Here is a 109,532-nt window from a genome sequence, read left to right as displayed (position 1 = left end):
CCTTGGATGGGGTCGACCTGCGCGACGTGGCGCGGGACCACTTCCGCCGTTCGGTGGCGCTGGTGCCGCAAGACCCGGTGATCTTTGCCGCCACGGCGGCTGAGAACATCCGTTTCGGACGCCCCGATGCCAGTGATGCCGAGGTCGAGGACGCCGCCCGCGCCGCCGCTGCGCATGACTTCATCACCGCGCTGCCCGAGGGCTATGACAGCTATCTGGGCGAACGCGGCGTGATGCTGTCGGGAGGGCAGAAACAACGCATCGCCATCGCCCGCGCCATCCTGCGCGACGCGCCGGTGCTGCTGTTGGACGAGGCGACCTCGGCGCTGGATTCCGAGAGCGAGGGGCTGGTGCAGGCCGCCGTCGACCGGCTCAGCGCGGATCGCACGACGCTGATCGTGGCGCACCGTCTGGCCACCGTGAAAAAGGCCGACCGCATCGTGGTGATGGAGGCCGGGCGTATCGCGGCCATCGGCACCCATGACGAATTGGTCGCCAGTGACGGGCTTTATGCGCGCCTGGCGCGGCTTCAGTTCACCGATGGGGCCGCCGCCGCGGCCTGAGCCGGTCTTGAACAGCGCAACCCCGGCGTTACGTCACCTTCGTGTGACGTTGCGTTTGTTGCCGCCGATTGCTTGCGAAACGGCGCGTTTCGCCGCAATCTGGCGCAAGGAGAATAAGCCGGAACACCGGCACAGGGGAGGAGAGACCATGACATTCGCCGGGATCGAAGACCGCAATGCCATCGCGGCGGAAATGCCGTGGGAAGACCGCGACGTGGCCAAGACGCTGTACGGAATGCTGAGCAATACGGCCGCGAAATTCCCCAACCACAATGCCGTCAGCTATCAGATTTTCTCGGGCCCCAAGGACAAGGCCGAAACGCTGTCTTGGAAAGAGTTGCATGGCCGCGTGACGCAGGCGGCGAACCTTTTCCGCAGCCTTGGCGTGGGCGAGAAGGACGTGGTGGCCTATGTGCTGCCGAACTGTAACGAGACGACGATCACCCTGCTGGGTGGTGCCGTGGCCGGGATCGTGAACCCGATCAACCCGCTGCTCGACGCCGAACAGATCGGTGCCATCTTGCGCGAAGTGGGCGCCTCCGTCGTCGTCACCCTGCGGCCTTTTCCCAAAACCGATGTGGCCCAAAAGACCGCCGAAGCGGTGCGGCTTGCGCCCAAGGTGCACACGGTGCTCGAAGTCGATCTCGTTCGCTATCTCACCCCGCCGAAAAGCTGGATCGTCCCGCTGGTGCGGCCCAAGGGGATGGTGAACAACCAAGCGAAATACCTCAATTTCAATGCCGAGATCGCCAAGCAGAACACCTCGCTCAACTTTGAGGATGTGCAAGAGGATCGCGTTGCCTGCTATTTCCACACCGGCGGCACCACCGGGATGCCCAAAGTGGCGCAGCACAAGTATTCGGGGCTGATCTACAACGGTTGGCTGGGGCATCGGCTGCTGTTCAGCGAGCAGGACAATATCATGTGTCCGCTGCCGCTGTTCCACGTCTTTGCCTGTCATGTGATCCTGATGGCCGCCGTGTCCTCGGGCGCGCATGTGGTCTTCCCGACGCCGCAGGGCTATCGCGGGGAAGGGGTGTTTGATAACTTCTGGAAGCTGGTCGAACGGTGGAAAATCACCTTTATCATCACCGTGCCGACGGCGATTTCGGCCAAGATGCAGCGTCCGATTGATGCGGATGTCAGCACGGTGAAAACCGCTTTCTCTGGCTCCGCGCCGCTGCCGCTGGAGCTCTTCCGCCGGTTTGAGAAGGCCACGGGCGTCACGCTGGTCGAGGGTTACGGCCTGACCGAGGCGACCTGCCTTGTCTCTTGCAACCCGACAGATGGCATCAAGAAGGTCGGTTCCATCGGTATCGCGTTCCCCTATTCGGACGTGCGGATCATCAAGGGCACCGTCGACGGGCCGATTGATGCGGAGACGGATGAGATTGGCGAGATCTGCGTGTCGAACCCCGGTGTCTTTGCGGGCCACACCTATGTCGAAGAGGACAAGAACAAAGACCTCTTCTACCATGGCAAATACCTGCGCACCGGCGATTTGGGACGGATCGATGCGGATGGCTACATCTGGATCACGGGCCGGGCCAAAGACCTGATCATTCGCGGCGGGCATAACATCGACCCTGCCGAGATCGAAGAGGCGCTGCTTGGCCATGAGGCTGTCGCCTTTGCCGGGGCCATCGGCCAGCCCGATCCCCACGCGGGCGAGGTGCCTTGCGCCTTTGTCGAACTGGTCGAGGGCGCCAATGTCACGGAAGAGGAACTGCTGGCCTATGCGTGTGAGCATGTTGCCGAACGCGCAGCCCAGCCCAAGCACCTCAAGATCATGGACGAGTTGCCCAAGACGGCTGTCGGCAAGATCTTCAAACCCGATCTGCGCAAGGATGCGATCACGCGGGTCTATAACGGCAGCCTTGAAAAGGCGGGCTGTGCCGCGCGGGTGACCGAGGTGGTGGACGACAAGAAGCGCGGCTTGGTGGCGCAGGTGACGATGAACGACGCGAGCCATGACGACGTGGCGAAGGTGCTCAACGTCTACACCCGTCCCTGGGAGCCGGCGCGCTAAGCGACTCGCGCGGGCAGGGCGGCACGCCGCCTTCGATCCCCAAATTCCCGAATTGCAGCCCCGCTGCGTTGCGCCGATGCACATTTCCTGTGTATCGGCGCAAAAATTTTAGGCTATTTACCTATAGTTAGCCCCCGGCCTTTCGTGACGGGCATAGCGCCTATGCAAATTCTGCGGGTTCAAAATAGGGTCAGAGCGTACTACTTCTGCATTGCAGCATTGATAATGCACTTGCAGCATTCTGAAAGGAGTTGCGCTTATGACGATGGCAATCTCACGTGGCACTACCCTGAGCTCCGCGCTCGATGGGCTTTTTCACACCGTTGACGGCATGCGCCGTCGCGTGGCCCAGATCAAGGCCCGGCGCGCAGCTTACAACCGAACTTTCACAGAACTCAACGCACTGAGCGATCGCGAACTGTCCGATATCGGCATCGCACGGTGCGATATCCGGCGTCTGGCGTCGGAAGAACTTTCAAAGGAACAGACCTATGAAGTATGACAACACCCTATCCGCCCCTCACGGTTTCTCCCTGCGCGATGCGACCGCTCCAGTCTTCGGTGCGCTTGGCACCGCTGCTGGCAAAGTCGGCGCCCTGCTGGCGCGTGGCGTTACCCAGATGCAAATCTCGCGCATGCAGGCCGTTCTCAACAGCATGAGCGACGCGCAGCTTGAGCGTGCGGGCATCGACCGCAACCAAATTCCCCAGCACGCCCAAGCGCTGGTGACCGAAGAATACGACGGTCTCTAAGCCACTGCGCTTTTAGACCCTCAGCCATCAATGTTGCGCCACCGCGCGCTGCATTGTCAGGTGCCGGACCCCGCTCCTTCCCGGGTTGATCTGACACCGCATATTAACGGTCCTCCTCCTCCCGGACCCGTTATACCGGCTGGCAAGCTTACCTCCTCCCAAGCTTGCCGGCCCATGCTTTCCACCGAGATATCAGGGCGCTGCGCTGTCGAGCCAGAGGGTCACCGGCCCATCGTTGACCAGCGCCACGGCCATATCCTCGCCGAACTGTCCGGTCTGCACAGGGATGTCGAGCCCGGCGAGGCTGCGGGCGAAATGGGAATAGAGCGCCTCGGCCATCTCGGGCTTTGCCGCGCCGGAAAAGCCGGGGCGGTTGCCGCGCGCGGTATCGGCGGCGAGGGTGAATTGGCTCACCACCAAAGCGCTGCTACCGGTTTGGGCAAGGCTCAGGTTCATCTTGCCACCCTCATCCTTGAACAGCCGCAGCTTGGAAACTTTCAGGGCCAGTTTCTCGGCGGTTTCTTCGGTGTCCTCGGGCATGGCGCAGACGAGGATCAGCAGGCCGGGGCCGATCTCTCCGATCACCTCACCCTCGACCGTGACCGAAGCCTCGGTCACCCGTTGCAGCAATGCGCGCATGTCAGTCTTTCCAGTCGATGATGTCGGAAGGGGTGGCCCGCTCGGTGCGAAAGGCGTTCGCGGGGTGCGTCTCATCGGCATAGCCGAAGGAGATCGCGCAGAGCACCAGCCGATCCCCGGGCAATGCCAGCACCTCGCGCACCAAGGGCGCATAGGCGGCGATGGCGGCCTGCGGGATGCTGGCCACGCCGAGCGCCATCGCGGCGAGGGTAAAGGCGGTGACGAAACCGCCGCAGTCCATCGCGCCATAGGGACCAAGCTCGGCCGGGGCGGTCACGATGGCCACATGGGGCGCGTCGAAAAGCGCATAGTTGCGCAGCATCTGCGCTTGACGCGCGGCGCGGTCGGATTTGGCGATGCCCACCGCATCGTAAAGCTGGAAGCCGCAGGTGCGGCGGCGTTCGGCATAGGCGCCGGAATAGCCCGTGGGCCATGGCAGGTCCGGCGCGACCGGGGTATTGGCGCTGGCGGCTTCAAGGAGCGCTGCGCGAAAGGATTCGGTGCCCCCGCCGCGCGTGATGGTCACCTGCCATGGCTGCGCATTGCACCACGAGGGCACATGGCGCGCGGCGCTGACGATTTGGGTGATGGTCTCTTCGGGGACGGGGTCGGGCCGAAAGGCGCGGCAGGAATAGCGCGCCTGCAAGAGGTCGGTGAATTGCTCGTAGCTTTGGGTCATTGCTGGGCCATGAAATAGCCGACGATGGCGGCGGCGATCAGCCCCAGCACCACGGCAAAGGTGATCTTGATGGCGGAATAGGGGCGTTCGCCCTGCACCTTGCCGGAATGGCCGTTGACCACGAAACGATAGGTCTTGCCGCGGTATTTATAGGCGGCAAGCCAGACCGGCAGCAGGATATGTTTGAAGGTCACATCGCTGACTTGGGTGTTGATGTCATGCACGCGCTGGCGGTCGCCCCCGATATCGAACTTCACGTTACGCTCGATCACCCGGTCCATATGGGCGCGGGCCTGAACGAAGCCTTCCTCAAGCGTGATGCCGTAAGCCTCGGCCCGGAAACCCGCGAGGTATTCGGGCGCATAGGGCTCCAGCGCCGAGAGATCCCAAGGGTGCAGCGCGTCGGTGTGTTTCTTGGGCAGCGACCGGGAGGCAAGCACCAACACATCATCAAAGAACCGTGCCACCCGCCCCGAAGCGGCCCGCCAGCGAATTTTCGGCACCTGCTGCTGCACCCGCTTGCCATCGCGCGTGACGGTGCGGGTGACGTAATAGACGGTGCCACGCTCCCCGCGATAGCTTGAGGCTGTCTGCGCATCATAGGTCCAAAAGGGCACATAGATGCCCTGCATTCGGCGGCCCTTGCGGGCATATTGTTGCAGGCCATTGGGCGCGAACCAAAGGCTGCCGAGCCAGTCTTTCATCGCGTCGCGGGCGCGTTCTTCGGGCAGGGCAAAGGGCAACACGGCACGCGGTTTGATATGGCGGTTGGTGCCGGTGTCGATCACCACGGGCGTCGCGCAAAAGGGGCATTCGGCGGCGTGTTTGCCGGGCTCGAATTCCACCTGTGCTGCGCAGTTGGGGCAGGTGGTGACGCGGGTCTCTTCCATCTCGGCGTCGGGCAGGGCGGCCTCTAGCCCCGCGCGGAAGTCTTGCTCGGCGATGGCATGGGCGTGGCGGCCCGTGCCGTCAATCGGCTCCACATTGCCGCAGTGATCGCAGATCAGCAGCGCCTGCGCCGGATCAAAGCGCATATCCGACCCGCAGGTGTCACAGGGGAAACGGTGCTCTTCAAGCGGGGCGGCGGGGGGCAGATCGGTAGCGGACATATGGGGTGCTTTGCAAGGTCAATCGCGGCGAAGCGGATGGGGGGTGGCCCGTGGACCTGAGAGGCCACGGGCGGGGCGCGCGCGAAGGGCGTGGGCCGACGCGCCTGCGGATCAGGCCGGGGGCGGCGGCGGTGGCGGGGGCATCACGGTGAAAAGCTGCGCCAGTTCGGCCACATCCTCGGCCCGCTGCCAGCCATCTTGGCCCGGCGTCCAAACCAGAGACTCGCGGGTAAGACTACCCTCGCTCGCCTTGCGGCCCATCGCGGCCTTGGAAAACGGGCCTGAGGTCGCGCCGTCCTTGGCGATATGCCAGACCTTCTCGACCGGCGGCGGCGGGGGCGGCACCGGTGCGGCGGCGGCGGGGGCGGGGCGCGCGCCCCAGGGTCCGGCTTGCGCGGTGGCCGCTTGGGCCATGCTCATCCCCAGCCCTGCGCCAAGGCCCGTTTGCATCGCGGCCCCGCCCGCACCTTCGCGGCCAAGCGCTTCGGCGGCTTGGAACTGCATGTATTCATTGAGGTTTCCGACCACGCCCATCGAAGTGCGCTTGTCCATCACCGCCTCGACCGCGGGCGGGAGAGAGATATTCTCGATGTAAAGCTCGGGCATCGCCAGCCCGTATTCCGCGATCTGGGCGGCGATATCCTTGCCCACCAACTGCCCCAACTCGCGCGTGTTGGCGGCCATGTCGAGCACCGGGATGCCGGAGGAGGCCAGCGTGCGCGAGAAAGCCTGAACGATGATGTTGCGGATCTGGAATGAGATTTCGTCCATGGTGAACTCACCATCGGTGCCGACGATCTCGGTCAGGAACTTCGCGGGGTCGCTCACCCGCACGGAATAGGTGCCATAGGCGCGCAGGCGCACGGGGCCAAACTCAGGGTCGCGGGCGATGATCGGGTTCTTGGTGCCCCATTTCAGATCGTTGAAGCGGGTCGTGTTGACGAAATAGATCTCGGATTTGAACGGGCTGCGAAAGCCGTGATCCCAGTGTTGCAGGGTCGTCATGATCGGCATGTTGTTGGTCTCAAGCATATAGAGACCGGGGGTGAAGACATCCGCCAACTGCCCCTCATGCACAAAGACCGCCGCTTGCCCCTCACGCACTGTCAGTTTGGCGCCGTATTTGATCTCATGGCCCTCCCGCTCGAACCGCCAAACCATCGTGTCGCGGGTGTCGTCGGTCCAATGGATGACGTCGATGAACTGGCCAGAGAGGAAATCGAAAATGCCCATGGGGATGGTCCTTATTCTTTCGTCATCATGCTGCGTTACACCGGCCCGTCCGTCAACTCGTGCGCGATGATCCGGGTGATCGGGTTGACCTGCTCTGCCGTCATGCCGGGGCGCAAGCGCCGGTCATAGAGCATTTTGAGCAGGAGTTCGTCGTGTCTGGTGAGCAGGGCGAATTCGTCGTCGTCATTGAAGATCGACGGTCGCGCGGCGGGGCTGTCATTGGCAAGGCCCAGGCCCTGCGCCAATTCCTCGTGAATGCAGGAAAGCCGCAGCAATTCGGGGTTTTCCGAGCGGATCACGGCCACGGCGGCGGTATAGACATTCGGGTTGTCGCCCGCGGCATAGGCGGCCACGGCGCAATAGGTGTCGCGGCGCATGTTGCGCATGGCCCGGAGCGATGATTTGCTGACGCCCGCGACCTCTTCCGCCGCTTGGGCCAGCGCATCTATGCGGTCATCTTCCGAGGCCACGACCACCATGAAATTCGGCCTGTCGGCGAGCGAGACCGAATGCCCGGTCACCCGCGCCAAACGGCGGGCGAAAGCACCAATCTTGGCGGTGTCGGACCGACGCTGCGAGGGCGGCACGCTGTCGCCAAAGATGATCTGCATCCGCACCGGCGCCTCCCAGCGGCGCAGCGGGCTGGCGCCGCCTTGGCCTGAGAAATTGCCGTCATATTCGTTATATAGCGCGATCTGCTCAAAGTTGCGCGCCAGCATTTCGCTGGTAAAGGGCGTGTCTTCTCCGCCGCCGTCTTGGCGCAGCAGGTCTTGGCCCAACTGCGCCTTTTCGACCTGATGCAGATAGCTGCGCAGCATGGCGCTTTTCTGCGAGGTCGGTTTGGCCACCGCCGCCGGGGCAGGGGCGGCGGCGGCAGGGCGGGCCTGCGGTTTGGCGACCTTTTGCAAGACGGGCGCAGGCTCGGCGCAGGCCAAGAGCAGCGTGCTGAGCACCAGCGCCCCTGCGGCGCGCAGATTTCTGCGCAGACGTCCTTGCATGGCCTCTTCCCTCACCTCGGTCTTAGCTTGGCACCGCGTTGCCGGTGGTGTCGCCCAAACCCGTTTCGCGGGCCTTGGCAGCGGCGAGCGTGTCGCGCAGGCGGCCTTCCATCTCCTGCAACTCTTTCTCGGCTTGGGCGCGTTTCGCCTTGCCCTCATCCGCGATTTGCAGGGATTCTTCGATGGTGCCGATCAAGTCTTCGTTGGCGCGTTTCACCGCTTCGATATCAAAGACCCCGCGCTCCATCTCCTGACGGATCACCTTGTTGCTGTCGCGCAGGTTCTTGGCGTTGGAGGTGAGCAGTTCGTTGGTCAGGTCATTGGCCTCGCGCACCGCATTTGCCGCCTCGCCGCTGCGCTGGATGGTGACGGCCTGTGCCAATTGCGTCTCCCACAGGGGCACGGTGTTGACCAAGGTCGAGTTGATCTTGGTCACGAGGCTTTTGTCATTCTCCTGCACCAGACGGATTGAGGGCAGCGACTGCATGGTGACCTGCCGGGTCAGTTTCAGGTCATGCACCCGACGCTCCAGATCATCGCGGGCGGCACGCAGATCGCGCAGCTCTTGCGCGCGCATGACCTGATCGTCTTCGCTCGCTTTATCGAGCGCGGTTTTCTTTGCGGGGATGGTCTTGTGGTCCAACTCTTCGATCTTGGCCTCACCGGCAGAGATATAGAGCGCCAGTTCGTCATAGAATTGCAGCGTCTTTTCATAAAGCAGGTCGAGCGATTTGATGTCTTTCAACAGCCTATGCTCATGCGCCAGCAGGTTGTCGGTGATCCGGTCGATCTGGCCCTGCACCTCTTCGAAACGGGCGGTGAACTTGGCGAAGGGCGTAGCGCGGCCCAGCAGTTTCTCCCACCAGCTTTGTTTGCGCCGCACGTCCAATTCCGAGACCGAGAAGCCGCGGATCGCGCTGACCATGGTGCGCAGGCTGTCGCCCGCGGGGCCGACATCCTTGTTGCGCACATCCGCCAGCATGGATTGGCTGATCTCTTGCAACTCGGCCTGCGCGGCAGAGCCGAAGCTGACGATGGATTGGGTATCGGTCACGTCGATCTCGGCCATGCGCTTTTGGATTTCCGCGCTCTGTTCGGGATCGGCTTTGTTCAGCGGCACGATGGCATTGGCATCCGCCGGTTCGGGCAAGACGGTTGCGTTCACTTCTTCCACCAACCCTTGCGATTGGGCAGCTTTGTCACGGAGGGCATCGGTCATCACTGTTCTTCCTTAGTATTTGCAGGGGTGGGTTGTTCCAGTCGGACCCCCTCACGAGAAAGGCGCGCCCGCAGCACGTCGATTTCCACGTTCAGATCGCTGCGGTCATCCAGCAGCGATTTGGCCGTGCGCGCGGCGAAGTTCTGATCCAGATCGTTGAGCAAGGCGAGGTAGTCGTCGCGCGCTTGGGTGTCCTGATTGCGGGCATAGAGGTCGGCGAATTTTACCGTCGCGTCATGCGCCCCGCGCAGATAGACGACAAGGTATTTACGGGCGGCGGTCAGATCGCGGGGGTCTTCTTCGACGGTGCGGATCAAATGCCGGGCGGTTTCTTGAAGCTCCGCGAGCCGCGCTTCGGCGCGGCGGTCGCCTGCGCGCAGGATCGCCTGGCTCATGCCCGAGAGCAGTTTTTCGGCCTCATCCACCACGCGGGCGACGCGGTCTTGCTGGAAGGTGTCGATGCCCTCCATGCCCTTGTTCTGTAGCGGGTCGATGCCGAAGGCCGCGAGGTGCAGCGCGGTGGCGGCAACGCCATAGAGCAGGGCCGCGGCAAGACTGGGATCGTTGCTATAAGCGGCGAAGCCCGCGCCCGCACCGGCCAAAAGGGCCGCGATGATTTTGCGCGGCAGGACGGGGCGCCGGGCGACTTTGCGCTCGTGGTATTCCGCCTCGGCCAAGAGACCATCGCGCAGCAACCAGACACCCGAAGCCAGTAGGAACGCCCCGCCAAGGCCAAGCACCAGCGTGCTCGCCCCCCCGATCAGCGAAGTCGCCGCTAGCAGCACCGGCGGCAGGAACATCAGGTTGACCCGACCGCCCGCCGGATCGACGCGCAGGCGCGCGGGTTTGCGTGGGGGGCTGCCGGGGGAGGCGTCGGGGTCGGGGCTATATCTGCCGCCAAAGCGCTGCGCCATAGGTCAAAGCCCCCCGAGAAAACCGCTGGTCAGCCCAAGCAGCAGCACCAGCAACGCGCCAAAGGCGATTTTCTGAAAGGTTGTTGGCGCCATCATGTTTCCCCTTTTGCTGCCCCAGATCGGGCGCAACGCCGTACCGGCACTGTCAGCCGCACGCCCCACGAGCGAGGCTGCGCCGAGGATGATAACCACGAGCGCGGCCAAGGCCACCAAAAACATCACTATTCGCGCCATATTGCCCTTTTCTGACAGCGGTTTCGCGCTGATCTTGCCTGCCGTTCTCTATTCAACGCACGCAGGTCGGCCGCGTTCCGGAAACGCGCAGGGCAGCTGGGGGCAGGGCTGGTCAGCGGCGGGGTTTTGGCCCCCGACCTGTGGGTTTCGGCCCCGGTTTGCCAGTCGGCCGCCCCGTGGGGCGTGCCCCCGGTTTGCCGCTTGCCTTGCCAGCCGCCTTGCCCATCGCGGCCTTGCCACGCGGTGCGTTCTTTGCCTTGCCGCCACCACGGCGGGGCGGCGGTTCGTCGTCTTCGCCCCGTTGCACGGGCAGGCCGGGCTGGCCCGCGCCGCCGAAACCGCCGGGCTTGCGGCGCGGCGGGCGGCGCAGACCGCTGGGTTTCTTGGTGGCGGTGCCGCTGGGGTCTTCCAACTCGAGCCCCAGTTGATCGCGCACGACCTTGCGGCGCAGCTCTTCCACCTCGCCGATCTTCAGTTCGCCCAGTTGGAACGGGCCGTAGGAGATGCGGATCAGCCGGTTCACGGTCAGGCCCACGGCCTCCATTGCGCGGCGAATCTCGCGGTTGCGGCCTTCGCGCAGGCCGACGGTCAGCCAGGCGTTGGCCCCCTGTTGGCGGTCGAGCGTCACGTCCATCGGCTGAAAGTGCTCGCCTTCCACGGTGATGCCCTTACGCAGCGGCTCCAGCATCTCATCCGTGGGCCGGCCATTCACCCGCGCGCGGTAGCGGCGCAGCCAGCCGGTGCTGGGCAGTTCCAGCTTGCGCTTCACCCCGCCGTCATTGGTCAGCAGCAAGAGCCCTTCGGAGTTCAGGTCGAGCCGGCCCACGGTCATCACGCGGGGCATATCCTCGGGCAGGGCGTCAAAGATCGTCTCACGGCCCTTTTCGTCGCGGGCGGTGGTCACCAGACCGGCGGGCTTGTGATACAGCCACATGCGCGGCGGTTCGGGCGCGCCGACGGGGGTGTTGTCGACGGTGATCTTATCCTCGGGCGTGACGTTCAGCGCGGGCGAGGTGATCTGCTCCCCGTTCACGCGCACGCGGCCTGCTTCGATCATCCGCTCGGCCTCGCGGCGCGAGGCGATGCCTGCGCGCGACAGCACCTTGGCGATGCGGTCGCCTTTGGCAGCGGCGGCATCGGTGTCGGGGTTTTGCGGGCCAGAGCCGGAGGGGGGCGTTTTTGCGTTCATACACTGCGCTTACCCTGTTTCACGGACTTGCGAAAGGGTGGCGTTTGCGGCCATGTGACGGGATGGAGTTTCGCTCGTATATGGGGCAGGCCTTGGCCGAGGCCCGCGCCGCCGCCGCGCGCGGCGAGGTGCCGGTGGGGGCGGTGGTCGTCTCTCCGAAAGGGCAGATCGTTGCCGCCGCAGGTAATGAGACCCGCGCCCGCAATGACCCAACCGCCCATGCCGAGATGCTGGCCCTGCGGGCCGCCTGCGCCGCCGTCGGCTCGGAACGGCTGATCGGTCACGCGCTTTACGTCACGCTGGAGCCCTGCGCCATGTGCGCCGGCGCCATCGCCGCCGCCCGTGTGGCGCGGCTCTACTACGGCGCGGCGGACCCCAAATCGGGCGGCGTGGCGCAGGGCGCGCGGGTTTTCTCGCATCCCCAATGCCACCATGTGCCCGAGGTGTTCGACGGGATCGCGGCGGGAGAGGCGGAAGAGATGCTCGTGAGGTTTTTTCGTGAGAAGAGAGACCGCTAGCCGGGCAGCGCCGGACCGGGGATGACATTCAGGCGTCTCAACGATTATCCGGACGCCCCGCGTCCGGATCGCGCCCGACCCGCCCCCAGGGCGGGCGCGCTATGCGCCCCCGGTGCTGATGCACCCGCTGGCCTCAAAAGGTCCACCGGACCTTTTGCAAGACGGCCATCGGCCCCGGGTCGGGCGCGATCCATCCCTGCACACGCAAAAGGCCACGCGAAACCGCGTGGCCCTTTGAAACTCAAAAGTCAGGCGATCTTACTTGATCTTGCCTTCCTTGTATTCGACGTGCTTGCGCGCAACGGGGTCGTACTTCTTGATGACCATCTTCTCGGTCATGGTGCGTGCGTTTTTTTTGGTCACGTAGAAATGGCCTGTGCCCGCGGACGAGTTCAGGCGGATCTTGATCGTGGTTGGCTTCGCCATGTGTCTTCTCCTGCTGCAGCGCCGCGCAGGCCTGCGTGAATTCTGAATTTCGGGTTCTAGTCAGACCCGCGCCCGAGTCAACCGCTATTTGCCCGCCCGGTGCCGAAAGACGCCGGTTTCGTCGAAAAACCTGCCTTTTACCGCCGAAAGAGCAGAAATATGCGCGGAAGGCCTATAAGCCGGATTTTGTACCTGCCGCAAGGGCAGGCGATGACCATTCCTCTGACCGCACCGTTGCCGATGCGGCTATAGCTGCCAACCCGGACCTGCTGGGGCAGAAGAGCCCCGCCTTTGACCCAAAGATCATCGGCGCGCGGTCCCTATTTGGCATTGCTCCCGGTGGGGCTTGCCATGCCGGGGCTGTTGCCAGCCCCGCGGTGGGCTCTTACCCCACCGTTTCACCCTTACCCCGCGGGCGTTCCGGCAGGGCCGGACCGCGGGGCGGTTTCATTTCTGTGGCGCTTTCCGTCGGGTTGCCCCGCCCGGGCGTTACCCGGCACCGTTTCTTCTTGGAGTCCGGACTTTCCTCTACGTCGCTTTCGCCCCGCAAAAGCGACGCCACGGATATCACACATGTGTGTGACGGGCGTGGTCGTCGGTCATGCGACGCGAGTCGACGCAGCGGCCATCCAGCCTTCCGCGCTGCCCCGCCCTAGACCCCGGCACGTGGCGCGTCAATGGGTTTGGGGCAGGGCGGCAAGGTCTGCGGGGGTGAGAGGGCCGCGCCCCCATGGCCTGAAACGCATCCGCACGGTGCCCAGCAGCGTGTCATCGTCGCAGGGCGCGGTGAAGCCTGCGGCCTGCGCGGCGGCGCGGAAGGTTTCGGTGGTGACGCTGTCAGGAAGGGGGCCATCGCCCGCAGGCAGCGCCAGTCCGCGCCGTGCCAGCCGAGCCCAATCGAATCGGGGGCCGGGGTCGATCTTGCGGCCCGGTGCCATGCAGGAATGGCCGATCACACCCTCGGGCGGGATGCCGTGGCGCGCCATGATGCCGGGTAAGAGCATTTCGAGCGCCTGCATCTGCGGCTCGGAAAAGGGGTGGTCGCCGCGGTTGTCCAACTCGATCCCGATGGAGCGCGAATTGGTGTCGTCCTCTCCGGCCCATTGGCCAGCCCCCGCATGCCACGCACGCAGGTCTTCCTCGACCATTTGAACGACCTCTCCGCGCCCTGAAATCAGGTAGTGGGCCGAGACTTCGGCAGAGGGGTCACAGAGGCGCTCCAGCGCCGCTTGGGCGCTGGTCATGGCTGTGTGGTGCAGGACGATCAGCCGGGGCCGCAGCCCCCCGCGCCGCGGGCCGCAATTGGGCGAGGGCTGCGCCGTCACGTCAGGCGCGGCAAGCATTTATCAGCCCTGCGCGGCCCGGCGGAAGGGGGTTGGATCCCAGTCGCAGGCGAAGCCATCGCCATCGGGGTCCATGCCAAGGCGGTCTTTATCGGGGCCACCGGCCTCAAGAAAGGCGATCTGCGCTTGGTCGGCGTGGCTGTATTGTGCGCAGGCGCGTTCGAACTTGCGGGCCTTGTTGAAACCGATGCGGCTATAAATCTGCTGACCGAGCGACTGGTCGGCTTGCAGCGCATAGGCGACGATATTCGGGCCGACGTTGCGGCGCTCGGGCAGGGCTTCGGGCTGGACGACCTGATACTGCGCGCGGTTGGCCGCCACGCGTGCGGCGTCGTCTTGGATGCTGCGCTGGCCCGACACGGCGTCAAAGTTGTTCTCGTTCGAGATGCCAGCGGCGTTGACCGCGGCGGGGGGCGGGTTCGACGGGCTGGCGTTCACCGGGGTCACGCCCGAGTTGGTTGCCGCGTCATTGCCCAGACCGTTGCTGGCTCCGCCGGGACGGGTCGCGGCAAGAACGCGGGCGGTTTCCGCCGCCGTCGCTTCGGGCGAGCCATCCGCCGGGGCGGGGGTTGCTGCTGCAATGGCACTGTCGATGCTGTCGTTCGCCAGCGCCGCGTCGCGGGCGCGCCGCTCGGCCTCGAAACTGCCGTCGCCAAAGCCGACACCGCGCCCGGTGTTGATGTTCCCGGAATCGGGGATCGCCGGTTGGCAGGCTGCCAAAAGACCGCCTGCCGTCATCGCTAGAAGTGTCCGTGTGATCATCTGACCCGCTCTCGCCTCTTGTTCACCGCTCTGCGGCTTACCACCATTTCTCGGGCTTGGCCACAAAACCGGCGGCCTTCTCCAGCGCATAGGCGGAGGACAGCAGGTCTGCCTCTTCCCATGGGCGCCCGATCAGTTGCAGACCCAGCGGCAGCCCCGTGCTGCTTTGCCCCGTGGGCAGCGCCACGCCGGGCAGACCGGCGAGGTTCACCGTCACGGTGAAGACATCGTTGAGATACATCGCCACCGGGTCCGCGTCCTTCATCTCGCCCAGACCGAAGGCGGCTGAGGGGGTCGCGGGGGTCAGGATGCTGTCGATGCCTTGGGCGAAGACGTCCTCGAAGTCCTTCTTGATCAGCGTGCGGACCTTGCGGGCGCGGTTGTAGTAGGCGTCGTAGAAACCGGCCGAGAGCACATAGGTGCCGACCATCACCCGGCGCTGGACCTCATGGCCGAAGCCTTCGGCGCGGGTCTTCTCGTACATCTCGGTGATGCCGTCGCCTTGGTCGAGCTTGGCACGGTGGCCAAAGCGTACGCCGTCATAGCGCGCAAGGTTCGACGAGGCCTCGGCCGGCGCGATGACGTAATAGGCGGGCAGGGCGTATTTCGTATGCGGCAGCGAGATGTCGACGATCTCGGCCCCCGCGTCTTTCATCATGGCGATGCCGTCTTGCCAGAGCTTCTCGATCTCCTCGGGCATACCGTCCATGCGGTATTCGCGCGGGATGCCGATCTTCTTGCCCCGGATGTCGCCGGTGAGCGCCGCCTCGAAGTCGGGCACGGCCAGATCGGCGCTGGTGCTGTCCTTGGCGTCATGGCCGCACATCGCCTCCAGCATTATTGCCGCGTCGCGTACTGTCTTGGTCATCGGCCCGGCTTGGTCGAGCGAAGATGCGAAGGCGACGATGCCCCAACGCGAGCAGCGGCCATAGGTCGGCTTGATGCCCACGGTGCCGGTGAAGGCGGCGGGCTGGCGGATCGAGCCGCCGGTGTCGGTGCCGGTGGCGGCAAGGCAGAGGTCGGCGGCCACGGCAGCGGCAGAGCCGCCCGAGGAGCCGCCCGGCGTCAGTTCCGCCGTGTCGCCCTTGCGGCGCCAGGGGTTCACCGCGTTGCCGTAGACGGAGGTCTCATTTGACGAGCCCATGGCAAATTCATCCATGTTGAGCTTGCCCAGCATTACCGCGCCACTGTCGCGCAGCTTTTGGCTCACGGTGCTTTCATACTCGGGCAGAAAGCCTTCGAGGATGCGGCTGCCCGCTTGGCTTGGCACGCCTTTGGTGCAGAAAAGGTCCTTGATGCCGATGGGCAGGCCACACATCGCGGGGGCGTCGCCCTGTTTGATGCGTGCGTCGGCCTCTGCGGCCTGTTCCATCGCGATCTCGGGGGTGCGGTGGACGAAGGCATTGAGCGCGCCTGCGCCGTCGATGGCTTGGATGCAGGCCTCGGTCAGGTCGCGGGAGGTGGTCTCGCCCTTGCGCAGGGCATCGCGGGCCTCGGCGAGGCTGAGTTTGTTCAGATCGGTCATTATTCCACCACCTTCGGCACGGCAAAGAACCCTTCACGGGCATCGGGGGCATTGGCCAGCACGCGGTCCTGCTGGTCGCCATCGGTGACCACATCCTCGCGCCGCTTGAGCCGCTGCGGGGTGACGGAGGTCATCGGCTCGACGCCCTCGACATCCACCTCGGACAGCTGTTCGATAAAGCCGAGGATGGTGTTGAACTCTTCCGCCAGCGCCGGAAGCGCGTCGGGTTCAACCTTGATCCGGGCCAGTTTCGCCACCCGTGCGGCGGTGTTTTCGTCGATCGACATGAACATCTCCATCTCTTTGTGGCTCCTCTACCGTTTGGGGGCGGGCCTCGCAAGGGTTTGGGATGTGTAAGAGAGAGGAGGGCCAGCGCCTGCCCGGTCGCACCAAAGAAGCGCCTATATATTACTGCACGCCTGTGGCGTGACGGGCGGGCAGGCGATGGCCCGGCGCCTGCGGCTCGATTCCGGGCCGGAGGCATGGCGAACCGTTTTCTTGATTCCGTCGCGAGGAAGCGCAAGTTTTAGGTAAGCCACAAATCAGGAGGATCCCCATGAACATCATCTGGCTCGGCCACGGCTCATTCCGCATCGAGATCGAAGACCAAGTCTTGCTGATCGACCCCTGGCTGAAAGACAACCCCATGCTGGACGACGCGCACCATGCCGATGCAATCAAAGGCGCCACGCAGATCCTCGTCACCCACGGCCATTTCGACCACACGGCAGACATCGCCGACATCGCAAGCCGCACCAACGCCCCGGTGGCGGGGATGGTCGAGCTGATGAGCTGGCTGGACAGCAAGGGTGTGCAGCAGACCACTGGCTTCAACAAAGGCGGGACGATCCGCGCAGGCGCGGTGGCGATCACCATGGTCCCGGCCTCGCATTCCTCATCGGTAGATGGCGAAAACGGGCCGATCTACACCGGGATGGAGACCGGCTTCATGATCTCGGGCGAGGGGCATACGATCTATCATTCCGGCGATACGGCGATCATGGCAGATATGGATTGGATGGGCGACTATCACAAACCCGATATCGGCATTCTCTCGGCGGGCGGGCATTTCACGATGGACATGGCGCAGGCCGCCTATGCCGCCAAACGCTATTTCGATTTCAAGACGGTCATCCCCTGCCACTACCGCACCTTCGACGCCTTGGAGCAATCGGCGCAGGCGCTGATTGACGGGCTTCCGGGGGTCGATGTGGTGGAGCCGCAGGTGATGCAGCCGATCACCGTCTGACCATTTTGCCCCGACCCATCTTACCCCGACGCCTTGCGCGCCGGGGCGGAACGAGGGATACCTGAAGGAACTGCCGGGGGAATGCCATGTTTGCCAAATCGACTGCCGTGATCTTGCTGCTGACACTGGGGGCCTGCGCTCCGCTGAGCCGGGCCGAACCCACCGGCAGTGTGGGTTTTACCGGGGTGGGCGGTGACAGGCCGGTCATTTTCCCGGCGCATCTATTGGTCTATCAGCCGCAGTAGGTACAAGACGGCTCAGATGCCCAAAGAAGGTCACTTCATCAACCGCAGCAACTGGCTGCGCGCCGCCGTTCTGGGGGCCAACGATGGTATCGTCTCCTCGGCCAGCCTGCTGGTCGGGGTGAGCGCGGCGGGCATGACGCAGGGCAATGTCTTGCTGACGGGGCTTGCGGGGCTCACCGCCGGGGCACTGTCGATGGCGGCGGGGGAATATGTCTCGGTCTCGGCGCAGGCGGATGTGGAGAAGGCCGATCTGGAGCGCGAACGCGTCGCCCTGATCGAAGACCCGGATTATGAACTCAGCGAACTGGCCGAAGGGCTGGAGAACCGGGGCGTGCAAAGCGACCTTGCCCTAGAGGTCGCGACCCAGATGACCGACCATGACGCCCTCGGCGCCCATGCGCGCGAAGAGTTGGGCATGTTCGGTCTCGCCGGTCAGGCCGACCCGTTACAGGCGGCGGGCGCTTCGGCGCTGGCCTTTGCCTTGGGGGGCGGTCTGCCTCTGTTTGCGGCGGTTGTGGCTCCGATGGGGCTGCGCGGCGTGACCATTGCGGTGGTCGCACTGCTGGCGCTGATGCTGCTTGGCGCGGGCGGCGCGCAACTGGGCGGTGCGCCAAAGCGGCCCGCCATCGGGCGCGTTGTGGTTTGGGGCGGTCTGGCGATGGCCGTGACCGCCGGGGTCGGCCATCTGTTCGGTGCGATTGGATAGGCGGCTTGGACTAAGGCGGTGGCAAAGAAAAAGGCCGGCCCTTTCGGAGCCGGCCTTTCGCATCGGGTGGCAGCGCGGTTACTCGCGGTTGCCGAAGAGCGACAGCAACATCATGAACATGTTGATGAAGTCCAGATAGAGGCTCAGCGCGCCCATGATCGCGGCCTTGCCCAGCCACTCGGTGTCGCCATGATGGGCGTGGGCCAGATACTCGGTCTTGATCTTCTGGGTGTCATAGGCGGTCAGACCCGCGAAAATCAGAACACCGATTGCCGAGATCGCGAACATCAGCGCCGAGGAGGCGAGGAAGATGTTGACGATCGACGCGACGACCAGACCAATCACACCCATGATCAGGAAGCTGCCCCAACCGGAGATGTCCTTCTTGGTGGTGTAGCCCCAGAGCGACAGACCCGCGAAGGCGATGGAGGTGATCAGGAAGACCTGCGCGATGGAATAGCCGGTGAAGACCAGAAAGATCGAGCTGATCGAGATGCCCATGACAGCGGCAAAGGCGTAGAAAACGACCTGCGCCGTGGCGGCGGACATGCGGTTGATCATCGCGCCAAAGCCGAAGACAAAGGCCAGGGGTGCGAACATCACGACCCATTTCAGCGGCGAGGCATAGAGCGCATAACCCAATTGCGTCAGGTATTTATCCTGGCTGAGTTGGGCCACGGCTGCGGAAGGGTCGGAAGTGACCGAAAGGCCCGAGATGGCCCAGGCCGCGGCGAAGGTGATGAGCATGCCGATGGACATGGTGCCATACACCTTGTTCATATGAGCGCGCAGACCCTCGTCGATCGCGGAGACGCGCGACCCGGCAGCAGAGCGAATTGAATTGACGTCAGCCATTTAGTGACTCCCATTGGCAAAGTTGCGTGTCAAAAACCAAGCCGACACGTTCTTGGCTTTGAATATCGGGCCTGAGAGGGCGAATTTCAAGTGTCTTGCAGCCTGATATCACGGCAATAATCGCGGGTTTCGCGGGAGCGAGTTGTTCGGGGAGCGCAGGGCGGGGCGGCATGGCCTGCGGTCACCGCGCCCGGCGCGTTCGCAGTTGGCCCGTCGGCGGAAAAGCACCGATGCGTTTCGCGCAGGCGCGCGTCCGCGCGGCGGGCTGTCCCACCGCCTCGACCACGAAAACATGGCATTTGAGGCATTCCGAGGGGAACCGATTGATATCCTTTGCGTTCATCTATTGGTTGCCGAGCGGGAAGCCGACAGACCCAAAGACAATTGGGGATTTTATGCCCGCCGGCCGTAGAATGAGAGGGGCAGTGCACCGCCTGAGGTTGCAGTCGATACAGGGCCGGTTTTTACCATCACGTGAAATTTCTTGGCCGAATTCAACGCAACCGCTATGATAGGAGGCAGAACTTTCGCGCAACCCCTGCGGTATCGTGCGAGGCAACGGCACACTTCGTCCTTGTTTGGAACTGAGATTGGCACGGTCGCATGTGCCCTATAAGGATCAGAGAATATGGTGCATGTGGTAGATGTACATGTAGGCAAGCGTATCCGACAGCGCCGCTGGCTGACGGGGATGACCCAGCAAAAACTGGCGGAACTGGTTGGGATCAAATTCCAGCAGATACAGAAATATGAAACCGGCGCGAACCGCGTCAGCGCGTCCCGGCTGTGGGATATCGCCGATGCGCTTGGGGTGCCTGTGTCCTTTTTCTTCGAAGGGTTGAAGGATGAGGAAGTCGGCGAGGGCGCGCCGATGGATGGGCTGCCTGCCGATCTGATGGCCGACAAGGAAGCGATGGAACTGGTGCGCTCTTACTACGCCATCCCAGAGAACCAGCGCCGCCGGTTGTTCGAACTGGCCCGCGTCTTGAGTGACGTGGCCTGAGCCCACCCCTTCGCGGCGGTAAGGCTCGGCTTTAACGCCCTGACAGGCTTGCGCAGAGGGGCGCAAACTGTCAGGTCTTCGCCATGATGAACACCAGTGACTTCGATCCCGATATCCGCCGCGTCGCCCATCTGATGGCGGATGCGGCGCGGCAGGTGATCCTGCCCTATTTCCGCAGGCTTGATCTGCAGGCCGACAACAAGCTCGGCACCGGTTTTGATCCGGTGACGGAAGCCGACCGCGCCGCCGAACGGGCGATGCGCGATATCTTAGCGTCGGAGCGGCCTGCAGATGGCATCTTGGGTGAGGAATATGGCGCGCAGCCCGGCACGTCGGGGCTGACATGGGTGCTCGACCCCATCGACGGGACGCGCGGCTTTCTTAGCGGTACGCCGACTTGGGGCGTGCTGATCGCGGTTTCCGATGCCGCGGGCCCGTTCTATGGCATCATCGACCAGCCCTATATCGGGGAGCGGTTCGAGGGGGCGCCGGATGGCGCGCTGTTAAGCGGGCCGCACGGCAGCCACCCCTTGCAGACACGTGCGGCGCGGGATTTGCGTCAGGCCATCGTATTCACCACATTCCCCGAGGTCGGCAGCAGCGAGGAGGCCAGCGCCTTTCGCGCCGTCGCCTCGCAGGCGTTGCTGACCCGCTATGGCATGGATTGCTACGCCTATGCGCTGGTCGCGGCGGGGCAGGTCGATCTGGTGATCGAAGCGGGGCTGAACGCCTATGACATCCAAGCGCCCATCGCGGTGATCCAAGCCGCAGGCGGGATCGTCACCGATTGGCAGGGCAACCCGGTGCATGAAGGGGGCAGGGCGCTGGCCGCGGCCAACCGCGACATTCACGCCCAAGCGCTTGCGATCCTTTCCGCCTATTGATCCAATTGTCGGGAAGCCCCGGATTGACCGGCCCCGGCGGGATGCGATAAATTCTCCCGAAGGTCGGTTCTCTCGCCCGTTTTCCATCGGCCACACACACTTTGCATGAGACGGGCATAGCGAAAGTGTGACCTATGGCAGAGACCCTCATCCGCGGCGCGGATTACCTTATCACGATGGACGACACCCGGCGGGAGCTTGCAGGCGCGGACATGTTGCTGCGCGACGGGATGATTGCCGAGATCGGGCAGGGCCTTCGGACAGAGGGTGAGATTGTCGAGGCGACGGGCTGTGTCGTCACGCCGGGCCTCGTGAACACCCACCACCATCTATACCAAAGCATGACCCGTGCCGTGCCGGGGGCGCAGGATGCGCTGCTCTTTGGCTGGCTGCAACGGCTCTACCCCATCTGGGCGCGCATGGGGCCAGAGCATATGTTCGTATCGGCCCAGATTGGGCTGGCGGAACTGGCGCTTTCGGGCTGTAGCCTGAGTTCGGACCACCTTTATCTCTACCCGAACGGCGTGCGGCTGGAGGATACGATCCACGCCGCCGCCGAACTTGGGCTGCGCTTTCACCCCACCCGCGGCTCGATGAGCATCGGCGAAAGCGATGGCGGCCTGCCGCCTGATGCGCTGGTGGAACGTGAGGCGGCCATTTTGGAAGACTGCATCCGCGTGGTCGACGCCTTTCACGACCCCGCCGAAGGGGCGATGTGCCGGGTCGGACTGGCACCCTGTTCGCCTTTTTCGGTCAGCCGGGAGTTGATGCGCGACACGGCGCTGCTGGCGCGCGACAAGGGCGTGATGCTGCACACCCATCTGGCCGAGAATGCCGAGGATGTGGCCTATTCACAGGAGAGGTTCGGCTGCCGCCCGGGGGAATATGCCGAAAGCCTCGGCTGGCTGGGCGATGATGTTTGGCACGCGCATTGCGTACAGTTGGACGGGGCCGAGATCGACCTTTTTGCCCGGACCCGAACGGGGGTTGCGCATTGTCCCTGCTCAAACTGCCGTCTCGGCTCGGGCATCGCGCCGGTGCGGGCGATGCTGGATGCGGGCGTGCCGCTGGGGTTGGGCGTCGATGGCTCGGCCAGCAACGACAGCGGCAATCTGGCCGCCGAGGCGCGGCAGGCGATGCTGTTGCAGCGGGTGGCCCGCGGGGCCGATGCGATGAGCCCGCGCGCGGCGCTCGAACTGGCCACGCGGGGCGGGGCGGATGTGTTGGGGCGGCCTGATTGCGGGCGGCTGATGCCCGGCAAACGGGCAGATGTGGCGATCTGGGATGTCTCGGGCGTGCACAGCGCGGGCAGTTGGGATCCGGCTGCGCTGCTTCTTGCCGGTCCCACGGCGGTGCGCGACCTTTTCGTTGAAGGCCGACAGGTGGTGCGCGATGGTCAAATCACCACCATCGACATGGCCGCTCAGGTGGCGCGGCAGAATGATTTGGCGAAAGGCTTGGCTGAATGAAGCCGGTTCTACTCTCGATACTGATACTGGCGGGGTTGCCCGCCTTGGCCGACCCGATGGGCTTGGACAGGGTGAACGCCCTGCGCGATGTGAAGGGATTGCAGCCCCTGAGCTATGACAGCCGTCTGGAGCAGGCGGCGCAAGACCACGCCCGCGACATGGCTGCGCATGACTATTTCAGCCACGAAGGCAGCGATGGCACCGATGTTGGCCGCCGCGCGGCGGTGGCGGGCTATGAATGGTGTTTCGTGGCCGAGAATATCGCCAAGGGGCAGCAGTCGCTTGATGAGGTCATGACCGGCTGGACCAACTCGCCGGGGCATTACCGCAACATGGTCGACGCCCGGGCCGAGGAGATGGGGCTGGTGCGGGCCGATGACGCGGTCTGGGTCATGGTGCTGGGCGCGCCCTGCTGAGCCCAGCCCTCGGCGGGAGGCGCGTTACGCCGTGCCGCCCCGCCGTGCGCCCGCCACCCAAACATCCGCAATTGCGCGGTCGTCGCCCATCATGATCGTGGCGAAAAGGCTTTCCCAAATGTCTTTGGCCGCCGCGTGACGTTGCGCGATGGCGGGGGTGGAGTCGAGCGACAGCACGGTGATGTCGGCCTCCATCCCCTCGGCCAGTGAACCGACATGATCTTGCAAATGCAGGCTGCGGGCCGAGCCTGCGGTGGCCAGCCAAATCAGCTGCGCGGCGTGCAGCGGCGTGCCGCGCAGCTGCCCGACCTCATAGGCCGCCGCCATGGTCCGCAGCATCGAAAAGGACGAGCCGCCCCCGGTATCCGTCGCCAAAGCCAGCGGGATGCCCCGCGCAGCAAGGCCGGTCATGTCGAACAGCCCCGACCCGATGAAGGTATTGGAGGTCGGGCAATGCACCAGCGCGCCGCCGACCTCCGCCAGCCGGTCGATCTCGCGCGGTTCCAGATGGATCGCATGGCCGTAGAGGCCGCGTTCGCCCAGCAAGCCATGGGCCTCATAGGTATCAAGGTAATCGCGCGCCTCCGGGAACAAGGCGCGGACCCATTCGATCTCATCCGTCTGCTCGCTGAGATGGGTCTGCATCAGACAGGTCGGATGCTCTGCCCAAAGCGCGCCGAGGGCGGAAAGCTGCTCGGGCGTGGAAGTGGGCGAGAAACGCGGCGTGATCGCATAGGTGGCGCGTCCCTTGCCATGCCAACGCTCGATCAGCGCCTTGCTGTCGTCATAGGCCGATTGCACCGTGTCGCGCAGCCCTTCGGGCGCGTTGCGGTCCATGCAGGTCTTGCCCGCGACAATCCGCTGGCCCCGCTCCGCCGCCGCTTGAAACAGCGCATCGACGCTATGGGGGTGGATGGTGCAATAAGACGCGACCGTGGTGGTGCCATGGGCCAGCGTCAGGTCCAGATAGCGCGCGGCGATCTCGCCCGCATAGGTGGCATCGGACAGGCGCATCTCTTCGGGGAAAGTATAGGTGTTCAGCCAGTCGATCAGCCGCTTGCCCCATGAGGCGATGATGGCGGTCTGCGGGTAATGCACGTGAGCATCGACAAAGCCCGGGCAGATCAGCGCATCGGCGTAGCGTGTCACCTCGGCTTGCGGATGGGCGGCGCGCAGGGCGTCCTCCTTGCCGATGGCGGCGATCCGGCCATTTTCGATCAGCACACCGCCTTCGGTGTCGATCTTCACGGCATCCTCCCAGGCGCTTTGCATGGGGTTGCCGGAATAGGTGAGCGTCGCGCCCAAAAGGAGTCGTTGATTTGTCATCCCAGTGGTTTAGGTGAGGGCGGGACGGGGAACAATACCGAAGCGTCGCAGGTGCCGTTGTACGGGCTTGGGCGCTCGCATATCATCCTTCCCAACAAAGGCGCAGAGACGGAGAGCAGCGGATGTCAGAGCAGATCGAAGAACTGGATCCGGCAGCATCCCCTGATGAACGTGCCGAGGCCTATGTGCTCGACCGGAAAGCCGTGGCCGCGATCCTTGAGGCGGTGGCGGCCAATGATCAGGCGCATCTGACCCAACTGATGGAGCCGTTGCACGCCGCGGATATCGCCGACCTTCTTGAACAGATCGACGAGGACGACCGCGCCGCCCTGATCCGGCTTTACGGGCAGGAGTTCGACGGGGAAATCCTGTCGGAACTCGACGAGTCGGTGCGTGAGGAAGTCATCGGCATTCTGACGCCGCAGGTTCTGACCCAAGCGGTGCGCGAGCTGGACAGCGACGATGTGGTCGACCTGATCGAAGATCTGGAAGACGCGCAGCAGGAAACCATCCTTGAGGCGCTGGAAGAGACCGACCGCGTCGCGGTGGAACAGGCGCTGAACTGGCCCGAATATTCCGCCGGTCGTCTGATGCAGCGCGAGGTCGTCATGGCGCCAGAGCATTGGACGGTGGGCCAAGCCATCGACCATCTGCGCGCCACCAAGGAGGAAGACCTGCCGGACCAGTTCTATCACATCGTCATGGTCGACCCGCGCCTGCATCCGGTGGGCAATGTGACCCTGGGCAAACTCATGCGCTCGCGCCGCGAAACGCGGCTGGCGGATATTCTGGAGGAGACCTTTCAGATCATCCCCGCCATGCGCGATGAGGGCGATGTGGCCTATGCCTTCAACCAGTACCACCTCATTTCGGCCCCGGTGGTCGACGAGGAGGGGCGGCTCATCGGGGTCATCACCATTGACGACGCCATGGCCGTGCTCGACGAAGAACACGAAGAAGACATCCTGCGACTGGCGGGTGTGGGCGAGGGGTCGCTCTCGGACCGGGTGACGGAGACGACGAAGCAGCGCCTGCCGTGGCTCGCGGTGAACCTTGTGACGGCGATTGCGGCCTCGATGGTGATCTCGCAATTCGAGGCGGCGATCGCGCAGATCGTGGCGCTTGCCGTATTGATGCCGATCGTGGCCTCCATGGGTGGCAACGCGGGCACGCAGAGCTTGACGGTGGCGGTGCGCGCCATCGCGACCAAAGACCTCACCGGCTCCAACGTTTGGCGGGTGATCCGGCGCGAGGTTCTGGTGGGGCTGGTCAACGGGCTGATCTTCGCGGTGATCATGGGCATCGTCGGCGTGCTCTGGTTCGGCTCGCCGGGGCTGGGCTATGTCATCGCCACGGCGATGGTGATCAACCTCGTGGTGGCGGGGCTCGCGGGCACCGGCATCCCGATCTTGCTGGAACGGTTCGGGGTAGACCCGGCGCTCGCCTCGGGCGCTTTCGTGACGACAGTGACGGATGTGGTGGGCTTCTTCGCCTTCCTCGGCCTTGCCGCCATGGTGCTGTTGTGAGCGATTGCGCCGCCCGGAAGGCCGAGGCGCGCAAGGCGGCCTTTGCCCGCCGTAAGCCCCTGTTCGAACAGGCGAATGCGGCCCAAGCGGGCTATCTTTCCGAGGTTTTGGCAGGCTACCGTGGGGTGCCGCTGTCGGGTTTCATGCCGATCCGAACGGAGATTGATCCACGCCCCGCCATGGCCGAGGCATGCGCCCATGGTCCCGTCGGCGTGCCGGTGATCGAAAAGCCGAACCACCCGCTGTCTTTTGCCCGTTGGACCCCCGAGACACCGATGGTGCCGGGCACATTCGGCGCGATGATCCCCGCAGAGACCGATCTTTTCGAGCCGGAAATCGTGATCGTGCCGCTTTTGGCCTTCAACCGCGCGGGCGCGCGGCTGGGCTATGGCGGCGGCTTTTACGACCGAACGCTGACGATGCTGCGCGCGCGGCGGGCCACGCTGGCCATTGGCTTTGCTTTTGCGGGGCAGGAGTGGGACGACATCCCGCTGGAAGATACCGACGCGCCGCTCGACCTGATCGTGACCGAGGCCGGGGTGATCGAGGTGACGCCGGGCCAACCCCTGTCGCAGGCGGAATAAGGGTTGCCGCCAAGCCGCCCGCGTCCTAGTCCATAGGGCATGAAGATTTTGTTTCTTGGCGATGTGATGGGCCGGGCCGGACGGCGGGCGATCACCGAAAATCTGGCGCGTCTGCGGCGTGACTGGAAGCTCGATTTCATTGTGGTCAACGGCGAGAACGCGACCGGCGGCATGGGGCTTTCGGGCGCACATGCCAAGACGCTGCTCGATGCCGGGGCCGATTGTCTGACCCTTGGCGATCACGCTTTCGACCAGAAAGACATGCTCAGCTTTATCGAGCAGGAGCCGCGGGTGATCCGCCCGCTGAACTTCTCCAAATCCGCGCCGGGCAAGGGGGCCAAACTCTTCACGGCGCAGAACGGCAAGAAGGTTCTGGTGACCCAAGCGCTTGGCCAGGTCTTTATGAAACGGCCCTTCGATGACCCTTTCTCGGCGTTGGAGCCGGTGTTGAAAACCCATCCTTTGGGCGGCATGGCGCAGGCGATCATCGTCGACATGCACTGCGAAGCCACGAGCGAAAAGATGGCCATGGGCCATTGGTGCGATGGGCGGGCGAGCCTTGTGGTCGGCACCCATACCCATGTGCCCACGGCGGATGCGATGATCCTGCCGGGCGGGACGGGCTACCTCAGCGATGCCGGCATGTGCGGCGATTACCATTCGGTGATCGGCATGGACAAGGCCGAGCCCTTGCGCCGTTTCATTACCGGCATGCCGCGCGAACGCTTTACCCCCGCCAATGGCGAGGCGACCCTCTCGGGCGTCTATATCGAAACCGATGACCGCACGGGGCGGGCCACCCGGATCGTGCCGGTGCGCGAGGGCGGAACGCTTCAGGCCAGCGCGCCCTGAAGTCTGATGTCCCTCGCCTAAGCGTCAGGCTTGCGCAGGGGGCGGCAATCGGCGTAACTGGACAACGGCCTTTTGCCCGAATGACAGGTTCTTGATGGAATTTTTCAGCTTCTCTCCGATGGAGACGGCGGTGCTGACCCTCGTGGTCGTCGGCATAATGTTCGTGCTTTTCCTGCGCGAAGCCTTTCCCACCGAAGTGGTCGCCATCGCCGGGGCGGCCTTGCTCTTGGCGCTTGGCGTGCTGCCCTATGACGACGCGCTTGAGGTGCTGTCAAACCCCGCGCCTTGGACCATCGCGGCGATGTTCATTATCATGGGGGCCTTGGTCCGCACCGGGGCGCTGGATGTTTTGACGCGGCTGGCCGAACGCTCGGCCAAGACGCATCCTAAAACGGCGGTGGCGGGGGTGATCCTGTCGGTCATGGCGGCCAGCGCCATCATGAACAACACGCCCGTCGTGGTGGTGATGATCCCGGTGGTGGTGCAACTGACCCGCACGCTGAACACCAAAGCCTCCAAGCTGTTGATCCCGCTTAGCTATGCCGCAATCATGGGCGGCTCATTGACGCTGATCGGCACCTCGACCAACCTATTGGTCGACGGTGTGGCGCGGTCGCAGGGCATGGCCCCTTTCGGCATTTTCGAGATCCTGCCCGTGGGCCTTGTGGTCTGCGCTTGGGGTCTCCTTTACATGCTGCTTTTCGCAGACAAGCTGCTGCCCGCGCGCGACAGCATGGCGAATATGCTCTCTGACCGCTCCAAGATGAAATTCTTTACCGAGGCGGTGATCCCGCCCGAAAGCAACCTGATTGGCCGCGAAGTGCTGGACGTGCAGCTTTTCAAACGCGAGGGCGTGAGGCTGATCGACGTGGTGCGGGGCGACGATTCGCTGCGGCGCAATCTTAAAGGTGTCGAGCTTCAGGTCGGCGACCGCGTTGTGCTGCGCACCCAAATGACCGAGCTTTTGAGCCTGCAAAACAACAAGGAATTGCGCCGGGTCGACCAGCTTTCCGCGGTGGAGACCACGACCGTCGAAGTGCTGATTACTCCCGGTTGCCGGATGGTGGGGCGCAGCTTGGGCTCGATGCGGCTGCGGCGGCGCTACGGCGTCTATGCGCTGGCGGTGCATCGGCGGAACCAGAACATTGGCCAGCAACTCGACCAGTTGATCGTCAAGGTGGGCGACACGCTGCTTTTGGAAGGGGCTGCCGAAGACATTCAGCGGCTGGCGAGCGAGATGAACCTCGTCGATGTGACCCAGCCTTCGGCCCGGGCGTTCCGCCGGGGCCATGCGCCGATTGCCATTGCCGCCCTCGTGGGGATCGTGGCGCTGGCGGCCTTCAACGTGGCGCCGATCCTCCTGCTGGCCGTAATCGCGGTGGCGGTGGTGCTGGTGACGGGCTGTATCGACGCGGAGGAGGCTTTTTCTTTCGTCGAGGGGCGTTTGCTGGCGTTGATCTTTGCCATGTTGGCGGTTGGCGCGGCTTTGCAGAACTCCGGTGCGATCACGCTGATCGTCGAAAATATCGCGCCGGGGCTGGCACAATTGCCGCCGTTTTTCATCATCTTGGCGGTGTTCCTGCTGACCACGACCCTGACCGAGATCGTCAGCAACAATGCGGTGGCGGTGATTATGACGCCGATTGCCATCAGCCTCAGCACCGCGCTTGGCATGGACCCGCGCCCGCTGGTGGTGGCGGTGATGATCGCGGCCTCCTGCGCCTTTGCCACGCCCATCGGCTATCAGACCAACACGCTGGTTTACGGGCCGGGGGGCTATCGCTTCACCGATTTCATGCGCATCGGGATACCGCTGAACCTGAGCATGTCGCTGCTGGTCAGCGCGGTGATCCCGCTCATTTGGTAAATCAGGCGCTGCGCGGCACGTCGGACTGGGCGACAATCGCGTCAAAGCCCGCCCGTGCCTCAAGGAAGTTGCGGGTCAGCGGGGCGGTGAGTTCGGATTGGTCCGAGAAATAGGCCCCGACCCGGCAGATATGCGCCGCGAATTCAGGATGCACCCCGGCGTCGTCATAGCGCCGGATGCGATCCTTGCTCAGCCAGCCTCGTTTCTTGGCCTCTTTGCTGATCAGTTTGAGCCGCTGCACCGCGTGAAAGGTCAGGTAGACCGAGAGATAATCGAGGTAGTCGGGCAGGGCGATGCCGCAGGTTGGATCGAAGGTGTCGATCACCACATCGACCATATCCGACGGGGCGATGGGCCATGCCTCATCCCCGATCAGCCACGCGATGTCTTCGGCCCCGTGGCGCAGCCCGGCATATTCGAAGTCAAACCAGCGCAGCTTGTCATCCGCGCCAATCGCGGCATTGCCCGAGCGGCAGTCCCATTTGACGAATTGCCGCGCCGGGGCGTTGATGCGCTCATAGGCGGCGGCGCGGTCGAACTGGTCTGAGATGCCGCCGCCGAGGTCTTTGAGGAAGTCCACCGCATCGACGAAGTTCAGCACCCAGTCGCGGTTGTTGCCCAGATGCGGCATGATCGCGTTTAACTCGGTCTGGCGCGCGGCGCCGTGGATGCGGAAGATGGCCGAGACGGCCTCGGCTGCGAGGTCAAGCTGTTCGGCGGGTTCCACCCGCGCGACTTCGACGTTCAGGCGGCGTTTGCCGACGTCGGATTGAAACATGATTTCGCCCACCACGCCCAGACATTCGGGCAGGTCGCTGCAATGGCGGCCAAGTTCGGTCAGGACATGGGCTTCGAGATGGGTGCGGCGGAAGTTCGGGCGGAGAGTGGCGATCACCGTGCGGTCGGTCAAATGCAGCCGAAAGCTCGACCGGTTTTCGCCGCCCGGCGCCGATACCCGCGCCACGTCTTGCCCGAAATGCCTGCGCGCCGCCGCGACGATCTGGGCCTGAGCGCTTTGTTCCTTGGGTCGTGCCATGAAGCCTCCGCTGGTGTTTTCGCCTGTCTAGCTCAGCTCGCTGACGAGGGTACGGCGGGTTCTGGGCAAAACAAAGGCAATTTCTACCTATCCCAAGGCAAGTGATTCGGACCCCCTCCGCACATTTGACCTATACGAAAGAACAATGCCCTCTCGGGCTATCTCACTGTTTCTGTTTGGCGCGCATTATCGGCCTAATTTACCCGAAAGATGGAAAGAATTTGGCGTAAATAGGCGGCACCTGCTAGGTTCATAGGTCAGTGGGGGACGCGGCGCTGCAAATTGGCCGCGGCTGCAAACGGATATGAGGGATTGGCGTCATGGGTTACAGATTCTCGAAGGGTTGGAACAGCAAGGACAATAGCTGGTCCACCGGCGGCGAAGCGGGCAGCGGTTGCGATGCCAGCGGAACGAAGTCCTATCACAACGGCGGGATAGAGGGATCCTCCTTCGCGAAGTGGTATGACGCCCATTTGGCGGGCAAGTTCGACGGGAACGATGACGGCAAAGGCTCCGGTTCGGGTGGCACGAAGGGTTCCGGTTCTGGCGGGACTAAGGGCTCCGGTTCCGGCGGCACCAAAGGGTCCGGCTCGGGCGGCACCAAGGGTTCCGGCTCCGGTGGGACCAAAGGCTCCGGCTCGGGGGGCACCAAAGGGTCCGGCTCTGGTGGCACTAAGGGTTCCGGTTCGGGCGGGACAAAAGGCTCCGGTTCCGGCGGCACGAAGGGCTCCGGCTCGGGTGGCACCAAGGGTTCCGGCTCGGGTGGCACCAAGGGCTCCGGGTCCGGCGGCACCAAAGGTTCCGGCTCGGGTGGCACCAAAGGGTCCGGCTCTGGTGGCACTAAGGGTTCTGGTTCTGGCGGCACGAAGGGCTCTGGCTCGGGTGGCACCAAAGGTTCCGGCTCCGGCGGTACGAAGGGTTCCGGCTCGGGCGGTACGAAAGGCTCTGGTTCTGGCGGCACCAAGGGTTCCGGCTCCGGCGGGACAAAAGGCTCCGGCTCTGGCGGCACCAAAGGGTCCGGCTCTGGTGGCACGAAGGGCTCCGGTTCGGGCGGTACGAAGGGTTCCGGCTCGGGTGGCACCAAAGGTTCCGGCTCGGGTGGTACGAAGGGCTCCGGCTCCTGCGGCACCAAGGGGTCCGGTTCCGGTGGTACGCAAGGCGGTGATACCGGCGGCGCTGATAAATCCGTTCTCAATTTCCTGATGGGAGAGAACGGAGAGATCACAATCGCCGTCACGGAAATGCCGAACGGGCAGTTGCACTTCAACCTTTCGCCCACGGATCCTGAGGCCGACTCACACGCTGACATCAACGGGCTTTTCTTCAACGTGACCGATGGCAGCGCAATCGAAGAACTGAACTTCTTCCCCGACGTGAACGCGGAAGGCTATCACCTGACGGACGTGAAGGCTGTGGATGACGGTGTCGACGGTTTCGCGGGTGGTCCCCAAGCGGGGGGCAGTTTCGATGTGGGTCTGCAATTCGGCACGACCGCTGACAGTTCCGATGGCGATGTCACGAGCACGAACTTCACCCTATGGACCTATCCCGGCTCCCTGTCTTTCGAGGACATCGATCTGAGCGGCATGCGTGTTGTGGTGGACTCGGATGAAAGCGGCGGTGAGGTGCTTGAGGTGTCCGGTATGGTCGATCCTGACATGGAGGATCCCGAGGCCGATACCTCCGACCCCGCCTCCGCTCTCATGGACGCGCTGACCCTCACCTCCGTGCCGGAGGAGGAAGACGAAGGGGCGGACAGCTATGAGGAAGACGCTTTCGACATGGCCTAGGGGGCCGTCAGTGTAAAAACGAAAGGCGCGTCCCGCGGGGGCGCGCCTTTTGCTTGATGGCTCACGCCCTCAGCGCCCGCGCATCCAAAGGACGAAGGGCAGGGCCACCAGATACATCGTGATGCCATAGATCGCTGAGGGCAGGGCGTAGGCGCTGAACCCGGACGCTTGGCCCGAGATCAACCCGGCGAGGGTGATGCCGAGCGTCGCGTTCTGGATGCCCACTTCGATCGAGATCGTCTTGCGGGTCTGCCATGCCAGCCCGGCCGCGGCGGCAATGCCCAGCCCCAGCAACATCAGCGCCGCATTCATGCTAATGAGCGCGGGACCAAGCCGGGCGAGGTTCTCGGTGAAAACGCTCCAATTCCCGGCCAATGCGGCGAGGACGATCAGCACGAACAGCAGCGCGGCGAGGGCGGATAGGCCCGGTTCGATCCGCGCGGCAAAGCCGGGGGCGAGGTGACGCAGGGCAAGCCCAAGTGCCACGGGCAGGGTGGTGATCACGAACATGGCCACCGCCAGCGCCGCGACCGAGACATCCGGCGCGGCATCGCCCATGAAGTGCCGCACGGCGATGGCGGTGAAGACCGGCACGGTCAGGATGCTCAGAAGCGAGACCACCGCCGTCAAAGTCACCGACAGCGCCACATCGCCCCGCGCGAATTTGCTGATCATATTCGAGGTCACGCCGCCCGGGCAGAAGGAGAGGATCATCAGCCCCACGGCCAGTTCTCCGCGCAGGCCGAAGGCCATGGCCACCGCCCATGCGGCAGCGGGCACCAACACCACTTGGCAAAGCGCGCCCAAGGCAAAGGCGCGCGGGTATTTCGCCACGCGGGTGAAATCTGAAACCGTGAGGCCCACCCCCAGCGACAGCATGATGACCGCCAATGACAGCGGCAGTACGACGTTGATCAGAATGTCCATTTGTCCCCCCAAAGCTGACACTCAGCCTAGGGGCGGCAAATATGCTCTGGCAAGTCCGACGCGCGGGGGCGGCTGTTAAAGCGGCCAGAAGAACAGGATGGCGGGGATCGACACGGCGACGACGATGATCTCCAGCGGCAGCCCCATGCGCCAATAGTCGCCAAAGGAATAGCCGCCGGGGCCGAGGATCAGCGTGTTGTTCTTATGCCCAATCGGCGTCAGGAAAGCCGAAGAGGCCGCCACCGCCACCGCCATCAGGAACGGATCGGGAGAGACGCCGAGCGACTGGGCCATCTGGATGCCCACGGGGGCCGCGACGATGGTCGTCGCCGTGTTGTTGAGCACATCCGACAGCGACATGGTCACCACCATCAGAACCGTAAGGACCACCCAAGCGGGCAGCCCCTCGGTCAGCCCCACCAGCGCGCCCGCGATCAATTCGGTCCCGCCCGAGGTCTCCAACGCAGCACCAAGCGGGATCATGGAGCCCAACAACACGATCACCGGCCATTCGATATGGGTATAGAGTTCCGACAGCGGCACGATCTTGGCCAGCACATAGCCGACCACCACGATGCCAAGCGCGATGGGCAGGTAGATCAGCCCGAAGGAGGCCGCGGCCACGGCCCCTGCGAACATCGCGATGGCGAGCCATGTCTTGCTGTCTTGGGTCACCGCAAGGCCCCGGTCGGCCAGCGGCAGCACGCCCAGCCAGTCGGTGACATGGGCCACCGTGTCGCGCGGGACCAGCAGCAACAGGATATCCCCGGGTTTCAGCTCGGTCGTGCGCAGTTGCGAGGTGATCTTGCGGCCCTGTCGCGACAGGCCCAAGAGCACCGTGCGCTGCCGCCACGACAGGCCCACCGCCTGCGCCGTGCGCCCGTTGAGCCGCGAGCCATCGGTCACCACGACCTCGACGATTTCGACCCCGTCGCCATCGGCCAGCAGCAGGTCTTCGCGGTCCCGGTCGGCCAGCGCGAGGTTCAGCGTGGTGCGGAATTCGTCCAGCGCGTCGGGCGTGGCCTCCAGCACGATCGCGTCTCCGGCTTGCAAAACCACGTTGCGGGCCGTGCCATAGCGCCGCTTGCCGTCGCGCATCAGGCCCAAGATCGCCACATCGGCGCGATGCGCCTCTTCTTGCAACTCGGCCAGACGTTTGCCGATCTGTTTGTTGCCCTCGGGCACGGTCAGCTCGGCGATATATTGGGCGATGTCCTCGGCCTCGATCATGGCGTCTTCGCGGGCGGGGATCAGCCGCCAGCCGATCAGCGCGACAAAGACCAGCCCCGCGATGGCGGCCAGCCCGCCCACGGGGGCGAAGTCGAACATCTTGAATGGCGCGCCCAAGGATTCCTGCCGGATGGAGGCGATGATGATATTGGGCGGGGTGCCGATCAGCGTGGCCATGCCGCCAAGGATGGTGGCGAAACTGAGCGGCATCAGGCTCAGCCCCGGTGCGCGGCCCGCTTTGCGTGCGGTCTGGATGTCGACCGGCATCAACAAAGCCAAGGCCGCCACGTTGTTCATAAAGGCCGAGAGCACCCCGCCGACGGCGCCCATCATGGTGATATGCGCGCCCAGGCTGCGCGAACTGTCGACCAGCGTGCGGGTGATCAGCATCACCGCGCCCGAACGAACTAACCCAGCCGAGACCACCAAGACCAGCGCCACGATCAGCGTGGCCGGATGGCCGAAGCCGTCAAAGGCGTTTTTCGTGGGCACCACGCCCAGCACCACCCCAAGCATCAGCGCCCCGAAGGCTACGATGTCATAGCGAAACCGCCCCCAAAGCAGCAGGCCAAAGACCGCGCCGAAGAGGGTGAAGAGGATGATCTGATCAGGTGTCATAAATCCGGTCTAACTTGGTTGCCCCATCGGCGGAAAGCTAAGCACAGGCCGGGTGGCTTGTTCCAGCGGTGATGCTGGCATATAGAGTGGCGCAAACGCATTGCCAGAACGAGGTATTCATGGCCGGTCACTCCAAATGGGCAAACATCCAGCATCGCAAGGGCCGTCAGGACAAGCTGCGCGCCAAGGTGTTTTCCAAACTCTCCAAGGAAATCACCATCGCGGCCAAGATGGGCGACCCCGACCCGGACAAGAACCCGCGTCTTCGTCTGGCGGTGAAAGAGGCCAAGGGCCAGTCCATGCCCAAGGACAACATCGAACGCGCCATCAAGAAGGCGATCGGCGGCGAGGGCGAGGATTACGAGGAAATCCGCTATGAGGGCTATGGCCCGAACGGCGTGGCGGTGATCGTCGAGGCGATGACCGACAACCGCAACCGCACCGCCTCGACCGTGCGTTCGACCTTCACCAAGAACGGCGGCAACCTGGGCGAGACCGGCTCGGTCGGCTTCATGTTCGAGCGCAAGGGCGAGGTGATCTACCCGGCCGCCGTGGGCGATGCCGACACCGTGATGATGGCCGCGATCGAAGCCGGCGCCGAGGACGTGGAAAGCTCCGAGGAGGGCCATGTGATCTATTGCGCGGACACCGATCTCAACGACGTGTCGACCGCGCTTGAGGCCGAATTGGGCGAGTCGGAATCGACCAAGCTGATTTGGCGTCCGACCACCACGACCGAGATGGACCTCGAGAACATGGAAAAGCTGATGAAGCTGATCGATGCGCTTGAGGAGGATGACGACGTGCAGCGCGTCACCACCAATTTCGAGGCCTCTGACGAGGTTATGGCGCAGCTTTAACGCGCCCCTTGCACCAGCGCCTCGCGCGCCGCGGCCCGGACGGCGGCGGTGAGCGGGGCCAGCGCGGGCGCCATGATCCGCGCGACCTGCCAGTAAAGCGGCACATCCAGCGGCAGCGCGTCGTCCAGCGACACGAGCCGCCCCGCCGCCAAATCCTCGGCCACCAGCGGCGCGGGGTTCATGCCCCAACCCAGTCCTTGCCGCGCCGCTGCGACAAAGCCGTGGCTTGAGGGGAGGTGGTGGCTTGGTGGGGTCAGCCGCTGCCCGGTCTTTCGCTTCAGCCATCGCCCTTGCAGTTGATCCTTGTGGTCGAAGGTGAGCATCGGCGCGCGGGCCAGTGCCTCGGTCGTGACGCCCTCGACAAACCACTTTTGCCGATAGGCGCGGCTGGCGGTGGCATGGTAGCGCAGCGCGCCCAAGGGCAGCACGTCGCAGCCCGGTGCCGCGCGGGCTTGTCCCGTCACCGCCGCGCTGACCTCCCCCCGACGCAGCCAATCGGCCGAGGTGTCTTGATCGTCGATCATCAGATCGAAAAGCATGTCGGGCACCCGCGCCAGCGCCGGGATGAGCCATGTGGCCAAGACATCCGCAGGCACCGCCAGGCGGAGCCGGGGCGGGGCGGTGGCATCGCCTGCCCCAAGCGCCTGCGCTTCGAGCAGGGCCACATCCTCTGCATGTTTGGCAAGACGCTGGCCCATGGGCGTGCCGGTGCAGGGCTGGCCGCGCAGAACGAGGGTGGCCCCCACACGGTCCTCAAGCGCCTTCACCCGCTGCGAGATTGCCGAGGGGGTCACCCCCAGCACCGCCGCCGCGGCGTCAAAACTGCCGAGCCGCAGGATATGGGCCAGAGCGGTCAGCTGCGCGCTGTCGAGCTGCATAAGTTCTGCTAATCCTGACGTAGACTATTGAATTTGAGTAATCTGAGCCAAGGGGCTAGGCAAGGGCAACCCGTTTTACAGGATGCCTTCGATGTTGACCTCTTTCCTTCCCGGCTTTGCTCTTAGCCTCACCCTCATCATGGCCATCGGGGCGCAGAACGCTTTTGTCTTGCGCCAAGGGCTGCGGCGCGAACATGTGCTGCCGGTGGTGCTGGTCTGCGCTGCCTCGGATGCGGTGTTGATCATGTCGGGGGTCGCAGGCTTTGGCGCGCTGGCCGAGGCGGCCCCGTGGTTCGGCCCGCTGATGCGCTATGGCGGCGCGGCCTTCCTGCTATGGTACGGCTGGCGCAACGCGGTTTCCGCATGGCAGGGCGGGGAGGCGCTGGAGGCCGAAGGGCAATCCACCCGCAGCCTGCGCAAGGCGATCCTGACGCTGCTGGCGCTGACCTGGCTGAATCCGCATGTCTACCTCGACACCTTGGTGCTGCTCGGCTCGATCTCGGCGCAATATCCCGACCGGCTCAGCTTTGGGCTTGGGGCGGTGCTGGCGAGTTTCGTCTTCTTCTTCTCGCTCGGGTATGGCGCGCGGCTGCTGGCGCCGCTCTTTGCCAAACCGCGCAGTTGGCAGGTCTTGGACGCCGTTATCGCCGTGACCATGTGGGCGATTGCGATTAAATTGCTTGCGATGTGAATAAAAATGCTGCGCCCATCTTGCCCTTGGCAGCGCTTTGGGAAAGGGTCACGGCATGACACAGTCTCCGGCCACCGCCCCCGACATCCCCGTTCCGCCCAACCGCCCGCTTGTCGGGGTCTTTTGGATGTTGGTGACGGGGGCCTGTTTCATCGGCGTGACCGCGCTGGTGAAATACATGGGGCCGCGCCTGCCTTCGGCAGAGGCCGCTTTCCTGCGCTACGCCATGGGGCTGGTCTTTGTCTTGCCGATCCTGCGGTCGCTGCTGGCCACCCCGGTAAGCCGGCGGCAATGGGGTCTGTTCGGCATGCGCGGCTTTTTCCACGCGGGCGGGGTGATCCTGTGGTTCTACGCCATGACCCGCCTGCCCATCGCTGAGGTGACGGCGATGAACTACCTCGCGCCGATCTATGTCACCGTGGGTGCCGCGATCTTTCTGGGGGAGAAGCTGGCCGCGCGGCGCATCGTGGCGGTCTGTCTGGGGCTGGCGGGGGCGGCGATCATCCTGCGCCCCGGGTTCCGCGAAGTCTCCACCGGGCATTTGGCGATGTTGCTGGCGGCGGTGGTTTTTGCCGGATCCTACCTCTTGGCCAAGGTGCTGGCGGATGAGGCGCGTCCGGTGATGATCGTGACCATGCTGTCGATCTTCGTCACCATCGGGCTGGCGCCCTTCGCCTTCTCCGTCTGGATCGCGCCCACCGTGCAGGAGTTGCTGATCCTCGCCGGGGTCGCCTTTTTCGCCACGGCGGGGCATTTCACCATGACGCTGGCCTTTGCCGCCGCCCCGGTGACGGTGACGCAGCCGGTCACCTTCCTGCAACTGGTCTGGGCCACGATCCTCGGCGTGGTGGTCTTTGCCGAGCCGGTGGACCTCTGGGTGGTGCTCGGTGGCGCGGTGATCTTGGGCTCGGTCACCTTTATCACATGGCGCGAAGCGATGCTGAAACGGCAGGTCACGCCCCCCTCACATGCGACGAAATTCTGACCTTCCGCCCTGTCGGGGTGGTACTTGATTGACGAGTCAATAAAGATTCCCCTATCCTGAGGCGGTCAACACTGCCCCAAGGATCCGAATCCAATGCCCAAAGTCGGAATGGAACCCATTCGCCGCTCTGCGCTGGTCAAAGCCACCATCGCCGAGATCGGCGAGGCCCAGTCGCTGGATGTGACGGTGAGCCAGATCGCCAAGCGGGCAGGCATGTCGAGCGCGCTGGCACATCACTATTTCGGCGGCAAGAACCAGATCTTTCTGGCAGCGATGCGGCATATCCTGTCGGAATATGCCGCCGGGGTGCGCGAACGGCTTGCCACGGCCCGCACGCCGCATGACCGTGCGGCGGCAATCATCGTGGCCAGTTTCGACGACACCGGCTTTCACCCCGGCACGATCAGCGCGTGGATGACACTCTACGCCCATGCCCGCACCAACCCCGAAACCCGGCGTTTGCTGACTGCTTATCAAAGCCGGTTGCGGTCCAACCTCACCCATGCGCTGCGCCCGATCAGCCCCCAGCCCGAAGGCGATGCCGACACTCTGGCGGCCCTGATCGATGGGCTTTACCTGCGCGCGGCGCTGTCGGATGGCGTCAGCGCGGCAGAGGCCATGACCCGCGCGCTCTATACGCTCGACCTGCTGCTCAAAGCGGGCCGTTGAACACCGCGGAGACGGGCGGCACCGCCGCGCTCCGCCTCTCTGAACATTCCTCGCCTCAGGCAAGAAAGTCCCTTTGATGTCCTATGATCCCCAACCCACCGCCAGCCACTTTATCGACGGCGCCTATGTCGAAGACACCAATGGCACGCCGATCCCGGTGATTTATCCCGCCACGGGCGAGAAGATCGCCACGGTCTATGCCGCCACGCACGAGATTGTGGAGCAGGCCATCGCCTCGGCCCGCCGCGCGCAGGCCGCATGGGGCGCGCTAAGCGGCACCGAGCGGGGCCGCATCCTGCGCCGCGCCGCCGACATGATCCGCGACCGCAACCACGATCTGTCGGTCTTGGAAACCCAAGACACCGGCAAACCCTATCAGGAGACCTCCGTCGCCGATGCCACCAGCGGCGCCGATGCGCTGGAGTATTTTGGCGGCCTTGCTGGCAGCCTGGCCGGCGAGCATATCCAACTTGGCGAAGACTGGGTCTACACCCGGCGTGAGCCTCTGGGCGTCTGCGTCGGCATCGGCGCTTGGAATTACCCCACCCAGATCGCCTGCTGGAAGGCTGCGCCGGCGCTGGCCTGCGGCAATGCGATGATCTTCAAGCCGTCCGAGACCACGCCGCTCTGCGCCCTGAAGGTCGCCGAAATCCTGATTGAAGCCGGTCTGCCCGCGGGCCTCTTCAACGTGGTGCAGGGCATGGGCGCGGTTGGCCAGTCTCTGGTCACCGATCCCCGCGTCGACAAGGTCTCGCTCACCGGCTCGGTGCCGACGGGGCGCAAGGTCTATGCCGCCGCTGCCGAAGGTATCAAGCATGTGACGATGGAACTGGGCGGCAAATCGCCCCTGATCGTCTTCGAGGATGCGGATATCGACAATGCCGTCGGCGGCGCGATCCTGGGCAACTTCTACAGTTCCGGCCAGATCTGCTCGAACGGCACGCGGGTCTTCGTACACCGCGACATCAAGGAGAAGTTCCTCGCGCGGCTGTCCGAGCGGCTGGACAACGCCGTGATCGGCGACCCGATGGACCCCGACACCAGCTTTGGCCCGATGGTCAGCGAACGCCAGATGCAGATCGCGCTGGACTACATCGAGAAGGGCAAGGCCGAGGGCGCGCGGCTGGTCTATGGCGGGAGCCGCATCGAGCGCGAGGGGTTCTACATGCAGCCCACCGTCTTCGCCGATGTGAAAGACGACATGGTCATCGCCCGCGAGGAGATCTTCGGCCCGGTCATGGCGGTGCTGGATTTCGAGGATGAAGCGGAGGTTCTGGCCCGCGCCAATGATACCGAGTTCGGCCTCGCCGCCGGTGTCTTCACCCGCGACCTTGCCCGCGCGCACCGCGTGGCGGCGGGGTTCGAGGCCGGGACCTGCTATATCAACAGCTACAACGACGCGCCGGTCGAGGCGCCCTTTGGCGGCATGAAGAACTCCGGCGTGGGCCGCGAGAACGCCAAGGCGGCGATCGAGCACTACAGCCAGGTGAAGTCGGTCTACGTGCGCATGGGCGATGTCGAGGCACCCTTCTAAGGGGTGAATTTGCTGAGAGGTGCTTGAGGGATCGGCCTGATCCTCAAGTCACCTCGTCAATTCTGGGGAGCGATTCCCCACCGCCTCAAGGACAAGCCGCGCATCCGCGCGGTGCTGCGCATCCTTGACCCGGCGCGGAATCACGGAAGGAAGAGCTATGGAAGCTGAATTTGTCATCGTCGGCGCGGGCTCCGCGGGCTGCGCCATGGCCTACCGCTTGGCCGAGGCGGGTCGCAAGGTTATCGTCATCGAACATGGTGGCAGCGACGCCGGGCCTTTCATCCAGATGCCTGCGGCGCTCAGCTATCCGATGAACATGCCGCGTTACGACTGGGGCTATAAATCCGAGCCCGAGCCGCAACTCAACAACCGCGAGTTGGTCTGCCCGCGCGGCAAGGTGATCGGCGGCTCCTCCTCGATCAACGGCATGGTCTACGTGCGTGGCCACGCCAGGGACTTCGACCATTGGGAAGAGGTCGGCGCGCGCGGTTGGTCCTATGCGGATGTGCTGCCCTATTACAAGCGCATGGAAACATGGCACGAGAACGGCCATGGCGGCGATCCGGCGTGGCGCGGCAAGGACGGCCCGCTGCACGTCAGTCGCGGCCCGCGCGAGAACCCGCTTTTCGACGCCTTCGTGCAGGCCGGGGCACAGGCGGGCTACCAGGTGACCCATGACTACAATGGCGAGCAGCAAGAGGGCTTCGGCCCGATGGAGCAGACGGTCTGGAACGGGCGGCGCTGGTCGGCAGCCAATGCCTATCTGCGCCCGGCGCAGAAGACCGGCAATGTCACCCTGATCCGCGCGCTGGCGCAGCGCGTGGTGATCGAAGAGGGGCGCGCCGTGGGTATCAAGGTCAAGCGTGGCCGCGCAACGGAAGTGATCCGTGCCAGCCGCGAAGTGGTGCTGGCGGCGTCGTCGATCAACTCGCCGAAGCTGCTGATGCTCTCGGGGATCGGCCCTGCCGCGCATCTGGCTGAACATGGCATCGAGGTGCGGGCCGACCGCCCCGGCGTGGGGCAGAACCTGCAGGACCATCTGGAGCTTTACATCCAGATGGCCTCGCGCCAGCCGATCACGCTCTACAAGCACTGGAACCTCCTGTCGAAGGCCGTCATCGGCGCGCAGTGGCTCTTTACCAAGACTGGCATGGGCGCCTCGAACCAGTTCGAATCCGCGGCCTTCATCCGCTCGAAGCCCGGCGTGGAATACCCTGATATCCAATACCATTTCCTGCCCATTGCCGTGCGCTACGACGGTCAGGCGGCGGCGGAGGGGCATGGCTTTCAGGCGCACACGGGGCCGATGCGCTCCAAGTCGCGCGGCGAGATCACCCTGCGTTCCGCCGACCCGGCCGAGGCGCCGCGCATCCGCTTCAACTACATGTCGCACCCTGATGACTGGGAGGAGTTCCGTACCTGCATCCGGCTCACGCGGGAAATCTTCGCGCAGGACGCCTTCAAGCCCTTCGTCAAACACGAGATTCAGCCCGGTGAAGCGCTGCAATCGGACGCGGCGCTTGACGCTTTCATCGCCGAACACGCCGAAAGCGCCTATCACCCCTGCGGCACCTGCCGCATGGGCGCTGCGGACGATCCGGGCGCCGTGGTCGACCCGCAGGCGCGGGTGATCGGGGTCGAGGGGCTGCGCGTGGCCGACAGTTCGATCTTTCCGCGCATCACCAACGGCAACCTTAACGCGCCCTCGATCATGGTGGGCGAGAAGGTCTCGGACCTGCTTTTGGGCCGCGATCCGCTGCCGCGCGCTAATGACGAGCCTTGGCTGCATCCGAACTGGCAGGTGGCGCAGCGCTGATGGTTAACCTGACTTAACATCCTGTCTTGAAGGCGGCGGGGCGGGGCGTCATACCTGCCTCATGTTAAGGATTTGTTCACTTTTCGCCCTCAGTCTGACGCTGGGTCTCGTGACGGGAGCTGCAGGGGCGCAGACGGTCTCGGGCGTGGTGCGCGTGATCGATGGGGATACCTTCGATCTCGGCGGTACGCGCATCCGCCTGCATGGCATCGACGCGCTTGAAGCCAGCCAAACCTGCGAGACCGATGGCGGGCAGGCATGGGCCTGCGGAGATTGGGCAACGAGGGAGGTGCGCGACAGATACCAAGGGGCCGATGCGCGATGTGAGGCGCTGGACCGCGACCGCTATGATCGCATTGTCGCCCGCTGCCACGTGGGTGGCGTCGATGTGGGGCAGGCGCTGGTGCGTGACGGGCTGGCCTTTGCCTATCGTAAATATTCGATGGACTATGACCTGGATGAAAAGGCCGCCTTTGTCGCGGGCCGTGGGATTCACGGGTTCAAGACGGTTTCTCCCGCCCGCTACCGCGTGACCCGCCGCAGCGGGGCAGAGCCTGCCCGGCCCGAAGGGGGCTGCCAGATCAAGGGCAATATCAGCGCCAAAGGGGTCAAGATTTACCATATGCCGGGGCAGAAGTTTTACAGCCGCACCCGCATCAGCACCCGCAAAGGCGAGCGTTGGTTTTGTTCCGAAGCCGAGGCACGCGGCGCGGGGTGGCGGCGCGCCCGGCGCTGATCATTCCACCCGGTAGGGCAGGGTGTCGCGCAGATGCGGGTCGACCACCAACTGCCGCTCCAACGGCGGGACGGAGCGTTGATGACAATCCCGGCGCTCGCAAATCCGGCAGGAAATGCCAATCGGTTCAAAGGCATCGCTGCGGGTGACGTCCATCCCATCGGCATAGACCAAGGCAGGCGCATGGCGCACTTCGCAGCCGAGTGAGATCGCGTAGCGCCGCACCGGCGCGCCAAACCGCCCCGCCGGTTTCGAGATGTCCCGCGCCAAACTGATATAGCGCACCCCATCCGGCGTCTCGGCCAATTGCCGCAGGAACCGCCCCGGCGTCTCAAAGGCGCGGTGGACGTTCCAAAGCGGGCAGGCGCCGCCGAAACGCGCGAATTGCAACCGGGTGGCGGAATGACGTTTGGTGATCGTGCCCGCTTGATCGACCCGCACGAAAAAGAAGGGCACCCCCTTCGCGCCGGGGCGCTGCAGCGTCGACAGCCGATGCGCCACCTGCTCGATCGAGGCACCGAAATGCCCGGCCAGCACCTCCAGATCGTGGCGGCAATCCTGCGCCTTCTGTAGGAACCGCCCATAGGGCAAGAGGGCCGCCCCGGCAAAGTAATTGGCCAACCCGATCTTGGCGATATCCCGCGCCGCAGCGCTGTGGAAACGGGCAAGGTCCAGCGTCGCCTCCAGCAGCGCGTCTTGCTGGGTCAACGCCACCTGCAACAACATCTGAAAGGTCTGCGTCTCAGGCGCCGCACGGGCCGATAGATGCAGCACCCTGCGCGCGGGATCGTAGGCGCGCAGCCGGTCGTCATCCTCAAAAGTCACACGCACCCCAGCACTCTCAAGCGCGCGCGCGGCGGTCGCCCGCGTATCGCTGCCGCTGCCTTCGCGGGTCGCAAAATGCTCTGCCGCACGGTCGACCGCATCAATGTAATTGTCGCAATAGTGAAAGAAGTCCCGCACCTCCTCCCACGGAGAGGGCATCGCCCGCGCGTCCTCGCGCCCCAGGGCTTCGTCCAGCGAGGCCAGCCGTTCATGCACCTGTCGGTAGCTTTGATGCAGGGCGAGAAAGGCATGGGCCAGCCCCGGCGCGTTGGAGGCGGTGAGGCGCAGATCGGCCACCGGGGGTGCCTTTCCGGCAAAAATCGGATCGGCCAGCGCCTCGCGCAGATCGCTGACCAACCGCTCCCCATCGCCGCTGGAAAGCTCGGTCACATCCAGCCTGAACTCCGACGCCAAGGCGAGCACGACATTGGTACTGACGGGCCGGTTGTTGTTCTCCATCTGGTTGAGATAGGGCAAGGAGACGCCCAGCCGGGCGGCGAAGTCTTTCTGCGTCAGCCCCGCGCGGGTCCGGGTCTCACGCAGTTTCACACCGGCATAGAGTTTCTGGATCGCCATCCGCGCACCTTTGCAACTTTGCAGCAAGGTGCAGCCTAGCTTTGCAAAGCCGCGGTCACAAGCGCGGAGAACGTGAGCCTAGAGCCCCAAGGCTTTCTCACGCCGGATCACCACCCAGATGGAGGCGACCGAGGCGATGGCCGTCAGCAGCATGAGCCACAGCAGCGGATAGGCTCCGGTTTCAGGAGTGAGCAGGGCGCCGGCCAGCGCGCTCAAGGCCGCGCCGCCGACGATCATGATCGCCCCGCCCAGCCCCGAGGCCGTGCCCGCCAGATGCGGGCGCACCGACAGCATCCCGGCGGTGGCATTGGGGATGCAGAGCCCGTTGCCCAGCCCCACCAGCGTCATCAGCCCGAAAAAACTGAGCGGAGAGCCATAGCCCGCAAGGAAGATCAGCAGCGACACCGTGCCGCCCACGGCATTGGAAATGCAGCCCCAAAGCACCAGCGTGTTCACGCCAAAACGTGTCGCAGTGCGGGCGGTGACGAAGTTACCCACGAAATAGCCGATCGCCGGCGCGCCGAAATAAAGCCCCAGCACCGCAGGCTCCATTCCGAAGACCACGGTGCCCACGAAGGGCGCGCCGCCGAGGTAGGCAAAGAAGGCGCCCGAGCAGAAACCCGTGGCCAACGCATAGCCCCAAAAGCGCGGCGAGCGGAGCAACTCAGGGTATTCGCCGAACTGCTGGCGCAGCGATTTGCCGCTGGCGCGCGCGGTTTCCCCCAAATCGGCCCAAGCCACCCAAAACACCAGCCCGCCAAGGATCAACATCGCCCAGAAGGAAGCCTGCCAGCCGAAACCCTGCTCCAGCAAGCCGCCCAAGGCCGGGCTGATCATCGGCACCAGCGCCATGCCCATGGTGACATAGCCGATCATGGAGGCCGATTCATCTTGTGTGTAAAGGTCGCGGATCACCGCACGGCTCAGCACCATGCCCGTGGCGATCACGGCCTGCGCCATGCGGAATACGAGAAACACGGCGATGTTCGGCGCGAGCAGACAGCCGACTGTGGCCACGAAAAAGATGCCCAGGCCCCAAAGCATCACCCGCCGCCGCCCGAGGTTGTCCGAAATCGGCCCGATGAAGATTTGCAATATCCCACTGAAGAACAGGTAGAGCGGCACCGAAAGCTGGATCACCGCGTAATCTGTGCCGAAATGCTCTGCCATCTTCGGCAGGCTTGGCAGGAAGATGTTCATCACCATGGCCGAAAGCCCGGCCAGCAGGATCAGCGTTGAGATATGGGGTGGGGTCGTCCGGTCTAAATACCGGACCCGGGGGATATCGCTCATGCAAATGCAAGTAGTCGCGGGCATGGGAAATGTCCATGTTAACTAGATTGATTTGCAACTTTTCATTTTGCTTCACCATGCCTGTATTGATTTTGCAAATTTGCAAAATTGCGCTTTGGTCAGTTGCGCTCCTCCGGTAGACTGGTCGAAATCACAATAGGGGTGCGTCATGAAAGACATTCTCGAACAACTGGAGCGGCGCCGCGAAGATGCGCGTTTGGGCGGCGGTCAGGCACGGATCGATGCGCAGCACGGCCGCGGCAAGCTCGCCGCGCGGGAGCGGGTCGATCTGCTGCTCGACGAAGGCTCCTTCGAGGAATTCGACATGTTCGTCACGCACCGCTGCACTGATTTCGGCATGCAGGATCAAAAGCCCGCGGGCGATGGCGTGGTCACCGGCTGGGGCACGATCAACGGCCGCCTCGTCTATGTCTTCAGTCAGGATTTCACCGTCTTCGGCGGCTCCCTGTCAGAGACCCACGCCCAGAAAATCTGCAAGATCATGGACATGGCAGTGCAAAACGGCGCCCCCGTGATCGGCATCAACGATTCCGGCGGCGCGCGCATTCAAGAAGGCGTGGCAAGCCTTGCAGGCTACGCCGAGGTCTTCCAGCGCAACATCGAAGCCTCTGGCGTGATCCCCCAGATCAGCGTCATCATGGGCCCCTGCGCGGGCGGGGCGGTCTATTCGCCCGCGATGACCGACTTCATCTTCATGGTCAAAGACAGCTCCTATATGTTCGTGACCGGCCCCGACGTGGTGAAAACCGTCACCAATGAAGTCGTCACCGCCGAAGAACTGGGCGGCGCCACGACCCACACGCGCAAATCCTCCGTCGCCGATGCGGCCTTCGAAAATGATGTGGAGGCACTGGCTGAGGTGCGCCGCCTCGTCGACCTGCTGCCCGCCAACAACCGCGAGAAACCGCCGGTCCGCCCCTTCTTCGACGATCCCAACCGGATCGAGCCCTCGCTCGACACGCTGGTCCCGTCGAACGCCAACACCCCCTACGACATGAAGGAATTGATCCTCAAACTGGCGGATGAGGGCGACTTTTACGAAATCCAAGAGGAATTCGCCAAGAACATCATCACCGGTTTCATCCGCCTCGAAGGGCGTACCGTCGGCGTGGTCGCCAACCAGCCGATGGTTCTGGCGGGCTGCCTCGACATCGACAGCTCGCGCAAGGCGGCGCGTTTCGTGCGCTTCTGTGACGCCTTCGAAATCCCGATCCTCACGCTGGTCGACGTACCCGGCTTCCTGCCCGGCACCGGTCAGGAATACGGCGGCGTCATCAAACACGGTGCGAAACTGCTCTTCGCCTATGGCGAGGCGACGGTGCCGATGGTCACCGTCATCACCCGCAAAGCCTATGGCGGCGCCTATGACGTGATGGCCTCGAAACACCTGCGCTCGGATTTCAACTACGCTTGGCCCACCGCCGAAGTCGCCGTGATGGGCGCCAAGGGCGCGACCGAGATCATCCACCGCAAGGATCTGAACGACCCCGAAAAGATCGCCAAACATACCAAGGATTACGAAGACCGTTTCGCCAATCCTTTCGTCGCCGCCGAACGTGGTTTCATCGACGAGGTGATTCAGCCCCGCAGCACCCGCAAACGGGTCGCCCGCGCCTTCGCCTCTCTGCGCAACAAAAAAGTGCAGACCCCGTGGAAAAAACACGACAACATCCCGCTCTGAGCGCCATCATGCAGCTTCATCCTTTCTCAAATACCGATCCCACAGGGGCCGCGCGCGGAACCCTCGGCGGACTGGGCGGTTTTCCTCGCAAAGGAGGACCGGATCATGCCGAATTCATCCATCAAGGACGAAGAGACCTACAAGTCCCTGCGCGAAGATGGGGCGAGCAAGGAGAAAGCCGCCCGGATCGCCAATGCGCAGGCCAACGACAGCCAGCACCCGGGCAAGAAGGGCGGCAAACAGCCGCCCTACGAGGATTGGACCAAGGACGATCTCTACGACCGGGCGCAGGAGCTTGGGATCGAAGGGCGCTCGGAGATGGACAAGGACGCGCTGATCGACGCGCTGCGCAACCACTAGGTGCTCTACTGCGCCGGGCCTGGCTGCCTGTTCTGCTGGCGATCGGGCTGGCAGCGCCCGCGCGGGCCATTGACGTCCCCTCTGGGCAAACCGTCGATCTGCAAGAGGTCTTGGTCGAAGAACTTGGCGGTGAGACATGGCTTCGCTTCCGTTTCATCGCCCCGCAGATCGCCAAGGGACCGGGGGCCATCGCCTATGACCGCGCCGCGCCGGATATGGAGCATCTCTGCGCGGTCGTGGCACTTCCGTATATGACTGAACATGCGCTGGCGGGGCAGGTGATCGTCGTCTCCCTCGCTGACCGCCCCGTGGAATTCGGCGCGGCCGACCCTGAAGCGACCCAATATTTCGAAGCTTTCCGGGCGCAGGATGATGCCTGCATTTGGGAAGGTTTGTGATGCAGGGGCAATATCTTGCAAGAATCCGCCGATCCCCGGATTGGAATGATGCTTTGGAGTCACAACGCGACCGATTGCGCTTGCAACCGTATCCATTGCCATGTGAATCGCATATGATGCGGTCAAGGAATACCCACGTATCCCTTACCTCAGAACCCGGGCTTGGCCGGCGTGTTGTCGTGTCAGGTTCATTTAACACTAATAGGAGATTTACATGTCCAAGAGCATCAAGTTGCTGGCAGCCATCGGTTTCGTTGCAGCGGTTTCGGCCTGCGCACAGCAAGAAGAAGAGTATGTTGTGGTCGAGCCCGAGCCCATCTCGGTTGAGCCCGTCTACACCGGCAAGTACAAGTAATGCCGTTGCAGGGCAGGCGTTTGCGCCTGCCCTGATCCCAGCCACCCCTGCAACCGGGAGGGGTGTCTGATGCCCGCCTATATGCTGAAACACCGCGGGTTCCCCGGGCGTCTGCCCGGCACCGATTTCCAATTCACCATTCGCCGTCCGAACCCCAAGGGGGTCACGCCCATCACCCGGCGTGAGCGTCGTCCAGACCGCCGCGCCCCGGACCGTCGCGCCGATACCGCTTTTGTCAAAGCCCTGTGGGAAGCCTTTGGCGAACATCCTTTCGAGCGAGGCAATCTCGATGCGGGCCGCCTGTCATGGCTCTTTGGCCGTGAGGTTCTGCCCGCGACCGATCCTTTCGATCCCGCCGATTACGAAGCGCTGTTGGTGCTTGACGTGGCCGCCGCCCGCGCCGCATTCCCCGAAGCTTTCGAGGATTGATCGGCATGATGTCGCCGCGCCTGTTTGCAGATCAGCATGGCTTTGCCGAAGTGCCGTTTGGGGCCAATACGGGCTTGGCGGCGCTGCAGGCTTGGGCCAAGCTTTCTTTTGCTGGCGGCACATCATTTGTCCTTCGTGCCGCCGGACATGAAGACCATACCCCTTCCCCTATCGGGCAGTCGCGCGTTTGTGCGGGGCTGCCCGACTTTTCGAAAGGGTGGTTTTTGCGTCACAGGGCAACAGACCAAAAGTACGGCCGGGAACCCGTCAAACGGCGGGGCGTTGGTCGGATAGTAGATAGCAGTGAAGGAACAGGCACATGTCCATTCGTAACATCATTCTCGCGCTTGGCGCGACCGCCGGTCTGGCCGCTTGCGGCAGCAACATCGGCGAACAAGGTTTGGGCGGCGCAGCCGTCGGCGCAGGTGCGGCAGCCGTTACAGGCGGGTCGCTGGCGCAGGGCGCAGCCATTGGCGCTGCGGCCAACGTCGGGTACTGCCAGCTCAACCCCGGCAAGTGTAACTGATCACAGCCCAATAGCCGCTTTGCCCGCCCTTCGCGCGGGCAGGGCGGCCTCCCCCTTTCATCTTTACCCTACAGGCACCCGCGCAGCTCCGGCTGACGCGGCATTTTGCGTGGCCTGTCACCGTCAAAGGAACTGCTGATGTTTGACAAGATCCTCATTGCCAACCGAGGCGAAATCGCCTGCCGGGTGATCAAGACCGCCAAGAAAATGGGCCTGACCACCGTGGCGATCTATTCCGATGCGGACGCGCAGGCGCTGCATGTGGAAATGGCGGATGAGGCCATTCACATCGGCCCGCCCCCGGCGAACCAATCCTATATCGTCATCGACAAGGTAATGGAGGCGATCAAGCAATCCGGCGCGCAGGCGGTGCATCCGGGCTATGGTTTCTTGAGCGAAAACAGCAAATTCGCCGAGGCGCTGGAGGCCGCGGGCGTGGCCTTTGTCGGCCCGCCCAAGGGCGCCATCGAGAAGATGGGCGACAAGATCACCTCCAAGAAGATCGCCAAAGAGGCCGGGGTTTCGACCGTGCCGGGCTACATGGGGCTGATCGAGGACGCCGAAGAGGCGGTGAAGATCTCCAATGAGATCGGCTATCCAGTGATGCTCAAGGCCTCTGCCGGTGGCGGCGGCAAGGGCATGCGGATTGCATGGAACGACGAGGAGGCGCGCGAGGGTTTCCAATCGTCCAAGAACGAGGCCGCCAATTCCTTCGGCGATGACCGTATCTTCATCGAGAAATTCGTCACGCAACCGCGCCACATCGAAATTCAGGTGCTCTGCGACAGCCATGGCAATGGCATCTATTTGGGCGAGCGGGAATGTTCGATCCAGCGCCGCAACCAGAAGGTGGTCGAAGAGGCGCCGAGCCCCTTCCTTGACGAAGAGACCCGCCGCGCGATGGGCGAACAGGCCGTCGCACTGGCGCAGGCCGTGGGCTACACCAGCGCGGGCACCGTGGAATTCATCGTCGACGGCGACAAGAACTTCTACTTCCTTGAGATGAACACCCGCCTTCAGGTGGAACACCCGGTGACCGAGTTGATCACCGGCGTCGATCTGGTCGAGCAGATGATCCGCGTGGCCAATGGCGAGACGTTGTCGATCACGCAAGGCGATGTGACGTTGACCGGCTGGGCCATCGAGAACCGGCTCTACGCCGAGGATCCCTACCGCGGCTTCCTGCCCTCCATCGGCCGTCTGACCCGCTACCGCCCGCCGCAGGAGGTGGCCGCGGGGCCGCTGCTGGAGCAGGGCACATGGCAGGGCGACGCGCCCGCCGGTGACATGGCCGTGCGCAACGACACCGGGGTTTACGAGGGCGGCGAGATCTCGATGTACTACGACCCGATGATCGCCAAGCTCTGCACATGGGCCCCGACCCGCGCCGAGGCGATCGAGAAGATGCGCGTGGCGCTCGACAGTTTCGAGGTCGAGGGCATCGGCCACAACCTGCCGTTCCTTTCCGCCGTGATGGATCACCCCAAGTTCGTCTCGGGCGAGATGACCACCGCCTTCATCGCCGAGGAATATCCCGAGGGCTTCGAGGGCGTGACCCTGCCAGAGAGTGAGCTGCGCCGCATCGCCGCAGCCTGTGCCGCCATGCACCGCGTGGCCGAAATCCGCCGCGCCCGCGTTTCGGGCCGGATGGACAACCACGAGCGCAAGGTCGGCAGCGACTGGAACGTGAAGCTTCAGGGTGAGAACTTCGATGTGGTCACCAAGGCCGATCCCGAAGGGGCGACGGTGGCTTTCTCCGACGGCAGCGAAATGCGGGTCAGCGGCGATTGGACACCGGGTGACCAACTGGCCGAGATGACCGTCGACGGCGCGCCTTTGGTGCTGAAGGTCGGCAAGATCTCAGGCGGCTTCCGCATCCGCACCCGCGGCGCGGACCTGAAGGTCCATGTCCGCACGCCGCGTCAGGCGGAACTGGCGGCCCTGATGCCCGAGAAACTGCCGCCCGATACCTCCAAGATGCTGCTCTGCCCGATGCCGGGTTTGGTGGTGAAACTCGACGTCGAAGTGGGTGACGAGGTTCAGGAAGGGCAAGCGCTCTGCACCATCGAGGCGATGAAGATGGAAAACATCCTACGCGCCGAGAAGAAGGGCGTGGTCAGCAAAGTCAACGCCGGGGCGGGCGACAGCCTTGCGGTGGACGATGTGATCATGGAGTTCGAATAGGGTGCCGATTCCTGACTTCCAAAAGTTGATGAAGCCGGTTCTGGTTTCTGCAGCTACAGGGGAACGGGCGATTTCTGATGTCGTAGAAGAACTGACAGAAGAGTTCGACCTCACACCCGAAGAGCGCAACGAGATCTTGCCGAGTGGAAAGCAAACCCGGTTCGCAAATCGGGTTCATTGGGCGCGCAGTTATCTAAAGCAGGCAGGGCTTCTGACCAACACGAAACGTGGCCATTTTGCGTTGACTGAAACTGGGAAGAAGGTTTTGGAGAATGTTCCGGAGCATATCGACAAGACCTTCCTCTCGCAGTTTCCGGAGTACCTTGATTTTAAATCTAGGACCGGTATCGTCGAAAAGGATGACGTAGCGGCCGCGCCAAGCCAGCAAACGCCAGACGAGGTGCTGAATGCTGCGTTTTCGGAGATTACCTCCGCTCTCGCCGAGGATTTACTTGCTAAGCTTCGAGAAGCCGATCCGGCCTTTTTTGAGGATGTAATTGTTCGCCTGCTTCTGAAAATGGGCTACGGCTACGATACGCAAGCTGGGCGCGTTATTGGTCGGGCGGGTGACGACGGCGTAGACGGAGTCATCAATTTGGATCGTCTCGGGGTAGACCAAGTTTACGTCCAAGCAAAGCGATATGCGGCACACAACGTGATCGGAAGCGGAGCTTTGAGGGACTTCTATGGTGCGCTTGGCATGAAGGATGTGACCAAGGGTATTTTTGTTACGACGTCTAACTTCTCACCCAGTGCCGTTCAAACCGCGGAGAAATTGGGCGCACGTATAGTGCTGGTGGACGGTCCTCAACTTGCGCGGTTGATGATCGCTTACGAAGTTGGTTGTCGTGTGAAGCGAACCTACGAGATTGCGGAAGTAGACGAAAGCTTTTTCGAATGAATGACGCGGCGAACAAAGTTACCTATTCCGATAGGGCGCTATTGTTCGCTTTGCGTTCCCGGATCTCCCGCTGCCTCAGCGGCATCTTGTCGATGCTGCGGGTGATTTCGCGCACGTCCCAAGGGAAGGGTTTGCGCAGTTCGATCTGGCCTTCCTTGTCGACCAGCACCAGCATGAAACCGCGCGGGCGCATCCGCAGCCTGAGCGGGCTTCGCGCGGCGGGGTCGGTATCGGTCAACACGACGACATCGCGCAGAAGCAACTCATCCTCGCGCTCGCGAAGGTATTCCATCTGCGCGACAAAGGCGGGGTCGTTTTCGGAATTGGCAAAGACCAGCACGGGCCGTTTGGTCCATTGGAAGGTGCTGAGATCGGCCATATCGGCAGGCAGGAACAATGGCTCTTCCATCGGCGCATCGGCCCCTTGGGCCATGGCCGCCGTGGTCATCAATCCTGCAAAAACTAGTGAGATCAAACGTTTCATCAAGGCTCCTGTCCCCTCAAATATAGGGGGCCCGTGCCAGTTTGCGAAGGGCAAAGCGCCGCAGGGGATATTTATCCCCCTCGGGGCGCGGCCTTTGACAATTCAGCCGCCACAGGTGCGCAGGCCCATGCCTGCCGCCGGGCGCTAAGGGAGAAGGACAAGCATATGACATCCGACCAAAATGACGCGAAAGCGCGTTGGCGTGAACTGGCGACGGGCGAATTGCGCGGGCGCAGCCTTGACGATCTGACCTGGAAGACGCTGGAGGGGATCGACGTCCAGCCGCTCTACACTGCCGAGGATCTGGACGGGCTGGAGCATCTGGGCAGCATCCCCGGCGAAGCGCCGTTTACGCGCGGCGTGAAGGCCACGATGTATGCGGGCCGCCCATGGACGATCCGGCAATATGCAGGCTTCTCCACGGCGGAGGAATCGAACGCCTTCTACCGCCGTGCGCTGGCCGCCGGTCAGCAGGGCGTCTCGGTCGCCTTCGATCTGGCGACGCATCGCGGCTATGACAGCGATCACCCCCGCGTCGAGGGCGATGTCGGCAAGGCCGGCGTGGCGATTGACTCGGTCGAGGACATGAAGATCCTCTTCGACGGCATCCCGCTTGATCAGGTCTCGGTCTCCATGACGATGAACGGCGCGGTGATCCCGATCCTCGCCAATTTCATCGTCGCGGGCGAAGAGCAGGGCCACGACCGCGCCAAGCTATCGGGCACGATCCAGAACGACATCCTCAAGGAATTCATGGTGCGCAACACCTATGTCTACCCGCCGGAGCCGTCGATGAGGATCATCGGAGACATCATCGAATATACCTCGGACCACATGCCGAAGTTCAACTCGATCTCGATCTCGGGCTATCACATGCAGGAGGCGGGGGCGAACCTCGTGCAGGAACTGGCCTTCACCATCGCGGATGGGCGCGAGTATGTGCGCACGGCGATTGCGGCGGGCATGGACGTGGACCGCTTCGCGCCGCGTCTGTCGTTCTTCTTCGCCATCGGCATGAACTTCTTCATGGAGGCCGCCAAGCTGCGCGCCGCGCGGCTGCTCTGGGCGCGGGTGATGGAGGAGTTCCAGCCGAAGAACCCCAAGTCCTCGATGCTGCGCACCCATTGCCAGACCTCCGGCGTGAGCCTGGCCGAGCAGGACCCCTACAACAACGTCGTGCGCACCGCTTACGAGGCGCTCTCGGCGGTGCTGGGTGGCACCCAATCGCTGCACACCAACTCGCTGGATGAGGCCATCGGCCTGCCCACCGACCATTCGGCGCGCATTGCCCGCAACACCCAGCTGATCCTGCAGGAAGAGACCGGCATCACCAATGTCGTCGATCCGCTGGCGGGTAGCTATTACGTCGAGAAGCTGACCGCCGATCTGGCAGAAGCGGCCTGGAAGCTGATCGAGGAGGTCGAGGAGATGGGCGGCATGACCAAGGCCGTGGCCTCCGGCATGCCCAAGCTCAGGATCGAGGAAGCCGCGGCCCAGCGTCAGGCGGGCATCGATCGCGGGACAGAGGTGATCGTTGGCGTCAACAAGTACCGCCGCGACAAGGAAGAGCCGATCGACATCCTCGATGTCGACAACGTCAAGGTGCGCGCAGGGCAGGTGGCGCGGCTGGAGCGCATCCGTGCCGAGCGCGACGAGGCGGCTTGCACGGCGGCGCTTGAGGAACTGACACGGCGGGCGGCCGAGGGCGGCAACCTGCTCGACGCGGCGGTCGAGGCCGCGCGCGCACGCGCCACAGTGGGAGAAATCAGCATGGCGATGGAAAAGCAGTTCGGACGGCACCGGGCCGAGGTCAAGACGCTCTCAGGCGTCTATGGCGCGGCCTACGAAGGCGATGCGGGCTTTGCCGACATCCAGAAGTCGGTCGAAGAGTTCGCCGAGGCCGAAGGCCGCCGCCCGCGTATGCTGGTGGTCAAGATGGGGCAGGACGGCCACGACCGCGGCGCCAAGGTGATCGCCACCGCATTCGCCGACATCGGTTTTGACGTCGACGTGGGCCCGCTGTTCCAGACCCCCGCCGAAGCCGCGCAGGACGCGGTGGACAACGACGTGCATGTCATCGGCATCTCCAGCCAGGCGGCGGGGCACAAGACGCTGGCACCGCAGCTTATCCAAGCGCTGAAGGATGCGGGCGCGGAGGATATCCTTGTGATCTGCGGCGGGGTGATCCCGCAACAGGACTACAAGTTCTTGCAAGACGCGGGCGTGAAGGCGATCTTTGGGCCCGGCACCAATATCCCGACCGCCGCGCAGGACATCCTGAAGCTGATCCGCGAGACGCGGAAGTGATGCAAGAAAACGGGAGCGCCGCCCGGAAGGACGGCGTGATCCGCCCCGCTTTGGCGCAGGACGCCGCCGCCGTGGCGGCGCTGTGGAACGGCATGATCCGCGGCAGCCTGTCGACCTTCACGACCGACGAAAAGACCCGCGAGGAGATCGCAGCGCTGATCGCCGCCCGCACAGATGCCTTTTGGGTGGCCGAAGGGGACGGCGCGGTGCTGGGCTTTGTCACCTATGGCAGCTTTCGGGGCGGGCCGGGCTATGCCGCGACGGTAGAGCATAGCATCGTCCTGTCCGAGACGGCGCAGGGGCGGGGGCTGGGCCGCGACCTGATGACACAGGCCATAGAGGCGGCAACGGCGGGGGGGCGTCACATCATGGTTGCCGCGATCAGCAGCGCCAATCCCGGCGCAGTGGCGTTCCATGAAAAACTGGGCTTTGCGCAGGTCGGGCGGATGCCCGAGGTGGGGCGCAAACATGGGCAGTGGCTCGACTTGATCTTGATGCAAAAAACGCTGACTGCATCCTGACTTCCCCGATGTCCGCGGTTAAGCTGGGGGCCGAATACCAAAGGGTCAGCCCATGTCGATCTGGACGCGCATTTCCGAAGCTCTGGCAGCCCTCGCCGCAGGCGAGGGGCTGTCTGCTGTCTTTGACCGTCTGCGCAGCCCGCCCGAGCGCTCGGTCGCCTTTACCATCGCGGTGATCGCGCTTGGCGCGAAGATGGCCAAGGCCGATGGGCTGGTGACCCGCGATGAGGTGACCGCCTTTCGCGAAGTGTTCCAGATCGCCGAGGCGGATCAGGAAGGGGCGGCGCGGGTCTTTAACCTTGCCCGCCAAGACGTGACCGGTTTCGAGGATTACGCCCGCCGCATTGCGCGGATGTTCAGCGACCAGCCCCAGACCCTGCATGACCTGATGGAGGGGCTGTTTCACATCGCCATGGCCGATGGCATCTACCATCCCAACGAAAACGCCTTTCTTGAAGACGTGGCCGCGATTTTTGGCATGGACGAAGAGGCTTTCGCCTCTCTCAAAGCGCGTTTCGTGCCCGATAGCTCGCCCCTGCCGCGCACGGTTCTGGGCATCGGCCCCAATGCAACGTTGGAAGAGGCCCGCCGGGCTTGGCGGCGGCTGGTGCGCGAGAACCACCCCGACGCGCTGGTGGCGCGCGGCCTGCCGCAAGAGGCGATCAAGATGGCCGAGAAACGCATGATCGACATCAACCGCGCGTGGGAAACGATCTCGGGCAAACACGCTTGATGCGCATCGCGACCTACAACGTCGAGTGGTTCGCGAGCCTTTTTGACGATGACAACCGGCTTTACGACGATGACGCTTGGGCCGGGCGGCACGGGGTGACCCGTGCCCAGCAGACGGCGGCTTTGGGCCAAGTGTTCAGCGCGCTGGATGCCGATGCGGTCATGGTGATCGAAGCGCCGAACCACGGGCGGCGGCAATCCACTGTGGCGGCGCTTGAGCATTTCGCCGCGCGGTTTTCCCTGCGCACCCGGGCTGCCGTCATGGGGTTTTCCAACGATACCGAGCAAGAGATCGCGCTGCTCTATGACCCCGACAGGCTCAGCGCCCGCCATGTGCCGCAGGGTGCCGCCGATGCCCCACGCTTTGACCGGACGCTGCGGATCGACTTGGATGTGGACGCCACCGAAGACGCTGTGGTCTTTTCCAAACCGCCCTTGGAGTTGGAGGTGACGACGAAGGCCGGTTTCGGCTTTCAGATGATTGGCGCGCATCTCAAATCCAAAGCGCCCCATGGCGCCAAGTCCGAGGCCGATGTGCTGCGCATCGCCATCGCCAATCGGCGCAAGCAATTGGCGCAGGCGATCTGGCTGAGGCGGCGGATCGACATGCATTTGGCGGCGGAGCGGCCCGTGATGGTCTTGGGCGATCTGAACGACGGGCCGGGGCTCGATGAATTTGAAGGCCTGTTTGGCCGGTCCTCGGTCGAGATCGTGCTGGGAGAGGGGGCGGCCGCGCTGTTCGACCCCCACGCCAAACAGGCGCTCAGCCGCCGCCTTGGGGCCGCACCCACCAGCGCGCGTTTCTGGATCACGCCGGAGGGGCGCTATCTTCAGGCGCTGCTGGACTACATCATGGTCAGCCCGCAGATCGCGGCCCGTGCGGACCGCTGGCGGATTTGGCACCCGATGGATGACCCGGCCTGCTGGCAAGACGTCGCCCTGCGTGACGCGCTGCTGGCCGCCTCGGATCACTTCCCCGTCACGCTGGATGTCGACCTTTAGGCGGGGGGCTGCCAGCGGCGTGGCGTAAGACTGGAAATGCCCGCCGCGCCACCTACCTCAATCCTATGACACGATTTATGCCCCTTATCGCCCTTTGTACGGTGCTGCCTCTCGCAACCCATGCGCAGGAAGAATCCGAAGAACGCGGCCTCGGCCTGATGGAGCGCGGCGCGCAGATGTTCATGGACGGGATCATGGATGAAATGGGCCCGGTCATGGAAGGCTTCGAGGGGTTCACCGAGGCCATGCGCCCCGCGCTGCGCGATTTCGCGCGGGAGATGGGGCCGAAGCTGACGGAGCTTTTGGACGAGGTCGAAGATTGGAGCGTCTATCAAGCGCCAGAGATGCAGCCCAACGGCGATATCATCATCCGGCGCAAGCCCGAGCACCCGATGGTGCCGCCTGAAACTCCGACCGAACCCGCCCCACAGATCGAGCTTTAACCCGCAGCGCGTTTGCCGGTTCGGACGTGGACCTCGGCCCCAAGCGATTTAGCCAGTGAGTTCAGCCGCGCCTCTGCGACCTCTCCGAAAAGCGGCACCATGTCGGGGGTGAGCCAGAGTTCCAACTGCTTCTTCTTGGGGAACCAGCGCAATTCGCCGCGTTGTTCGCCCTTGTCCATCCAAAGCATCGCGCCAAAGCGCATGGCTTTGCCGAGGATCTCGGCCTCCAACCGGGTCTTTTCGTCGACCATCTCATAGAGGTCTTCGAAGCGGGTGTTCTCCCGCTTGTTGGAGTAGCGGTGCAGCAGGGCCAGCCCGAGGTAGATGCGTTCGGCGTGTTTCAGCCCGCCGAGGTTGGCGCGGGTGGCATTGTCGAAACAGGTCTCGGCCCGGTAGTCGGGATGGGCGCGCCAGCTTACGTCATGCAAAAGGCAGGCCGCTTTGACCAAACGCCTGCGGGCGTGGGGGGCAGAGCGGTAGAGCGGCAGGATGAAGTTATAAAGCACCTTGCCGAAACCGGGCATCCGCGCGTCTTTGGCCTCGGCGAAATAGCAGGCCTCAATCAGTGGATCACGGTCGCGCAGGCGCTGTGGCATCTGCTCATAGAGCATGCCTTCGCGGATGCCGTAGCTGGAAATGGCGATGTCCTTGGGCCGGAAAGTCTTGACCAGACGGCTCAGCACCTCGGCGGCATAGGGCACCAGAGACATCCGGCTGGAGGAGACGCCGCAAGCGCTGCGCAATTCCTCAAGATCGGAGGTTTGGATGAACTTCACCGTCTCGCGAACCGAGGTCACGGTCATGCGGTATTCATGCAGCACATGCAGCGGATAGCCCCGGCGGTACATGTCGATCCGCGCGATCGCCCGCCATGAGCCGCCCACAAGGAACAGCCGGTCGCGCTGGCTGCCCATCTTTTCCTGAAGCCCGGTGATGACCTCTTTGATATGCGCCTGCCGCCCCTTGGCCCCGCCTTTGAGGTCGCGCAGCTTGAGCGGGCCAAGCTGCGAGGTGACCCGCCGCCCGACGCGCCCGCCCGAGATTTCGGCAAGCTCCATCGAAGAGCCGCCAATGTCGCAGACAAGGCCGTAGGCGCCGGGCCAGCCCAAAAGCACCCCTTGGGCCGAGAGCCGCGCCTCCTCCTCGCCGTCGATCACCCAGATGCGCAGCCCGGTCTCGCGCAGCACATCGGCGCAAAAGGCGCGCCCGTCGCTGGCATCGCGCACCGCCGCCGTGGCGACGACGGTAAGCTCCGACAGGCCCATGCCATCGGCCAATTTGCTGAACCGTCGCAGTGCCGAGAGGGCGCGGGCGCGGCCTTCGGGCGACAGATGCCCGGTCTCGGCCATGCCCGCGCCCAAGGCGCACATGATCTTTTCGTTGTAGAAATAGGCCGGAGAGCGCGCCGCGCCGTCAAAGACCACCAGCCGGACTGAGTTCGACCCCACATCTACCACGCCGACGCGCGCCAGCGCCCGCGCGCCCGGATCCTGAAACAAGGGTTTTCCGAAAAGTCCCAGTTCCGCCACACCTGTCTCAGGGACGGGGGCGGCTCGGGAAGGGTCGGTCTGGTCTGCCATCCATGCTCCTGCGGGCCATCCGTTTCACTGGATAATTGGCGCAGGGGGGCGGTGAGGTCAATTGCCAAAGGGGCGCTTGCCGGTCAATCCTCGGTATGGGTCAGCTTGGGCACATCCGAGGCCCCGGCGCTGCCCCGGCCCGAAAGCGAGGGGTTTTCCATGAAAAAGCGGTGGCAGTTGAAGGCGAAAGTGCCTTCGGGGATCGCCGGGCGGGTGAATTTGCCATCCGGCCCCATGACCCAGCTTTGCGCCACGTCAGCCAGATTGGCCGCCATGATCTGGCTGGTGATCTGGGCCTTGACGGTGGGGTTCTCGATCTCGACCAATGTCTCGACCCGGCGGTTCAAGTTGCGGCCCATCCAATCGGCGGAAGACATGAAGACCCGCGCCTTTTTATGCGGCAACCCGTGGCCATTGCCGAAGCAGACAATGCGGCTGTGCTCCAGAAAACGCCCGATGATGGATTTGACGCGGATGTTGTCCGACAGCCCCTTCACACCGGGGCGCAGCCCGCAGATGCCACGAATGACGAGGCTGATTTCCACCCCCGCTTGGCTCGCGTCATACAGCGCGTCGATCACTTCGGCGTCGATCAGCGCGTTCATCTTGGCCCAGATCACGGCGGGGCGCCCGGCGCGGGCATGTTCGGCCTCGGCGCGGATCATCTCAAGCAGGCGCGGCTTCAGCGTCGTGGGGGAGATGGCGAGGTTTTCCAACTGTTCCGGCGGGGCGTAGCCCGACAGGAAATTGAACACTTTCGTCGCATCGCGCCCAAGGCTCGAGTCGCAGGTGAAGAGCGACAGGTCCGTATAAATCCGCGCGGTGATCGGGTGGTAGTTGCCGGTGCCGTAGTGGGTATAGGTCACCAGTTGGTCGCCCTCGCGCCGCACCACGGTCGAGATCTTGGCGTGGGTCTTGAGGTCGAGAAAACCGTAGACCACATGCGCGCCCGCCCGTTCCAATCGGCGCGATTGGCGGATGTTGGCGGCCTCGTCAAAGCGGGCCTTCAGCTCGACCAGCGCGGTGACCGATTTGCCATCCTCCGCTGCCTCGCAAAGCGCGCTGACGATGGGGCTGTCGCGCGAGGTGCGGTAGAGCGTCTGTTTGATCGCCACTACATCCGGGTCGCGCGCCGCTTGGGCAAGGAAACGCACCACCATGTCGAAGGTCTCGTAAGGGTGGTGCAGCAGCATGTCTTTCTGCCGGATCGCCGCGAACATGTCGCCGTCATGGTCGCTGACCCGCTCAGGCACGCGCGGGGTGAACTGCGGCCAGAGCAGGTCTGGCCGTGCGTCGGTCACCAGCTTCGACAGGTCGGCGATGCCCAACATGCCATCGAGCTCGATCACGTCTTGGGGGCGCACGCAAAGCTCGCGCATGACGACGGATTTCAACTTTTCCGGCGCGCCTGCGGAATGGGTCAGGCGCACGACCTCGCCCCGGCGGCGGCGTTTCAGGGCGACCTCGAATTCCCGCACGAGGTCTTCGGCCTCGTCCTCGACCTCAAGATCGCTGTCACGCAGCACGCGGAATTCGAAATGCGCCTTGAGTTTGTAACCCGGAAAGAGGTTGGGGGTATTAATGATCAGCAGGTCTTCGAGCGGCAGGTAACGCAGGCAGCCATCGGGGGCGGGCAGGCGCACGAAACGGTCGATCTGTGCCGGGATCGGCAGCAGCGCCTGCAGCGGGCGCTTGTCGCGGGTCCGTTCCAGTTGCAGCGCCAGCGCGTAGCCGGTGTTGGGAATGAAGGGGAAGGGGTGCGCGGGGTCGATGGCCAGCGGTGACAGCACGGCGAAGACTTGGTTGAGGAAGACCCCTTCGAGATATTTGTAATCGGCCTCGCTCAGGTCGGCGGTGCGCTCCAGCATGATGTTCTGCGCGTCCATCTCGGCCATGAGGTCGACCAGTACGCGCTGCTGGGACAACATCAGATTGCGCGCGTCTTCGTTGATCAGCACCAGTTGCTCACCGGGGCTGAGCCCATCGGCGGCGGCGGTGGTGTTGCCCGCCTGCGCAAGCTCGCGCAGGCCCGCCACGCGCACGGTATAGAATTCATCCAGATTGGTCGCCGAAATCGACAGGAAGCGCAGCCGCTCCAACAGCGGCACGCGCGGGTTCTCGGCCTCTTCCAGCACCCGCCAGTTGAAGTCGAGCCAGCTTAGCTCACGGTTAAAGAACCGGCCCGGCCCGGCGGTGTCGAGATCGGGGAGATCGGTGGCGGGCGGAAAGGGAGCTTGCAGGAAATCGGCTTGGGTCATGCGGGCCTCATGACATTGGAATGTAACGGGTTTGCGAAGGCTTGCGTTAATTATTCCAGTATCACGTGCGCGGCGGGGCGATGTCCAGCACCTGCGCGGCCAGTGCGCGGGTCAGGGGGCGCTTCTGCGCAAGGCTGGCGGCATCCAGCCGGTCCACCAGCGCGATGGCAGCGGCAAAGGACCGGTCCATTCGCGTCATGAGGTAGTTGATCAGTTCCGGTTTGGGCGTCAACTGCCGGTCGGCCAGCAGTTTGACCAGCAGGGCCGAGAGCAGCGCATCGTCGGGCGCCTCCATCTCGACCATCGTGGCGCCACGCATCCGGCTGACCAGATCGGGCAGGCTCAGCCCCCAATGCGCCACCGGCCCGGTGCCGGTGAGCAGCAGCGCCTGCCCCTCGGCCAGGACGAGGTTGTGCAGATGAAAGAGCGCCGTTTGCGCCGCCGCGTCCCCGGCGATCAGATGCACGTCCTCCACGGCCACGGGAGCACGGGCGAGGGCGGGAATGTCGGCCTCCAGCAGATCCGCCGCGCCGATGATCCGCGCGCCCGAAAGGTCTGCCCAAACATGCGTCAGATGGGTCTTGCCCGAGCCTTGCGGCCCGGTCAGCGCCAGCTTGCCGCCCGCCCAACCGCGCCAGCCGTCGATCATCGCCATGGCCATGGCGTTGGAAGGCGCGACAAAGAAAGCGTCGCGGCCCAGAGCCGTTCGGCTGGGCAGGTTCAACCCGAGTTGGTGGGCCATGTTAGCGGATGTCCTCGTCGACGGTCGTTTCAGGCTCGCGGCCTTTGTAGAGCACGCTTTCGCGGTAGCGTGCCGTGGCGAAACGCGCGATCACGCCGATGGCGGCGGCCACGGGCACTGCGACCAAAAGGCCCACGAAGCCGAAAAGCGTGCCGAATACCGACAGCGCCAGCAGCAGCCAGACCGGATGCAGCCCGACCGAGTTGCCCACGAGCTTTGGCGTCAGCAGGTTGCCCTCGACCACTTGGCCCAGCACGAAGATGCCCGCGACGAGACCGATGGAAAGCCAATCTCCCCAGAATTGGAACAATGCCAGACCGATCGCCAGCGCCCCGCCGATCAACGCGCCGAGGTAGGGGATGAAGGTCACCAGCCCCGCGACAAAGCCGACGACGAGGCCGAATTGCAGCCCCACCAGCATCAGCGCCACGGCGTAATAGGTGCCAAGGATCAGGCAGACCGTGCCCATGCCGCGCACGAACGAGGCCAGCGTCGCGTCGATCTCGCGCGCCAATTGGCGAATCGTCGGCGCGTGGTCACGCGGCAGCAGCCGGTCGATCGCGGCGACCATACGGTCCCAATCGAGCAGCAGGTACACCGCGACCACCGGGACGATGACGAACAAGAGCAGGACGTTGATCAGCGAGGCAAAGGAGGCCAGCGCGGTTTGCAGCAATTGCCCGCCGCGTTCCTGAATCGTGGTCCCCAGTGTCGTGAGCGAGGTGCGCAGGGTCGAATCGTCGTCCAGAATCGACGGGAAGCGATCGGTGATGAAATCGGTGAAATTACGGGTCAGCTTGGGTGCCGTCTCGATTAGGTTCACGGTTTGGTTGACCAGCGTCGGGATCACCAAAAGCGCCATCAGCACAAAGACCAAAAGCGCCACCACGGTGATGACGGCGGTGGCCATGGTGCGGCTGAGCCCCAAACGCTCCAGCCGGTCGGCCACGGGGTCGAGAAAATAGGCAATCGCCCCGCCCAGCAGGAAGGGCAGCATCACATCGCCGATGAACCACAGCGCCACCATGAACACCGCTGCCGCGATGCCCCAGTATTTCAATTGGTCTCTGATTGGCAGGGCCATGGCGCTCTCCGGCAGGGAATGCCATCACATCGCCCATGTGGCGTTTCGTTTCAAGCCTTGGCTGCGGGTGGCGCGCGCGTCAGAGGCGCGGAACGGGGGCGTGGTGGAACTGGCCCGGCGGGCCGCCAGACCTCAGCGATGTGATTGTCTCGCCCTTTGACATGCACTAGTCAGGGGGCAATGCGTCAATGAGGAAACACCATGCGTCTGTCCCAATATTTTCTGCCCGTGCTGAAGGAAAACCCTGCCGAGGCGCAGATCGTCAGCCACCGGTTGATGCTGCGGGCGGGGATGATCAAGCAATCCAGCGCGGGGATCTACTCTTGGCTGCCGCTGGGCTACAAGGTGCTGCGCAAGGTCGAAGAGATCGTGCACCAAGAGCAGCAGCGCGTGGGCCATATCCCGATGCTGATGCCGACGCTGCAATCGGCGGACCTGTGGAAGGAATCGGGCCGCTATGACGCCTATGGCCCCGAAATGCTGCGCATTCGCGACCGGCAGGACCGGGACATGCTCTATGGCCCCACCAACGAGGAGGTGATCACCGACATCTTCCGCAGCCATGTCGGCTCTTACAAAGACCTGCCGCTGACGCTCTACCACATCCAGTGGAAATTCCGTGACGAAATCCGCCCGCGTTTCGGCGTGATGCGGGGGCGTGAGTTCCTGATGAAGGACGGCTACAACTTCGACCTCACCAAAGAGGATGCGCTGCACGCCTATAACCGCCATCTGGTCAGCTATCTGCGCACCTATGAGCGGATGGGGCTGCAAGCGATCCCGATGCGCGCCGACTCTGGCCCCATCGGTGGCGATGACACGCATGAGTTCCTCGTGCTGGCCGAAACGGGCGAGTCGGAGGTTTTCTACGACAGCGAGATCACCGATCTGACCTTTGGCAACCGCGAGATCGACCCCAATGATCACGACGCCTGCCGCGCGGTGCTGGAGGAGTTCACCTCGCGCTACGCCCGCACCGATGAGACCCACGACCCGGAGGTTTTCGCGCAGGTGCCGGAAGAACGCCAGCGCAGCGCGCGCGGCATCGAAGTGGGGCAAATCTTCTATTTCGGCACCAAATATTCCGACGCGATGAACGCCAAGGTGCAGGGGCCGGACGGCAAACAGGTGCCGGTGCATATGGGCAGCCACGGCATCGGCGTCAGCCGCCTGCTGGGCGCGATCATCGAGGCCAGCCATGACGACAAGGGCATCATCTGGCCCGAGGGGGTGACCCCCTTCCACGCGGGGATCGTGAACCTCAAACAGGGCGATGCGGAGGCTGATGCCGCCTGCGACGCGCTTTACAACAGCTTCAAGGCGCTGGGCCTCGATCCGCTTTATGACGACCGCAAGGGCGGGGCGGGGATGAAGTTCGCCACGATGGACCTCATCGGTCTGCCGTGGCGCATCACCGTCGGCCCACGCGGGTTGAAGAACGGCGTGGTTGAATTGACCAGCCGCCGCACGGGCGAAAGCGAAGAGCTGCCGCCCGAACAGGCGGTTGAGAAGATCGCCAAGATCTACGCCGGTATCGTCTGAGGCCCGCGATGATCCTGCGGGCGCTAACATTGGCCGGTGGGATCGTAAGCGCAGGCATTGCCGCACAAGGCCCGGGGGTCACCCGGGCCTATGTGTTTCAGCTCGAGGCGGCGGAGCAGCGCCTCGCCAATGTGGTGGCGGATTTCGATGCGTCTGCGCAGGCCGCAGGGCTCAACCGGGAAGAAGCCATAGCGCGGCTGCGCGGATCGGCGCTGCTGGAGCGCCGGGGCTTGGACCTGCGCCGCAACTTCGAACGGCATAGAAGGCTTGAGGCCGCAGTGCCACGGCTCCGGTCGGCAGGCCCGTTCCTGCGCAGCTATCTGCTGTGGCGCAGCCCGGATGCCGAAGCTTTGCGGGCGACGCGGCAGGGTTTTGCCCCCACCGCCCCGCGCAGCCGTGCCGAATGGCTCTTCGCCGGTTTGGGGTTCATCACAGGGGCCAGTCTCACCCGCCTGCTGCTGTGGCTGCCCAGTTGGCCCGCGCGCTTCCGCCGCCGCCAGGCATTGCGTTCTTGACCCTTCTGGGGCAAAGCCTCAGGTTGCGCGCACCTCAGACCGGAGCCTTCCCGCATGGCCAGCAAACCCACACGCACCGCCCCATTCGCGGCCTTTGAATGGATGATCGCTTGGCGCTACCTGCGCGCCCGCCGCGCCGAAGGGGGCGTCAGTGTCATGACGTGGATCAGCCTCATCGGCATCACACTGGCGGTCTTCGCGCTGATCGCGACACTCTCGGTCCGCTCGGGCTTCCGCGCCGAGTTCGTCGACACGATCCTCGGTGCCAATGCCCATGTCACCGTCTACACGATGGGGGAGGTACAGCCCAACGGCCAGATCGACCGCACCATTGGTGATTACGAGGCGATGGCCGAGCGGGTGGCAGCCGTCGAAGGCGTCACGCGCGTGGCCCCGCTGGTGCGCCAGCAGGTCATGGCCAACCGCCGCCAGTCCAACGCGGGCGTCGAGGTTTTCGGCATCGCCTCGGACGATTTGATGACCATCCCCGGCATCCAACCCTCAGAGCGCTCTTTCGGTGACATCACGCGTTTTGAAGAGGGCATGGCCATCGGGAGCGGCGTGGCGCAGGCCTTGGGCGTGCAGGTCGGCGATAGCGTCAAACTGATCTCGCCCAACGGGGTCAAGACCGCCTTTGGCACCAGCCCGCGCGTCAATGCCTATGAGGTGGTCTATATCTTCTCCGCCGGGCGCTACGACATTGATAAGACACGGGTTTACCTACCAATTGCCGAGGCGCAGAGCTTTTTCAACCGCGAAGGCGTGGCCGATGAACTGGAGGTCATGGTCGAAGACCCCGAGGGGGTGGACGCCATGGCGCCTGCGCTGATGCAGGCGGCGGGTGAGCGCGCGCAGGTCTGGACATGGCGCGACGCCTCGGGCTCCTTCCTCTCGGCGCTCGACATCGAGGACCGGGTGATGTTCGTGATCCTGAGCGTATTGGTGCTGATCGCGGCGATGAACATCGTTTCGGGACTGATCATGCTGGTCAAGAACAAGGGTCGCGACATCGGCATCCTGCGCACGATGGGGCTGAGCGAAGGCTCGGTGCTGCGGGTGTTCTTCATCTGCGGGGCCTTTACCGGCATCATCGGCACAATCGCGGGCGTCGTGCTGGGGGTGCTCTTTGCCACTTACGTCGACCAGATCTTCGCCTTCGTGAACTACCTCAGCGGCGGCACGGCATGGGACGCCTCGATCCGCGGCATCTATTTCCTGCCCGCGAAACTGCAACTGGGCGATGTGCTCTCGGCCGTGGCGCTGTCGCTCGGCCTGTCCTTCGTCGTCACGATCTTTCCCGCCCGCCGCGCGGCGCGGATGAACCCGGTGGAGGCCCTGCGTTATGAATGATCCCGTCCTGCGCCTGAGCGGCATTTCAAAGTCCTACAACCCCGGCAAGCCCAACGAGGTGCAGGTGCTGCGCGGGATCGACCTTACCGTCGCCCCCGGCGAGGTGGTGGCGCTGGTCGCCCCCTCGGGGGCGGGCAAGTCGACGCTGCTGCATATCGCGGGGCTTCTCGACACCGCCGACAGCGGCACGGTGGAGATCGCGGGCGATGACCTGACGGGCCAGAGCGACCGCCGCCGCACGGCCCTGCGCCGCGCCGACGTGGGCTTCATCTACCAGTTCCACCACCTTCTCCCCGAGTTCACGGCGCTGGAAAACATCGTGCTGCCGCAGCTCGCCAATGGCGTCGCACGCAAGGACGCCGAGGCGCGGGGGCGGGAGCTTCTGGCTGAGGTCGGCATCGCCGAGCGCGCCGATCACCGCCCCGCTGCCATGTCGGGTGGCGAGCAGCAGCGGGTGGCCTTCTGCCGCGCGCTGGCCAATGCGCCGCGGCTGCTGCTCGCGGACGAGCCCACCGGCAACCTCGACCCCTCGACCTCGGATCAGGTCTTCGGCGCGCTCATGGCGTTGGTGCGCGGCACCGGGCTGGCGGCGGTGATCGCCACGCATAACCTCGAACTGGCGGCCCGGATGGACCGTCAGATCCGGCTCGAGGCGGGGCACTTGGTGCCGGTCTGAAACGGTTCTGACCTAGCCGCAGATGTTTTCTAACTCGACCCTGTCCCAGGGCAGGCCCACGTCGCTCGGGCGGCTCTGGGGCAGGGGGGCGACGGGCATGACCTCCGAGAGCATCGCATGCAGCCGCTTGGTGCGCGGCGCCTGCGGGTCCAGCGCGCGGCAACAGACGAATTCCTCCACGATCGAGCCTTGCTGCTCGTAGCCGAAATCGAGGAAGCGCGGCTTGGTGTCCACCTCGAAGAGATAGGGGTCCGGGCTGGTGAACTGCTCGGAGGCCGCGCGCAGGGGCGAATAGCCGGTGAGACGGCGGTTCTGCCATTGCCAGACATGGGTGATCTCATGCGCCAGCAGCATGGCGGCGATGAGGCCAATGCGGTCGGGGTAATCGGGCAGGTAGTCCTCGAGGTACCAGTCCTTGTCGAAGAGCACGTGGTTGAACAGCGCCACGGCGGCGGGTTTCGAGGTGACGGTATCGCCCACCTGCGGCGGCAGGATGCGCTCGCGGCAGGTGGTGCGCGGGCGCGGCTTGCGCTTGAAGGTGACCGCGCGGGTGGGGGCACCGTCATAGAGGCGTACGCGGTCGTATTCGACCGAGGCGCCGTGGAGGGTGGCAAGATAGGCGCGTTCGTTCTCGGTCAGCGGCCGACCGCAGGCGGTGAGGAGGAGCAGGAGGAGAAGTGCGCGGATCATGGGATGAGTTAGGCGCGGGGAAGGCGGGGGATCAAGGGGGAAGTTTGGAAGCCGCTTGCGCATCGGCAGGGCCGCGCCCGACCTCGGGCCGGAGGGCTACTTGGAAAAGGTCCAGTGGACCTTTCCAGCCCGGAGGGCGGCGCAAGCCGCGGGGTGCCCGCATGTGCGCCCTCCCCGTGGGGGAGGGTGAAGACCGTCTCGCAAACTCTCCGGGGGAGAGTTTGAGGTCTGAACGGGCGGAGCCCCGGACAGGCGCGGCCCGGGACGGGGTCCCGGGCGGGGTGATTAATCAGAGCCTCGCTTAAGTCACCAACGATTTATGAAATGATTCTAACCGAGAGGTCACAATCTAATGAGCGTGAAATATGTTCCAATAACCGCTTCTTTGCCTGTGTGCTGCTATGTGTCTTAACGAAGTACCCGTCTATAGCGACATCGTTGTATTTTTCTGAGGGCAATCGGGAGATTAGAGGCTCCCTATTTACAGTGAGGCCCAAGTCAGCCACCGGGTCAAAGCCAATTTCCCGTATAACCAACGCGAAAGTCTCTGATGCTTTTAACTCCGCGAAGGTTTTTCCATTCGGAAACCTTACCATTAGCGAGGTTTTCTGGGACTTCGTGCCAGCCATAATGATCTTGCGGGCTTTCTGAAGCTCGTCTGGAACTACTTCATTTGGAAAGTCTTCCGCAAACTTCTGTTTCCATTCTTCGGCCAAGTCTTGGACCCGTTGCCGAAAAATGTGGAGTGCCTTGCCTTTCTCCACATAGGACTGAGCCATCTCGTAATCTGAATTATGAAAGCTCTCGGAGCCTGCCGAATTCAGATTATCCTCTTCGGCATCTAGTTCAATCGCCATCAACTCAAACGCAATAGAAACGCTATCCATAGAAAACCTCTAAAAAACAAGAAACCCTACAAGCTGTGTAAGACCGCAATAGGCCCCCTCAAACATCCAACTCCTCCACAAACTGCGCGTTCTGCTGAATATACGCAAACCGCATCTCCGGCTTCTTCCCCATCAGCCGCTCGACCAGATCCCCGGTCTCGCCCGGCACGTCCTCGTCCACTGTCACGCGGATGAGCTTGCGGGTCGCGGGGTCCATCGTGGTCTCTTTCAGGTCCTTCGCGTCCATCTCGCCCAGACCCTTGAAGCGGCTCACGTCGATCTTGCCTTTGCCGCCCAAGCCCTTCTCCAGCCACAAGTTCTTCTCCGCCTCATCAAGGCAATAGACCCGCTTGGCGCCTTGGGTGAGGCGGAACAGCGGCGGGCAGGCAAGGTACAGGTGGCCTGCGTCAATCAGTGGACGCATCTGGGTGAAGAAGAAGGTCATCAAGAGCGAGGCGATATGCGCGCCGTCGACGTCGGCGTCGGTCATGATGATGATCTTATCGTAGCGCAGATCGTCGAGGTTGAACTTCGTGCCCATGCCAACGCCGAGCGCCTCGCAAAGGTCATTGATCTCGGCATTGGTCGACAGCTTGCTCGAGGCCGCGCCGAGCACGTTGAGGATCTTGCCCTTAAGCGGCAGCAGCGCCTGTTTCTCACGGTTGCGCGCGCCCTTGCCGGAGCCGCCGGCGCTGTCGCCCTCGACGATGAAAAGCTCGGTGCCCTCGCGCGACTTGCTGGTGCAATCGGTCAGCTTGCCGGGCAGGCGCAGTTTCTTGGTGGCGGATTTGCGGGCGGTCTCTTTTTCCTGCTTGCGACGCATCCGCTCCTCGGCGCGCAGGACCAAAAAGTCGAGGATCGCGCCCGCGGATTTCGTATCCGCCGCCAGCCAGTTGTCGAAATGGTCGCGCACCGCGTTCTCGACCAGACGCTGCGCCTCGGTGGTGGCGAGACGGTCCTTGGTCTGGCCGACGAACTCCGGCTCGCGGATGAAGCAGGACACCAGCGCACAACCCCCGGTGATTAGGTCGTCGCGGGTGATGTCCTTGGCCTTGCGGTTGTTCGCAAGCTCGCCATAGGCGCGGATGCCCTTGAGGATCGCAGCCCAGAAGCCGCTCTCATGGGTGCCGCCCTCGGGCGTGGGGACGGTGTTACAATAGGACTGGATGAAACCGTCGCGCGCAGGCGTCCAGTTGATCGCCCATTCCACCTTGCCCGGCACGCCGAAACGCTCCTGGAACTCGACCGTTCCGGCAAAGGGGTTCTCGGCATAGGTGGTGGCCTTGCCCAACGTCTCGCGCAGATAGTCGGCAAGACCGCCGGGGAAGTGGAAGGTCGCCTCCATCGGCGTGTCGCCATCCTCGATCTCGGATTTCCAGCGGATCTCGACACCGGAGAAGAGATAGGCCTTGGAGCGGACCATTTTCAAAAGCCGCGCTGGCTTGAACCGATGCGCGCCGAAAATCTGTTCGTCAGCGTGGAAGGTGACGGTGGTGCCGCGCCGGTTGGGCGCCGCGCCGATCTTCTCCACCGGGCCCTGCGGGATGCCGCGCGAGAACCGCTGCTCGAACAGCTCGCGGTTGCGCGCGACCTGCACCACCATGGAATCCGACAGCGCGTTCACGACCGAGGCGCCGACGCCGTGCAGACCGCCCGAGGTCTGATAGGCCTTGCCCGAGAATTTGCCCCCCGCGTGCAGCGTGCAGAGGATCACCTCCAGCGCGGATTTGTCTGGGAACTTCGGGTGCGGGTCGATCGGGATGCCGCGGCCATTGTCGCGGATGGTGACCGAATAATCGGCGTTCAGCTCCACCTCGATCCGGTTGGCATGGCCCGCGACCGCCTCGTCCATCGAGTTGTCGAGCACCTCGGCCACCATGTGGTGGAGCGCGCGTTCATCGGTGCCGCCGATATACATGCCGGGGCGCTTGCGGACGGGCTCCAGCCCCTCCAGCACTTCGATGGAGGAGGCATCGTATTCGGTGGGTTCCTGGCCGGAAAGAAGGTCGGTCATGCGGGCCTGCTCTTTGTTTGTGGGTGGGGGCCATTTTGACAGCCCCACGCGCCGGGGGCAATCGCGGGTTTGCCTTGGGCTGCGGTTTTGCCCCGGTCAGCCAGCTTTGGCGCGCAGCCAAGCGGCGAGGGTCTCTTCGTCGATGCGGCCTTGGGCCACGTCGCGGATCAGATCGCCCGCTTCGATGGTTTCGTGGGCGATGCGGATGCCATTAAGGTGGAGGCAGACGATCATGGTTTTATAGGCGGTGCGTTTGTTCGCATCGTTGAAGACATGACCGGTGGCCACGGCGACGCAATAGGCGGCGGCAAGATCGAAGCTATCCGCGATCATCCCGTAGACCAGCCTATTGTCCACGCGGGCCAGTGCCCCATCGAGAGATTTATCAAGCGCCCGACCAGCTAGTTCGCCGGGGTTCAAGACGGCATCGTGAATCGTTTCGACAAGCTCGGCGTTCAGCAGGACATAGGTCATTTGTCTTTAAGGTAGTCGAGCACGGGCTGGGTTTGCTCACGGGTCGCGGCAATGCTCTCCATCACTTCATCCAACGTGGCCACGCGCGGCTCTTCTTGCAACGTCGCCTCGGCCGGCACGAAATAGCCCACGCAGCGCGAGTTCTTCATCACCGCCACGGGCTTGCCGCCCGAGCGTTCCAACACCTTATGCGGCTCGCGCATTTCGGTCATGGTGGCGATGTGGTTGGTATGAATGCGGGTCATGGTGCGGCTCCTGAATGCATATACGAATATACATTATTTCACCCATTTTACAAGCGCCGCTGCCCACACCAGTCGAGCACCGCCGCCGCGACCTCCGATGGCTTTTGATGGTGCAGCCAATGATCCGCCCCTTCGATCTCGACCCGCGTGAGGTCTGGCGCGAAAGCCTCCAACCCGGCGGTGGCTTCGGGCAGAAGGGCGGTGTCCTGCGTTCCCCAAATCAGCAAATGTGGGCAGGAGACGCGCAAACGGTCGACCGGGAACTCTGGCAGGTCGCGTAGGGGCTTGTCTGGCGCGGCGACTTGCAGGGGGGAGGCGCGATACCAGTTGATCATCGCCCTGAGCCGCCCCGGCCGCCCCCATTCCGCGCGGTAGTCTTCAAGCCGCGCGGGCGTCAGCCAGCTTAGATCCATATTCGCGGAAAAGAGGTCGAGCAGGCCCGCGAAATCGTCCCGCGCCAGCCGCACCGCGCTGCCTTCGGCGCGCAGGGCATTGATATACTGCGAAGCGCGCGACTGCGCGCCGCCTGCGGCCATGGCGCGCTGAAACGGCACGGGATGCACGCCGTTGAGCACGATCAGCCGGGCCACCAGCTCAGGCCGGAACATCGCCAAAGCGTAACCCACGGAGGCGCCCCAGTCATGCGCCAAGAGGGTCACCGGCCTGTCGCCGATCAGGGCGGCCATATCGGCCATGAGATGCGCCATGGCATAGGGTTCGATCCCTTCGGGCGCGCTGCTTTGGCCATAGCCGCGTTGGTCGGGGGCGATGCAATGGAAGCCTTGGCACAGTAGGGGGGCCAGATCACGCCAAGCGCCGCCATATTCGGGAAAGCCGTGAAGCATCAACAACGGCGGCAGGCTTTCATCGCCCCAGTGGCGAATGAAAATCTCCTGACCGTTCAATCGGCGGGTTTCGGTCCGTGTCGGTTCCATCGCGAGCCCTCCTGTCATCAGCTTTGCCGTTAAGGGCCGGGGGCGCAAGGATTTCATGGCAAAACAGTGGCATCGACACCGCGCAAACCCATGGCAGAGCGTAAAAACCGCACTTCCCCTTTGCAGCGGCCCGGCGTAAGGCTCGTGTCATGACCAAGACAATGACCAACCGCAATCACGTCCGGGCGATCCTGACACTTGGCCTGCCGCTGATCGGCGGGCATCTGGCACAGATGGCGATCGGGGTGACCGACACCGTGATGCTCGGCTGGTATTCGGTCGAGGCGCTGGCGGCGGTGGTCTTGGGCAGCACCTATTTCTTCGTGCTCTTCATCTTTGGCTCGGGTTTTGCCATGGCGGTGATGCCCTTGGTGGCCGCCTATGACGCCGAAGATGACGAGATCGGCCTGCGCCGCGCCACGCGCATGGGGCTGTGGCTCTCGGTAGGGTTCGCCATGATCGCGCTGCCCGCGATGATCTGGTCGCCCGCGGTGCTCGACCTTTTGGGGCAGGGGCCGAACCTTGCCGACCGGGCGGGCGATTACCTCAAGGTGGCGGGCTGGGGCATTCTGCCCGCGCTTTTGGTGATGGTGCTGAAATCCTACCTCGCCGCCTTGGAGCGCACGCAGGTGGTGCTCTGGATCACCCTGCTGGCCGCCGGGGTCAATGCGCTGGCAAATTACGCGCTGATCTTCGGCAACTGGGGCGCGCCGGAGCTTGGCGTGATGGGCGCGGCGGTCGCCTCGGTCACGACGCAATGCGTCTCGTTGATCGGGGTGGTGATCTATGTGCTGATCGCCCTGCCGCAGCACAGCTTGTTCCTGCGGCTCTGGCGAGTGGACGGGCAGATGTTGTTGCGGGTGTTCACGCTGGGGCTGCCGATCGGCTTGACCACGCTGAGCGAAGTCGGCCTTTTCGCCGCCTCCTCGCTGATGATGGGCTGGCTGGGGACGATCCCGCTGGCGGCGCATGGGATTGCCATTCAACTCGCCTCGCTGACCTTCATGGTGCATCTGGGGCTGAGCAATGTCGCCACGATCCGCGCGGGCAATGCCTATGGCCGCCGCGACGTGCCGCATATGAAGCGCGGCGCGGTGATCGTGACCGTGCTGTCGCTGGTCTTTGCGCTGCTCACCATGGTCGGCTTTGTCGGCTGGCCCGAGCCGCTGATCTCGGTCTTCATGCAAGAGGATGAGCCGGCGCGGGCCGAAATCCTTGCCATTGGCACCGGCCTTCTGGTGATGGCGGCCCTGTTCCAACTGGTCGATGGGGCGCAGGTGGTGGCTCTTGGGCTGTTGCGCGGGGTGCAGGATACCAAAGTGCCGATGGTCATGGCCGCGGTCAGCTATTGGATCGTCGGCATGCCCTGTTCCTACCTGCTGGGCTTTGTGCTGGGCTTCGGGGCCATGGGCATCTGGGCCGGTCTGGTGGCGGGGCTGGCGGTGGCCGGGCTGCTGCTGAATGCGCGTTTCTGGGGCGTGATCGTCAAGCGGTTGGCATTTTAGGCCTCAGCCCCGGTCCATCCGATCCGCCTTTTTGCGCACCAGCGTGCTGCGCAGGTCGTGCATGGCGAGCAGCAACTCATCCGTCACCGCCTCAAGCTCGGCATCCGTGGCGCGGGACTGCGCCCATTGGGTGGTGAGGTTCAGATGTTCCACCGCGCGGCGGATGTCGTCGATCTCGCGCGCCGCAAGGGTTTCGCGGCGGGCCTTGGTCCAGCGGGCAATCTCGGTCTGATCGCCTTCGGTCAGACGGTGCTGCCCATGGGGCTTCACCTCTCCGTTGCGGATGTTGACCACGGCGATCTGCTCCATCTCGATCCGGCGCTGGCGGTTCGCGGCATCCAGCCGAAACACCGCCGCGCCATTCTCGCGGACCCTGAAGTAATAGTCGGGAAGATCGCCCGCCATGGTGTTGTCCCTTACGTCAGCCCGGCGCAGAAGCTCTGGATGCGGCTGCACGCCTCTTTCAGCGCCTCATCCGAGGTAGCGTAGCTGACCCGGAAATTTGGCGAAAGCCCGAAGGCCGCGCCAAATACGACCGCAACGCCGGTCTCCTCAAGCAAAGCGGTGGCGAAAGCCTCGTCATCCGTGATCTTGGTGCCCGCCGCCGAAGTCTTGCCGATCAGCCCGGCGATGGAGGGGTAGACGTAAAACGCCCCCTCAGGCGTGGGGCAGGTGATGCCCTCAATGGCCGAGAGCATCTCGACCACCAGGTTGCGCCGCCGCACGAAGGTGGCGTTGTTCTCGGCGATGTAATCCTGCGTGCCGTTCAGCGCCTCGACGGCGGCCCATTGGCTGACCGAGCAGGGGTTCGAGGTGCTTTGCGACTGGATCTTGCGCATCGCACCGATCAGCTTTTCCGGCCCCGCGGCATAGCCGATGCGCCAGCCGGTCATGGCATAGGCTTTCGACACGCCGTTGACCGTCAGCGTGCGGTCGTAGAGCGCGGGTTCCACCTCTGCCGGCGTGCAGAACTCGAACCCGTCGTAGGCGAGATGCTCATACATGTCGTCGGTCATCACCCAGACATGCGGATGGCGCATCAGCACGTCAGTCAGCGCCTTCAGCTCGTCGCGGCTGTAGCCCGCCCCGGTGGGGTTCGAGGGGGAGTTGAAGATGAACCATTTGGTTTTCGGCGTGATCGCCGCTTCCAGCGCCTCGGGGGTGAGCTTGAAGTCGTTCTCCAGCGTCGCGGGGGCAATGACCGGCGTGCCGCCCGCCAAGAGCACCATGTCGGGGTAGCTGACCCAATAGGGCGCGGGGATCACGACCTCTTCGCCGGGGTTCATCGTCGCCATCAGCGCGTTGTAGAGGATCTGCTTGCCCCCCGTGCCGACACTGACCTGCGCGGGCGTGTAATCCAGCCCGTTGTCGCGTTTGAACTTGGCGCAGATCGCCTGTTTCAACTCGGGGATGCCATCGACGGGGGTGTATTTCGTCTTGCCCGCGTTGATCGCGGCCACGGCGGCGTCCTTGATGTTCTGCGGCGTGTCGAAATCCGGCTCGCCCGCGCCAAGCGCGATGATGTCGCGCCCCGCGGCCTTGAGTTCTGCCGCTTTGGTGGTGACGGCGATGGTGGGCGACGGTTTGACCCGATCAAGGGTCGCGGACAGCAGTTCCATTTCAGCCTCGGGTTGCTTATGAATATCTCCACGTTCATAGGGGGCGTCCCCGCACCCGGCAAGGGTGTCTGGCAGGAGAGGAAGCATGACCGACGAGATTGACTGGTACGGCCCCGAGGCCGCCACCTTTGGCGACCGGGTCGCGGCGGCCCGCGAACAGACCGGCATGACACAGGCGATGCTGGCCAAACGGCTGGGCGTGCGCCTCGCCACCCTGCGCGGCTGGGAAAACGACCTGTCCGAGCCGCGCGCCAACCGGCTGTCGATGCTGGCGGGGCTGCTCAATGTCTCGATGATGTGGCTGATCACGGGCGAGGGGGAGGGGGTCGACGCCCCCGAAGCGGGAGAGACCGCGCGCCGTGTCGACCTCGAAGAAGTGCTGGCCGATATGCGCGCCCTGCGCAGCGACCTGCTGAAAAAGGCCGAAACTGTCGGCAAATTGGAAAAGCGCATTCGGCGCCTCATGACGGAGCCCGCAGATGGCTGAAGCCCCCGAACACCGGATCAAACGCCTGCAAATGCGCTCGATGCGCCGGGGCATCAAGGAGATGGACCTGATCCTATCGGCCTATGCCGAGGCGCGGTTGCCCCAGATGGACGATGCGGGCCTCACGCTTTACGACCAGATGCTCAACGAGAATGACCACGACCTCTATCTTTGGGTCAGCGGACAGGCCGAGGCACCTGCCGAATACGCGGCTCTGATCGCGGATATTCGCGGGCAATTGGCCGAAGCGCGGGGCTAATTCAGAAAATCCAAAGGGGTTTAACGAATTATTCTGATTTTTTAGCGAGTTTCCGGTTCAAACAGAGTGAACCGGAGATTTCGCATGAGCATTCAAGACCCCGCCACGCAGCCGATGGCCATAAAGGGTTTCATGGCAGGCTATCTTGAGTCCCTGTCTTTGGTCGAGCGGTTGCATCGCTTGCTGCTGGACGTGATCAAGGACGAATTCGAACGTGTCGGCGTGTTGGAAATCAACGCCGTGCAGGCGCTGCTTTTGTTCAACATCGGCGATAATGAGGTCACCGCGGGGGAGCTTAAAAGCCGCGGCTACTATCAGGGCAGCAACGTCAGCTACAACCTCAAGAAGCTGGTCGAAATGGGCTATATGCACCATCAGCGCTGCGAGATCGACCGCCGTTCCGTGCGTGTGCGGCTGACCGAAAAGGGGCGCTATATCCGCGATGTCGTCGCCGATCTTTTCTCGCGTCATGCCGATGGAATGGAGAGCAAGGGCGTCTTGGGTGACGCAGGGATCGAGGATATCACCCGCTCGCTCAAACGAATGGAGCGGTATTGGACGGATCAGATCCGCTATATCTACTGATCGCGGGCAGGGGGGAGATGGGCATAGGCCCGCCCGTCCAATTCGCGTAGAAGTTTTCGCGTCATGGCGCGGGCGTAGTCTTCGAACCCCTCTGCGATCTCGACGAATGCCCCGGGGCCGAGGATGACCTCGGTCCGGTAGTATGACGCCAGCGCGCCGAGCTCGGTCTGCGTATTGTCACCAAGGCCCGCGTCTTTCGCGCCGATCACCAAGCCGTTGATGGTCAGCCCCTGCGGCCCTTGGGGCGGGTTCTGCAGACTGTCGCCTATATCCCGGGGCCGCGGCCCGAAGTTTGAGATACCATCGCCGGAGATATCCAGCGTGTGTTTCCGGCAATCGGGGCGCGCCGCCACCTGCCGCGCGCCGAATTGCATCGCATCGCCCAAGGCGGTGCCGGGCGAGGCCGCGCGCCGCTCGGTGCTGCGCAGAAGGGTGATGGCATCGTCAAGCGCGGCGGCATCGTGCAATGGCGTCCAAGGCAGGATCACCCGCTGATCGCTGGACCCGCTCCACTCATAGACCATCAGATCGACGTGATGCCCGGGCCGCGCCAGAAGGGCATCCCGCAGGCGCGGATCGTCCAGCGCCTCGGCCACACCGCCCAACTGCAACCGATACTCCCGCGCATCGACAGAACCGGAAACGTCCAGCCCCAAGGCCAGTGCCTGCCGGCAGGCGGCCTCGGCCCATTGCGGGCCGAATTGGGTGAGAAACAGGGCAAGGGCGGCGCGGATCATCTCTTTGCCTTCGGCAGGGCATCAGAAAAGCGCGGATCACGCGCGGGAGGCGGAAAAGCCCCCCGCGCAGCGGTCATCTGCGCCGGGGCGGCGCGGAGGCCCCCCTTACCAATGGCCGGTGTTTTCCATGCTGGCCCATGGCTCCTGCGCGGGCAGGGCGTCCCCCTCTTGCAGCAATTCGACGGAAATATTGTCGGGCGAGCGGACAAAGGCCATGCGCCCGTCGCGCGGCGGGCGGTTGATGGTCACGCCGTTGTCTTGCAAATGCTGGCAGGTCTCATAAATATTCTCGACCGTATAGGCGAGGTGGCCGAAGTGGCGGCTGTCGCTGGGCAGCGCATCGTCGCCATCCCAATTGTAGGTCAGTTCGACATCGGCGTGACCGTCGTCCATGCCCGGCGGGCAGAGGAAAACCAGCGTGAACCGGCCCCCTTCGTTGTCGATCCGGCGCCGCTCGACCAGCCCCAGAAGCTTGTAAAATGCGATGGAGGCGTCGAGATCTTTCACGCGCACCATGGTGTGCAGGTATTTGATGGGCATCGGTTTTCCTTTGGTTGGCCGGCTTGAACGGGGGCGCCGCCCCTTCCAAGCTGGAATGTCGTTCAAAGCGGGCGGAGCAAATCAACCCTTCGCGCTTCGCGGTGGAGTTTAGGGGCGAAACCGCCGGTGTCAAAGTGGGCGGGCAATGTCTGTTGACCGGCTTGAGGCCGAGGGCCCGGAAGGCTATGCAGAAGCAACCGCCACGAATGACGAGGAAGCCCGCGTGAAACAGTACCATGATGCGCTGCGCGAAGTGCTGGAGCAGGGGGTGACCTCGACCGACCGCACGGGAACGGGAACGATCTCTCATTTCGGAATGCAGCAGCGTTACCGAATGGCTGAGGGCTTCCCGTTGGTCACCACGAAAAAACTGCATCTAAAATCCATCGTGCATGAGCTTTTGTGGTTCCTCGCCGGGGATACGAACATCGCCTATCTCAAGGAAAACGGTGTTCGCATCTGGGATGAATGGGCCGATGAAAACGGCGATCTCGGCCCGGTTTACGGCCACCAGTGGCGGCGGTTTCCAATGGTGGGCGAACCGATGCCCCAGCCCGATGGCACAGTGCTGTATCAGGCCGGGCAGGTCGATCAGATCGCCAAACTGGTCGAGGCGATCCGCAAGACCCCCGACAGCCGCCGCCTGATCGTTTCGGCGTGGAATCCCGGCGAGGTGGACCAGATGGCGCTGCCGCCCTGCCATACGCTCTGGCAGGTACGCATCGCGGGCGGCAAGCTGCATCTGCAGCTTTACCAACGCTCGGCGGATATGTTCCTTGGCGTGCCCTTCAACATCGCCTCCTACGCGCTGCTTTTGGAAATGCTGGCCCATGTGACCGGCTACACCCCCGGCGATTTCGTCCATTCCATGGGCGACGCGCATATCTATTCCAACCATCTGGAGCAGGTGAAAACCCAGCTTGCGCGCACGCCCAAGCCGCTGCCCAAGCTGCGGATCAACCGCGAGGTCAGTTCGATCTTTGATTTCCGCTATGAGGATTTCACCTTCGAGGGCTATGATCCCGACCCCGCGATCAAAGCGCCGGTGGCGGTCTGATGCTGAGCCTGATCGTCGCCCGCGCCCGCAACGGTGCCATTGGCAAAGACGGGGATATCCCTTGGTCCCTGCCCGAAGACCTGAAATTTTTTCAGCGTGAAACCACCGGCGGGGCCATCATTATGGGGCGCCGCACTTGGGAGAGTTTGCCGTTTAAGCCACTGAAAAACCGGCTGAATTGCGTCGTTAGCAGTGGCGAAGTCGAGGGTGTCCATGTGGCGCGCGACCCGCAAGCCGCCTTGGGCTATTGCGCAGCAGAGGGCTATCGCCGGGTCTACGGCATTGGCGGCGAAGGCATCTACCGCGCGCTTTTGCCCCTCGCAGATCGGCTTTTGGTGACCGAAGTGGATCTGGAGATCGAGGGCGCCGATGCGTTCTTTCCCGCATTCGACCCGGAAGAGTGGATCGAGTTGGGCAACCTCTGCCTGCGCACAACCGGCCCGCGCGCCATCGCACGGGAGTGGCTGCGCCGCTGCTGACGGGCCATTGACATGGGCCGCGCGGCGGGCATCACTGCAGGCCATGTTTGATCTGTCCGCACCGCCCGAAGGGTTTGTCGAAAACCCGTTCCCCCATTACGACCGCCTGCTGCGCGAGGCCCCGGTGCTGCGCCAGCCTGACGGCTCGGTGCTGATCTGCCGTCATGCGGATTTGAACGCGATCTACCGCGACACCACGCTTTATATCTCGGACAAGAAACTGGCCTTTGCGCCGAAATTCGGCCCCGGCAGCCCCTTGTTCGAACATCACACCACCAGCCTCGTTTTCAATGACCCGCCCCTGCATACCCGCGTGCGGCGGATCATGACCTCGGCCCTCACGCCCAAGGCGCTGGCGCGGATGGAGCCGGGGTTGATCGACACGGTCGACCGGCTGCTTGAGGGGCTTGGCCCCACGCCGGACCTGATCGAGGACTATGCCAGTTGCATCCCGGTGCAGATCATCGGCAACCTGCTGGACGTGCCAATGGAAGAGCGCGGCCCGCTTCGCGATTGGTCGCTGGCGATCCTCGGCGCGCTGGAGCCGACCTTGAGCGAGGCGGAGCTTGAGGCGGGCCATACCGCGGTGCGCGAGTTCAAAGCCTATCTGCAAGACCTCATCGCGCGGCGCCGGGCCGCGCCGGGGGATCCCGAAACCGATGTGCTGACCCGGCTGATTGCCGGGGATGACGGTGGCCAGTTGACTGAGATTGAGTTGATCCAGAACTGTATCTTCATCCTGAACGCAGGTCATGAGACGACGACCAATCTGATCGGCAGCGCCCTTGCGCTGCTGCATGACCATCCCGACCAGAAGGCGCGACTGCTGGCCGATCCTGACCTGATCGGGCCTTGCATCGAAGAGGTGCTGCGCTTCCGCTCGCCCAATCAATTCGGCAACCGGGAGACCACGGCCCCGGTCACCATCGGCGGGGTCGAGATCGCGGCGGGCAGCAACCTGCACCTTTGCATCGGCGCGGCGAACCGCGACCCGGAAGTCTTTGAGGAACCGACAAAATTCGATATCGGGCGCAAGCCCAATCGGCATCTGGCCTTTGCCGGTGGCCCGCATGTCTGCGTCGGGCTGACCTTGGCACGGATGGAGGGGAAGATCGCGCTTCAACGCTTTCTGAACCGCTACCCGGATTATGAAATCAGCACGACCCGCCAAGGCGGCGGGCGCATCCGCTTTCACGGCTATGCGACGATTCCGGCGCGGTTGACTAAGATGGGCTTAACATAAAAGGCTGGACTAAAGGAAAGTGTCCCGGCAATCTTCGTATATATTATATATAATTACGAGGTTTATCATGCGTCTCACAGCTATTGCAGCGGCGGTCGGGCTGCTTTCGGCCGGGCTCGCCGGTCAGGTCTCGGCAGAGCCCAAGGTCTACGCCTATCCCAGTTCCGCAAATTATTGCCCGGCGGGGCTGCAGCCGGTGACCCTTGGCGGGGCGATCTGCTGCGGCACGCCGAACCAGAGCATGACCTATGCTGAGGTCAAAGCGCACCCCGTACAGCGCCGTCACCGCGTAGTCACACCGCGCCGATCAGCCCGCGTGCCTTGCCCGGTTGGGGCCAAGGGCTGTTCGTATAACTGATCTGTCAAGCAACCCCCGGCGCGGGACGCCGGGTGTTTTCTTGCAATATGGCGGTCAGACCAGCGCGAGGTCGGTGGCCATCTGCCGACCGTCGCGGCCTTCGGTCAATTCATAGCTGACCTTTTGATCGTCCGCCAAGCCGGTCAGGCCCGACCGTTCGACCGCCGAAATATGAACAAATACATCGTTACCGCCGCTTTCGGGGGCGATGAACCCGTAGCCTTTGGTGGTGTTAAACCATTTCACGGTGCCAGTTGGCATAATCTCCGCGCCTCCTTTGTCTTTGCGTCTCTGCATCCAGCAGAATGGCGAAAGCGATTGAATTGCGACCCGCCATAATAGAAAGATCGCGCGGACTGGAAAAAAATCAAGCGATCAGCGGCGAGATCCGTAAATCGCGGCGGGATCGCAGGGCCGAGGGAGACGGATGTGCTAATTTATGGGCTGAAAAATTGTGACAGCTGTCGCAAGGCGAAAAAGGCGCTGCCAGAGGCGCAATTGGTCAATGTACGGGAGGAGGGCGTCCCCACAAAGGTCTTGGAAAAGGCCCACGCGCAGTTTGGTGCGGCCTTGCTCAACACCCGCTCAACCACCTGGCGCGGGCTGGATGACGCGGCCCGGAAGGAGGAGCCGCTGGCCCTGATCCAAGCCCATCCGGCCCTGATGAAGCGGCCCCTGATCGCGGTGGGTGATCGGCTATTTCTCGGGTGGAATAAAGAGATAGAGGCCGATGTTCAAGCGATGCTTTAACTGCGGCCTGTAATCAGCCGGTCCAATGACAGGGGGCCGGCCCCTTTGATGACCAGCACCAAAAGCAAGAAGACCCAGAGCGCCCGCTGGTCAAGGATATGGGCGTCGGGAAAACGGTCGAACCATGCGCCGAGGGCGCTGCCGTGGCCGTAAAGATCAGTCAGCGATTGCACTGCGACAAAGCCCACCATCGCCAGCGCGGCCAATCGGGTCAACAGGCCGATGGTGATGAGCAGGGGCAGGATGAACTCCGCCACTGTTCCGGCGACGACGACGAGCCAATGAAACAGCCCAAGCGCGTCGCTGTCATAGTCGACTGCCTCGAAAACGCGGGGGAAGATCTGGGCGTAGGCACCGGTGGAGGGGGTAAAAAGGCCCAAGGGGCCGGGGCCGAGTTTGGTTAGACCCGCGTTCAGAAAGTAGACCAGCAGCACCGCAGCAAAGAGGAAGCGGGCAAGGGTTGGAAGCAGCCAGTCGGCGCCCTCCAGTCGGTCGGCGGTGGTGCGGTAAAGGCGCAGAACTCGGGTCATTGGCTTTCCTCCACAGAGATCGCGCTGAAGACGCCGTGGCTCAGGGCAAAGCTCAGGGCGGCGGCGAGGTCGAACTCAGGTGCGCCTTCGACCGTCGCGTCATGGGCCGCCCCGAAGCTCTGCCCCTCGGCGAGGTGACCGAGCCATTGCGCCGCGCCGGGTGGTGCCAGATGCGGGGCGGGATCATAGGCGGGGCGGGTGATCACCACGCCCTGCGCTGCATTGCGCGGTTTGGGCGCATCATCGGTAAAATTATAGCGCCAGATGTCGAAAAGCGGCCAATCTGACCGCAAAACGCGGGTCGCGGGGGCGAGGGTGAGCGTGGCTCCCATCAGCGCATCGGGGGAGAGCGCCTCAAGGGTCTGCGGATCCAGCGGTGCCGCATCGGCGGCGTGGTAGGAGGACCGCAGCGCGAGGTCGAGCCTTGCGGCATCGGCGAGATAGCCGACTTTCGCCAGCGGCGCGAAACCTGCGATGAAGGCCGGGAAATCCGCGCCATAATGCATCATCATCGGCGATTTCGGCGGGTGCGTCCGGACATAGAGCGGCGCGAGGTCGGCAAAATTGCGGGCGCCGATCAGCCTGCGCACCAGCGGAAAGGCCACTTCGAGAGCCGCGATCAGGGAATGGGTGACGTTGTTGCGATAAACACCATAGCGCGCGCCCGCCGGTTGCCCCTTGCCATCGCGCAGCCCCTCGGGGGCGGGGCGCGCGGGGTCAAGCAGCGCCGCGCGAAAACTTTGCTGATCGGTCACGCCAGCACCTCGGCGGCGCGATTTGCCTCGGCCCGCAGTACGGGCCAGTCGGGCACGTCATTGTCCCACTCGACCAATACCGGCTTTGGACCGGTTTGGGCCAGCGTGTAGCTGAGCAAGTCCCAAACCGGATCGACGACCGCTTTGCCATGGCTGTCGATTAACAGCGGCGCGCCGTGATCGTCGGTGTCGTCGTCATGTCCGCCCACATGGATCTCGCCCACATGGTCTGTCGGGAAGGCGTCGATGTAGCCCCGCGGCGATAGCCCGAGGTTGGTCGCGGAAATGAAGACATTGTTGACATCCAGCAAGAGGCCACACGAGGTTCGCGCAATGACCTCCGATAAAAAGTCGGTTTCGGACAAGTCGGATTCCGCAAATGCAAGATAGCTGGAGGGGTTTTCCAGCAGCATTTGCCGCTCCAGGACGTCTTGCACCTGATTGATATGCCCGGCGACGCGGGTCAGCGTTTCCTCGGTATAGGGCAGGGGGAGGAGGTCGTTGAGATACTCCATCCCATGGGACGACCACGCCAGATGTTCGGAGAAGGACGCGGACTGGGTTCGGTCACAAAGGGTCTTGAGCCGCGCGAGATGGTCTGTGTCGAGCGGGCCTTCGCCGCCGATCGACAGGCCGACACCATGGACCGACAGGGCGAAACGTTCCTGCAAGGCGCGCAGCTGCGCATGGGGGCGGCCACCATCGCCCATGTAGTTCTCGGCATGTACCTCGATCCAGCGGACCGGGCCGGGGTCGGCCATCAAGCCATCGAAATGCCGGGATTTATATCCGACCCCGGGGGCATTGGGCAGCGTGGTGAGAGGGGGGGTATCGTCGCGCATATCGGCCTCCGGCATGGGGCGGGGCAGGGTCCGGGCGGGTGCCGCCCGGACCGCTTTGATCAAGCGGGCAGGTCGCGGTCCAGCGGTTCCAAAGAGCCGGTCCGCTCGGTCCCGTCGGCCATGGCGGGCAGGTCGATCTCGGCGCAGGTGCCTTCGTCGACGAGGGTCCATGCGTTGCCTTGGTAATCGGTCACGGAGGTGCCGGCGCAGGTCGTGCCGGGGCCGGCGGCGCAGTCGTTCTCACCGGCCAGCGACACGCCATAGCATTTCTCTTGCGAGGCGGCGGAGGCGGTGGTGGCGTGGCTGCCGAGCGCGGCAGCAACGGCCCCTGCGATGGCGGCGGTCTTGAGTGTGTTGGACATTGTCGTTTCCTTCCTGATGGTGTTGACAGGCTTACTAGAACAGCCCGCTCGCTCACAAGCCAGTCACGAGCGAGTGTGTCACAGTCCCGTCAGAATATACGCGGAAAACCGGCGAAAGTTGTAACGTTCCCGCGCTGGAAGGGAGGGATTGTTACAAAAACGCTCCCGGCAGCTAGGGGCATATTGCCCGCAAACCCGCCGGAGCGCATGTTTGTTACACCGCGTTAGCGCAGGTCAGGCGGGGTCGCGTCCTGTGCCAATTCGGCAGTGAGTGCGTCGAGCGGCTGTACGGATGTCTGCTTTTGCCCCAGACGCCGCACCGAGACGGTGCGCTCTTCGACCTCGCGCGCGCCCACGGCGAGGATCACCGGCACCTTGCCCAGTGAATGCTCGCGGACCTTGTAGTTGATCTTTTCGTTGCGCATGTCCGCCTCGGCGCGGACGCCAGCGGCCTTCAGGGTCTCCACGACCTCGGCCACATAATCATCCGCCTCGGAGGTGATGGAGGCCACGACCACCTGTCGCGGGGCCAGCCAGAAGGGAAGCTTGCCGGCGTGTTCCTCGATCAGGATGCCGATGAACCGCTCGAAACTGCCCAGGGTGGCGCGGTGCAGCATCACGGGGCGGTGCTTGTTGCCGTCCTGACCGATAAAGCTCGCCTCCAGCCGCTCCGGCAGGTTCGCGTCCACCTGCAGGGTGCCGCATTGCCAGTTGCGCCCGATGGCGTCGGTCAGGGTGAACTCGAGCTTCGGCCCGTAGAAGGCGCCTTCGCCCTCGAGCACCTCGAAGTCATAGCCCGCGGCCTTGCAGGCATCGCCAAGCGCCTGTTCCATGTGGTCCCAAGTCTCGTCCGAACCGATCCGTTTCTCGGGCCGGGTCGAGAGTTTGATGGTCCAGTTCTCGAACCCAAGGTCGGCATAGACCTTGGACAGGAATGCGATGAACTTCGCGGTTTCCGCGGTGATCTGATCCTCGGCGCAGAAGATATGGCCGTCGTCTTGGGTAAAGCCACGCACCCGCATGATGCCGTGCAGCGCGCCCGAAGGCTCGTAGCGCGCGCAGGAGCCGAACTCGGCCATGCGCAGCGGCAGGTCGCGGTAGGACTTCAGACCCTGATTGAAGACCTGCACGTGGCAGGGGCAGTTCATTGGCTTGAGCGCATTCACCGCCTTCTCGCGGGCGTGCTCCTCGTCCACTTCGACGATGAACATGTTTTCCTGGTACTTGTCCCAGTGGCCGGATTTTTCCCAGAGCTTGCGGTCCACGACCTGCGGGGTGTTCACCTCGACATAGCCGTCGCGGTCCTGCATCCGGCGCATGTAGTCCTGCAAGGTGGTGTAGATGCGCCAGCCGTTAGGGTGCCAGAAGACCTGACCGGGCGCCTCTTCCTGCATGTGGAACAGGCCCATTTCCTTGCCCAGCTTGCGGTGGTCGCGCTTGGCGGCCTCCTCCAGCATGTTGAGATGGGCGCGCAGTTTCTCCTTGCCGGTGAAGGCCACGCCGTAGATGCGCTGCAACATGGCGCGGCTGCTGTCGCCGCGCCAATAGGCGCCGGCGATGGACATCAGCTTGAAGGCATCGCCCGGGACTTGGCCAGTGTGTTGCAGGTGCGGGCCGCGGCAGAGATCCTGCCAGTCGCCGTGCCAATACATCCGCAGAGGCTCGTCGCCGGGGATCGCCTCGATCAGCTCGACCTTGTAGGGCTCGCCCAAGTCTTCGTAATGCTTGATCGCGCGGGCGCGGTCCCAGACCTCGGTGCGGACGGGATCGCGCTTGTTGATGATCTCTTTCATCTTCTTTTCGATCAGGCCGAGGTCTTCGGGGGTGAAGGGCTCCTTGCGGTCGAAGTCGTAGTACCAGCCGTCTTTGATGACGGGGCCGATGGTGACCTTGGTGTCGGGCCAGATTTCCTGCACGGCGCGGGCCATGATGTGGGCGAGGTCGTGGCGCACCAGCTCGTTGGCCTGTTCTTCGTCGGCCATGGTGTGGATGGCGATGCTGGCGTCGGCTTCGATCGGCCAGGCCAGATCGTAATGCGCGCCGTTGACGGTGGCGCTGATGGCCTTTTTGCCAAGCGATTTGGAGATGTCGGCAGCCACTTCACCAGCGGTGATCCCGGCGTCGTACTGCCGGCTGTTGCCATCGGGAAGGGTGAGGGAGATTTGGGCCATCTTGGGCGCTCCTCGTCGGTTTGGCGCCTACGAGACGCCCGGTTGCGGGTTATGTGTTGGGCCTATGTGGCGGGGCGGGGGCGGCTTGTCAATGCAAGCGGGGCGCGGCTTGGGGAAAGTTGCGGCAGAGCGATGGCGCGCTATGTCAGGCGGGCAACAACGAGGATCGGTCAGATGCAAGACGACACGGCGCAGCGCGCTTTCGAGACGATTTCGGGGGCGGACGACCCGGCACCGGGGTTGGACGACAAGGCGCAGCGGGCCGAGGCGCGCAATGGGCTGCGCCATATCGTGTCGCTGTCGATGACCAAAGTGGCCGATGGTCTGATCGACCCGAAACTGGTCTTGGCGTGGCTGTTGAGCGCCCTCGGCGCCCCTGCGGTTTTCGCGGGCGCGCTGGTGCCAATCCGCGAGGCGGGCTCGCTTTTGCCGCAGATCGCGCTGGCAGGCGTGGTGCAGCGCATGGCGCGGCGCAAATGGGCTTGGGTCTGGGGGTCGGTCGGGCAAGGGGTGGCAGCGGCGCTGATCGCGCTTGCCGCGCTCAGCCTTGAGGGGGGCACGGCGGGCTATGCGGTCTGCGCCGCGCTGGCGCTGCTCTCCGTTTGCCGCGCGGCCTGTTCGGTGTCGTTCAAGGAAATTCTGGGCAAGACCGTGGGCAAGACCCGGCGCGGATCGGTGACCGGCTTGGCGGGGTCGGTCTCCTCCGTCGGGGTGGTGATTTTTGCGGCGCTGCTGATGTCGGGCCTGTTCCAAAGCCGGGGTGTCGTCGTGGCGGCAATCGCGCTGGCGGCGGCCCTGTGGATCGGCGCGGCGCTGTTGTTCTCGACGATCATGGAAACGCCGAGCAAGACCGAAAAGACCGATGGCGTGGATTTCAAACTGCTGCGCGGCAACCGCGATCTGTGGCTTTTCATTCTGGTGCGCGGGCTCTTGGTATCTACCGCGCTGGCGCCGCCCTATCTGGTGGTGCTCGCGGGCGCATCAGAGAGCGGGCAGTTGGGCCAATTGGGAGCCTTGGTGCTGGCCTCGGCGCTGGCGTCCTTGGTCAGCTCCTACGTCTGGGGGCGGCTGTCGGATATGTCGAGCCGCCGGGTGCTGATGCTGACCGGTGTCGTCGGCGCAGTGGCGATGGCGCTGGCGGTGGGGCTGTGGTTCCTTGGCTTTGCGCAGGCGGTCTGGGCGATGCCTGCGGTGCTCTTCATCCTGATGATCGCCTATCACGGCGTGCGGCAGGGGCGGTCGACCTATCTGGTCGACATGGCCCCGAAGGACCAGCGCGCCGCCTATGCTGCCGTCAGCAATACGGTGATCGGGCTGCTCTTGCTGCTGGCGGGCGTGCTGGGCGGCGGGGCGGCGCTGATTGGGGCGCAGGCGACGCTGATGCTCTTTACCGTCATGGCGTTGGCCGCCGCCCTGTTGGCCCATCGGTTGCCGGAGGTTGAGCATCTGGCCGAGGACTGACTTGCCCTCATCCGCGCCGATGCCCATGATTGGACCAAAGACGGAGGCAGCATGGCTGACAGCAAATTCATCGACACGCCGCAGGGGCGGCGTATCGCCTATCACAAGACCGAAGGGGCGGGGCCCTGCGTGGTGTTTCTGGGCGGGCTGAAGTCCGACATGATGGGGACCAAGGCGGTCTATCTCGAAGACTGGGCGCGGGCCGAGGGGCGGGCCTTTTTGCGCTTCGACTATTCTGGCCATGGGGAATCGTCGGGCCTATTCACCGACGGGTGCATTGGCGATTGGCACGAAGACACGCTGGCCGCAGTCACGGCGCTGACCGAGGGGCCGCTGATCGTCGTCGGCTCCTCCATGGGCGGCTGGCAAGCGCTGCTCTTGGCACGGCATCTGCCCGAGCGGGTCGCCGGGCTGGTCGGCATCGCCGCGGCCCCCGATTTCACCGAAGATGGCTATTGGGCGCAGTTCACCGAAGCACAGAAACAAACCTTGGAAGAGGTCGGGCAGGTTGAATTGCCCTCAGACTATATGGAGCCCTACATCATCACCCGCCGGATGATCGTGGACGGGCGCAACCGGTTGGTGCTGCGCGATCCGCTGAACCTGCCGTTCCCGGTGCGTCTGTTGCAGGGCACGGCGGACACCGCCGTCAGCACGGCCACGGCGGTGCGGTTGTTGGAGCACGCGCAAAGCCCCGATATGCAGCTGACGCTGGTCAAGGATGCCGATCACCGTTTCTCGGACGCGCGCTGTCTGGCGATGATCGTGGAGGCGATCAAGGCGGTCTCCGGCGACGCGGGTTAAACAAGGGGTGACCGAGGGCTGACCAAGGGCGCGGGCATGGAACCGCCGATAGGGCCGCGCCCCGCTGTCCCCCGAAACCACCCATGCTAAGAGACCGCCAAACCCAAGGGGGACGGCATGAAACCACGTCATTTCAACCGCATACCACACCGGAGCCTGCACAATGGCTGAGCCGATCGTTCTGCTGCCCGGCATGATGTGCGACGCGCGTGTCTTCACGCCGCAGATCCAAGCGCTTTCCCCGCGCGGGACCGTGGTGCTGGCCCCGATCACCCAAGGCGAACGGATCGAAGAGATCGCCTCGGGCCTGTTGGATCAACTGCCGCCGCGTTTCGCGATGGTGGGGCAGGGCATGGGCGGTGTGGTGGCGCTGGAACTGCTGCGCCGCGCGCCCGACCGGATCAGCCGCATTGCCCTCTTGGCGACGCAAGTGCTGGCCGAATTGCCCGCCATTGCCGCGGACCGTGAGCCGCAGATCATCATGGCGCAATCGGGCAAGCTGGGGGAGGCGATGCAGGCGCGGATGGCCAATGGTTTCCTTGCCCCCGGCAAGGGCCGGGGCGAGGTGCTGACCCGCGCGATGGAGATGGCCGAGACGCTGGGCGGCGATGTCTTCGTCCGCCAATCCCGCGCCCTACAACGGCGGCGCGATCAACAGGCGGTGCTGCGCAAATGTAAGGTGCCCGCGCTGGTTCTATGCGGGGAGCATGACGCGCTCTGCCCGGTCAAACGCCATGCCTTCATGGCCGAGATGATCCCCTATGCCAAGCTGACGGTGCTCGAAGACGCGGGCCATCTGCCCAGCCTTGAACAGCCAGAGGCGACCACCGCCGCGCTGCGCGATTGGCTGCATCAACCTCTGGTGCTGCAATAGGGCAGCGGGTCAGGCCGCTGCGGGTTTATCGCTCTTCTTGGCCTCGGGTTTCTGAGACGCGGGCTTTTGTGGCTCGGGAGGTTGGGGCGCCGGGTTCTGTGGCTCTGGCGTGCCATTGTTCGCGTCGATAAAGTCGAGCACCAAGGGCCGGATGTTGTTGCGCCAGCTTTTGCCCGCGAAGATGCCGTAATGGCCCGCGCCCTGCTCAAGATGGCTGGCCTTCTTGGCATCCGGCAGCCCGGTCAGCAGATCAAGCGCCGCGATGCACTGGCCGGGGGCCGAAATGTCGTCCTTGCTGCCCTCGACCGTTTTGACGGCCACGGTGGTGATCTTGCCGATATCGACCTGACGGCCCGCCACGGTAAAGAGATTCCGCGCGATCTCGCGCTCTTTGAAAATCCGCTCGACGGTCGAGAGGTAGAACTCCGCCGGCATGTCCATCACGGCGAGGTATTCGTCGTAGAACTTGTTGTGCTTGTCATGCTCATGCGCCGTCTTTTGCGCCACGCGGGTGATCTGATTGGCAAAGGCATCGCGGTGGGTGTCATTGTTCATCGAGATGAAAGAAGTAAGCTGCAACAGCCCCGGATAGACCTTGCGCCCCACGCCCGCGTATTTGAAGCCGACCTGTTGGATCATCATCTGCTCAAGCTGGCCCATGGTCACGCTATGCCCGAAATCGGTCACATCCGTGGGCGCGGCATCGGGATCAATCGGCCCGCCGATCAGCGTCAGCGTGCGCGGCTGCGCTTCGGGCGCTTCCTCGGCCAGATAGGCGGTGGCGGCCAGCGTCAGCGGCGCAGGCTGGCAGACCGCGATCACATGGGTGTCCGGCCCGAGGTGATGCATGAAATCAACGAGGTAGAGCGTATAATCCTCGATGTCGAACTTGCCCGCACTAACTGGAATATCACGCGCATTGTGCCAGTCCGTCACATAGACGTCGCAATCAGGCAGCAGGGAGATCACAGTGGAACGGAGCAGCGTGGCGTAATGACCCGACATTGGCGCGACCAAAAGAACCTTGCGGCCCGTCTCTTCGCGGCCTTGGACCGAGAATTTCAACAGATCGCCAAAGGGCCGTTCCATCACCGGCTCGATGCTGACCAGACAGTCCTGCCCCTTGGGGCCGACCACCGGGGGAATGTCCCAATCGGGTTTCACGACCATGCGGGCAAAGGTCCGCTCCGTTACCTCACCCCAAGCGGCGAGCCATTCCATCGCGGGGTTTGGAAACAGAGAGAAAGCCGGGTAGGATGCCATAGCAAGCGCAGACGCGCCGAGCCATTGATTGGTGTTCCGGATGGACTCCATCATGTCGTAGGTGGCCATATAGCGCATGTGGGGGCTCCTTTATGCTGCACCTGCGAAGATAGGAGGTAAGGGTTAAGATGACAACAGAATCCGAAAATCCCGAGATTGCCGAGCCTCAAGCCCTGTCTCGTATGGCGCAAAACTTGAAAAAGGTTGAAGAATTAAGCAAGCGCCTGACCCGTGTGATGGCGCAGCGCGAGGGCCATCAGCCCGCGCTCGATGGTCCGAACCAACAGCTTTTCGCCAAGGCGGCACAGTCTTACTGGGCCGAGGCGATGACCAATCCGGCCCGTTTGATGGAGCATCAGATGGGCTATTGGACCAAATCGGTGGCCCATTTCGTCGAGGCGCAGCAGGCGCTGGCCAAGGGCGGTTTGGCCCCGGTCGAAGAGGACGCCCCGACCGACAAACGTTTTGCCAACCCGCTGTGGCAGACCCACCCCTATTTCAACTTCATCAAACAGCAGTATCTGATCAACGCCGAGGCGCTGCGCCAAGCGGTCGAAGATGCCCAAGACATGGACCCGGCCGAGAAGAAGCGGCTGGTCTATTTCAGCCAGCAGATCATCGCGATGATGTCGCCGACCAACTTCCTCGCCACCAATCCCGACGTGCTGGAACGCGCGGTCGAGACCGAGGGCGAAAGCCTTGTGAAGGGGCTGGAAAACCTGATCGCGGATCTGGAGGCCAACAACGGCGAGCTGGTCGTGAAACTGGCGGATGACAGCGCCTTCGAGCTGGGCCGCAACATTGCCACCACGCCGGGCAAGGTGGTGTTTCGCAACCGCATGTTCGAGTTGATCCAATACGCGCCCAGCACCGAAGAGGTCCATAAAACACCGCTGCTGATCTTCCCGCCGTGGATCAACAAGTTCTACATTCTTGACCTTAAGGCGCAGAACAGCCTCGTCAAATGGCTGGTGGATCAGGGGCATACGCTGTTCATCGTGTCATGGGTGAACCCCGATGCCAGCTATGCCCAGATCGGCATGGAGGATTACGTCGAAGAGGGCTACCTCGCCGCGATTGAAGAGGTAAAGGCGATCACTCAGGAAAAGCGTCTTAACGTGGTGGGCTATTGCATTGCAGGCACCACGCTGGCGCTGACCCTGTCGCTGCTGAAAAAGCGTGGCGATAGTTCGATCAAATCCGCCACCTTCTTCACCGCGCTCACCGATTTCTCGGATCAGGGGGAGTTTCAGCCTTTCCTCACCGATGATTTCATCGACGGGATCGAGGCCGAGACGGCGGATAAGGGCATTCTGCCCTCGGTCGTCATGGCGCGCACCTTTTCATTCCTGCGCTCCAACGATCTGGTCTATGGTCCCGCCGTGCGCAGCTACATGATGGGCGAGACGCCCCCGGCCTTTGACTTGCTCTATTGGAACGGCGACGGGGCCAATCTGCCGGGGCAGATGGCAATGCAATACCTGCGCGGTTTGTGCCAGCGCAACGAATTGGCCGAAGGCGGTTTCAAACTGCTCGGAGAGCGGCTGACGCTGGATGATATCGAGGTGCCGCTCTGTGCCGTGGCCTGCGAGACGGATCACATCGCGCCATGGAAAGACTGCTACCGCGGGGTGCAGCAGATGGGGTCGAAGGATAAGACCTTTATCATGGCGCAATCGGGCCATATCGCGGGCATCGTCAATCCGCCCAATCGAAAGAAATACGGCCACTATGTGAACGGCGATCTCACGCAGGATTACACAGCATGGCGCGAGGCTGCGGCTTTTTACGAAGGGTCGTGGTGGCCGCGGTGGGGCAAGTGGCTGGCCAAACGCGCAGGGGCTATGATTCCCGCACGGTTTCCGGGCGACGATGGGCGGGAAATTCTTGCCGATGCCCCGGGGAGCTATGTGACCCGCAAGGCAAATGACTGATTACCTTACGTAATCCAAACCCCCTGGGGCCCCATGCTGCAATGCAGAAAAAACCTTGAAATGCTGCGCTGCGGCATCTATATTGTGGTCAGACGCGAAACGGACGGGTCTCCCCGCTCCCTTGCCACAGTAGCATTAAAAGGATTGAGACATGACCAAGACACCTGACATGACCGCGATGTTCAAAGACGTTCTGGGCGCTTTCCCGGTGGATAACGCCGCCATGCAAGACGCATTCAAAAACACCGCCACCCTGAACGAGAAACTTTCGGGCGTTGCCTTCGACGCGGCTGAAAAATCCGCCGACATCTCCACCGCCTGGACCAAAGAGACGCTGGCCCGCCTGACCGAGATGACCAAGGTCAAAGCCGAGCCCACGGATTACGCCAAAGCGATGACCGATTTCGCCTCCGCCTCCGCCGAATCCGCGGCCGAGCATATGGCCGCCTTCGCCGAGATCGCGAAAAAGGTTCAGATGGACACCGTCGAGCTGATGATGTCGGCTGGCAAAGACCTGCAAAGCGACGCCAAAGCCGCCACCACCGAAGGCGTGGCCGCCGCACAGGCTGCCGCCAAGAAAGCGACAGTGAAATAAATCCGAGGCTGGGTTTCCTGCGCCGCGGAATGCTTAAAGAAAGGGCAGGTCCAGACGGGCCTGCCCTTTTGTCATGCGCTCTTTCTATTTGCCGGTCCCTGTCCTAAGCTGCGATGCAGCACCATTGGTCGGGAGTAACATCATGGCGGACAAACCGAAGCCCTTGCTGATAAAACGCTACGCCAGCCGCAGGCTCTACAACACCGAAACAAGCGATTATGTCACGCTGGAGGATATCGCCGGTTTCATCCGCGATGGCCGCGAGGTTCAGATCGTCGATCTCAAATCCGGCGATGACCTGACACGACAGTATCTGCTGCAAATCATCGCCGAACACGAAAGCCGGGGCGAAGCCGTCTTGCCGGTCGATGTGCTGACCGATCTGGTGCGCAGCTATATGTCGGGCAATGTCTCGGTGGTGCCGCAGTTTCTGCAGGCCTCTTTCGACATGCTGCGCGATGGCCAGTCCAAGGCGATCGAAAACATGAGCGCGATGAACCCGATGGCCAAGATGCCCGGCATGGAAGCGATGCAAGCGCAGCAAGAAGCCTTTATGAAGGCGATGACCGGCGGCTGGGCCAAATCAACCACGCCAGAGCCGCCCAAACAACAGGCCGATCAGGGCGACGATCTGGACGCGATCAAAAAGCAGTTGGCAGAGCTGCAGGACAAACTGTCAAAGCTGAACTAACCTCGGAAGAAGCGGGCGTCGCGCGCCCGCCTCAGGCCGCCTGCGCCTCGGCCAGATCCGCCAACGCGCCCAGGATCACATCCGCCACGGCGTCGATCTCCTCCAGCGTCAATTGCACCGGCAGCCGCACGTCGCAGGCCCGCATCAGCATGGCGCGGGTGCGCGGCAGCTCGGGCAGGTCTTTGATAAATTGCCAGTTCCAAAAGGCGCGGGCGTTGTCGGTGCTCTGACCAAAGACCTGCACCTTCACCCCCGCCGCTTCCGCCGACGCCGCGAAAGCGCGGGTGCTGGCGTCAGAGAGGCCCACCAGATTGAACTGGATCGAATCCGGCGCGCGGGTCTCACCGGGCAGGGGGCTCGGCACCTCGATCAAGGGGGAGGCGGCCAGCCGTGCCGCCATGTGATCGTGATTGCGCAGCCCATCGGCCACCCGGCGCGGCAAATGCGGCAATTGTGGCCGGATGATCGCAGCCGAAAGGTTGGACATGCGCAGATTGTACAGCGGCAGCCGGTTCTGCCATTTGGCAAAGCTGTCTTGCAGGGCTGCGTGTTTCTTCCAATTATGCTCATAGGCGCCCGACATGATGATCGCCCGCGCCACCAGATCGGCGTCATCGGTGATCAGGATACCGCCTTCGCCCGCGTTGATCATCTTGTAGGACTGGAAAGAAAAGCAGCCGATCTTGCCAATCGTCCCGATTTTCCGTCCCCGCCAAAGCGTGCCCAACGAATGGGCGGAGTCTTCGATCACCGGCACGCCAGCAGCCTCGCAAAGCTCCATGATCGCATCCATATCCGAGGTATGCCCCCGCATATGGCTGATGATCACGGCCCGAACGCCCGGCAGTTTGGCAGCGAAATCCTCCAAATCCACACGGTAATTCTCGCCCACTTCACAAAGCACCGGCGCGCAGCCTGCGTGGATCACCGCAGAAGGAACGGCGGCAAAGGTGAACCCCGGGATCAACACCGGCGCAGCGTCCGGCAGGTCCAAAGCAAGCAGCGACAGAAACAGCGCGGCCGAACAGGAGGACACGGCCAGCGCATATTCACTGCCCATCATCTGCGCAAATTCGACCTCCAAGAGGGAAACAGGCGCATCCTTGGCCGCAGTATAGCGAAAAAGATCGCCACTTTGCAAAAGCGCCGCGATGGCGGCCTCCGCTTCGGCAGGGATCGGTTCGGCACGGTGCATGTCGGGCAAAGCCATATTTCAAAATCCTGAATAATGATTTCCAGAATAGTAAAACAAACACCTGGGCAAACCAAGGGGGATGCCTCCACGACAGGCCACTCCCTCCTCCCCTTCATCCTTTCTCAAATACCCTCGGGGGAATCGCGCCCAAGGCGCGATGGGGGCAGAGCCCCCGTACTTCTCCACCCAACCAGCCCCGCGCTACCGCTTAGGGCGAAGTCAAAACCCCAACCGATCCCGCGTCGCATACCAAAGCATCGCAAGCACCAAAAGCGGACTGCGCAAAGAGGCCCCACCGGGGAAAGCCTGTGTCGGGATCGCGGCCATCGTGTCGAAACCCGCGGCATCGCCTTCGATCGCCTTGGCCATCAGATAGCCCGCATGGGTCGCGGTCCCGACACCGTGACCGGAATAGCCCGAGGCCGTAAGGATGTTCGGCGCAAGCCGTGCCACATAGGGCAGGCGTTTCATCGTGATGCCAAGGGTGCCGCCCCAAGCGTAGTCGATTTTCACGTCTTTCAATTGCGGAAAGACCTGCGACATCGGTTTGCGCACCTTTGCGGCGATGTCCTGCGGGAAGCGATAGCCATAGCTCTCGCCACCGCCAAACAGCAGCCGCCCGTCGTGCGACAGGCGGAAATAATTCACCACGAAACGGCTGTCGGCCACGGCCACGTCGCGGGGCAGCACGTCTTTCACGCGCGCGCCCAAGGGTTCGGTCGCGGCGATGAAATTGTTGATCGGCATGACCCTCGCGGCCACATCGCCGTTGAGCTTGCCCAGATAGCCGTTGCAAGCCAGCACCACATGATCGGCGCTGACACTGCCGGTGGCGGTTTGCACCAGCGCCTTGCTGCCTTCGACGATGTTCTCGGCGGGGCTTGTCTCATGGATGCGCACGCCCGCCGCGGCAGCGGCGCGGGCAAGGCCAAGGGCATAGTTCAAGGGGTGCAAATGCGCGGCCCCCATATCAAGCACGCCGCCCTTGTAGTCGGGCGAAGGGCAGACCGATTGCAGCGCGGCGTGATCCAACACTTCGATCTGGTCATAGCCATAGCGCTTTTGCAGATGCTCGGCATAATCGTGCAGATGGCGCACGTCAGATGCGCTTGAGCCGGTCCAGGCCACGCCGGGTTTCAGATGGCAATCAATGTCATGTTTCGCGATCAGGGATTTGACCAGCTCCTTGGCCTCTTCGCCCATCTGCCACAGCTTGGCGGCATGGTCCTCGCCCAGCATCTTTTCGAGGCCGTCCTGCTCGACGCGCTGGCCCGAGCCCAATTGCCCGCCATTGCGACCCGAGGCGCCAAAGCCTACGCGCTGCGCGTCCAAAAGCACCACGTCATAGCCCGCTTCGGCCAGATGCAGCGCGGCGGAAAGCCCGGTGTAGCCGCCGCCAACGACACAGACATCAGCCTTCGTATCGCCCTGAAGCGGCGGAAAGGCCGCGTGTTTCGTGGCGGTGGCGGCGTACCAGCTGGTGGGGTACTGGCCGGGCGTGTCATTGGCATAAAGCAGGTTCATCGGGCCTCCGGGCGTTAGACGTTCATCAGCAGATGTTCACGTTCCCAAGGTGAGATGACCTGTAGGAACTCCTCATATTCCGCCCGTTTCACGATGGAATAGACGCGGGCGAACTCCGGGCCCAAAGCCTCATGCAGCTCTGCCGCCTCCTCGAAAAGGTCGAGCGCTTGGCCCAGAACCTGCGGAATATCCCCTTCGCCGACATAGGCGTCGCCCTTGAATTCGGGCAGCGGGTCTTTTTGCTGGATCAGCCCCAGATAGCCGCAGGCGAGGCTGGCGGCGATGCCGAGGTAGGGGTTGCAGTCCATACCGGCAAGGCGGTTCTCCACCCGGCGCGACTTTGGCCCTGAGAGCGGCACGCGGATGCCCGTGGTGCGGTTGTCGCGGCCCCATTCAAGGTTGATCGGCGCGGCGTGATCTTTGACATAGCGGCGGTAGGAATTGACATAGGGCGCGATCACGGCGAGCGCGCTTGGCATGTGGTTTTGCAAACCGGCGATGAAATGGCGGAAGCGGGCGGTCTCTTCCCCCTCGCCATCGACAAAGATGTTCTCGCCGGTTTCCACGTCCAGCACCGAGTGGTGGATATGCATCGCGCTGCCGGGCTCATCGGCGATGGGTTTGGCCATGAAGGTGGCGTAGCACTCATGTCGCATCGCCGCTTCGCGGATCAGCCGTTTGAAATAGAACACCTCATCGGCCAGCCGCACGGGATCACCATGCTGCAGGTTGATCTCAAGCTGACCTGCGCCGCCCTCTTGGGTGATGCCGTCGATCTCGAAACCCTGCGCCTCGGCAAAGTCGTAGATGTCGTCGATCACGGGGCCAAATTCATCCACCGCGGTCATCGAATAGGCCTGCCGCGCCGCCGCCGGGCGACCCGAGCGGCCCATCATCGGCAGGATTTCCTTGGCCGGGTCGATGTTGCGGGCCACAAGGAAGAACTCCATCTCGGGGGCCACGACCGGCTCCCACCCCTTGTCGCGGTAAAGCTGCACCACGCGTTTGAGCACATTGCGCGGCGAATAGGCCACCGGTTCACCCTCGCGGTCATAGGCGTCGTGGATGACCTGAAGCGTCCAGTCCCCGGTCCAAGGGGCGGCGGTGGCCGTCTCCATATCCGGGCGCAGGATCATGTCTTTTTCGATGAAGCCTTCCTCGCCCGCCGCTTCGCCCCATTCGCCGGTGATGGTCTGGTAGAAGATGCTGTCAGGCAGGTGGAAATATTCCTGCCGCGCGAATTTCGACGCCGGGACGGCCTTGCCCCGGGCGATGCCGGGCAGGTCGGGGATGATACATTCCACTTCGTCCAGACGCCGGCCCTCAAGATAGGCGCGCGCCGCTTCGGGTAGTGCTTCTGTCCAATCCTCGGCCATCAGGCCCTCTCTTTCCTGTTGTCTTTAAAGAATGCGGCCATTTGGTCCGCGATTTTATGGTTGTCGATGGGGCCGCCCAGGGCGGCGGTGGCCTGTTCCAGCAGATGCTCGGGCACCACGCCCTTGCCACGGGTTTTGATCAACCCGTCGATGAAGTCATGGCCGAATTCGGGATGCGGCTGCACCGTCCAGATACGGTCGTCATAGGCCAGCGCCGCATAGGCGCAAAAGTCCGATGAGGCGACGACGCGCGCCCCTTCGGGCAGGTCCACGATCTGATCCTGATGCCAAGCGTTCAGCGCCAGTTTCTCACCGTCCATGTCGTATTCGGTGCGGCCAATGGACCAGCCGTTGGTGAATTTCTCGACCTTGCCGCCGAGCGCTTGGGCGATGATCTGATGCCCAAAGCAGACACCGACCATTGGGCGGCCATCAGCGTAGGTCTGGCGGATGAACTCTTCCAGCGGCGGGATCCAATCGTGATCCTCATAAGCGCCGTGTTTCGATCCGGTGATCAGCCAGCCGTCCGCCTGCGTCACGCTGTCGGGCAGGATGCCATCGACGACCGACCAGATTTGAAAGTCAAACCCGTGGCCATCCAGCAGTTTGGTGAACATCTCCCCATAGTCGCCGAGCTGTTCGCGGAAATCATCGGGGGAGTGGCCGGTTTGCAGAATGCCAATTTTCATGTGTCACCTGTTACACAGTGTCGAGATAGATCTCGACCTGTTCCTCTGGGGTCAATTCCTGCATGTAATACAATTCCTGACGCTTGGTCAGCACGAAGTTACGGATCATCTCGGGTGCGAAGATCCGCGCGACATGGGGGCAGCTTTCAAACAGGTCGATGGCGGTTTTCCAGTCGCTCGGCATGCGCGGCAAGTCGGCGGCATAGGCATTGCCGGTGATCGGGGCGGGCGGCTCAAGCGCATCTTCGATCCCGTTGAGGGCCGCACCCAGCACGGCGGCGAGCATCAGATAGGGGTTCACATCCCCGCCCGAGACGCGGTGTTCGATGCGCCGCGCCTTGGGGCTGCCCGAGGGGATGCGGATCGCGGCGGTGCGGTTCTCATAGGCCCAGCAAACCCCGGTGGGCGCATGGGATTCCGGCACCATTCGGTCAAAGCTATTGGCATGCGGGCAAAAGACCAGCGCCGAGCCCTGCATCGCGTTCATGCAGCCCGCCACGGCGTGGCGCAGCGTGTCGGTGCCCTTCGGCCCGCCATCGTCAAAGATGTTGTCGCCCTTCTCATCCAGTACCGAGAAATGGGTGTGCAGGCCGGAGCCGGAGTAATCCTCGTAGGGTTTCGCCATAAAGCTTGCGGCAAAGCCGTGCCGCCGTGCCAGTCCCTTGACCAGCATCTTGAACAGCCATGCGTCATCGGCGGCGCGCAGGGCGTCATCGCAATGCATGAGGTTGATCTCGAACTGGCCCAGACCCGCCTCGGAAATGGCGGTGTCGGCGGGGATGTCCATCTCTTCGCAGGCGTCATAAAGATCGGTGAAGAACAGATCGAACTGATCGAGCGCGCGGATCGACATGGTCTCGGCCGCCTTGCGCCGCTTGCCCGACCGGGGCGAGACGGGCACCTGAAGGTTGCGGCCCGAATCGTCGATCAGGAAGAATTCCAGCTCAACGGCACAGACCGGCGTCAGCCCGCGCGCCTTGTAGCGGTCGAGCACCGCGCGCAGCGCATGGCGCGGATCGCCGGGGTAGGGGCGGCCATCTTCGCGGAACATCCAGATCGGCAGCAGGGCCGAGGGCGCGTCGAGCCAAGGCATCGGCATGAAGCCCCGCTCGGTCGGTTTCAGCACGCCATCCGCATCGCCCGTTTCGAACACCAGTGGGCTGTCGTCGATATCCTCCCCCCAGATGTCGAGGTTCAGCACCGAGACGGGAAAGCGGGTGCCGTCGGTCGTGACCTTATCGGCAAAGCGCGAGGGGATGCGCTTGCCCCGCGCTTGGCCGTTGAGGTCGGCGGCGGCCACACGAATGGTGCGGACCTGAGGATTTTTGCGAAGCCAGTTGTTCATACATCACCTGAAAGGGCGGTGGGCATGTCACAAAGCGGTTCGCCCGGAGAGGGGCAAAAGCGGTTGGCGCCCACGCGCCGCGTAATTTGATCAAATAATGGATACTACCGGATCAAATTAGGACGCAAGCGAATTTTACGGCGTTGGGCCTGTGGAAGGTGCCGGTTGAGGCGGGAATTGATCAAACCGAAGACGCCGATGATGCAGAGCGTCAGAAGGATGAAATACCCGGCAAGAATGGGATAGGGGACAAAGGGGTTGAAGGTTTTGTCCGCGAAATAGCTGGCGTAGTAGAGCGCATCGCCGCGCTGTTGCCATGCCGGGAAACCGCTGAAAAACACCAGTGTCGTGGCGTGAAACAGAAAAATCGCCTCGTTCGTATAGGCGGGCCAAGCGAGCCGCAGCGAGGTGGGCCAGATCACCCGACGAAAGCGTGACCAACCCGACAGACCATAGGCATCCGCAGCTTCCACATCGCCCTTGGGGATGGACTGCAGCGCGCCGTAAAAAATTTCGCCCGAATATGCGGCAGTGTTGAGAAAGAGCACGATCAACGCGCCCAGCCATGCCGCCGTGAAGGGGCCGAAGAAGGCGTATTCGGATTTCAGCGACAGGAACAGGAAGTAGCCAAAGAAGAACTGGATGAAGAGCGGCGAGCCACGGAAGATGAAGATGAACCATTCCGCCGGTTTGCGGAACCACGGGTTCGCGCTGGCCTTGCCGACGCCAAGCGCCGTGGCGAAGAAAAAGCCGGTCAGCAGGGCGACGACGCCGAAATAGACGTTCCAGATCATGCCCGAGCCAATCAGCGTGAACTGCTCGCAAAGCGTGAAGCCGTCGCGTGGCAGCAGCCGTTCGCCATAGCCAAGGGACCGCAGACCGTAGTCCTGAATCGTTTGCAGACAGCTCATGCGCCGGCCCTCCGCTGGGCTTCGCCGCCGGTGGTGGCTTGGCCGCGTGTCAGTCGTTTCATCAGACGGTCCAACGTGATCTCGGAAATGCGGGTGAAGAGAAGGTAGAACACCAGCAGCGCGAGGAAGTACCACATGCGCCAGTCAGGGTGCGGGTAATCGGTAAAGCGCGGCGTCTTGGTGCCGCCCAGCTCACGCGCCCAATAGACGATATCCTCCACCCCCAGCAAAAACAGCAGCGGCGTGGCCTTGATCAGTACCATCCACAGGTTGCTGAGACCCGGCAGGGCATAGACCCACATCTGCGGCACCAGGACGCGCCAGAAGGTCTGGCGGTGGGTCATGCCATAGGCTTCGGCGGTTTCAAGCTGCGCCTTTGGCACGGCCCGCATGGCCCCGAAAAGCACATTGGCCGCAAAAGCGCCGAAAACGATGGCGAAGGTAAAGACGGCGAGGCTGAAACCATAGGTCTCATGCACCCATTGCGCGGCATTGCCCAGGGGCATCTTGGCCTCTTGGCAGACCACGAAGTCGCTGCCTTGGCGGATCGGCATGTCCCAATCCGGGCAGAGCACCTTGTGGCGCAGGTATTCGATGCCCTGATCCAAGGCGATGACGAAAAACAGAAAGAAAGCGATATCGGGCACACCGCGCACCAGCGCGATATAGCCCTTGCCGAACCAGCTGAGTGGCGCAAACCGCGCGCGCGCCATCATGGCCCCGCCAAAGCCGAAGGCCAGCGCCACGGGCGCAGTCACGGCGAGCAGCATCAAGACCTTGAGGAAGGAGATGTAGAACGACATATGAACGCCGGTTGTCAGATAACAGGCGGTCCAGAACCAGTCGTCCAGGATCGATGGATCAGAGCAGAAAGAAAACATGGGCCCCCATGGGCTGGTCCGCGCGAGGGTGCCGCGCGAGGGCTGATCCGCGCGAGCGGTGCCGCGCGAGGAGGGTCAGGCGCGCCACCGGGGCGCGCCTGAGGTTGGATCACTCGTAGACGTTGGTGTCGTCGCCGAACCACTTTTTCAGCAGTTCGTTCAACGAGCCGTCTTCCTTCATCTCGGTGATGACCGCGTCAAAGGTTTCAAGCAGTTCGCCGTCCGACTGGCGCAGCGCCATGCCGATGCCTTCGCCAAGCGGCACGTCATCGCCCACGAACATCAGCTCACCGCCGGATTCCTCGACGACCGGCACAAGGTAATCCTTATCGGCAAAGACTGCGTCGGCTTCGCCATTGCGCACGGCGGCAACGGTCTCTTCCGGGGTCGCGAATTCGATCAGCGTGGCGCCACTTTCGGCAACATGTGCGGCCTGAATGGTGGCTGTCTGACCAGCAACAACGCCGCCTTCGATATCCGCATCTTCAGATGCCGCGACATAGGCGGAAGCGGTGGGAGGGTAGTAGTCCTGCGTGAAGGCCACGACTTCGCGACGCTCGTTGGTGATGCTCATCCCGGCCATGATGTTGTCATAGTTGCCCGACACGAGGTTGGGGATGATGCTGTCCCAGTCGTTCTTGACCCATTCGCAGGTCAGTTCAGCGCGCTTGCACAGCTCGTCGCCCAGCTCACGCTCGAACCCGTCGACTTCGCCGGCGTCGTTGATGAAGTTGTAGGGGGGGTAGGCGCCCTCGGTGCCCATGCGGATGGTCTTGCCATGGGCTTCGGCCATCGCGAAGCCAGCGGTCATGCTGAGCGCGACGCTTGCCAGTAGGATCTTTTTCATTTGGTAACTCCCTTTGGTTCTTGTTTACGCAGGCTGGGTTGCCGAAAGGAACCCACGCAGACGTTCCGATTTGGGCGCGCCAAAGACTTCTTCGGGCGTCCCTTGTTCTTCGATCAGACCTTGATGCAAAAAGACGACATGATCGCTGACATCGGCGGCCAGTTTCATGTCATGGGTCACGATCACCATCGTGCGCCCCTCTGCGGCCAGATCCTTAATAACCTTGACGACTTCCTGCTCCAACTCGGGGTCGAGCGCGCTGGTGGGTTCATCGAACAGCAGCGCCTCGGGCTCCATGCAGAGTGCGCGGGCGATGGCGGCGCGCTGTTGCTGCCCACCGGAGAGCTGGGCGGGATAGACATCGCATTTGTCGCCGATGCCGACCTTTTCCAGATAGCCGCGCGCGGCGCGCTCCACCTCGGCCCGGTCGCGACCCAGCACGGTCAGTGGCGCTTCCATCACGTTTTGCAGGATCGACATATGCGCCCAGAGATTGAACTGCTGGAAGACCATCGACAGGTTGGTGCGGATGCGCAGCACCTGTTTGGCGTCCGCGGGGCAGCGCTGGTGGCCGTCGCCCTTCCAACGCACCGGCTCGCCCTTAAAGATCACCTCGCCCTGCTGGCTGTCCTCCAACAGGTTGCAGCAGCGCAAAAGGGTCGATTTGCCCGAGCCGGAAGACCCGATGAGCGAGATCACATGGCCACGCGGGGCGGTCAGATCGACCCCTTTGAGAACCTCCAGTGCGCCATAGGCCTTGTGGAGGTTCTTAATCTGGATAACCGGGGTGTCTGTGGTCACGGAAACTGTCGCCAATCTGTCATTTCAGTGCGCTATAAAGCGACGAATCGACGGAAATTGCAACGCAGAGTTTGACCCGCGTTGCATCGCGGCATCGGTGCTGACGCTCGGTCAGCTTTCCTTGGCGACGCGCTGGCGCGCCATGGCGCTGTCGGTATCGGTGACGCCAAGGAGGTTCGACACCAGCCGCAGCAGCGCGTCCTCTTCATCGGAACGGCTTCCGTCGGCCAGAACCACCTGCCAAAGCGCTTCGATGACCTCTAGCCGGTGCTCGTAGGGCACCGCATCCTTGATCGCACGGGTAAAGCGCACGGTGTCGGGGGCTTGCGCCTCAAGCGCCTCGGCCTCTTTACGCAGGGCGGTGGCGTCGGTCTCGTTCAGGCCGTAACGCTCGGCCGCGATCCGGTCGATCAGACGCCGCTCGCTCATCGCGTAGTCATTGTCGGACCGGGCAATGCGTACCAAAAGCGCGGTCAGCGCGAGGCGGGCGTCATTGTCGGCCAATGGATCGGGTTCGGGCTGGGTCAGCCGCTTGAGAAAGTCACCAAACATATATGTGTCATCATCCTGCTGCGGGAAAAGGGAATGTCATAGCTCGTTCAAAGCGTTGGCGCGGGCTGCGGCCATATCCTCATCCGACAGGCCGAGGGCGGTTTCGATGGCGACAAGCTGAATTTCCTCGTCATCGTTGCGCGCGCCATCCGAAAGGGCCACCTGCCACATCGCCTCGCCCAATGCCTTGCGGTCGGCATAGTCGACCTCTTCGCGCAGAATGCGGGTGAACTCCGGCGTGCCGGGGGCGTCGCGCTCAAGCGCTTCGCAGGTGGCACGCAGTTTCGCCGCCTCGATGGGTTTCAGCCCAAAGGTCTGCGCCAGAATGCGGTCGATCTGGCCAATCTCAGAGGCGCGGTAGTTGCGGTCGGCAAAGGCCACGCGCACCAAAAGCGCGCCCAGTGCCAGTTGGGCATTGGGCTGCGGCAAAGGTTTCGGCTGTGCCTTGCGGCGGGGGAACAGTCGGTTCAGCATGGGGCTCACTTATCGCAGGAAACAGGGTCGCCATAGAGGAAACTGCGCATCGGGGGCGCAGGTTCCTGCAAGGGGCCAGACGGGCTAGCCGTCATAGCCCTCAACGATCACCAAAGACCCGTCCGCCACGTTCAGCCGGATGTCTTTTGCGCGCTGGTAGCCGGGGCTTTCGTAGCAGGCGACCGCATCGGCGTAGCTGTCGAATTCCAAAACAACGGTGCGGGCGCGCATTTGCCCTTCGCGGATCTGCTGGGTGCCACCGCGAACAAGGAAGCGCGCGCCGTAATCCGCAAAGGGTTTGGCATTGGCGGCACGGTATTTGTCGTAAATCGCGGTGTCGTGGATATCCATGGTGGCGATCCAATAGCCCTTTGGCATCTGTTATCTCTCCTGTTGGGTCAAAGTGGCGAAACGGGCGGTGAGGTTCTGTGCCTCATTGTCGAGCCCGTAGGGGGGATTGATCACGAACATGCCCGAGCCGACCATACCATGACCGGGCCGCGCGGGCGGAAAGCGCACTTCGTGGCGCAGCGCATCGGGGTGGTTGGCGGTAAGCTTGTCGAGCATCGGAAGATGCGCGCGATTGGTCAGGATTGGATACCACAGGGCGATGATGCCCACGTTCCAAGCGCGGTTGAGTTTGGCGATCTGGCGCGGAATGGTCTCGTAATCGGTTTTGATCTCGTAAGAGGGATCAATCAGCAGCATCCCCCGGCGCGGTGTGGGCGGGGTCAGGGCAAAGGCCATCTCGAACCCGTCGCTGAGGTGGCATTTCGCCGGGTAGGGCGACATCGCCAAATCGAGGGCGCTGTGTTCTTGTGGGTGCAATTCGGCCAGATGGATGCGGTCATCGGGGCGCAGCAGTTTCGCGGCCAACAGCGGAGAGCCGGGGTAGGCGCGGGGGCCGTGGGCCTCGCGCAGCGCTTCCAGAACCTGCCTATAGGGATGATCGGGGCCGAACCAATCGCGCACCTTGTCGATGCCCTGCCGCGCTTCGCCAGTCTTTTCCGCCGCCGCATCCGACAGGTCATAAAGCGCCCGGCCTGCATGGGTCTCCAGATAGGTGAGCGGTTTGTCCTTGCGGGTGAGATAGGACAGCATCCACGACAAAAGCGCATGTTTCTGCACGTCTGCAAGGTTTCCGGCGTGGTAGATGTGTTGATAGCTCAGCATGGCCTAGCTGTAGCGGAGTGGTTGGCGGGTGCAACGCGAAAGAGGGGGAGCCAAGGGCCAGCGCCTGTCCGCGGGTGGGCGAACCAAACCGCGATCCATGCCACTTTATGGTGCTACCGTGATGTGTTCTCGCAGAAGTACGCGCCCGTCGCGAAATCGCCTACCCGTCGCACCGCAGGTGCGCCGAATGAATGATGGCACGCCTACGGCGTGGCGGGCGGGCAGGCGATGGCCCGGCGCCTGCGGCTTGATTCCGGGCCTTTTAGTGGTTGCCCGGCAGAAAAAAGGCCCGGCGCAAAACGCACGGGCCTCAAAAGCTTATACCAACCGCGAGACATCCTTCGCGGCGCGCACGAAATCCTTGAACAGGGGGTGCGGGTCGAAGGGCTTGGACTTCAGCTCAGGGTGGAACTGGACGCCAATGAACCACGGGTGATCCGACCATTCGACGATCTCAGGCAGCTTGCCATCGGGGGACATGCCCGAGAACTTCAGCCCGGCCTTCTCAAGCTGGTCCTTATAGGCGATGTCTACCTCATAGCGGTGGCGGTGACGCTCGTCGATGGTGGTGGTGCCATAGGCTTCGGCCACGCGCGACCCTTCGACCAGCGTCGCGTCATAGGCCCCCAAACGCATGGTGCCGCCCTTGTCGTCATCGACTTTGCGCGCCACTTTGTGGTTGCCCTGAACCCATTCCTTGAGGTGATAAACCACTGGCTCGAAACGCTTTTTACCGGCTTCATGGTCGAATTCCTCCGACCCCGCCGTTTTCAGGCCCGCCACGTTCCGCGCCGCTTCGATCACGGCCATCTGCATCCCAAGGCAGATGCCCAGATAGGGCACCTTATGCTCGCGGGCATATTGCGCGGCTTTGATCTTGCCCTCGGTCCCGCGCTCTCCAAAGCCGCCGGGGACGAGGATCGCGTGGAACCCTTCGAGATGCGGACCGGGGTCTTCGCTGTCGAAAATCTCGGCGTCGACCCATTCAACTTTGACCTTGACCCGGTTCGCCATGCCGCCATGGGTCAGCGCCTCGGCGATGGATTTATAGGCGTCTTCAAGCTGGGTGTATTTGCCGACGATGGCGACTTTGACTTCGCCCTCGGGGTTGTAGATGCGGTCGGCCACATCTTCCCAACGCGACAGGTTCGGCTTGGGCGCGGGGGTGATCTGGAAAGCATCCAGAACCGCCTGATCCAGCCCCTCGCGGTGATAGGCGAGCGGAGCTTCGTAGATCGATTTCAGATCCTGCGCGGCGATCACCGAATCCGGGCGCACGTTGCAGAAGAGCGCCAGCTTCTCACGCTCCTTGGCCGGGATCGGCCCCTCGGAGCGGCAAACCAGAATGTCGGGCGCGATGCCGATGGAGCGGAGTTCTTTGACCGAGTGCTGCGTCGGCTTGGTCTTCAACTCGCCGCTGGCCTTGACGTAGGGCAGCAGCGTGAGGTGCATGAAGATACACTGACCGCGCGGCTTGTCTTGGCTGAACTGGCGGATCGCCTCGAAGAAGGGGAGACCTTCGATATCGCCCACGGTGCCGCCGATTTCGCAGAGCATGAAATCGACCTCATCATCGCCGATGTCGATGAAGTCTTTGATTTCATTTGTAACGTGGGGGATCACCTGAATGGTCTTGCCCAGATAATCGCCGCGGCGCTCTTTCTCTAGCACGGTGGAGTAGACCCGGCCCGAGCTGATGCTGTCGGTCTTCCGCGCGGCGACGCCGGTGAAACGCTCGTAATGCCCAAGGTCGAGGTCGGTCTCTGCGCCATCATCGGTGACGAAGACCTCGCCATGCTCGAAGGGCGACATCGTGCCGGGATCGACGTTCAGATAGGGGTCCAGCTTGCGCAGTCGCACCGAAAAACCGCGTGCCTGAAGCAAGGCACCCAAAGCCGCCGAGGCCAGACCCTTGCCCAGCGACGAGACCACACCGCCTGTGATGAAGATATAGCGTGCCATGTGATCGGAGACCCCCGTGAATTCAAAGTTTGTTGCAGGCAAAAACCAGCCAAACGCGTTGCGGAAAACCGCAACACCACGGGATTTAAGCCTTACAGGATTCGTGTGTTTGAGGCAAGGCCCGCCGCAACATACAGTTGCGGAACCGGGCCGTGCCTCAAGGTTTTGTGTTTGTTAGGTTAATCGGCCGCAGGGACCAGCGGTGTGTTGCCATCCGCGGAAGGTGGCAGCAGATCGTCGCCCGCAGGCAGGGCTGGGCTGCCATCTTGGCTCTGGGCGGGTGGTGTCGCGCTCAGCCGGTCGATGACCGACGAGCCTGCGGATTTTTCCGCCGCGATGATGGTCAGTGTGATCGAGGTGGCGATGAAACCGGCTGCAAGCGCCCATGTCACCTTGCCCAGTGCGGTGGCTGCCGCGCGGCCCGAAACGGCACCGCCGCCACCCCCGCCCATGCCAAGGCCACCGCCCTCGGACCGTTGCAGAAGTACCACGGCGATCAGGCCAAGAGCCAGAATCAGGTGAATGATCAGAACGACATTTTCCATGGGTACGACAGCTTTCGGTTTTGGTTGGCGGGTATCTATTCGTCTTTGCCCATGGGGGCAAGGGTGGATTGCCGCCGGGGGGGTGATCGGATCAGGGGGGAAGCGGCCTTGGGGATCAAAGGCACGAACAAAGACCGCCGCATGGGAGCGACGGTCTTTTGAAGCAGTACTCAACCACAATATATAAGAGGGCTATCCTGGAATTAAGGTGGTGCAGACTCGCTTCGTACCCTCACTATAGCATGAAATGCGGCCAAATTCGCCCATATTCTTTGCAGGGAAATGAAGGGATTGCCCGTGATCGGCGATGGACAGCCGAGTGCCGCTGGGGCAATCTGCCGCCATGCCACATGATCATTCGGACCACGACCACCCCCATGCCCTGCTGCCGCCCGAGCCGGCGCTCAGGGTCAAGGCGCTAGAGACACTGCTGACGGCCAAG

The 109,532-nt window shown here is 63.4% G+C and carries 116 protein-coding genes and 1 other RNA gene (2 of these 117 only partly in view); 57 read left to right on the top strand and 60 right to left on the bottom strand.

Features of this window, described 5'->3' with window-relative positions:
* From ACGYK7_RS07000 to ACGYK7_RS06985, 4 genes are all read left to right on the top strand, one after another.
* On the top strand, positions 1–563 hold the 3' portion of the coding sequence (locus ACGYK7_RS07000) for an ABC transporter transmembrane domain-containing protein (protein WP_394400305.1). The gene continues 1,249 nt to the left of window position 1, outside the view; the window shows 563 of its 1,812 coding nt (coding positions 1,250–1,812); the start codon falls outside the window, past its left edge; it ends in the stop codon at positions 561–563.
* A 148-nt stretch (positions 564–711) separates the two neighbouring features.
* Positions 712–2,592 (top strand): acyl-CoA synthetase, encoded by a 1,881-nt coding sequence (locus ACGYK7_RS06995; protein ID WP_394400303.1) that lies wholly within the window; start codon positions 712–714, stop codon positions 2,590–2,592.
* Between the two features lie 259 nt (positions 2,593–2,851).
* On the top strand, positions 2,852–3,094 hold the full coding sequence (locus ACGYK7_RS06990) for a DUF1127 domain-containing protein (protein WP_394400301.1): 243 nt from the start codon (positions 2,852–2,854) through the stop codon (positions 3,092–3,094).
* Positions 3,084–3,344: a hypothetical protein gene (locus tag ACGYK7_RS06985; protein WP_394400299.1), complete on the top strand. Its 261-nt coding sequence runs from the start codon at positions 3,084–3,086 to the stop codon at positions 3,342–3,344. The genes ACGYK7_RS06990 and ACGYK7_RS06985 overlap by 11 nt, the downstream gene beginning before the upstream one ends.
* A gap of 192 nt (positions 3,345–3,536) precedes the next feature.
* Here the strand turns inward: ACGYK7_RS06985 and dtd are convergent, their stop codons facing one another.
* The 9 genes from dtd to ACGYK7_RS06940 all read right to left on the bottom strand — a co-directional run bounded on the left by dtd (position 3,537) and on the right by ACGYK7_RS06940 (position 11,558).
* Entirely contained in the window at positions 3,537–3,983 is a 447-nt protein-coding gene (gene dtd / locus ACGYK7_RS06980) for a D-aminoacyl-tRNA deacylase (RefSeq protein ID WP_394400297.1), read from the bottom strand.
* Position 3,984: 1 nt separating this feature from the next.
* Positions 3,985–4,662 carry a nitroreductase gene (locus ACGYK7_RS06975; RefSeq protein ID WP_394400295.1) on the bottom strand — a complete coding sequence of 226 codons (678 nt, stop codon included), beginning with the start codon at positions 4,660–4,662 and terminating at the stop codon, positions 3,985–3,987.
* Positions 4,659–5,771 (bottom strand): primosomal protein N' (replication factor Y) - superfamily II helicase, encoded by a 1,113-nt coding sequence (locus ACGYK7_RS06970; RefSeq protein WP_394400293.1) that lies wholly within the window; start codon positions 5,769–5,771, stop codon positions 4,659–4,661. Before ACGYK7_RS06970 ends, ACGYK7_RS06975 begins: the two co-directional genes overlap by 4 nt.
* 111 nt (positions 5,772–5,882) lie before the next feature.
* A complete protein-coding gene (locus ACGYK7_RS06965) occupies positions 5,883–7,004 on the bottom strand; it encodes an SPFH domain-containing protein (RefSeq protein WP_394400291.1) in 1,122 nt (373 codons plus the stop codon).
* A gap of 35 nt (positions 7,005–7,039) precedes the next feature.
* A complete protein-coding gene (locus ACGYK7_RS06960; RefSeq protein ID WP_394400290.1) occupies positions 7,040–8,002 on the bottom strand; it encodes a DUF2927 domain-containing protein in 963 nt (320 codons plus the stop codon).
* Positions 8,003–8,024: 22 nt separating this feature from the next.
* The gene (locus ACGYK7_RS06955; RefSeq protein ID WP_394400288.1) at positions 8,025–9,221 is read right to left on the bottom strand and encodes a toxic anion resistance protein; all 1,197 of its coding nucleotides are present in this window, start codon (positions 9,219–9,221) and stop codon (positions 8,025–8,027) included.
* Positions 9,221–10,135, bottom strand: coding sequence for a 5-bromo-4-chloroindolyl phosphate hydrolysis family protein (locus ACGYK7_RS06950; RefSeq protein WP_394400286.1), 915 nt, complete (start codon positions 10,133–10,135; stop codon positions 9,221–9,223). The genes ACGYK7_RS06955 and ACGYK7_RS06950 overlap by 1 nt, the downstream gene beginning before the upstream one ends.
* Positions 10,136–10,138: 3 nt before the next feature.
* Positions 10,139–10,354 (bottom strand): hypothetical protein, encoded by a 216-nt coding sequence (locus tag ACGYK7_RS06945; protein WP_067267561.1) that lies wholly within the window; start codon positions 10,352–10,354, stop codon positions 10,139–10,141.
* Between the two features lie 127 nt (positions 10,355–10,481).
* The gene (locus ACGYK7_RS06940; protein WP_394400284.1) at positions 10,482–11,558 is read right to left on the bottom strand and encodes a pseudouridine synthase; all 1,077 of its coding nucleotides are present in this window, start codon (positions 11,556–11,558) and stop codon (positions 10,482–10,484) included.
* A 62-nt stretch (positions 11,559–11,620) separates the two neighbouring features.
* Here ACGYK7_RS06940 and ACGYK7_RS06935 point away from each other — a divergent pair, with 62 nt between their 5' ends.
* Positions 11,621–12,076, top strand: coding sequence for a nucleoside deaminase (locus ACGYK7_RS06935; protein WP_394400282.1), 456 nt, complete (start codon positions 11,621–11,623; stop codon positions 12,074–12,076).
* 258 nt (positions 12,077–12,334) lie between these two features.
* Here ACGYK7_RS06935 and rpmG read toward each other — a convergent pair whose 3' ends face one another.
* The 6 genes from rpmG to gatC all read right to left on the bottom strand — a co-directional run bounded on the left by rpmG (position 12,335) and on the right by gatC (position 16,419).
* Positions 12,335–12,502 carry a 50S ribosomal protein L33 gene (rpmG, locus tag ACGYK7_RS06930; protein ID WP_007119221.1) on the bottom strand — a complete coding sequence of 56 codons (168 nt, stop codon included), beginning with the start codon at positions 12,500–12,502 and terminating at the stop codon, positions 12,335–12,337.
* 159 nt (positions 12,503–12,661) lie between these two features.
* Positions 12,662–13,143: RNase P RNA component class A (gene rnpB / locus ACGYK7_RS06925), an RNA gene on the bottom strand.
* Between the two features lie 33 nt (positions 13,144–13,176).
* A complete protein-coding gene (locus ACGYK7_RS06920) occupies positions 13,177–13,845 on the bottom strand; it encodes an N-acetylmuramoyl-L-alanine amidase (RefSeq protein ID WP_394400280.1) in 669 nt (222 codons plus the stop codon).
* A gap of 3 nt (positions 13,846–13,848) precedes the next feature.
* Positions 13,849–14,607, bottom strand: a complete 759-nt coding sequence (locus ACGYK7_RS06915; protein WP_394400278.1) for a hypothetical protein — start codon at positions 14,605–14,607, stop codon at positions 13,849–13,851.
* A gap of 37 nt (positions 14,608–14,644) precedes the next feature.
* Complete coding sequence (gene gatA, locus ACGYK7_RS06910) at positions 14,645–16,132, bottom strand: Asp-tRNA(Asn)/Glu-tRNA(Gln) amidotransferase subunit GatA (RefSeq protein WP_394400276.1); 1,488 nt, start codon at positions 16,130–16,132, stop codon at positions 14,645–14,647.
* A complete protein-coding gene (gatC, locus tag ACGYK7_RS06905) occupies positions 16,132–16,419 on the bottom strand; it encodes an Asp-tRNA(Asn)/Glu-tRNA(Gln) amidotransferase subunit GatC (RefSeq protein WP_067267591.1) in 288 nt (95 codons plus the stop codon). Before gatC ends, gatA begins: the two co-directional genes overlap by 1 nt.
* Before the next feature lie 269 nt (positions 16,420–16,688).
* On the opposite strand from gatC, the gene ACGYK7_RS06900 reads away from it, so the two are divergent.
* From ACGYK7_RS06900 to ACGYK7_RS06890, 3 genes are all read left to right on the top strand, one after another.
* Complete coding sequence (locus tag ACGYK7_RS06900; protein WP_394400274.1) at positions 16,689–17,381, top strand: metal-dependent hydrolase; 693 nt, start codon at positions 16,689–16,691, stop codon at positions 17,379–17,381.
* Between the two features lie 86 nt (positions 17,382–17,467).
* Complete coding sequence (locus tag ACGYK7_RS06895; protein WP_156505794.1) at positions 17,468–17,626, top strand: hypothetical protein; 159 nt, start codon at positions 17,468–17,470, stop codon at positions 17,624–17,626.
* 16 nt (positions 17,627–17,642) lie between these two features.
* Entirely contained in the window at positions 17,643–18,332 is a 690-nt protein-coding gene (locus ACGYK7_RS06890; RefSeq protein ID WP_394400272.1) for a VIT family protein, read from the top strand.
* Between the two features lie 78 nt (positions 18,333–18,410).
* Here the strand turns inward: ACGYK7_RS06890 and ACGYK7_RS06885 are convergent, their stop codons facing one another.
* A complete protein-coding gene (locus ACGYK7_RS06885) occupies positions 18,411–19,187 on the bottom strand; it encodes a Bax inhibitor-1 family protein (protein ID WP_394400270.1) in 777 nt (258 codons plus the stop codon).
* 628 nt (positions 19,188–19,815) lie between these two features.
* Here ACGYK7_RS06885 and ACGYK7_RS06880 point away from each other — a divergent pair.
* The 4 genes from ACGYK7_RS06880 (at position 19,816) to ACGYK7_RS06865 (ending at position 22,959) form a co-directional block, all read left to right on the top strand.
* On the top strand, positions 19,816–20,190 hold the full coding sequence (locus ACGYK7_RS06880) for a helix-turn-helix domain-containing protein (RefSeq protein ID WP_394400268.1): 375 nt from the start codon (positions 19,816–19,818) through the stop codon (positions 20,188–20,190).
* An 83-nt stretch (positions 20,191–20,273) separates the two neighbouring features.
* Complete coding sequence (gene hisN, locus ACGYK7_RS06875; RefSeq protein ID WP_394400266.1) at positions 20,274–21,074, top strand: histidinol-phosphatase; 801 nt, start codon at positions 20,274–20,276, stop codon at positions 21,072–21,074.
* A gap of 134 nt (positions 21,075–21,208) precedes the next feature.
* The gene (locus tag ACGYK7_RS06870; RefSeq protein ID WP_394400264.1) at positions 21,209–22,543 is read left to right on the top strand and encodes an 8-oxoguanine deaminase; all 1,335 of its coding nucleotides are present in this window, start codon (positions 21,209–21,211) and stop codon (positions 22,541–22,543) included.
* Positions 22,540–22,959, top strand: coding sequence for a CAP domain-containing protein (locus ACGYK7_RS06865; protein ID WP_394400262.1), 420 nt, complete (start codon positions 22,540–22,542; stop codon positions 22,957–22,959). The genes ACGYK7_RS06870 and ACGYK7_RS06865 overlap by 4 nt, the downstream gene beginning before the upstream one ends.
* Positions 22,960–22,983: 24 nt before the next feature.
* On the opposite strand, the gene guaD is transcribed toward ACGYK7_RS06865, so the two are convergent.
* Positions 22,984–24,285, bottom strand: coding sequence for a guanine deaminase (gene guaD, locus ACGYK7_RS06860; protein WP_394400260.1), 1,302 nt, complete (start codon positions 24,283–24,285; stop codon positions 22,984–22,986).
* Positions 24,286–24,407: 122 nt separating this feature from the next.
* Here guaD and mgtE point away from each other — a divergent pair, with 122 nt between their 5' ends.
* The 4 genes from mgtE (at position 24,408) to ACGYK7_RS06840 (ending at position 29,114) form a co-directional block, all read left to right on the top strand.
* Complete coding sequence (gene mgtE / locus ACGYK7_RS06855; RefSeq protein ID WP_394400258.1) at positions 24,408–25,811, top strand: magnesium transporter; 1,404 nt, start codon at positions 24,408–24,410, stop codon at positions 25,809–25,811.
* Positions 25,808–26,395 (top strand): 5-formyltetrahydrofolate cyclo-ligase, encoded by a 588-nt coding sequence (locus ACGYK7_RS06850; RefSeq protein ID WP_394400256.1) that lies wholly within the window; start codon positions 25,808–25,810, stop codon positions 26,393–26,395. Before mgtE ends, ACGYK7_RS06850 begins: the two co-directional genes overlap by 4 nt.
* A gap of 39 nt (positions 26,396–26,434) precedes the next feature.
* Complete coding sequence (locus tag ACGYK7_RS06845; protein ID WP_168612244.1) at positions 26,435–27,247, top strand: TIGR00282 family metallophosphoesterase; 813 nt, start codon at positions 26,435–26,437, stop codon at positions 27,245–27,247.
* Positions 27,248–27,341: 94 nt separating this feature from the next.
* Complete coding sequence (locus tag ACGYK7_RS06840) at positions 27,342–29,114, top strand: SLC13 family permease (RefSeq protein WP_394400254.1); 1,773 nt, start codon at positions 27,342–27,344, stop codon at positions 29,112–29,114.
* A 1-nt stretch (position 29,115) separates the two neighbouring features.
* Here the strand turns inward: ACGYK7_RS06840 and ACGYK7_RS06835 are convergent, their stop codons facing one another.
* Positions 29,116–30,150, bottom strand: coding sequence for a hypothetical protein (locus ACGYK7_RS06835; protein WP_394400252.1), 1,035 nt, complete (start codon positions 30,148–30,150; stop codon positions 29,116–29,118).
* Positions 30,151–30,470: 320 nt separating this feature from the next.
* Between ACGYK7_RS06835 and ACGYK7_RS06830 the strand changes: the two genes are divergently transcribed.
* Positions 30,471–31,940 (top strand): hypothetical protein, encoded by a 1,470-nt coding sequence (locus tag ACGYK7_RS06830; protein ID WP_394400250.1) that lies wholly within the window; start codon positions 30,471–30,473, stop codon positions 31,938–31,940.
* Between the two features lie 69 nt (positions 31,941–32,009).
* Here ACGYK7_RS06830 and ACGYK7_RS06825 read toward each other — a convergent pair whose 3' ends face one another.
* Both ACGYK7_RS06825 and ACGYK7_RS06820 read right to left on the bottom strand, forming a co-directional pair.
* The gene (locus ACGYK7_RS06825; RefSeq protein WP_394400248.1) at positions 32,010–32,867 is read right to left on the bottom strand and encodes a bile acid:sodium symporter family protein; all 858 of its coding nucleotides are present in this window, start codon (positions 32,865–32,867) and stop codon (positions 32,010–32,012) included.
* A 75-nt stretch (positions 32,868–32,942) separates the two neighbouring features.
* Positions 32,943–34,715 carry an SLC13 family permease gene (locus ACGYK7_RS06820; protein ID WP_394400246.1) on the bottom strand — a complete coding sequence of 591 codons (1,773 nt, stop codon included), beginning with the start codon at positions 34,713–34,715 and terminating at the stop codon, positions 32,943–32,945.
* A 119-nt stretch (positions 34,716–34,834) separates the two neighbouring features.
* Between ACGYK7_RS06820 and ACGYK7_RS06815 the strand changes: the two genes are divergently transcribed.
* Entirely contained in the window at positions 34,835–35,575 is a 741-nt protein-coding gene (locus ACGYK7_RS06815) for a YebC/PmpR family DNA-binding transcriptional regulator (RefSeq protein WP_394400244.1), read from the top strand.
* Here ACGYK7_RS06815 and ACGYK7_RS06810 read toward each other — a convergent pair.
* Complete coding sequence (locus tag ACGYK7_RS06810) at positions 35,572–36,453, bottom strand: LysR family transcriptional regulator ArgP (protein ID WP_394400242.1); 882 nt, start codon at positions 36,451–36,453, stop codon at positions 35,572–35,574. The genes ACGYK7_RS06815 and ACGYK7_RS06810 overlap by 4 nt on opposite strands.
* A 91-nt stretch (positions 36,454–36,544) precedes the next feature.
* On the opposite strand from ACGYK7_RS06810, the gene ACGYK7_RS06805 reads away from it, so the two are divergent.
* The 6 genes from ACGYK7_RS06805 to ACGYK7_RS06780 all read left to right on the top strand — a co-directional run bounded on the left by ACGYK7_RS06805 (position 36,545) and on the right by ACGYK7_RS06780 (position 42,884).
* Positions 36,545–37,144, top strand: coding sequence for a LysE/ArgO family amino acid transporter (locus tag ACGYK7_RS06805; protein ID WP_394400240.1), 600 nt, complete (start codon positions 36,545–36,547; stop codon positions 37,142–37,144).
* 55 nt (positions 37,145–37,199) lie between these two features.
* Positions 37,200–38,129 (top strand): DMT family transporter, encoded by a 930-nt coding sequence (locus ACGYK7_RS06800; protein ID WP_394400238.1) that lies wholly within the window; start codon positions 37,200–37,202, stop codon positions 38,127–38,129.
* A 93-nt stretch (positions 38,130–38,222) separates the two neighbouring features.
* Positions 38,223–38,798: a choline-responsive transcriptional repressor BetI gene (betI, locus tag ACGYK7_RS06795; protein WP_067263489.1), complete on the top strand. Its 576-nt coding sequence runs from the start codon at positions 38,223–38,225 to the stop codon at positions 38,796–38,798.
* 76 nt (positions 38,799–38,874) lie between these two features.
* The gene (betB, locus tag ACGYK7_RS06790; RefSeq protein ID WP_394400236.1) at positions 38,875–40,332 is read left to right on the top strand and encodes a betaine-aldehyde dehydrogenase; all 1,458 of its coding nucleotides are present in this window, start codon (positions 38,875–38,877) and stop codon (positions 40,330–40,332) included.
* A 157-nt stretch (positions 40,333–40,489) separates the two neighbouring features.
* On the top strand, positions 40,490–42,148 hold the full coding sequence (gene betA / locus ACGYK7_RS06785) for a choline dehydrogenase (RefSeq protein WP_394400234.1): 1,659 nt from the start codon (positions 40,490–40,492) through the stop codon (positions 42,146–42,148).
* 61 nt (positions 42,149–42,209) lie between these two features.
* Complete coding sequence (locus ACGYK7_RS06780; RefSeq protein ID WP_394400232.1) at positions 42,210–42,884, top strand: thermonuclease family protein; 675 nt, start codon at positions 42,210–42,212, stop codon at positions 42,882–42,884.
* On the opposite strand, the gene ACGYK7_RS06775 is transcribed toward ACGYK7_RS06780, so the two are convergent.
* Together ACGYK7_RS06775 and ACGYK7_RS06770 are read right to left on the bottom strand one after the other, a co-directional pair.
* A complete protein-coding gene (locus ACGYK7_RS06775; RefSeq protein WP_394400230.1) occupies positions 42,885–44,285 on the bottom strand; it encodes a short-chain fatty acyl-CoA regulator family protein in 1,401 nt (466 codons plus the stop codon).
* 78 nt (positions 44,286–44,363) lie between these two features.
* Positions 44,364–45,578, bottom strand: a complete 1,215-nt coding sequence (locus tag ACGYK7_RS06770) for a multidrug effflux MFS transporter (protein ID WP_394400228.1) — start codon at positions 45,576–45,578, stop codon at positions 44,364–44,366.
* A gap of 169 nt (positions 45,579–45,747) precedes the next feature.
* Here ACGYK7_RS06770 and ACGYK7_RS06765 point away from each other — a divergent pair, with 169 nt between their 5' ends.
* From ACGYK7_RS06765 to ACGYK7_RS06730, 8 genes are all read left to right on the top strand, one after another.
* Positions 45,748–47,280 (top strand): acyl-CoA carboxylase subunit beta, encoded by a 1,533-nt coding sequence (locus ACGYK7_RS06765; protein WP_394400226.1) that lies wholly within the window; start codon positions 45,748–45,750, stop codon positions 47,278–47,280.
* A gap of 105 nt (positions 47,281–47,385) precedes the next feature.
* The gene (locus tag ACGYK7_RS06760; RefSeq protein ID WP_394400224.1) at positions 47,386–47,640 is read left to right on the top strand and encodes a Rho termination factor; all 255 of its coding nucleotides are present in this window, start codon (positions 47,386–47,388) and stop codon (positions 47,638–47,640) included.
* A complete protein-coding gene (locus tag ACGYK7_RS06755; protein WP_394400222.1) occupies positions 47,538–48,038 on the top strand; it encodes a DUF6497 family protein in 501 nt (166 codons plus the stop codon). Before ACGYK7_RS06760 ends, ACGYK7_RS06755 begins: the two co-directional genes overlap by 103 nt.
* A gap of 214 nt (positions 48,039–48,252) precedes the next feature.
* Positions 48,253–48,393, top strand: a complete 141-nt coding sequence (locus ACGYK7_RS06750; RefSeq protein WP_168613065.1) for a hypothetical protein — start codon at positions 48,253–48,255, stop codon at positions 48,391–48,393.
* Between the two features lie 81 nt (positions 48,394–48,474).
* Positions 48,475–48,822, top strand: coding sequence for a hypothetical protein (locus ACGYK7_RS06745; RefSeq protein WP_067261657.1), 348 nt, complete (start codon positions 48,475–48,477; stop codon positions 48,820–48,822).
* A gap of 319 nt (positions 48,823–49,141) precedes the next feature.
* On the top strand, positions 49,142–49,348 hold the full coding sequence (locus ACGYK7_RS06740; protein WP_394400220.1) for a hypothetical protein: 207 nt from the start codon (positions 49,142–49,144) through the stop codon (positions 49,346–49,348).
* 138 nt (positions 49,349–49,486) lie between these two features.
* On the top strand, positions 49,487–51,532 hold the full coding sequence (locus ACGYK7_RS06735) for an acetyl-CoA carboxylase biotin carboxylase subunit (RefSeq protein WP_394400218.1): 2,046 nt from the start codon (positions 49,487–49,489) through the stop codon (positions 51,530–51,532).
* Between the two features lie 28 nt (positions 51,533–51,560).
* The gene (locus ACGYK7_RS06730; RefSeq protein WP_394400216.1) at positions 51,561–52,433 is read left to right on the top strand and encodes a restriction endonuclease; all 873 of its coding nucleotides are present in this window, start codon (positions 51,561–51,563) and stop codon (positions 52,431–52,433) included.
* 22 nt (positions 52,434–52,455) lie between these two features.
* On the opposite strand, the gene ACGYK7_RS06725 is transcribed toward ACGYK7_RS06730, so the two are convergent.
* Positions 52,456–52,917: a DUF4174 domain-containing protein gene (locus ACGYK7_RS06725; RefSeq protein ID WP_394400214.1), complete on the bottom strand. Its 462-nt coding sequence runs from the start codon at positions 52,915–52,917 to the stop codon at positions 52,456–52,458.
* Positions 52,918–53,082: 165 nt separating this feature from the next.
* Here ACGYK7_RS06725 and scpA point away from each other — a divergent pair, with 165 nt between their 5' ends.
* The 5 genes from scpA (at position 53,083) to ACGYK7_RS06700 (ending at position 57,922) form a co-directional block, all read left to right on the top strand.
* Positions 53,083–55,224, top strand: a complete 2,142-nt coding sequence (gene scpA, locus ACGYK7_RS06720) for a methylmalonyl-CoA mutase (protein ID WP_394400212.1) — start codon at positions 53,083–53,085, stop codon at positions 55,222–55,224.
* Positions 55,224–55,745, top strand: a complete 522-nt coding sequence (locus tag ACGYK7_RS06715) for a GNAT family N-acetyltransferase (protein WP_394400210.1) — start codon at positions 55,224–55,226, stop codon at positions 55,743–55,745. The genes scpA and ACGYK7_RS06715 overlap by 1 nt, the downstream gene beginning before the upstream one ends.
* 52 nt (positions 55,746–55,797) lie before the next feature.
* Complete coding sequence (locus ACGYK7_RS06710; RefSeq protein WP_394400208.1) at positions 55,798–56,478, top strand: TerB family tellurite resistance protein; 681 nt, start codon at positions 55,798–55,800, stop codon at positions 56,476–56,478.
* Entirely contained in the window at positions 56,478–57,479 is a 1,002-nt protein-coding gene (locus ACGYK7_RS06705) for an endonuclease/exonuclease/phosphatase family protein (RefSeq protein ID WP_394400410.1), read from the top strand. Before ACGYK7_RS06710 ends, ACGYK7_RS06705 begins: the two co-directional genes overlap by 1 nt.
* Positions 57,480–57,580: 101 nt before the next feature.
* Positions 57,581–57,922 (top strand): hypothetical protein, encoded by a 342-nt coding sequence (locus ACGYK7_RS06700; protein ID WP_394400206.1) that lies wholly within the window; start codon positions 57,581–57,583, stop codon positions 57,920–57,922.
* Here the strand turns inward: ACGYK7_RS06700 and ACGYK7_RS06695 are convergent.
* The 4 genes from ACGYK7_RS06695 to ACGYK7_RS06680 form a co-directional block, all read right to left on the bottom strand.
* A complete protein-coding gene (locus tag ACGYK7_RS06695) occupies positions 57,919–59,502 on the bottom strand; it encodes a Ppx/GppA family phosphatase (protein ID WP_394400204.1) in 1,584 nt (527 codons plus the stop codon). The genes ACGYK7_RS06700 and ACGYK7_RS06695 overlap by 4 nt on opposite strands.
* Positions 59,503–59,585: 83 nt before the next feature.
* Entirely contained in the window at positions 59,586–61,760 is a 2,175-nt protein-coding gene (locus ACGYK7_RS06690; protein ID WP_394400202.1) for an RNA degradosome polyphosphate kinase, read from the bottom strand.
* A 61-nt stretch (positions 61,761–61,821) separates the two neighbouring features.
* Entirely contained in the window at positions 61,822–62,502 is a 681-nt protein-coding gene (locus tag ACGYK7_RS06685) for a chromosomal replication initiator DnaA (RefSeq protein WP_394400200.1), read from the bottom strand.
* A 1-nt stretch (position 62,503) separates the two neighbouring features.
* Positions 62,504–63,586, bottom strand: coding sequence for an AI-2E family transporter (locus ACGYK7_RS06680; RefSeq protein ID WP_394400198.1), 1,083 nt, complete (start codon positions 63,584–63,586; stop codon positions 62,504–62,506).
* A gap of 201 nt (positions 63,587–63,787) precedes the next feature.
* Here ACGYK7_RS06680 and proS point away from each other — a divergent pair, with 201 nt between their 5' ends.
* Genes proS through ACGYK7_RS06660 form a run of 4 tightly spaced genes read left to right on the top strand, consistent with a single transcriptional unit; the run spans position 63,788 to position 67,669 of the window.
* Positions 63,788–65,128 (top strand): proline--tRNA ligase, encoded by a 1,341-nt coding sequence (proS, locus tag ACGYK7_RS06675; RefSeq protein ID WP_394400196.1) that lies wholly within the window; start codon positions 63,788–63,790, stop codon positions 65,126–65,128.
* A gap of 8 nt (positions 65,129–65,136) precedes the next feature.
* The gene (locus tag ACGYK7_RS06670) at positions 65,137–65,643 is read left to right on the top strand and encodes a DUF2937 family protein (protein WP_394400194.1); all 507 of its coding nucleotides are present in this window, start codon (positions 65,137–65,139) and stop codon (positions 65,641–65,643) included.
* Positions 65,644–65,697: 54 nt separating this feature from the next.
* The gene (locus ACGYK7_RS06665) at positions 65,698–66,993 is read left to right on the top strand and encodes a lipoprotein-releasing ABC transporter permease subunit (protein ID WP_394400192.1); all 1,296 of its coding nucleotides are present in this window, start codon (positions 65,698–65,700) and stop codon (positions 66,991–66,993) included.
* Positions 66,986–67,669, top strand: coding sequence for an ABC transporter ATP-binding protein (locus tag ACGYK7_RS06660; protein WP_394400190.1), 684 nt, complete (start codon positions 66,986–66,988; stop codon positions 67,667–67,669). The genes ACGYK7_RS06665 and ACGYK7_RS06660 overlap by 8 nt, the downstream gene beginning before the upstream one ends.
* 12 nt (positions 67,670–67,681) lie before the next feature.
* Here ACGYK7_RS06660 and ACGYK7_RS06655 read toward each other — a convergent pair whose 3' ends face one another.
* From ACGYK7_RS06655 to ACGYK7_RS06630, 6 genes are all read right to left on the bottom strand, one after another.
* Positions 67,682–68,359 (bottom strand): hypothetical protein, encoded by a 678-nt coding sequence (locus ACGYK7_RS06655; RefSeq protein ID WP_394400188.1) that lies wholly within the window; start codon positions 68,357–68,359, stop codon positions 67,682–67,684.
* A gap of 317 nt (positions 68,360–68,676) precedes the next feature.
* On the bottom strand, positions 68,677–69,246 hold the full coding sequence (locus ACGYK7_RS06650) for a hypothetical protein (RefSeq protein WP_394400186.1): 570 nt from the start codon (positions 69,244–69,246) through the stop codon (positions 68,677–68,679).
* A gap of 58 nt (positions 69,247–69,304) precedes the next feature.
* Positions 69,305–71,260: a DNA topoisomerase IV subunit B gene (gene parE, locus ACGYK7_RS06645; protein ID WP_394400184.1), complete on the bottom strand. Its 1,956-nt coding sequence runs from the start codon at positions 71,258–71,260 to the stop codon at positions 69,305–69,307.
* Positions 71,261–71,356: 96 nt separating this feature from the next.
* On the bottom strand, positions 71,357–71,734 hold the full coding sequence (locus ACGYK7_RS06640) for a type II toxin-antitoxin system death-on-curing family toxin (protein WP_394400182.1): 378 nt from the start codon (positions 71,732–71,734) through the stop codon (positions 71,357–71,359).
* Positions 71,731–71,979 carry a hypothetical protein gene (locus ACGYK7_RS06635; RefSeq protein ID WP_067263649.1) on the bottom strand — a complete coding sequence of 83 codons (249 nt, stop codon included), beginning with the start codon at positions 71,977–71,979 and terminating at the stop codon, positions 71,731–71,733. The genes ACGYK7_RS06640 and ACGYK7_RS06635 overlap by 4 nt, the downstream gene beginning before the upstream one ends.
* Positions 71,980–72,026: 47 nt before the next feature.
* Positions 72,027–72,914 carry an alpha/beta fold hydrolase gene (locus tag ACGYK7_RS06630; RefSeq protein WP_394400180.1) on the bottom strand — a complete coding sequence of 296 codons (888 nt, stop codon included), beginning with the start codon at positions 72,912–72,914 and terminating at the stop codon, positions 72,027–72,029.
* A 149-nt stretch (positions 72,915–73,063) separates the two neighbouring features.
* On the opposite strand from ACGYK7_RS06630, the gene ACGYK7_RS06625 reads away from it, so the two are divergent.
* Positions 73,064–74,419: an MATE family efflux transporter gene (locus ACGYK7_RS06625; RefSeq protein ID WP_394400178.1), complete on the top strand. Its 1,356-nt coding sequence runs from the start codon at positions 73,064–73,066 to the stop codon at positions 74,417–74,419.
* Between the two features lie 3 nt (positions 74,420–74,422).
* Here the strand turns inward: ACGYK7_RS06625 and ACGYK7_RS06620 are convergent, their stop codons facing one another.
* A complete protein-coding gene (locus ACGYK7_RS06620; RefSeq protein ID WP_394400176.1) occupies positions 74,423–74,824 on the bottom strand; it encodes a hypothetical protein in 402 nt (133 codons plus the stop codon).
* Positions 74,825–74,835: 11 nt separating this feature from the next.
* A complete protein-coding gene (locus tag ACGYK7_RS06615; protein WP_394400174.1) occupies positions 74,836–76,038 on the bottom strand; it encodes a pyridoxal phosphate-dependent aminotransferase in 1,203 nt (400 codons plus the stop codon).
* A gap of 85 nt (positions 76,039–76,123) precedes the next feature.
* Between ACGYK7_RS06615 and ACGYK7_RS06610 the strand changes: the two genes are divergently transcribed.
* The 3 genes from ACGYK7_RS06610 (at position 76,124) to ACGYK7_RS06600 (ending at position 77,369) form a co-directional block, all read left to right on the top strand.
* Positions 76,124–76,525, top strand: a complete 402-nt coding sequence (locus ACGYK7_RS06610) for a multiprotein-bridging factor 1 family protein (RefSeq protein WP_394400172.1) — start codon at positions 76,124–76,126, stop codon at positions 76,523–76,525.
* A complete protein-coding gene (locus ACGYK7_RS06605) occupies positions 76,518–76,784 on the top strand; it encodes a succinate dehydrogenase assembly factor 2 (protein ID WP_322328133.1) in 267 nt (88 codons plus the stop codon). The genes ACGYK7_RS06610 and ACGYK7_RS06605 overlap by 8 nt, the downstream gene beginning before the upstream one ends.
* 84 nt (positions 76,785–76,868) lie before the next feature.
* Positions 76,869–77,369 (top strand): MarR family winged helix-turn-helix transcriptional regulator, encoded by a 501-nt coding sequence (locus ACGYK7_RS06600; protein WP_067262129.1) that lies wholly within the window; start codon positions 76,869–76,871, stop codon positions 77,367–77,369.
* Here the strand turns inward: ACGYK7_RS06600 and ACGYK7_RS06595 are convergent.
* Both ACGYK7_RS06595 and ACGYK7_RS06590 read right to left on the bottom strand, forming a co-directional pair.
* The gene (locus tag ACGYK7_RS06595; RefSeq protein ID WP_394400170.1) at positions 77,363–78,106 is read right to left on the bottom strand and encodes a DUF1194 domain-containing protein; all 744 of its coding nucleotides are present in this window, start codon (positions 78,104–78,106) and stop codon (positions 77,363–77,365) included. The two genes, ACGYK7_RS06600 and ACGYK7_RS06595, sit on opposite strands and share 7 nt — an antisense overlap.
* Before the next feature lie 105 nt (positions 78,107–78,211).
* Positions 78,212–78,646 carry a VOC family protein gene (locus ACGYK7_RS06590; protein WP_067262125.1) on the bottom strand — a complete coding sequence of 145 codons (435 nt, stop codon included), beginning with the start codon at positions 78,644–78,646 and terminating at the stop codon, positions 78,212–78,214.
* Positions 78,647–78,869: 223 nt separating this feature from the next.
* Here ACGYK7_RS06590 and ACGYK7_RS06585 point away from each other — a divergent pair, with 223 nt between their 5' ends.
* From ACGYK7_RS06585 to ACGYK7_RS06570, 4 genes are all read left to right on the top strand, one after another.
* Entirely contained in the window at positions 78,870–79,703 is an 834-nt protein-coding gene (locus tag ACGYK7_RS06585) for a thymidylate synthase (RefSeq protein WP_394400408.1), read from the top strand.
* A complete protein-coding gene (locus ACGYK7_RS06580; RefSeq protein ID WP_394400168.1) occupies positions 79,703–80,182 on the top strand; it encodes a dihydrofolate reductase in 480 nt (159 codons plus the stop codon). Before ACGYK7_RS06585 ends, ACGYK7_RS06580 begins: the two co-directional genes overlap by 1 nt.
* 43 nt (positions 80,183–80,225) lie before the next feature.
* Positions 80,226–81,425 (top strand): cytochrome P450, encoded by a 1,200-nt coding sequence (locus tag ACGYK7_RS06575; RefSeq protein ID WP_394400166.1) that lies wholly within the window; start codon positions 80,226–80,228, stop codon positions 81,423–81,425.
* Between the two features lie 67 nt (positions 81,426–81,492).
* Positions 81,493–81,783 carry a hypothetical protein gene (locus ACGYK7_RS06570; RefSeq protein ID WP_394400164.1) on the top strand — a complete coding sequence of 97 codons (291 nt, stop codon included), beginning with the start codon at positions 81,493–81,495 and terminating at the stop codon, positions 81,781–81,783.
* A gap of 54 nt (positions 81,784–81,837) precedes the next feature.
* On the opposite strand, the gene ACGYK7_RS06565 is transcribed toward ACGYK7_RS06570, so the two are convergent.
* The gene (locus ACGYK7_RS06565) at positions 81,838–82,044 is read right to left on the bottom strand and encodes a cold-shock protein (protein ID WP_394400162.1); all 207 of its coding nucleotides are present in this window, start codon (positions 82,042–82,044) and stop codon (positions 81,838–81,840) included.
* Between the two features lie 168 nt (positions 82,045–82,212).
* On the opposite strand from ACGYK7_RS06565, the gene ACGYK7_RS06560 reads away from it, so the two are divergent.
* Positions 82,213–82,533, top strand: a complete 321-nt coding sequence (locus ACGYK7_RS06560) for an arsenate reductase family protein (protein ID WP_394400160.1) — start codon at positions 82,213–82,215, stop codon at positions 82,531–82,533.
* Here the strand turns inward: ACGYK7_RS06560 and ACGYK7_RS06555 are convergent.
* The 5 genes from ACGYK7_RS06555 to thrS all read right to left on the bottom strand — a co-directional run bounded on the left by ACGYK7_RS06555 (position 82,530) and on the right by thrS (position 87,193).
* Complete coding sequence (locus ACGYK7_RS06555; RefSeq protein ID WP_394400158.1) at positions 82,530–83,063, bottom strand: DoxX family membrane protein; 534 nt, start codon at positions 83,061–83,063, stop codon at positions 82,530–82,532. The two genes, ACGYK7_RS06560 and ACGYK7_RS06555, sit on opposite strands and share 4 nt — an antisense overlap.
* Entirely contained in the window at positions 83,060–83,818 is a 759-nt protein-coding gene (locus ACGYK7_RS06550) for a putative DNA-binding domain-containing protein (protein WP_394400156.1), read from the bottom strand. The genes ACGYK7_RS06555 and ACGYK7_RS06550 overlap by 4 nt, the downstream gene beginning before the upstream one ends.
* The gene (locus ACGYK7_RS06545; RefSeq protein ID WP_394400154.1) at positions 83,815–84,660 is read right to left on the bottom strand and encodes a DUF692 domain-containing protein; all 846 of its coding nucleotides are present in this window, start codon (positions 84,658–84,660) and stop codon (positions 83,815–83,817) included. The genes ACGYK7_RS06550 and ACGYK7_RS06545 overlap by 4 nt, the downstream gene beginning before the upstream one ends.
* A 59-nt stretch (positions 84,661–84,719) precedes the next feature.
* The gene (locus ACGYK7_RS06540; protein ID WP_067260973.1) at positions 84,720–85,022 is read right to left on the bottom strand and encodes a DUF2282 domain-containing protein; all 303 of its coding nucleotides are present in this window, start codon (positions 85,020–85,022) and stop codon (positions 84,720–84,722) included.
* Positions 85,023–85,246: 224 nt separating this feature from the next.
* Positions 85,247–87,193 (bottom strand): threonine--tRNA ligase, encoded by a 1,947-nt coding sequence (thrS, locus tag ACGYK7_RS06535; RefSeq protein ID WP_394400152.1) that lies wholly within the window; start codon positions 87,191–87,193, stop codon positions 85,247–85,249.
* 174 nt (positions 87,194–87,367) lie between these two features.
* On the opposite strand from thrS, the gene ACGYK7_RS06530 reads away from it, so the two are divergent.
* The 3 genes from ACGYK7_RS06530 (at position 87,368) to ACGYK7_RS06520 (ending at position 90,332) form a co-directional block, all read left to right on the top strand.
* Positions 87,368–88,654 (top strand): MFS transporter, encoded by a 1,287-nt coding sequence (locus tag ACGYK7_RS06530; protein ID WP_394400150.1) that lies wholly within the window; start codon positions 87,368–87,370, stop codon positions 88,652–88,654.
* A gap of 51 nt (positions 88,655–88,705) precedes the next feature.
* Positions 88,706–89,458, top strand: a complete 753-nt coding sequence (locus ACGYK7_RS06525) for an alpha/beta fold hydrolase (protein WP_394400148.1) — start codon at positions 88,706–88,708, stop codon at positions 89,456–89,458.
* A 163-nt stretch (positions 89,459–89,621) separates the two neighbouring features.
* Positions 89,622–90,332: an alpha/beta fold hydrolase gene (locus tag ACGYK7_RS06520; protein WP_394400147.1), complete on the top strand. Its 711-nt coding sequence runs from the start codon at positions 89,622–89,624 to the stop codon at positions 90,330–90,332.
* A gap of 9 nt (positions 90,333–90,341) precedes the next feature.
* Here the strand turns inward: ACGYK7_RS06520 and phaZ are convergent, their stop codons facing one another.
* Positions 90,342–91,673: a polyhydroxyalkanoate depolymerase gene (gene phaZ, locus ACGYK7_RS06515; RefSeq protein ID WP_394400146.1), complete on the bottom strand. Its 1,332-nt coding sequence runs from the start codon at positions 91,671–91,673 to the stop codon at positions 90,342–90,344.
* A 50-nt stretch (positions 91,674–91,723) separates the two neighbouring features.
* Between phaZ and ACGYK7_RS06510 the strand changes: the two genes are divergently transcribed.
* The 3 genes from ACGYK7_RS06510 (at position 91,724) to phaR (ending at position 94,815) form a co-directional block, all read left to right on the top strand.
* The gene (locus tag ACGYK7_RS06510) at positions 91,724–93,529 is read left to right on the top strand and encodes a PHA/PHB synthase family protein (protein WP_394400144.1); all 1,806 of its coding nucleotides are present in this window, start codon (positions 91,724–91,726) and stop codon (positions 93,527–93,529) included.
* Positions 93,530–93,680: 151 nt separating this feature from the next.
* Positions 93,681–94,124: a phasin family protein gene (locus ACGYK7_RS06505; RefSeq protein WP_394400142.1), complete on the top strand. Its 444-nt coding sequence runs from the start codon at positions 93,681–93,683 to the stop codon at positions 94,122–94,124.
* Positions 94,125–94,266: 142 nt separating this feature from the next.
* Positions 94,267–94,815, top strand: coding sequence for a polyhydroxyalkanoate synthesis repressor PhaR (gene phaR, locus ACGYK7_RS06500; protein WP_394400140.1), 549 nt, complete (start codon positions 94,267–94,269; stop codon positions 94,813–94,815).
* A 31-nt stretch (positions 94,816–94,846) separates the two neighbouring features.
* Here the strand turns inward: phaR and ACGYK7_RS06495 are convergent, their stop codons facing one another.
* The 15 genes from ACGYK7_RS06495 to secG all read right to left on the bottom strand — a co-directional run bounded on the left by ACGYK7_RS06495 (position 94,847) and on the right by secG (position 109,090).
* On the bottom strand, positions 94,847–96,025 hold the full coding sequence (locus ACGYK7_RS06495; protein ID WP_394400138.1) for a DegT/DnrJ/EryC1/StrS family aminotransferase: 1,179 nt from the start codon (positions 96,023–96,025) through the stop codon (positions 94,847–94,849).
* 204 nt (positions 96,026–96,229) lie between these two features.
* A complete protein-coding gene (locus ACGYK7_RS06490; protein WP_394400136.1) occupies positions 96,230–97,534 on the bottom strand; it encodes an NAD(P)/FAD-dependent oxidoreductase in 1,305 nt (434 codons plus the stop codon).
* A 14-nt stretch (positions 97,535–97,548) separates the two neighbouring features.
* Positions 97,549–98,910 carry a glutamine synthetase family protein gene (locus ACGYK7_RS06485; protein WP_394400134.1) on the bottom strand — a complete coding sequence of 454 codons (1,362 nt, stop codon included), beginning with the start codon at positions 98,908–98,910 and terminating at the stop codon, positions 97,549–97,551.
* On the bottom strand, positions 98,910–99,599 hold the full coding sequence (locus ACGYK7_RS06480) for a type 1 glutamine amidotransferase (protein ID WP_394400132.1): 690 nt from the start codon (positions 99,597–99,599) through the stop codon (positions 98,910–98,912). The genes ACGYK7_RS06485 and ACGYK7_RS06480 overlap by 1 nt, the downstream gene beginning before the upstream one ends.
* 10 nt (positions 99,600–99,609) lie before the next feature.
* Positions 99,610–100,944, bottom strand: coding sequence for a glutamine synthetase family protein (locus tag ACGYK7_RS06475; RefSeq protein ID WP_394400130.1), 1,335 nt, complete (start codon positions 100,942–100,944; stop codon positions 99,610–99,612).
* A 104-nt stretch (positions 100,945–101,048) separates the two neighbouring features.
* Positions 101,049–101,855 (bottom strand): ABC transporter permease, encoded by an 807-nt coding sequence (locus ACGYK7_RS06470; protein WP_394400128.1) that lies wholly within the window; start codon positions 101,853–101,855, stop codon positions 101,049–101,051.
* Positions 101,852–102,736: an ABC transporter permease gene (locus ACGYK7_RS06465; protein WP_394400126.1), complete on the bottom strand. Its 885-nt coding sequence runs from the start codon at positions 102,734–102,736 to the stop codon at positions 101,852–101,854. Before ACGYK7_RS06465 ends, ACGYK7_RS06470 begins: the two co-directional genes overlap by 4 nt.
* A gap of 109 nt (positions 102,737–102,845) precedes the next feature.
* Positions 102,846–103,583, bottom strand: coding sequence for a transporter substrate-binding domain-containing protein (locus ACGYK7_RS06460; protein WP_394400124.1), 738 nt, complete (start codon positions 103,581–103,583; stop codon positions 102,846–102,848).
* Between the two features lie 24 nt (positions 103,584–103,607).
* A complete protein-coding gene (locus tag ACGYK7_RS06455; RefSeq protein WP_209219002.1) occupies positions 103,608–104,384 on the bottom strand; it encodes an ABC transporter ATP-binding protein in 777 nt (258 codons plus the stop codon).
* A gap of 111 nt (positions 104,385–104,495) precedes the next feature.
* Positions 104,496–104,936, bottom strand: coding sequence for a TerB family tellurite resistance protein (locus ACGYK7_RS06450; RefSeq protein WP_394400122.1), 441 nt, complete (start codon positions 104,934–104,936; stop codon positions 104,496–104,498).
* Positions 104,937–104,972: 36 nt separating this feature from the next.
* Positions 104,973–105,410, bottom strand: a complete 438-nt coding sequence (locus ACGYK7_RS06445) for a TerB family tellurite resistance protein (protein ID WP_394400120.1) — start codon at positions 105,408–105,410, stop codon at positions 104,973–104,975.
* Positions 105,411–105,494: 84 nt separating this feature from the next.
* Positions 105,495–105,788, bottom strand: coding sequence for a DUF1330 domain-containing protein (locus ACGYK7_RS06440; protein ID WP_067261008.1), 294 nt, complete (start codon positions 105,786–105,788; stop codon positions 105,495–105,497).
* A gap of 3 nt (positions 105,789–105,791) precedes the next feature.
* Positions 105,792–106,583: a 23S rRNA (adenine(2030)-N(6))-methyltransferase RlmJ gene (locus ACGYK7_RS06435; protein ID WP_394400118.1), complete on the bottom strand. Its 792-nt coding sequence runs from the start codon at positions 106,581–106,583 to the stop codon at positions 105,792–105,794.
* A gap of 318 nt (positions 106,584–106,901) precedes the next feature.
* The gene (locus ACGYK7_RS06430) at positions 106,902–108,545 is read right to left on the bottom strand and encodes a CTP synthase (RefSeq protein ID WP_067262354.1); all 1,644 of its coding nucleotides are present in this window, start codon (positions 108,543–108,545) and stop codon (positions 106,902–106,904) included.
* Positions 108,546–108,724: 179 nt separating this feature from the next.
* A complete protein-coding gene (secG, locus tag ACGYK7_RS06425) occupies positions 108,725–109,090 on the bottom strand; it encodes a preprotein translocase subunit SecG (protein ID WP_067262351.1) in 366 nt (121 codons plus the stop codon).
* 343 nt (positions 109,091–109,433) lie between these two features.
* On the opposite strand from secG, the gene nthA reads away from it, so the two are divergent.
* A protein-coding gene (gene nthA / locus ACGYK7_RS06420; RefSeq protein WP_394400406.1) for a nitrile hydratase subunit alpha crosses the window boundary here: on the top strand, positions 109,434–109,532 show its beginning. The gene runs 519 nt beyond the window's last position; only the first 99 of its 618 coding nucleotides appear in the window; the start codon lies at positions 109,434–109,436; the stop codon falls past the right edge of the window.

This window comes from Sulfitobacter sp. 1A15299, assembly GCF_043556915.1.
GTDB lineage: Bacteria > Pseudomonadota > Alphaproteobacteria > Rhodobacterales > Rhodobacteraceae > Sulfitobacter.
The sequence above is the reverse complement of the archived record's forward strand: the minus strand, read 5'-3'. Positions and strand labels throughout refer to the sequence as shown.

Excerpts from the sequence above, each read along its gene's own strand:
- ACGYK7_RS06815 (WP_394400244.1), top strand. The coding sequence starts at position 34,835 with ATGGCCGGTCACTCCAAATGGGCAAACATCCAGCATCGCAAGGGCCGT.
- ACGYK7_RS06820 (WP_394400246.1), bottom strand. The coding sequence starts at position 34,715 with ATGACACCTGATCAGATCATCCTCTTCACCCTCTTCGGCGCGGTCTTT.
- ACGYK7_RS06475 (WP_394400130.1), bottom strand. The coding sequence starts at position 100,944 with ATGAACAACTGGCTTCGCAAAAATCCTCAGGTCCGCACCATTCGTGTG.
- ACGYK7_RS06710 (WP_394400208.1), top strand. The coding sequence starts at position 55,798 with ATGTCGATCTGGACGCGCATTTCCGAAGCTCTGGCAGCCCTCGCCGCA.
- ACGYK7_RS06775 (WP_394400230.1), bottom strand. The coding sequence starts at position 44,285 with ATGGCGATCCAGAAACTCTATGCCGGTGTGAAACTGCGTGAGACCCGG.
- ACGYK7_RS06525 (WP_394400148.1), top strand. The coding sequence starts at position 88,706 with ATGGCTGACAGCAAATTCATCGACACGCCGCAGGGGCGGCGTATCGCC.
- ACGYK7_RS06885 (WP_394400270.1), bottom strand. The coding sequence starts at position 19,187 with ATGGCTGACGTCAATTCAATTCGCTCTGCTGCCGGGTCGCGCGTCTCC.
- hisN (WP_394400266.1), top strand. The coding sequence starts at position 20,274 with ATGATGAACACCAGTGACTTCGATCCCGATATCCGCCGCGTCGCCCAT.
- ACGYK7_RS06975 (WP_394400295.1), bottom strand. The coding sequence starts at position 4,662 with ATGACCCAAAGCTACGAGCAATTCACCGACCTCTTGCAGGCGCGCTAT.
- ACGYK7_RS06770 (WP_394400228.1), bottom strand. The coding sequence starts at position 45,578 with ATGAGCGATATCCCCCGGGTCCGGTATTTAGACCGGACGACCCCACCC.
- ACGYK7_RS06600 (WP_067262129.1), top strand. The coding sequence starts at position 76,869 with ATGAGCATTCAAGACCCCGCCACGCAGCCGATGGCCATAAAGGGTTTC.
- ACGYK7_RS06835 (WP_394400252.1), bottom strand. The coding sequence starts at position 30,150 with ATGGCACGACCCAAGGAACAAAGCGCTCAGGCCCAGATCGTCGCGGCG.
- ACGYK7_RS06865 (WP_394400262.1), top strand. The coding sequence starts at position 22,540 with ATGAAGCCGGTTCTACTCTCGATACTGATACTGGCGGGGTTGCCCGCC.
- ACGYK7_RS06745 (WP_067261657.1), top strand. The coding sequence starts at position 48,475 with ATGCTGAAACACCGCGGGTTCCCCGGGCGTCTGCCCGGCACCGATTTC.
- ACGYK7_RS06470 (WP_394400128.1), bottom strand. The coding sequence starts at position 101,855 with ATGAGCTGTCTGCAAACGATTCAGGACTACGGTCTGCGGTCCCTTGGC.
- scpA (WP_394400212.1), top strand. The coding sequence starts at position 53,083 with ATGACATCCGACCAAAATGACGCGAAAGCGCGTTGGCGTGAACTGGCG.
- ACGYK7_RS06735 (WP_394400218.1), top strand. The coding sequence starts at position 49,487 with ATGTTTGACAAGATCCTCATTGCCAACCGAGGCGAAATCGCCTGCCGG.
- ACGYK7_RS06615 (WP_394400174.1), bottom strand. The coding sequence starts at position 76,038 with ATGGAACTGCTGTCCGCGACCCTTGATCGGGTCAAACCGTCGCCCACC.
- ACGYK7_RS06510 (WP_394400144.1), top strand. The coding sequence starts at position 91,724 with ATGACAACAGAATCCGAAAATCCCGAGATTGCCGAGCCTCAAGCCCTG.
- rpmG (WP_007119221.1), bottom strand. The coding sequence starts at position 12,502 with ATGGCGAAGCCAACCACGATCAAGATCCGCCTGAACTCGTCCGCGGGC.
- ACGYK7_RS06445 (WP_394400120.1), bottom strand. The coding sequence starts at position 105,410 with ATGCTGAACCGACTGTTCCCCCGCCGCAAGGCACAGCCGAAACCTTTG.
- guaD (WP_394400260.1), bottom strand. The coding sequence starts at position 24,285 with ATGACAAATCAACGACTCCTTTTGGGCGCGACGCTCACCTATTCCGGC.
- ACGYK7_RS06505 (WP_394400142.1), top strand. The coding sequence starts at position 93,681 with ATGACCAAGACACCTGACATGACCGCGATGTTCAAAGACGTTCTGGGC.
- ACGYK7_RS06715 (WP_394400210.1), top strand. The coding sequence starts at position 55,224 with ATGCAAGAAAACGGGAGCGCCGCCCGGAAGGACGGCGTGATCCGCCCC.
- ACGYK7_RS06660 (WP_394400190.1), top strand. The coding sequence starts at position 66,986 with ATGAATGATCCCGTCCTGCGCCTGAGCGGCATTTCAAAGTCCTACAAC.
- ACGYK7_RS06760 (WP_394400224.1), top strand. The coding sequence starts at position 47,386 with ATGCCGAATTCATCCATCAAGGACGAAGAGACCTACAAGTCCCTGCGC.
- ACGYK7_RS06665 (WP_394400192.1), top strand. The coding sequence starts at position 65,698 with ATGGCCAGCAAACCCACACGCACCGCCCCATTCGCGGCCTTTGAATGG.
- ACGYK7_RS06950 (WP_394400286.1), bottom strand. The coding sequence starts at position 10,135 with ATGGCGCAGCGCTTTGGCGGCAGATATAGCCCCGACCCCGACGCCTCC.
- ACGYK7_RS06990 (WP_394400301.1), top strand. The coding sequence starts at position 2,852 with ATGACGATGGCAATCTCACGTGGCACTACCCTGAGCTCCGCGCTCGAT.
- ACGYK7_RS06490 (WP_394400136.1), bottom strand. The coding sequence starts at position 97,534 with ATGAACCTGCTTTATGCCAATGACACGCCCGGCCAGTACCCCACCAGC.
- gatC (WP_067267591.1), bottom strand. The coding sequence starts at position 16,419 with ATGTCGATCGACGAAAACACCGCCGCACGGGTGGCGAAACTGGCCCGG.
- ACGYK7_RS06750 (WP_168613065.1), top strand. The coding sequence starts at position 48,253 with ATGTCCAAGAGCATCAAGTTGCTGGCAGCCATCGGTTTCGTTGCAGCG.
- ACGYK7_RS06840 (WP_394400254.1), top strand. The coding sequence starts at position 27,342 with ATGGAATTTTTCAGCTTCTCTCCGATGGAGACGGCGGTGCTGACCCTC.
- ACGYK7_RS06440 (WP_067261008.1), bottom strand. The coding sequence starts at position 105,788 with ATGCCAAAGGGCTATTGGATCGCCACCATGGATATCCACGACACCGCG.
- ACGYK7_RS06800 (WP_394400238.1), top strand. The coding sequence starts at position 37,200 with ATGACACAGTCTCCGGCCACCGCCCCCGACATCCCCGTTCCGCCCAAC.
- ACGYK7_RS06940 (WP_394400284.1), bottom strand. The coding sequence starts at position 11,558 with ATGAACGCAAAAACGCCCCCCTCCGGCTCTGGCCCGCAAAACCCCGAC.
- thrS (WP_394400152.1), bottom strand. The coding sequence starts at position 87,193 with ATGGCCCAAATCTCCCTCACCCTTCCCGATGGCAACAGCCGGCAGTAC.
- ACGYK7_RS06575 (WP_394400166.1), top strand. The coding sequence starts at position 80,226 with ATGTTTGATCTGTCCGCACCGCCCGAAGGGTTTGTCGAAAACCCGTTC.
- ACGYK7_RS06430 (WP_067262354.1), bottom strand. The coding sequence starts at position 108,545 with ATGGCACGCTATATCTTCATCACAGGCGGTGTGGTCTCGTCGCTGGGC.
- ACGYK7_RS06640 (WP_394400182.1), bottom strand. The coding sequence starts at position 71,734 with ATGACCTATGTCCTGCTGAACGCCGAGCTTGTCGAAACGATTCACGAT.
- ACGYK7_RS06915 (WP_394400278.1), bottom strand. The coding sequence starts at position 14,607 with ATGATCACACGGACACTTCTAGCGATGACGGCAGGCGGTCTTTTGGCA.
- ACGYK7_RS06880 (WP_394400268.1), top strand. The coding sequence starts at position 19,816 with ATGGTGCATGTGGTAGATGTACATGTAGGCAAGCGTATCCGACAGCGC.
- ACGYK7_RS06590 (WP_067262125.1), bottom strand. The coding sequence starts at position 78,646 with ATGCCCATCAAATACCTGCACACCATGGTGCGCGTGAAAGATCTCGAC.
- ACGYK7_RS06605 (WP_322328133.1), top strand. The coding sequence starts at position 76,518 with ATGGCTGAAGCCCCCGAACACCGGATCAAACGCCTGCAAATGCGCTCG.
- ACGYK7_RS06765 (WP_394400226.1), top strand. The coding sequence starts at position 45,748 with ATGAAAGACATTCTCGAACAACTGGAGCGGCGCCGCGAAGATGCGCGT.
- proS (WP_394400196.1), top strand. The coding sequence starts at position 63,788 with ATGCGTCTGTCCCAATATTTTCTGCCCGTGCTGAAGGAAAACCCTGCC.
- ACGYK7_RS06565 (WP_394400162.1), bottom strand. The coding sequence starts at position 82,044 with ATGCCAACTGGCACCGTGAAATGGTTTAACACCACCAAAGGCTACGGG.
- ACGYK7_RS06655 (WP_394400188.1), bottom strand. The coding sequence starts at position 68,359 with ATGATCCGCGCACTTCTCCTCCTGCTCCTCCTCACCGCCTGCGGTCGG.
- ACGYK7_RS06495 (WP_394400138.1), bottom strand. The coding sequence starts at position 96,025 with ATGGCTTTGCCCGACATGCACCGTGCCGAACCGATCCCTGCCGAAGCG.
- ACGYK7_RS06635 (WP_067263649.1), bottom strand. The coding sequence starts at position 71,979 with ATGACCCGCATTCATACCAACCACATCGCCACCATGACCGAAATGCGC.
- ACGYK7_RS06485 (WP_394400134.1), bottom strand. The coding sequence starts at position 98,910 with ATGGCCGAGGATTGGACAGAAGCACTACCCGAAGCGGCGCGCGCCTAT.
- ACGYK7_RS06730 (WP_394400216.1), top strand. The coding sequence starts at position 51,561 with ATGAAGCCGGTTCTGGTTTCTGCAGCTACAGGGGAACGGGCGATTTCT.
- ACGYK7_RS06570 (WP_394400164.1), top strand. The coding sequence starts at position 81,493 with ATGCGTCTCACAGCTATTGCAGCGGCGGTCGGGCTGCTTTCGGCCGGG.
- ACGYK7_RS06805 (WP_394400240.1), top strand. The coding sequence starts at position 36,545 with ATGTTGACCTCTTTCCTTCCCGGCTTTGCTCTTAGCCTCACCCTCATC.
- gatA (WP_394400276.1), bottom strand. The coding sequence starts at position 16,132 with ATGACCGATCTGAACAAACTCAGCCTCGCCGAGGCCCGCGATGCCCTG.
- ACGYK7_RS06520 (WP_394400147.1), top strand. The coding sequence starts at position 89,622 with ATGGCTGAGCCGATCGTTCTGCTGCCCGGCATGATGTGCGACGCGCGT.
- ACGYK7_RS06995 (WP_394400303.1), top strand. The coding sequence starts at position 712 with ATGACATTCGCCGGGATCGAAGACCGCAATGCCATCGCGGCGGAAATG.
- betB (WP_394400236.1), top strand. The coding sequence starts at position 38,875 with ATGTCCTATGATCCCCAACCCACCGCCAGCCACTTTATCGACGGCGCC.
- ACGYK7_RS06630 (WP_394400180.1), bottom strand. The coding sequence starts at position 72,914 with ATGGAACCGACACGGACCGAAACCCGCCGATTGAACGGTCAGGAGATT.
- ACGYK7_RS06810 (WP_394400242.1), bottom strand. The coding sequence starts at position 36,453 with ATGCAGCTCGACAGCGCGCAGCTGACCGCTCTGGCCCATATCCTGCGG.
- ACGYK7_RS06890 (WP_394400272.1), top strand. The coding sequence starts at position 17,643 with ATGCCCAAAGAAGGTCACTTCATCAACCGCAGCAACTGGCTGCGCGCC.
- ACGYK7_RS06935 (WP_394400282.1), top strand. The coding sequence starts at position 11,621 with ATGGAGTTTCGCTCGTATATGGGGCAGGCCTTGGCCGAGGCCCGCGCC.
- phaZ (WP_394400146.1), bottom strand. The coding sequence starts at position 91,673 with ATGCGCTATATGGCCACCTACGACATGATGGAGTCCATCCGGAACACC.
- ACGYK7_RS06955 (WP_394400288.1), bottom strand. The coding sequence starts at position 9,221 with ATGACCGATGCCCTCCGTGACAAAGCTGCCCAATCGCAAGGGTTGGTG.
- ACGYK7_RS06450 (WP_394400122.1), bottom strand. The coding sequence starts at position 104,936 with ATGTTTGGTGACTTTCTCAAGCGGCTGACCCAGCCCGAACCCGATCCA.
- ACGYK7_RS06465 (WP_394400126.1), bottom strand. The coding sequence starts at position 102,736 with ATGTTTTCTTTCTGCTCTGATCCATCGATCCTGGACGACTGGTTCTGG.
- ACGYK7_RS06530 (WP_394400150.1), top strand. The coding sequence starts at position 87,368 with ATGCAAGACGACACGGCGCAGCGCGCTTTCGAGACGATTTCGGGGGCG.
- ACGYK7_RS06620 (WP_394400176.1), bottom strand. The coding sequence starts at position 74,824 with ATGGCGGGCGATCTTCCCGACTATTACTTCAGGGTCCGCGAGAATGGC.
- ACGYK7_RS06740 (WP_394400220.1), top strand. The coding sequence starts at position 49,142 with ATGTCCATTCGTAACATCATTCTCGCGCTTGGCGCGACCGCCGGTCTG.
- ACGYK7_RS06985 (WP_394400299.1), top strand. The coding sequence starts at position 3,084 with ATGAAGTATGACAACACCCTATCCGCCCCTCACGGTTTCTCCCTGCGC.
- ACGYK7_RS06690 (WP_394400202.1), bottom strand. The coding sequence starts at position 61,760 with ATGACCCAAGCCGATTTCCTGCAAGCTCCCTTTCCGCCCGCCACCGAT.
- ACGYK7_RS06625 (WP_394400178.1), top strand. The coding sequence starts at position 73,064 with ATGACCAAGACAATGACCAACCGCAATCACGTCCGGGCGATCCTGACA.
- ACGYK7_RS06825 (WP_394400248.1), bottom strand. The coding sequence starts at position 32,867 with ATGGACATTCTGATCAACGTCGTACTGCCGCTGTCATTGGCGGTCATC.
- ACGYK7_RS06845 (WP_168612244.1), top strand. The coding sequence starts at position 26,435 with ATGAAGATTTTGTTTCTTGGCGATGTGATGGGCCGGGCCGGACGGCGG.
- ACGYK7_RS06900 (WP_394400274.1), top strand. The coding sequence starts at position 16,689 with ATGAACATCATCTGGCTCGGCCACGGCTCATTCCGCATCGAGATCGAA.
- ACGYK7_RS06895 (WP_156505794.1), top strand. The coding sequence starts at position 17,468 with ATGTTTGCCAAATCGACTGCCGTGATCTTGCTGCTGACACTGGGGGCC.
- ACGYK7_RS06685 (WP_394400200.1), bottom strand. The coding sequence starts at position 62,502 with ATGGCCCACCAACTCGGGTTGAACCTGCCCAGCCGAACGGCTCTGGGC.
- ACGYK7_RS06580 (WP_394400168.1), top strand. The coding sequence starts at position 79,703 with ATGCTGAGCCTGATCGTCGCCCGCGCCCGCAACGGTGCCATTGGCAAA.
- ACGYK7_RS06970 (WP_394400293.1), bottom strand. The coding sequence starts at position 5,771 with ATGTCCGCTACCGATCTGCCCCCCGCCGCCCCGCTTGAAGAGCACCGT.
- ACGYK7_RS06670 (WP_394400194.1), top strand. The coding sequence starts at position 65,137 with ATGATCCTGCGGGCGCTAACATTGGCCGGTGGGATCGTAAGCGCAGGC.
- ACGYK7_RS06695 (WP_394400204.1), bottom strand. The coding sequence starts at position 59,502 with ATGGCAGACCAGACCGACCCTTCCCGAGCCGCCCCCGTCCCTGAGACA.
- ACGYK7_RS06435 (WP_394400118.1), bottom strand. The coding sequence starts at position 106,583 with ATGCTGAGCTATCAACACATCTACCACGCCGGAAACCTTGCAGACGTG.
- ACGYK7_RS06725 (WP_394400214.1), bottom strand. The coding sequence starts at position 52,917 with ATGAAACGTTTGATCTCACTAGTTTTTGCAGGATTGATGACCACGGCG.
- ACGYK7_RS06545 (WP_394400154.1), bottom strand. The coding sequence starts at position 84,660 with ATGCGCGACGATACCCCCCCTCTCACCACGCTGCCCAATGCCCCCGGG.
- betA (WP_394400234.1), top strand. The coding sequence starts at position 40,490 with ATGGAAGCTGAATTTGTCATCGTCGGCGCGGGCTCCGCGGGCTGCGCC.
- ACGYK7_RS06610 (WP_394400172.1), top strand. The coding sequence starts at position 76,124 with ATGACCGACGAGATTGACTGGTACGGCCCCGAGGCCGCCACCTTTGGC.
- ACGYK7_RS06460 (WP_394400124.1), bottom strand. The coding sequence starts at position 103,583 with ATGAAAAAGATCCTACTGGCAAGCGTCGCGCTCAGCATGACCGCTGGC.
- dtd (WP_394400297.1), bottom strand. The coding sequence starts at position 3,983 with ATGCGCGCATTGCTGCAACGGGTGACCGAGGCTTCGGTCACGGTCGAG.
- ACGYK7_RS06480 (WP_394400132.1), bottom strand. The coding sequence starts at position 99,599 with ATGAAAATTGGCATTCTGCAAACCGGCCACTCCCCCGATGATTTCCGC.
- ACGYK7_RS06540 (WP_067260973.1), bottom strand. The coding sequence starts at position 85,022 with ATGTCCAACACACTCAAGACCGCCGCCATCGCAGGGGCCGTTGCTGCC.
- mgtE (WP_394400258.1), top strand. The coding sequence starts at position 24,408 with ATGTCAGAGCAGATCGAAGAACTGGATCCGGCAGCATCCCCTGATGAA.
- ACGYK7_RS06870 (WP_394400264.1), top strand. The coding sequence starts at position 21,209 with ATGGCAGAGACCCTCATCCGCGGCGCGGATTACCTTATCACGATGGAC.
- ACGYK7_RS06945 (WP_067267561.1), bottom strand. The coding sequence starts at position 10,354 with ATGTTTTTGGTGGCCTTGGCCGCGCTCGTGGTTATCATCCTCGGCGCA.
- ACGYK7_RS06960 (WP_394400290.1), bottom strand. The coding sequence starts at position 8,002 with ATGCAAGGACGTCTGCGCAGAAATCTGCGCGCCGCAGGGGCGCTGGTG.
- ACGYK7_RS06705 (WP_394400410.1), top strand. The coding sequence starts at position 56,478 with ATGCGCATCGCGACCTACAACGTCGAGTGGTTCGCGAGCCTTTTTGAC.
- ACGYK7_RS06680 (WP_394400198.1), bottom strand. The coding sequence starts at position 63,586 with ATGGCCCTGCCAATCAGAGACCAATTGAAATACTGGGGCATCGCGGCA.
- ACGYK7_RS06965 (WP_394400291.1), bottom strand. The coding sequence starts at position 7,004 with ATGGGCATTTTCGATTTCCTCTCTGGCCAGTTCATCGACGTCATCCAT.
- parE (WP_394400184.1), bottom strand. The coding sequence starts at position 71,260 with ATGACCGACCTTCTTTCCGGCCAGGAACCCACCGAATACGATGCCTCC.
- ACGYK7_RS06920 (WP_394400280.1), bottom strand. The coding sequence starts at position 13,845 with ATGCTTGCCGCGCCTGACGTGACGGCGCAGCCCTCGCCCAATTGCGGC.
- phaR (WP_394400140.1), top strand. The coding sequence starts at position 94,267 with ATGGCGGACAAACCGAAGCCCTTGCTGATAAAACGCTACGCCAGCCGC.
- betI (WP_067263489.1), top strand. The coding sequence starts at position 38,223 with ATGCCCAAAGTCGGAATGGAACCCATTCGCCGCTCTGCGCTGGTCAAA.
- ACGYK7_RS06555 (WP_394400158.1), bottom strand. The coding sequence starts at position 83,063 with ATGACCCGAGTTCTGCGCCTTTACCGCACCACCGCCGACCGACTGGAG.
- ACGYK7_RS06780 (WP_394400232.1), top strand. The coding sequence starts at position 42,210 with ATGTTAAGGATTTGTTCACTTTTCGCCCTCAGTCTGACGCTGGGTCTC.
- ACGYK7_RS06595 (WP_394400170.1), bottom strand. The coding sequence starts at position 78,106 with ATGATCCGCGCCGCCCTTGCCCTGTTTCTCACCCAATTCGGCCCGCAA.
- ACGYK7_RS06650 (WP_394400186.1), bottom strand. The coding sequence starts at position 69,246 with ATGGATAGCGTTTCTATTGCGTTTGAGTTGATGGCGATTGAACTAGAT.
- ACGYK7_RS06830 (WP_394400250.1), top strand. The coding sequence starts at position 30,471 with ATGGGTTACAGATTCTCGAAGGGTTGGAACAGCAAGGACAATAGCTGG.
- secG (WP_067262351.1), bottom strand. The coding sequence starts at position 109,090 with ATGGAAAATGTCGTTCTGATCATTCACCTGATTCTGGCTCTTGGCCTG.